This window comes from Marinobacter orientalis (assembly GCF_004792665.1).
Classification (GTDB): Bacteria; Pseudomonadota; Gammaproteobacteria; order Pseudomonadales; family Oleiphilaceae; genus Marinobacter; species Marinobacter orientalis.
Window position 1 is genome coordinate 1 of the sequence record NZ_SRZX01000003.1, and the last position, 113,527, is coordinate 113,527.

At 58.0% G+C, this 113,527-nt stretch carries 109 protein-coding genes, 1 tRNA gene, 1 rRNA gene, 1 other RNA gene and 1 pseudogene (1 of these 113 cut by a window edge); 78 read left to right on the forward strand and 35 right to left on the reverse strand.

Features of this window, described 5'->3' with window-relative positions:
- The 13 genes from rrf to DIT72_RS10360 all read left to right on the forward strand — a co-directional run.
- Window positions 1–112, forward strand: a 5S ribosomal RNA gene (gene rrf / locus DIT72_RS10300); the annotation flags it as partial.
- A gap of 181 nt (window positions 113–293) precedes the next feature.
- The gene (locus DIT72_RS10305; RefSeq protein WP_135955168.1) at window positions 294–1,841 is read left to right on the forward strand and encodes a 2-isopropylmalate synthase; all 1,548 of its coding nucleotides are present in this window, start codon (window positions 294–296) and stop codon (window positions 1,839–1,841) included.
- A 28-nt stretch (window positions 1,842–1,869) separates the two neighbouring features.
- Entirely contained in the window at window positions 1,870–2,685 is an 816-nt protein-coding gene (locus tag DIT72_RS10310) for a 2-isopropylmalate synthase (RefSeq protein ID WP_135955169.1), read from the forward strand.
- A 3-nt stretch (window positions 2,686–2,688) separates the two neighbouring features.
- Window positions 2,689–3,195, forward strand: coding sequence for a ribosomal protein S18-alanine N-acetyltransferase (gene rimI / locus DIT72_RS10315; protein ID WP_228260788.1), 507 nt, complete (start codon window positions 2,689–2,691; stop codon window positions 3,193–3,195).
- 96 nt (window positions 3,196–3,291) lie between these two features.
- Window positions 3,292–4,872 (forward strand): peptide chain release factor 3, encoded by a 1,581-nt coding sequence (gene prfC / locus DIT72_RS10320; protein WP_135955170.1) that lies wholly within the window; start codon window positions 3,292–3,294, stop codon window positions 4,870–4,872.
- Window positions 4,873–4,888: 16 nt separating this feature from the next.
- Complete coding sequence (locus tag DIT72_RS10325; RefSeq protein WP_135955171.1) at window positions 4,889–5,677, forward strand: TatD family hydrolase; 789 nt, start codon at window positions 4,889–4,891, stop codon at window positions 5,675–5,677.
- A 243-nt stretch (window positions 5,678–5,920) separates the two neighbouring features.
- On the forward strand, window positions 5,921–6,349 hold the full coding sequence (gene rplM, locus DIT72_RS10330; RefSeq protein ID WP_114613349.1) for a 50S ribosomal protein L13: 429 nt from the start codon (window positions 5,921–5,923) through the stop codon (window positions 6,347–6,349).
- 12 nt (window positions 6,350–6,361) lie between these two features.
- Complete coding sequence (gene rpsI, locus DIT72_RS10335) at window positions 6,362–6,754, forward strand: 30S ribosomal protein S9 (protein WP_135955172.1); 393 nt, start codon at window positions 6,362–6,364, stop codon at window positions 6,752–6,754.
- 240 nt (window positions 6,755–6,994) lie between these two features.
- Window positions 6,995–7,591 (forward strand): ubiquinol-cytochrome c reductase iron-sulfur subunit, encoded by a 597-nt coding sequence (gene petA / locus DIT72_RS10340; protein WP_135955173.1) that lies wholly within the window; start codon window positions 6,995–6,997, stop codon window positions 7,589–7,591.
- Window positions 7,591–8,823 (forward strand): cytochrome b, encoded by a 1,233-nt coding sequence (locus DIT72_RS10345; protein WP_135955174.1) that lies wholly within the window; start codon window positions 7,591–7,593, stop codon window positions 8,821–8,823. Before petA ends, DIT72_RS10345 begins: the two co-directional genes overlap by 1 nt.
- The gene (locus DIT72_RS10350; protein WP_135955175.1) at window positions 8,823–9,578 is read left to right on the forward strand and encodes a cytochrome c1; all 756 of its coding nucleotides are present in this window, start codon (window positions 8,823–8,825) and stop codon (window positions 9,576–9,578) included. The genes DIT72_RS10345 and DIT72_RS10350 overlap by 1 nt, the downstream gene beginning before the upstream one ends.
- Before the next feature lie 108 nt (window positions 9,579–9,686).
- Window positions 9,687–10,316 (forward strand): glutathione S-transferase N-terminal domain-containing protein, encoded by a 630-nt coding sequence (locus DIT72_RS10355; protein ID WP_135955176.1) that lies wholly within the window; start codon window positions 9,687–9,689, stop codon window positions 10,314–10,316.
- 56 nt (window positions 10,317–10,372) lie between these two features.
- Window positions 10,373–10,792 (forward strand): ClpXP protease specificity-enhancing factor, encoded by a 420-nt coding sequence (locus DIT72_RS10360; RefSeq protein ID WP_169450014.1) that lies wholly within the window; start codon window positions 10,373–10,375, stop codon window positions 10,790–10,792.
- A 72-nt stretch (window positions 10,793–10,864) separates the two neighbouring features.
- Here the strand turns inward: DIT72_RS10360 and DIT72_RS10365 are convergent, their stop codons facing one another.
- From DIT72_RS10365 to DIT72_RS10375, 3 genes are read right to left on the reverse strand one after another with little or no spacing between them, the layout of a single operon-like run.
- Window positions 10,865–11,455 (reverse strand): SIS domain-containing protein, encoded by a 591-nt coding sequence (locus tag DIT72_RS10365; RefSeq protein ID WP_135955178.1) that lies wholly within the window; start codon window positions 11,453–11,455, stop codon window positions 10,865–10,867.
- Window positions 11,456–11,457: 2 nt separating this feature from the next.
- Window positions 11,458–11,832, reverse strand: a complete 375-nt coding sequence (locus DIT72_RS10370; RefSeq protein WP_135955179.1) for a YraN family protein — start codon at window positions 11,830–11,832, stop codon at window positions 11,458–11,460.
- Between the two features lie 15 nt (window positions 11,833–11,847).
- Window positions 11,848–13,776, reverse strand: a complete 1,929-nt coding sequence (locus DIT72_RS10375; RefSeq protein ID WP_228260789.1) for a penicillin-binding protein activator — start codon at window positions 13,774–13,776, stop codon at window positions 11,848–11,850.
- A gap of 125 nt (window positions 13,777–13,901) precedes the next feature.
- Between DIT72_RS10375 and rsmI the strand changes: the two genes are divergently transcribed.
- From rsmI to lpxC, 18 genes are all read left to right on the forward strand, one after another.
- Window positions 13,902–14,768, forward strand: coding sequence for a 16S rRNA (cytidine(1402)-2'-O)-methyltransferase (gene rsmI, locus DIT72_RS10380; RefSeq protein WP_135955180.1), 867 nt, complete (start codon window positions 13,902–13,904; stop codon window positions 14,766–14,768).
- An 87-nt stretch (window positions 14,769–14,855) separates the two neighbouring features.
- Window positions 14,856–15,217: RNase P RNA component class A (rnpB, locus tag DIT72_RS10385), an RNA gene on the forward strand.
- A gap of 305 nt (window positions 15,218–15,522) precedes the next feature.
- On the forward strand, window positions 15,523–15,975 hold the full coding sequence (mraZ, locus tag DIT72_RS10390) for a division/cell wall cluster transcriptional repressor MraZ (RefSeq protein ID WP_135955181.1): 453 nt from the start codon (window positions 15,523–15,525) through the stop codon (window positions 15,973–15,975).
- Window positions 15,972–16,952, forward strand: coding sequence for a 16S rRNA (cytosine(1402)-N(4))-methyltransferase RsmH (gene rsmH / locus DIT72_RS10395; RefSeq protein WP_135955182.1), 981 nt, complete (start codon window positions 15,972–15,974; stop codon window positions 16,950–16,952). The genes mraZ and rsmH overlap by 4 nt, the downstream gene beginning before the upstream one ends.
- Before the next feature lie 13 nt (window positions 16,953–16,965).
- Window positions 16,966–17,373, forward strand: coding sequence for a cell division protein FtsL (ftsL, locus tag DIT72_RS10400; RefSeq protein ID WP_135955183.1), 408 nt, complete (start codon window positions 16,966–16,968; stop codon window positions 17,371–17,373).
- 30 nt (window positions 17,374–17,403) lie between these two features.
- Complete coding sequence (locus tag DIT72_RS10405) at window positions 17,404–19,143, forward strand: peptidoglycan D,D-transpeptidase FtsI family protein (RefSeq protein WP_135955184.1); 1,740 nt, start codon at window positions 17,404–17,406, stop codon at window positions 19,141–19,143.
- Window positions 19,144–19,147: 4 nt separating this feature from the next.
- Window positions 19,148–20,632 (forward strand): UDP-N-acetylmuramoyl-L-alanyl-D-glutamate--2,6-diaminopimelate ligase, encoded by a 1,485-nt coding sequence (locus DIT72_RS10410; RefSeq protein WP_135955185.1) that lies wholly within the window; start codon window positions 19,148–19,150, stop codon window positions 20,630–20,632.
- On the forward strand, window positions 20,629–22,020 hold the full coding sequence (locus DIT72_RS10415) for a UDP-N-acetylmuramoyl-tripeptide--D-alanyl-D-alanine ligase (RefSeq protein WP_135955186.1): 1,392 nt from the start codon (window positions 20,629–20,631) through the stop codon (window positions 22,018–22,020). Before DIT72_RS10410 ends, DIT72_RS10415 begins: the two co-directional genes overlap by 4 nt.
- The gene (gene mraY / locus DIT72_RS10420; protein ID WP_135955187.1) at window positions 22,005–23,090 is read left to right on the forward strand and encodes a phospho-N-acetylmuramoyl-pentapeptide-transferase; all 1,086 of its coding nucleotides are present in this window, start codon (window positions 22,005–22,007) and stop codon (window positions 23,088–23,090) included. Before DIT72_RS10415 ends, mraY begins: the two co-directional genes overlap by 16 nt.
- A gap of 14 nt (window positions 23,091–23,104) precedes the next feature.
- Window positions 23,105–24,445: a UDP-N-acetylmuramoyl-L-alanine--D-glutamate ligase gene (gene murD, locus DIT72_RS10425; RefSeq protein WP_135955188.1), complete on the forward strand. Its 1,341-nt coding sequence runs from the start codon at window positions 23,105–23,107 to the stop codon at window positions 24,443–24,445.
- Entirely contained in the window at window positions 24,445–25,647 is a 1,203-nt protein-coding gene (gene ftsW, locus DIT72_RS10430) for a putative lipid II flippase FtsW (RefSeq protein ID WP_135955189.1), read from the forward strand. The genes murD and ftsW overlap by 1 nt, the downstream gene beginning before the upstream one ends.
- Window positions 25,640–26,725 (forward strand): undecaprenyldiphospho-muramoylpentapeptide beta-N-acetylglucosaminyltransferase, encoded by a 1,086-nt coding sequence (gene murG, locus DIT72_RS10435; RefSeq protein WP_135955190.1) that lies wholly within the window; start codon window positions 25,640–25,642, stop codon window positions 26,723–26,725. Before ftsW ends, murG begins: the two co-directional genes overlap by 8 nt.
- Window positions 26,718–28,163, forward strand: a complete 1,446-nt coding sequence (gene murC / locus DIT72_RS10440; RefSeq protein WP_135955191.1) for a UDP-N-acetylmuramate--L-alanine ligase — start codon at window positions 26,718–26,720, stop codon at window positions 28,161–28,163. Before murG ends, murC begins: the two co-directional genes overlap by 8 nt.
- Window positions 28,156–29,130 carry a D-alanine--D-alanine ligase gene (locus tag DIT72_RS10445; protein WP_135955192.1) on the forward strand — a complete coding sequence of 325 codons (975 nt, stop codon included), beginning with the start codon at window positions 28,156–28,158 and terminating at the stop codon, window positions 29,128–29,130. The genes murC and DIT72_RS10445 overlap by 8 nt, the downstream gene beginning before the upstream one ends.
- Entirely contained in the window at window positions 29,123–29,962 is an 840-nt protein-coding gene (locus tag DIT72_RS10450; protein WP_135955193.1) for a cell division protein FtsQ/DivIB, read from the forward strand. Before DIT72_RS10445 ends, DIT72_RS10450 begins: the two co-directional genes overlap by 8 nt.
- 36 nt (window positions 29,963–29,998) lie before the next feature.
- Complete coding sequence (gene ftsA, locus DIT72_RS10455; RefSeq protein ID WP_135955194.1) at window positions 29,999–31,234, forward strand: cell division protein FtsA; 1,236 nt, start codon at window positions 29,999–30,001, stop codon at window positions 31,232–31,234.
- 99 nt (window positions 31,235–31,333) lie between these two features.
- Window positions 31,334–32,491: a cell division protein FtsZ gene (gene ftsZ, locus DIT72_RS10460; protein ID WP_135955195.1), complete on the forward strand. Its 1,158-nt coding sequence runs from the start codon at window positions 31,334–31,336 to the stop codon at window positions 32,489–32,491.
- Window positions 32,492–32,696: 205 nt separating this feature from the next.
- The gene (gene lpxC, locus DIT72_RS10465) at window positions 32,697–33,611 is read left to right on the forward strand and encodes a UDP-3-O-acyl-N-acetylglucosamine deacetylase (RefSeq protein ID WP_007154571.1); all 915 of its coding nucleotides are present in this window, start codon (window positions 32,697–32,699) and stop codon (window positions 33,609–33,611) included.
- 11 nt (window positions 33,612–33,622) lie between these two features.
- Here the strand turns inward: lpxC and DIT72_RS10470 are convergent, their stop codons facing one another.
- On the reverse strand, window positions 33,623–34,069 hold the full coding sequence (locus DIT72_RS10470; RefSeq protein WP_135955196.1) for a DciA family protein: 447 nt from the start codon (window positions 34,067–34,069) through the stop codon (window positions 33,623–33,625).
- 295 nt (window positions 34,070–34,364) lie between these two features.
- Between DIT72_RS10470 and DIT72_RS10475 the strand changes: the two genes are divergently transcribed.
- From DIT72_RS10475 to ribA, 6 genes are all read left to right on the forward strand, one after another.
- Window positions 34,365–35,318, forward strand: coding sequence for a M23 family metallopeptidase (locus DIT72_RS10475; protein WP_135955197.1), 954 nt, complete (start codon window positions 34,365–34,367; stop codon window positions 35,316–35,318).
- A gap of 177 nt (window positions 35,319–35,495) precedes the next feature.
- Entirely contained in the window at window positions 35,496–38,243 is a 2,748-nt protein-coding gene (gene secA / locus DIT72_RS10480) for a preprotein translocase subunit SecA (protein ID WP_135955198.1), read from the forward strand.
- A gap of 95 nt (window positions 38,244–38,338) precedes the next feature.
- Entirely contained in the window at window positions 38,339–39,556 is a 1,218-nt protein-coding gene (gene argJ / locus DIT72_RS10485; RefSeq protein WP_135955199.1) for a bifunctional glutamate N-acetyltransferase/amino-acid acetyltransferase ArgJ, read from the forward strand.
- A gap of 2 nt (window positions 39,557–39,558) precedes the next feature.
- Window positions 39,559–40,518, forward strand: coding sequence for a Nudix family hydrolase (locus DIT72_RS10490; RefSeq protein ID WP_135955200.1), 960 nt, complete (start codon window positions 39,559–39,561; stop codon window positions 40,516–40,518).
- 78 nt (window positions 40,519–40,596) lie between these two features.
- Window positions 40,597–41,085: a cyclic pyranopterin monophosphate synthase MoaC gene (gene moaC, locus DIT72_RS10495; RefSeq protein WP_135955201.1), complete on the forward strand. Its 489-nt coding sequence runs from the start codon at window positions 40,597–40,599 to the stop codon at window positions 41,083–41,085.
- A gap of 108 nt (window positions 41,086–41,193) precedes the next feature.
- Window positions 41,194–41,808, forward strand: coding sequence for a GTP cyclohydrolase II (ribA, locus tag DIT72_RS10500; RefSeq protein ID WP_135955202.1), 615 nt, complete (start codon window positions 41,194–41,196; stop codon window positions 41,806–41,808).
- Window positions 41,809–41,824: 16 nt separating this feature from the next.
- On the opposite strand, the gene dxs is transcribed toward ribA, so the two are convergent.
- The 4 genes from dxs to DIT72_RS10520 all read right to left on the reverse strand — a co-directional run bounded on the left by dxs (window position 41,825) and on the right by DIT72_RS10520 (window position 45,888).
- Window positions 41,825–43,759 (reverse strand): 1-deoxy-D-xylulose-5-phosphate synthase, encoded by a 1,935-nt coding sequence (gene dxs / locus DIT72_RS10505; RefSeq protein ID WP_135955203.1) that lies wholly within the window; start codon window positions 43,757–43,759, stop codon window positions 41,825–41,827.
- Between the two features lie 141 nt (window positions 43,760–43,900).
- Entirely contained in the window at window positions 43,901–44,800 is a 900-nt protein-coding gene (locus DIT72_RS10510) for a polyprenyl synthetase family protein (protein WP_135955204.1), read from the reverse strand.
- A complete protein-coding gene (locus DIT72_RS10515; RefSeq protein ID WP_135955205.1) occupies window positions 44,800–45,054 on the reverse strand; it encodes an exodeoxyribonuclease VII small subunit in 255 nt (84 codons plus the stop codon). The genes DIT72_RS10510 and DIT72_RS10515 overlap by 1 nt, the downstream gene beginning before the upstream one ends.
- Window positions 45,055–45,102: 48 nt before the next feature.
- A complete protein-coding gene (locus tag DIT72_RS10520; protein WP_135955206.1) occupies window positions 45,103–45,888 on the reverse strand; it encodes an NRDE family protein in 786 nt (261 codons plus the stop codon).
- Between the two features lie 85 nt (window positions 45,889–45,973).
- On the opposite strand from DIT72_RS10520, the gene DIT72_RS10525 reads away from it, so the two are divergent.
- The 4 genes from DIT72_RS10525 (at window position 45,974) to DIT72_RS10540 (ending at window position 49,360) form a co-directional block, all read left to right on the forward strand.
- A complete protein-coding gene (locus DIT72_RS10525) occupies window positions 45,974–46,768 on the forward strand; it encodes a sulfite exporter TauE/SafE family protein (protein ID WP_135955207.1) in 795 nt (264 codons plus the stop codon).
- A 15-nt stretch (window positions 46,769–46,783) separates the two neighbouring features.
- Window positions 46,784–47,572 (forward strand): prolipoprotein diacylglyceryl transferase, encoded by a 789-nt coding sequence (gene lgt, locus DIT72_RS10530; RefSeq protein WP_135955208.1) that lies wholly within the window; start codon window positions 46,784–46,786, stop codon window positions 47,570–47,572.
- Window positions 47,569–48,408, forward strand: coding sequence for a thymidylate synthase (locus tag DIT72_RS10535; protein WP_135955209.1), 840 nt, complete (start codon window positions 47,569–47,571; stop codon window positions 48,406–48,408). The genes lgt and DIT72_RS10535 overlap by 4 nt, the downstream gene beginning before the upstream one ends.
- Window positions 48,409–48,850: 442 nt before the next feature.
- Complete coding sequence (locus DIT72_RS10540; RefSeq protein ID WP_135955210.1) at window positions 48,851–49,360, forward strand: dihydrofolate reductase; 510 nt, start codon at window positions 48,851–48,853, stop codon at window positions 49,358–49,360.
- A 15-nt stretch (window positions 49,361–49,375) separates the two neighbouring features.
- Here the strand turns inward: DIT72_RS10540 and DIT72_RS10545 are convergent, their stop codons facing one another.
- Complete coding sequence (locus DIT72_RS10545; RefSeq protein ID WP_135955211.1) at window positions 49,376–50,902, reverse strand: DEAD/DEAH box helicase; 1,527 nt, start codon at window positions 50,900–50,902, stop codon at window positions 49,376–49,378.
- A 304-nt stretch (window positions 50,903–51,206) separates the two neighbouring features.
- Here DIT72_RS10545 and DIT72_RS10550 point away from each other — a divergent pair, with 304 nt between their 5' ends.
- On the forward strand, window positions 51,207–52,397 hold the full coding sequence (locus DIT72_RS10550) for a YbfB/YjiJ family MFS transporter (protein ID WP_135955212.1): 1,191 nt from the start codon (window positions 51,207–51,209) through the stop codon (window positions 52,395–52,397).
- 28 nt (window positions 52,398–52,425) lie between these two features.
- On the opposite strand, the gene paaX is transcribed toward DIT72_RS10550, so the two are convergent.
- Window positions 52,426–53,388, reverse strand: a complete 963-nt coding sequence (gene paaX, locus DIT72_RS10555) for a phenylacetic acid degradation operon negative regulatory protein PaaX (protein WP_135955213.1) — start codon at window positions 53,386–53,388, stop codon at window positions 52,426–52,428.
- Window positions 53,389–53,691: 303 nt separating this feature from the next.
- Here paaX and DIT72_RS10560 point away from each other — a divergent pair, with 303 nt between their 5' ends.
- The 6 genes and pseudogenes from DIT72_RS10560 (at window position 53,692) to DIT72_RS18425 (ending at window position 58,948) form a co-directional block, all read left to right on the forward strand.
- On the forward strand, window positions 53,692–54,849 hold the full coding sequence (locus DIT72_RS10560; RefSeq protein WP_135955214.1) for an ABC transporter substrate-binding protein: 1,158 nt from the start codon (window positions 53,692–53,694) through the stop codon (window positions 54,847–54,849).
- 79 nt (window positions 54,850–54,928) lie between these two features.
- Window positions 54,929–55,804 carry a branched-chain amino acid ABC transporter permease gene (locus DIT72_RS10565; RefSeq protein WP_135955215.1) on the forward strand — a complete coding sequence of 292 codons (876 nt, stop codon included), beginning with the start codon at window positions 54,929–54,931 and terminating at the stop codon, window positions 55,802–55,804.
- On the forward strand, window positions 55,804–56,811 hold the full coding sequence (locus tag DIT72_RS10570) for a branched-chain amino acid ABC transporter permease (protein ID WP_135955216.1): 1,008 nt from the start codon (window positions 55,804–55,806) through the stop codon (window positions 56,809–56,811). The genes DIT72_RS10565 and DIT72_RS10570 overlap by 1 nt, the downstream gene beginning before the upstream one ends.
- Window positions 56,808–57,566, forward strand: a complete 759-nt coding sequence (locus DIT72_RS10575) for an ABC transporter ATP-binding protein (protein WP_135955217.1) — start codon at window positions 56,808–56,810, stop codon at window positions 57,564–57,566. Before DIT72_RS10570 ends, DIT72_RS10575 begins: the two co-directional genes overlap by 4 nt.
- Before the next feature lie 38 nt (window positions 57,567–57,604).
- A pseudogene (locus DIT72_RS18420) lies at window positions 57,605–58,033 on the forward strand (hemerythrin domain-containing protein); the annotation flags it as partial.
- A gap of 210 nt (window positions 58,034–58,243) precedes the next feature.
- Window positions 58,244–58,948, forward strand: coding sequence for an ABC transporter ATP-binding protein (locus DIT72_RS18425; RefSeq protein ID WP_228260805.1), 705 nt, complete (start codon window positions 58,244–58,246; stop codon window positions 58,946–58,948).
- A gap of 121 nt (window positions 58,949–59,069) precedes the next feature.
- Here DIT72_RS18425 and paaZ read toward each other — a convergent pair whose 3' ends face one another.
- The 12 genes from paaZ to paaF all read right to left on the reverse strand — a co-directional run bounded on the left by paaZ (window position 59,070) and on the right by paaF (window position 71,444).
- Complete coding sequence (gene paaZ / locus DIT72_RS10585; RefSeq protein WP_135955219.1) at window positions 59,070–61,115, reverse strand: phenylacetic acid degradation bifunctional protein PaaZ; 2,046 nt, start codon at window positions 61,113–61,115, stop codon at window positions 59,070–59,072.
- A gap of 89 nt (window positions 61,116–61,204) precedes the next feature.
- Entirely contained in the window at window positions 61,205–62,284 is a 1,080-nt protein-coding gene (gene paaE, locus DIT72_RS10590; RefSeq protein ID WP_135955220.1) for a 1,2-phenylacetyl-CoA epoxidase subunit PaaE, read from the reverse strand.
- Between the two features lie 13 nt (window positions 62,285–62,297).
- A complete protein-coding gene (gene paaD, locus DIT72_RS10595) occupies window positions 62,298–62,867 on the reverse strand; it encodes a 1,2-phenylacetyl-CoA epoxidase subunit PaaD (protein WP_135955221.1) in 570 nt (189 codons plus the stop codon).
- A complete protein-coding gene (gene paaC / locus DIT72_RS10600) occupies window positions 62,851–63,615 on the reverse strand; it encodes a 1,2-phenylacetyl-CoA epoxidase subunit PaaC (protein ID WP_135955222.1) in 765 nt (254 codons plus the stop codon). Before paaC ends, paaD begins: the two co-directional genes overlap by 17 nt.
- Window positions 63,616–63,627: 12 nt before the next feature.
- The gene (paaB, locus tag DIT72_RS10605) at window positions 63,628–63,909 is read right to left on the reverse strand and encodes a 1,2-phenylacetyl-CoA epoxidase subunit PaaB (protein ID WP_135955223.1); all 282 of its coding nucleotides are present in this window, start codon (window positions 63,907–63,909) and stop codon (window positions 63,628–63,630) included.
- Window positions 63,910–63,926: 17 nt separating this feature from the next.
- Window positions 63,927–64,919: a 1,2-phenylacetyl-CoA epoxidase subunit PaaA gene (gene paaA, locus DIT72_RS10610; RefSeq protein ID WP_135955224.1), complete on the reverse strand. Its 993-nt coding sequence runs from the start codon at window positions 64,917–64,919 to the stop codon at window positions 63,927–63,929.
- A 335-nt stretch (window positions 64,920–65,254) separates the two neighbouring features.
- Window positions 65,255–66,565, reverse strand: coding sequence for a phenylacetate--CoA ligase PaaK (gene paaK, locus DIT72_RS10615; RefSeq protein WP_135955225.1), 1,311 nt, complete (start codon window positions 66,563–66,565; stop codon window positions 65,255–65,257).
- Window positions 66,566–66,625: 60 nt separating this feature from the next.
- The gene (pcaF, locus tag DIT72_RS10620) at window positions 66,626–67,873 is read right to left on the reverse strand and encodes a 3-oxoadipyl-CoA thiolase (RefSeq protein WP_135955226.1); all 1,248 of its coding nucleotides are present in this window, start codon (window positions 67,871–67,873) and stop codon (window positions 66,626–66,628) included.
- On the reverse strand, window positions 67,870–68,316 hold the full coding sequence (gene paaI, locus DIT72_RS10625; RefSeq protein WP_135955227.1) for a hydroxyphenylacetyl-CoA thioesterase PaaI: 447 nt from the start codon (window positions 68,314–68,316) through the stop codon (window positions 67,870–67,872). The genes pcaF and paaI overlap by 4 nt, the downstream gene beginning before the upstream one ends.
- Window positions 68,313–69,830: a 3-hydroxyacyl-CoA dehydrogenase PaaH gene (gene paaH / locus DIT72_RS10630; protein WP_135955228.1), complete on the reverse strand. Its 1,518-nt coding sequence runs from the start codon at window positions 69,828–69,830 to the stop codon at window positions 68,313–68,315. Before paaH ends, paaI begins: the two co-directional genes overlap by 4 nt.
- 3 nt (window positions 69,831–69,833) lie before the next feature.
- Window positions 69,834–70,625: a 2-(1,2-epoxy-1,2-dihydrophenyl)acetyl-CoA isomerase PaaG gene (gene paaG / locus DIT72_RS10635; RefSeq protein ID WP_135955229.1), complete on the reverse strand. Its 792-nt coding sequence runs from the start codon at window positions 70,623–70,625 to the stop codon at window positions 69,834–69,836.
- Between the two features lie 45 nt (window positions 70,626–70,670).
- The gene (paaF, locus tag DIT72_RS10640) at window positions 70,671–71,444 is read right to left on the reverse strand and encodes a 2,3-dehydroadipyl-CoA hydratase PaaF (RefSeq protein ID WP_135955230.1); all 774 of its coding nucleotides are present in this window, start codon (window positions 71,442–71,444) and stop codon (window positions 70,671–70,673) included.
- A gap of 373 nt (window positions 71,445–71,817) precedes the next feature.
- Here paaF and DIT72_RS10645 point away from each other — a divergent pair, with 373 nt between their 5' ends.
- Complete coding sequence (locus DIT72_RS10645) at window positions 71,818–72,411, forward strand: transferase hexapeptide repeat family protein (protein WP_135955231.1); 594 nt, start codon at window positions 71,818–71,820, stop codon at window positions 72,409–72,411.
- 40 nt (window positions 72,412–72,451) lie between these two features.
- On the opposite strand, the gene DIT72_RS10650 is transcribed toward DIT72_RS10645, so the two are convergent.
- From DIT72_RS10650 to DIT72_RS10660, 3 genes are all read right to left on the reverse strand, one after another.
- Window positions 72,452–73,351: a haloalkane dehalogenase gene (locus tag DIT72_RS10650; protein ID WP_135955232.1), complete on the reverse strand. Its 900-nt coding sequence runs from the start codon at window positions 73,349–73,351 to the stop codon at window positions 72,452–72,454.
- Window positions 73,352–73,472: 121 nt separating this feature from the next.
- On the reverse strand, window positions 73,473–73,721 hold the full coding sequence (locus DIT72_RS10655) for a hypothetical protein (protein ID WP_135955233.1): 249 nt from the start codon (window positions 73,719–73,721) through the stop codon (window positions 73,473–73,475).
- 114 nt (window positions 73,722–73,835) lie between these two features.
- Window positions 73,836–74,180, reverse strand: coding sequence for a hypothetical protein (locus DIT72_RS10660; RefSeq protein WP_135955234.1), 345 nt, complete (start codon window positions 74,178–74,180; stop codon window positions 73,836–73,838).
- A 124-nt stretch (window positions 74,181–74,304) separates the two neighbouring features.
- On the opposite strand from DIT72_RS10660, the gene DIT72_RS10665 reads away from it, so the two are divergent.
- Complete coding sequence (locus DIT72_RS10665; protein WP_135955483.1) at window positions 74,305–75,420, forward strand: AI-2E family transporter; 1,116 nt, start codon at window positions 74,305–74,307, stop codon at window positions 75,418–75,420.
- A gap of 80 nt (window positions 75,421–75,500) precedes the next feature.
- Window positions 75,501–75,920, forward strand: coding sequence for a peptidoglycan-binding domain-containing protein (locus DIT72_RS10670; RefSeq protein WP_228260790.1), 420 nt, complete (start codon window positions 75,501–75,503; stop codon window positions 75,918–75,920).
- Window positions 75,921–75,938: 18 nt separating this feature from the next.
- Here the strand turns inward: DIT72_RS10670 and ilvD are convergent, their stop codons facing one another.
- A complete protein-coding gene (gene ilvD, locus DIT72_RS10675) occupies window positions 75,939–77,774 on the reverse strand; it encodes a dihydroxy-acid dehydratase (protein WP_135955235.1) in 1,836 nt (611 codons plus the stop codon).
- Window positions 77,775–77,918: 144 nt separating this feature from the next.
- Between ilvD and DIT72_RS10680 the strand changes: the two genes are divergently transcribed.
- Together DIT72_RS10680 and DIT72_RS10685 are read left to right on the forward strand one after the other, a co-directional pair.
- Window positions 77,919–79,175 carry an HDOD domain-containing protein gene (locus DIT72_RS10680; protein ID WP_135955236.1) on the forward strand — a complete coding sequence of 419 codons (1,257 nt, stop codon included), beginning with the start codon at window positions 77,919–77,921 and terminating at the stop codon, window positions 79,173–79,175.
- 55 nt (window positions 79,176–79,230) lie between these two features.
- On the forward strand, window positions 79,231–79,809 hold the full coding sequence (locus tag DIT72_RS10685) for an LON peptidase substrate-binding domain-containing protein (RefSeq protein WP_135955237.1): 579 nt from the start codon (window positions 79,231–79,233) through the stop codon (window positions 79,807–79,809).
- An 8-nt stretch (window positions 79,810–79,817) separates the two neighbouring features.
- Here the strand turns inward: DIT72_RS10685 and DIT72_RS10690 are convergent, their stop codons facing one another.
- From DIT72_RS10690 to DIT72_RS10700, 3 genes are read right to left on the reverse strand one after another with little or no spacing between them, the layout of a single operon-like run.
- Window positions 79,818–81,272 carry a bifunctional DedA family/phosphatase PAP2 family protein gene (locus tag DIT72_RS10690; protein ID WP_135955238.1) on the reverse strand — a complete coding sequence of 485 codons (1,455 nt, stop codon included), beginning with the start codon at window positions 81,270–81,272 and terminating at the stop codon, window positions 79,818–79,820.
- Complete coding sequence (locus DIT72_RS10695; protein ID WP_135955239.1) at window positions 81,269–82,267, reverse strand: GGDEF domain-containing protein; 999 nt, start codon at window positions 82,265–82,267, stop codon at window positions 81,269–81,271. The genes DIT72_RS10690 and DIT72_RS10695 overlap by 4 nt, the downstream gene beginning before the upstream one ends.
- Window positions 82,267–83,283 (reverse strand): GGDEF domain-containing protein, encoded by a 1,017-nt coding sequence (locus DIT72_RS10700; RefSeq protein WP_135955240.1) that lies wholly within the window; start codon window positions 83,281–83,283, stop codon window positions 82,267–82,269. The genes DIT72_RS10695 and DIT72_RS10700 overlap by 1 nt, the downstream gene beginning before the upstream one ends.
- A 179-nt stretch (window positions 83,284–83,462) precedes the next feature.
- On the opposite strand from DIT72_RS10700, the gene DIT72_RS10705 reads away from it, so the two are divergent.
- The 12 genes from DIT72_RS10705 to DIT72_RS10760 all read left to right on the forward strand — a co-directional run bounded on the left by DIT72_RS10705 (window position 83,463) and on the right by DIT72_RS10760 (window position 95,050).
- Window positions 83,463–84,719, forward strand: a complete 1,257-nt coding sequence (locus DIT72_RS10705) for a glutamate-5-semialdehyde dehydrogenase (protein ID WP_135955241.1) — start codon at window positions 83,463–83,465, stop codon at window positions 84,717–84,719.
- A gap of 6 nt (window positions 84,720–84,725) precedes the next feature.
- Complete coding sequence (nadD, locus tag DIT72_RS10710; protein ID WP_135955242.1) at window positions 84,726–85,358, forward strand: nicotinate-nucleotide adenylyltransferase; 633 nt, start codon at window positions 84,726–84,728, stop codon at window positions 85,356–85,358.
- Window positions 85,359–85,445: 87 nt separating this feature from the next.
- Window positions 85,446–85,796, forward strand: a complete 351-nt coding sequence (gene rsfS / locus DIT72_RS10715) for a ribosome silencing factor (RefSeq protein ID WP_135955243.1) — start codon at window positions 85,446–85,448, stop codon at window positions 85,794–85,796.
- Between the two features lie 2 nt (window positions 85,797–85,798).
- On the forward strand, window positions 85,799–86,269 hold the full coding sequence (gene rlmH, locus DIT72_RS10720) for a 23S rRNA (pseudouridine(1915)-N(3))-methyltransferase RlmH (RefSeq protein WP_135955244.1): 471 nt from the start codon (window positions 85,799–85,801) through the stop codon (window positions 86,267–86,269).
- A 9-nt stretch (window positions 86,270–86,278) separates the two neighbouring features.
- On the forward strand, window positions 86,279–88,171 hold the full coding sequence (gene mrdA, locus DIT72_RS10725; RefSeq protein WP_135955245.1) for a penicillin-binding protein 2: 1,893 nt from the start codon (window positions 86,279–86,281) through the stop codon (window positions 88,169–88,171).
- Window positions 88,171–89,313: a rod shape-determining protein RodA gene (gene rodA, locus DIT72_RS10730; protein WP_135955246.1), complete on the forward strand. Its 1,143-nt coding sequence runs from the start codon at window positions 88,171–88,173 to the stop codon at window positions 89,311–89,313. Before mrdA ends, rodA begins: the two co-directional genes overlap by 1 nt.
- A 204-nt stretch (window positions 89,314–89,517) precedes the next feature.
- Window positions 89,518–90,507 carry a lytic murein transglycosylase B gene (mltB, locus tag DIT72_RS10735; protein ID WP_135955247.1) on the forward strand — a complete coding sequence of 330 codons (990 nt, stop codon included), beginning with the start codon at window positions 89,518–89,520 and terminating at the stop codon, window positions 90,505–90,507.
- A gap of 23 nt (window positions 90,508–90,530) precedes the next feature.
- Window positions 90,531–91,376 (forward strand): septal ring lytic transglycosylase RlpA family protein, encoded by an 846-nt coding sequence (locus DIT72_RS10740; RefSeq protein ID WP_135955485.1) that lies wholly within the window; start codon window positions 90,531–90,533, stop codon window positions 91,374–91,376.
- Between the two features lie 31 nt (window positions 91,377–91,407).
- Window positions 91,408–92,574, forward strand: coding sequence for a D-alanyl-D-alanine carboxypeptidase family protein (locus DIT72_RS10745; protein ID WP_135955248.1), 1,167 nt, complete (start codon window positions 91,408–91,410; stop codon window positions 92,572–92,574).
- 28 nt (window positions 92,575–92,602) lie between these two features.
- Window positions 92,603–92,872, forward strand: a complete 270-nt coding sequence (locus DIT72_RS10750; RefSeq protein WP_135955249.1) for an HP0495 family protein — start codon at window positions 92,603–92,605, stop codon at window positions 92,870–92,872.
- 4 nt (window positions 92,873–92,876) lie between these two features.
- Window positions 92,877–93,515: a lipoyl(octanoyl) transferase LipB gene (lipB, locus tag DIT72_RS10755; RefSeq protein ID WP_135955250.1), complete on the forward strand. Its 639-nt coding sequence runs from the start codon at window positions 92,877–92,879 to the stop codon at window positions 93,513–93,515.
- Between the two features lie 92 nt (window positions 93,516–93,607).
- Window positions 93,608–95,050, forward strand: coding sequence for an ABC1 kinase family protein (locus tag DIT72_RS10760; RefSeq protein WP_135955251.1), 1,443 nt, complete (start codon window positions 93,608–93,610; stop codon window positions 95,048–95,050).
- Here DIT72_RS10760 and DIT72_RS10765 read toward each other — a convergent pair.
- Entirely contained in the window at window positions 94,993–95,433 is a 441-nt protein-coding gene (locus DIT72_RS10765; RefSeq protein ID WP_135955252.1) for a YqaA family protein, read from the reverse strand. The two genes, DIT72_RS10760 and DIT72_RS10765, sit on opposite strands and share 58 nt — an antisense overlap.
- Before the next feature lie 184 nt (window positions 95,434–95,617).
- Between DIT72_RS10765 and DIT72_RS10770 the strand changes: the two genes are divergently transcribed.
- Window positions 95,618–95,869 carry a GrxA family glutaredoxin gene (locus DIT72_RS10770; protein ID WP_135955253.1) on the forward strand — a complete coding sequence of 84 codons (252 nt, stop codon included), beginning with the start codon at window positions 95,618–95,620 and terminating at the stop codon, window positions 95,867–95,869.
- 67 nt (window positions 95,870–95,936) lie between these two features.
- On the opposite strand, the gene DIT72_RS10775 is transcribed toward DIT72_RS10770, so the two are convergent.
- A complete protein-coding gene (locus DIT72_RS10775; RefSeq protein ID WP_135955254.1) occupies window positions 95,937–97,199 on the reverse strand; it encodes a 6-phosphofructokinase in 1,263 nt (420 codons plus the stop codon).
- Between the two features lie 154 nt (window positions 97,200–97,353).
- Here DIT72_RS10775 and mpl point away from each other — a divergent pair, with 154 nt between their 5' ends.
- From mpl to DIT72_RS10790, 3 genes are all read left to right on the forward strand, one after another.
- The gene (mpl, locus tag DIT72_RS10780) at window positions 97,354–98,748 is read left to right on the forward strand and encodes a UDP-N-acetylmuramate:L-alanyl-gamma-D-glutamyl-meso-diaminopimelate ligase (RefSeq protein ID WP_135955255.1); all 1,395 of its coding nucleotides are present in this window, start codon (window positions 97,354–97,356) and stop codon (window positions 98,746–98,748) included.
- Window positions 98,749–98,786: 38 nt separating this feature from the next.
- Complete coding sequence (locus DIT72_RS10785) at window positions 98,787–99,434, forward strand: flavin prenyltransferase UbiX (RefSeq protein WP_135955256.1); 648 nt, start codon at window positions 98,787–98,789, stop codon at window positions 99,432–99,434.
- Between the two features lie 116 nt (window positions 99,435–99,550).
- Window positions 99,551–100,696 carry an acyl-CoA dehydrogenase family protein gene (locus tag DIT72_RS10790; protein WP_135955257.1) on the forward strand — a complete coding sequence of 382 codons (1,146 nt, stop codon included), beginning with the start codon at window positions 99,551–99,553 and terminating at the stop codon, window positions 100,694–100,696.
- Between the two features lie 132 nt (window positions 100,697–100,828).
- On the opposite strand, the gene DIT72_RS10795 is transcribed toward DIT72_RS10790, so the two are convergent.
- Window positions 100,829–100,915, reverse strand: a tRNA-Leu gene (locus DIT72_RS10795).
- Window positions 100,916–101,186: 271 nt separating this feature from the next.
- Between DIT72_RS10795 and rnr the strand changes: the two genes are divergently transcribed.
- The 9 genes from rnr to DIT72_RS10840 all read left to right on the forward strand — a co-directional run bounded on the left by rnr (window position 101,187) and on the right by DIT72_RS10840 (window position 110,503).
- Window positions 101,187–103,799 carry a ribonuclease R gene (rnr, locus tag DIT72_RS10800; protein WP_135955258.1) on the forward strand — a complete coding sequence of 871 codons (2,613 nt, stop codon included), beginning with the start codon at window positions 101,187–101,189 and terminating at the stop codon, window positions 103,797–103,799.
- A 3-nt stretch (window positions 103,800–103,802) separates the two neighbouring features.
- Window positions 103,803–104,540, forward strand: coding sequence for a 23S rRNA (guanosine(2251)-2'-O)-methyltransferase RlmB (gene rlmB / locus DIT72_RS10805; RefSeq protein WP_135955259.1), 738 nt, complete (start codon window positions 103,803–103,805; stop codon window positions 104,538–104,540).
- Window positions 104,541–104,773: 233 nt separating this feature from the next.
- Window positions 104,774–105,190 (forward strand): 30S ribosomal protein S6, encoded by a 417-nt coding sequence (gene rpsF, locus DIT72_RS10810; protein ID WP_135955260.1) that lies wholly within the window; start codon window positions 104,774–104,776, stop codon window positions 105,188–105,190.
- A 29-nt stretch (window positions 105,191–105,219) separates the two neighbouring features.
- Window positions 105,220–105,450: a 30S ribosomal protein S18 gene (rpsR, locus tag DIT72_RS10815; protein ID WP_114613426.1), complete on the forward strand. Its 231-nt coding sequence runs from the start codon at window positions 105,220–105,222 to the stop codon at window positions 105,448–105,450.
- 27 nt (window positions 105,451–105,477) lie between these two features.
- Window positions 105,478–106,347 (forward strand): hypothetical protein, encoded by an 870-nt coding sequence (locus tag DIT72_RS10820; RefSeq protein ID WP_135955261.1) that lies wholly within the window; start codon window positions 105,478–105,480, stop codon window positions 106,345–106,347.
- A gap of 20 nt (window positions 106,348–106,367) precedes the next feature.
- Window positions 106,368–106,814: a 50S ribosomal protein L9 gene (gene rplI / locus DIT72_RS10825; protein ID WP_135955262.1), complete on the forward strand. Its 447-nt coding sequence runs from the start codon at window positions 106,368–106,370 to the stop codon at window positions 106,812–106,814.
- Window positions 106,815–106,998: 184 nt separating this feature from the next.
- Complete coding sequence (gene dnaB, locus DIT72_RS10830; protein WP_135955263.1) at window positions 106,999–108,396, forward strand: replicative DNA helicase; 1,398 nt, start codon at window positions 106,999–107,001, stop codon at window positions 108,394–108,396.
- Window positions 108,396–109,493, forward strand: coding sequence for an alanine racemase (gene alr, locus DIT72_RS10835; protein ID WP_135955264.1), 1,098 nt, complete (start codon window positions 108,396–108,398; stop codon window positions 109,491–109,493). The genes dnaB and alr overlap by 1 nt, the downstream gene beginning before the upstream one ends.
- 131 nt (window positions 109,494–109,624) lie before the next feature.
- On the forward strand, window positions 109,625–110,503 hold the full coding sequence (locus tag DIT72_RS10840; RefSeq protein WP_135955265.1) for a sugar nucleotide-binding protein: 879 nt from the start codon (window positions 109,625–109,627) through the stop codon (window positions 110,501–110,503).
- A 37-nt stretch (window positions 110,504–110,540) separates the two neighbouring features.
- Here DIT72_RS10840 and fnr read toward each other — a convergent pair whose 3' ends face one another.
- The 3 genes from fnr to ylqF all read right to left on the reverse strand — a co-directional run.
- Window positions 110,541–111,287: a fumarate/nitrate reduction transcriptional regulator Fnr gene (gene fnr, locus DIT72_RS10845; RefSeq protein ID WP_135955266.1), complete on the reverse strand. Its 747-nt coding sequence runs from the start codon at window positions 111,285–111,287 to the stop codon at window positions 110,541–110,543.
- 167 nt (window positions 111,288–111,454) lie between these two features.
- Window positions 111,455–112,663: a beta-ketoacyl-ACP synthase I gene (fabB, locus tag DIT72_RS10850; protein ID WP_135955267.1), complete on the reverse strand. Its 1,209-nt coding sequence runs from the start codon at window positions 112,661–112,663 to the stop codon at window positions 111,455–111,457.
- A gap of 138 nt (window positions 112,664–112,801) precedes the next feature.
- Window positions 112,802–113,527, reverse strand: partial view of a ribosome biogenesis GTPase YlqF gene (ylqF, locus tag DIT72_RS10855; RefSeq protein ID WP_135955268.1) — the 3' portion only. The gene runs 162 nt beyond the window's last position; the window shows 726 of its 888 coding nt (coding positions 163–888); the start codon falls outside the window, past its right edge; it ends in the stop codon at window positions 112,802–112,804.

Below are 113,527 nucleotides of genomic sequence, written 5' to 3' on the forward strand. Positions count from 1 at the left end.
ACGACCATAGCGGTCTGGAACCACCTGATCCCATCCCGAACTCAGCCGTGAAACAGACCAGCGCCGATGGTAGTGTGGCTTCTGCCCATGTGAGAGTAGGTCATCGTCAGGCTCTTAATACCAAAAAACCCCGCCAGCACACGCTGACGGGGTTTTTTATTTGGATACGATTATTCGCTGTTCAGTGCAGCTCTATGTGACCAGGCATGAGATACGCTCACTACCCCTCCACCAGTGACTCAGTGATATACTCCTGGAAAACAATCGTTAAATCGTCCTGACGGAGATCGTTAATGCCTGCGACAGACCACCTCGTTATCTTTGATACCACTTTACGCGATGGCGAACAAAGCCCTGGCGCCACCATGACGAAGGCGGAAAAGCTACGCATAGCGAAGATACTTGAGAAACTCCGGGTTGATGTGATCGAAGCGGGCTTTGCAATCGCCAGCCAGGGCGACTTTGAAGCGGTCAAAGGCATTGCGGAGTCTATCAAGGGCTCGACCATTTGCAGCCTGGCACGGGCACTGGACAAAGATATCGACCGGGCAGCGGAAGCGATCAGGCCGGCCGAGCGTGGTCGCATCCATACCTTTATTGCCACCTCACCGATTCATATGAAGCACAAGCTGCAGATGCAGCCTGATGAGGTTGTGGAACAGGCGGTCAGATCGGTCAAGCGGGCACGTAGCCATGTGGATGATGTCGAGTTTTCCTGCGAAGATGCCGGCCGCTCCGACCTGGACTTCCTGTGTCGTATTATTGAAGCGGCGATTAACGCCGGGGCAACCACTATCAATATTCCCGACACGGTAGGGTATGCCATTCCCGAGCAATTTGGCGAGACCATCCGTCAGTTGCTCAACCGTGTTCCCAATGCGGATAAAGCGATCTTTTCCGTACATTGCCATAATGACCTCGGCCTTGCGGTCGCAAATTCACTGGCTGCGGTAAGCAGTGGTGCCCGTCAGGTGGAGTGCACGATCAACGGGCTGGGCGAGCGCGCTGGAAATGCCTCTCTGGAAGAGTTGGTGATGGCGGTCAGAACCCGCCAGGATCTCTACACCATCGATACTCGCATTGATACGCACCATATTGTTCCAGCGTCCCGGCTTGTATCTACCATTACAGGCTTTCCGGTGCAGCCCAATAAGGCCATCGTCGGCGCCAATGCCTTTGCCCACGAATCGGGTATTCATCAGGATGGCGTGCTCAAGCACCGGGAAACCTATGAAATCATGCGGGCTGAGGATGTAGGCTGGCATACCAACAGTCTGGTCCTTGGTAAACACTCCGGGCGTAATGCGTTCCGTTCCCGGCTGCTTGAACTGGGGATCCAGTTCGAGACGGAAACCGAACTCAATGAGGCATTCACCCGCTTCAAGGCCCTGGCGGATCTGAAGCACGAGATTTTTGATGAAGATCTGCAGGCGATCGCCAGCCACACCCGCCAGGAAGAAGAAGGCCGCTACGGGCTTGTGACCATGCAGGTCTGCTCCGAGACCGGTGTAGTGCCCAAGGCCTCCCTGACACTGCTTATGGATGGTAAGGAACACAAGGTTGATGCCGAAGGCAGTGGCCCGGTGGATGCCACGTTCAAGGCCATTGAGTCGCTGGTGGACTCCGGTTGCAATCTCCAGCTCTATTCCGTCAACAACATTACCAGTGGCACCGACGCGCAGGGTGAAGTCACGGTGCGCCTGGAGAGAGGTGGCCGCATTGTAAACGGAGTAGGGGCGGACACCGATATTATCATCGCCTCTGCAAAGGCTTATATTGAGGCCCTCAACCTGATCACCAGCGGCGGTGTGCGTCAGCACCCTCAGGGAGCTGACGTCTGAGTAGCAAAGTCGTTAACGGATCAGCGCAATGATGATGTCAGAGGCAGAGCGTCAGTATTATCTGGGCAGGGCGGGTATCCATCTGTGGTACGCCCGTGCGCCTTTGCCGGGTGCGGCACCCAGTCCTGAATTCCAGTTTCCGGTGGCCGATTCTGACGATGCGCCCGAGCCGGAATCCGATCTGACAGTCACCCGTTCCTCAATGCCACCCATGCCACGTACCGGTAGCGGTGGTGCCGGCAAAGATCGCCTTGCCGGTATACAGGCATTAATGGCTACTCCGGAGCCAGAGCCGGACAAGACGGCAGAGCCTGCCGTTACCGGCACTGTCGAGCCGCCGGCAGCCGATATGGATGAACCTTCGCCGGAGCAGATACTTCCTGCCCCGGACGCGTCCATAGACCTCGACCCGAAGGCGCGGATAGAGGCCCGCCTTGGCTTCTGGGTGTCAGAACATCTGGTTCTTGTCAGTAGTGTGTCAGAGGATGCGAGTGAACGATTGCAGGACACATTGGCTGAAAATATCCTTGCGTCGCTTGGGGAATCCGGTGTGAAGGAGTCGCATCACATCCGCTGGCCGGTTTTCGGAAATCCGCGGGTGCCTGGTAATAGTGACGATGATTTCCGCCATATTCTTCGCTCGGTCAGCAAAGAATTCGGTTCCAGAAAACTCCTGCTGTTGGGAGTCCTGAAAGGTGACGTGCCTTCAGGCCGGTCTGAATGGCTGGCCAGTACTCTGGGGGCGCCTGCCGTTGATTTTCCCCGGAGTCTGGCCGAACTGGCAGCGGTGCCGACCTACAAGCGTGAACTGTGGCAGCAACTCAAATTCGCTTTCGGAGTCTGATCTGTGTTCCGGAATGTTTATCACAAGATCGACATCGCTGATATGGCAATCAGGGAGCTTTGCCAGAACGATCTGCCAGAAGTGCTTGATATAGAACGTCAGGGTTATTCCTTTCCCTGGAACGAGTCGATTTTCCGGGGCTGCTTTCGCCCGGATTACCGGCTTTGGGCTCTGGAAGTGGGCGACAGGTTGTCAGGTTATGCAGTGGTTGCCTACATGGCAGATGAGGCCCACCTCCTGAATCTTTGTGTGGCTACTGGCCAGAGAAGGTTGGGTGCGGGTCGATGCCTGCTGCGGCATCTGGTTGCTGAATCCGCGCAGGACGGTATGTCGCAGGTTCTTCTGGAGGTCCGTGACAGCAATACCAGGGCGATGGACCTGTATGCCAGTGAAGGCTTCTCGGTTATTGGCCGCAGGCCAGGTTACTATCCCGGGGGGACAGAGCGGGAAGACGCATTGGTGATGGCGCTGCCACTCGATGATCGTTCAGCCTTTCCCGGGCCACCCTAGCTCCGGGCAGCATGGGCACGCATTCGCGTGAGTAGGCTATTATCCTTATAATGGCAATCGATTTTTCAGTCTCTCCGATTCAGGTTTTTACCAATTATGACGAGCCTTGCCAGCGAAGTATCACATCGCCGCACCTTTGCAATTATCTCGCATCCGGATGCCGGCAAAACCACGATTACAGAAAAAGTACTCCTGTTCGGCCACGCCATTCAGAAGGCTGGCACGGTAAAAGGTAAAAAGTCCGGTCAGCACGCAAAGTCTGACTGGATGGAGATGGAAAAAGAGCGTGGTATCTCGGTTACCACCTCGGTGATGCAGTTTCCTTATGGCGGCCGCCTGGTTAACCTGCTGGATACGCCGGGCCATGCTGACTTTTCCGAGGATACGTATCGGACGTTGACCGCTGTAGACTCCTGTCTGATGGTGATCGACAGTGCAAAAGGCGTCGAGGAGCGGACCATCAAGCTGATGGAAGTAACCCGCCTGCGGGACACTCCGATTCTTACCTTCATGAACAAGCTGGACCGCGAAACCAGGGACCCAGTGGAACTGATGGACGAGGTCGAGGATGTGCTCAAAATTGCCTGCGCACCGATCACCTGGCCAATTGGAATGGGCAAAAACTTCAAGGGCGTTTACCATCTGGCTCGCGATGAAGTGATTCTCTACCAGTCCGGACAGGGACATATGATCCAGGAAAAGCGCGTTATCAGCGGTATTGATAACCCGGAGCTGGATAGCGTTCTTGGTACCTATGCGGATGAGTTGAGGGGCGAAATCGAACTGGTAAAGGGGGCATCTCATGAGTTTGATCTGGAGGCGTTCCTGGCTGGCGAGCTGACACCGGTGTTTTTCGGCACGGCCCTGGGTAATTTCGGTGTCGATCATATGCTTGACGGGCTGGTGGATTGGGCGCCACCACCGCAGCCGCGGGAAACCGACCAGCGTCTGGTCAAGCCGGATGAGGATGTTTTTTCGGGATTTGTTTTCAAGATCCAGGCTAACATGGACCCGCAGCATCGCGATCGCGTGGCGTTTCTCAGGATTGTGTCGGGGCGATACAATCAGGGCATGAAGGCCCGCCATGTTCGTATTGGCAAGGAAGTCCGGTTCTCCGATGCGCTGACGTTCATGGCGGGAGACCGGGAGCATGCCGGCGAAGCCTTTGCCGGAGATATTATTGGCCTGCACAACCACGGCACGATTCAGCTGGGGGATACATTCACGTCGGGTGAGGATTTCAAGTTCACCGGCATCCCGAACTTTGCGCCGGAACTGTTCAGGCGGATTCGCCTGAAGGATCCGCTCAAGTCCAAGCAGCTGCAAAAAGGCCTGATCCAGCTTGCGGAAGAGGGGGCGGTACAGGTTTTTCGCCCGTTGCGTAATAACGATCTGATTGTAGGTGCCGTTGGTGTGCTCCAGTTCGATGTGGTTGTCAGTCGTCTCAAAAGCGAATACAAGGTTGATGCGGTCTATGAGCCTATCAACGTGGCGACGGCCCGCTGGGTCACGGCTTCTGACGAGCGCAAGCTCGATGAATTCGAGCGCAAGGCCAACGATTTCCTGGCACTGGACGGCAGTGATCGCCTGACTTACATCGCTCCAACCATGGTAAACCTGCAGCTGGCCCAGGAGCGGTATCCCGACATCAGCTTCCACAAAACCCGGGAGCATTGAATAGCTGGAGTGGTGAATGAGGCTCATCGACGCACATTGTCATTTCGACTTCCCGGAATTCGACGGGCGTCGCGAGGCTGTGCTCGAAGAGGCTCGCAGTGTCGGCCTGTCCAACCTGGTCATTCCGGGCGTTCGCCGTTCAGACTGGGGGAGGGTGAGCCGTGTTGCGACAGAGCATGAGGGGTTGTACTACTGCCTGGGGATTCATCCCTGGTATGTGGCTGAGCATAACGATGATGACCTCAGTGCGCTGCTTGCCGCGTTAGTGGATCATCCAGGGCATTGCGTTGCATTGGGGGAGTGTGGGCTCGATCGTCTGAAAGGCGACCTGAAGGACCAGTACCCCTGGTTCGAGGCTCAGGTTGATATTGCAACACAGACGCACTTCCCGCTTGTCATACATTCGGTGAAGACCCACGACGAGGTCTATGAGGTGCTGCGCCGTAAGCGCTTTCGGGGAAGGGTACTTGTACATGGGTTTTCCGGCAGTTATCAGCAGGCCTCCAAGTTGATTGACCTCGGCTGCTTTATCGGTGTCGGTGGTGTTATCACACACCCTCGCGCGCGGAAGACGCGGGATACCATTTCCCGATTGCCGGTGGACGCATTAGTGCTGGAAACAGATGCCCCGGATATGGCGCCAGAGGGAGTGCCGCAGGGAGATAATTCGCCGGCTTGCCTGGCACTGATTTTCAACGCGCTCGCCGAGTTGCGTAATGCCGGTCGTGAGGATCTGGCGCACTCGCTGCTTGGCAATGTCCAGCGCCTTTACGGCTGGAATGAAATCGGAGCATCCGAGCGTTAGGGGGTGTCTTTTTTGCCAGGGCGTGGACAGGGTACGTGAATAACGAAACAACCCGCTTCAGGGTTGGCTTTCTTTTTTGGTTCGGATATACTTCGCGCCCTGGCTTTTCAAGGCGATGCCATCATCTCAGCCCCGAATGATGTCACTGCCGCTTAACATACAGGTAAAGGATCTCCTCCGGATGCCAAGCATTTACCGGTGGTGATTTTTAACGTTTCTTAGATAGCGTTCAAGGCGGAATCAATGAAGACTCTGAGTGCGAAACCAGAAACAGTAACACGTGACTGGTACGTTGTAGACGCAGCCGGCAAGACGCTGGGTCGTCTGTCAACAGAAATCGCCCGTCGTCTGCGGGGCAAGCATAAGCCTGAGTACACCCCTCATGTCGACACTGGTGATTACATTGTGGTTATCAATGCAGGTCAGGTACGGGTTACCGGCAAAAAGGCATCTGACAAGATGTACTACAGTCACACCGGCTTTCCGGGTGGAATCAAGTCCATCAACTTCGAGAAGCTGGTCGACAAGGCTCCGGAGCAAATTATCCAGAAGTCTGTCAAAGGCATGCTTCCCAATGGTCCGCTCGGGCGCGCCATGTTCAAGAAGCTGAAAATTTATGCCGGCGCTGAGCATCCTCACGCAGCCCAGCAGCCCAAAGAACTCGACATTTAACGGAAGGCGGATATGTCTGTAGCACAAAATTACGGTACTGGTCGCCGCAAAACCTCCACGGCTCGGGTTTTCATCAAGCCGGGAAGCGGTAACATCTCTATCAACGGTCGCACCATCGAGCAGTTCTTCGGTCGTGATACCCTGCGTATGATCGTTCGTCAGCCGCTGGTTGTCGCCGACTCTACCGATCGTTTCGACATCAATATCACCGTCAAGGGTGGTGGTATCAGCGGCCAGGCCGGCGCGATTCGCCACGGCCTGACACGCGCACTGATGGATTATGACGAGACACTGCGCCCTGCAATGCGCAAAGCGGGTTATGTTACCCGTGATGCCCGTGAGGTCGAGCGTAAGAAGGTTGGTCTGCGCAAGGCGCGTAAGCGTCCTCAGTTCTCCAAGCGTTAAGTTTGCTGGAACAGACCCGAAAACCCGGTCGATTGGCCGGGTTTTTTTGTGGACGAAAAAAGATGATACCAATTTGATCCGGAGCAGGTAATGGTCCGGCTTGAAAGCTTTCCGACTTGTAAGGGCGGGGTAATTTCATTACCATTTGAGCGCTTATAATTTTGGGTTGAGAGAAGTCCTTTTCGATATGCAGACGCCCTGTTGGCAAGGCTGTGTATCGCCTGATGGGAGAAAACCATAATGAGTAATGGCGACGTGAGCCAAGGCAGGCGCCGGTTTCTGATCGGTGCCACGTCAGTGGTGGGTGGTGTCGGCGTCGTCGGTGCGGCCGTACCTTTCGTAGCATCCTGGAACCCCAGTGCGAAAGCGGAAGCAGCCGGTGCACCGGTCACCGTCAATATCAGTAAACTGGAGCCCGGTCAGCAGATGACCGTTGAGTGGCGCGGCAAGCCGGTGTGGGTCATTCGCCGTACCGAAGCCATGAATGAAAACATTCTTGAGCTGAACGACCTGGTCAAAGATCCTCTCTCGAAGGAGGCCGATCAGCCCCCTTACATTGAAGGCGAGCTTCGTGCCATCAAGGATGAGTATGCAGTCGTTGTTGGTATCTGCACACACTTGGGTTGTTCTCCCCAGTTTCGTCCTGAAGTGGCGCCCGCTGATCTTGGCGAAGACTGGCTTGGCGGATTTTACTGCGCGTGTCACGGCTCAAAGTATGACCTGGCCGGCCGCGTCTACCCGAATCAGCCGGCACCCACCAACCTGCAGGTGCCTCCCTATCGCTATGACGACGAAAACACCCTGACCGTCGGTCTGGATCCTGAGGGGGCAGCGTAATGAATAAATTAGTGAACTGGGTAGACGAGCGTCTCCCAATTGTCGAGGCGTGGAACAAGCACCTGGGTAAATACTACGCACCCAAGAACTTTAACGTGTGGTATTTCTTCGGTTCCCTGGCGATGCTGGTGCTTGTCAATCAGCTGATCACGGGTATCTGGCTCACCATGAGCTACAATCCCACCGGCGAGGGTGCCTTCGCGTCGGTCGAATACATCATGCGGGATGTCGAGTGGGGCTGGTTGCTCCGCTATCTGCACTCCACGGGCGCTTCGGCCTTCTTTGTCGTGGTTTATCTGCATATGTTCCGCGGCCTGATGTACGGCTCATACCAGAAGCCCCGTGAACTGATCTGGCTCTTCGGCATGCTGATCTACCTGGTACTGATGGCGGAAGCCTTCATGGGCTATCTGCTGCCCTGGGGCCAGATGTCCTACTGGGGTGCGCAGGTAATCGTGAACCTGTTCGGTGCCATTCCAGTGATCGGTGACGACCTGTCACTCTGGATTCGCGGCGACTACCTGATTTCCGGCATTACCCTGAACAGGTTCTTCGCGTTGCATGTGGTCGCTCTGCCAATCGTCCTGCTCGGCCTGGTGGTTCTGCATATCCTCGCATTGCACGAAGTGGGATCCAACAACCCTGACGGTATCGACATCAAGAAGAACAAGGACGAAAACGGTATACCCAAAGACGGCATTCCGTTCCACCCCTATTACACTGTTCATGATTTGATGGGTGTCGGCGTATTCTTCTTTATCTTCTTCATCGTGGTCTTCTTCTTCCCGGAGATGGGAGGCCTGTTCATTGAAAAACCGAACTTCGAGCCGGCCAACCCGCTGAAGACGCCGGACCACATCGCGCCAGTGTGGTACTTCACACCGTTCTACGCGATGTTGCGTGCGGTTACCGTTGACCTCTTTGGTCTGGATGCAAAATTCTGGGGTGTCGTGGTCATGGGCGGAGCGATTGCCATACTGTTTGTCCTGCCATGGCTCGACAAGAGTCCGGTGCGCTCAATGCGCTACAAGGGGTGGCTGAGCAGGATTGCCCTGGCGATCTTTGCCGTAAGTTTTGTCATCCTGGGGTACCTGGGTATCGTTCCGGCAACAGAGGGCCGTACAACCGTTGCGCAGATTCTGACGGTGTTCTACTTCCTCTACTTCATTCTGATGCCGTTCTATACGCGCATGGAGAAAACCAAGCCAGTTCCAGAGAGGGTGACAGGATAATGAGAAAGCTGATAGTTGGTCTTTTCATAGTGATCCTGCCGGCTCTCGGGTTGGCAGCTGCGCCATCCGTCGAGTTAGACACGATGGAGCCGGATCATACCAATAAGGCGTCGCTTCAGCGCGGCGCAGCCCTGTTCACCAACTACTGTATGGGGTGTCACTCCATGGAGTACGCCCGTTACAAACGGGTATCGGATGATCTGGGTATTCCTCCGGAGCTTTATGAGGAAAATCTCATCTTTACTGGTGCGAAAATCGGCGAGTTGATGAAGAATTCCATGAGCAAGGACATGGCGGCTGACTGGTTTGGTGCTCCGCCACCCGACCTGACGCTGGAGTCCCGCCTTCGTGGTGAAGACTGGATCTATTCCTATCTGCGAGGCTTCTATAAAGATGATAACCGCCCGCTGGGTGTGAATAATGTGGTCTTCGAAAACGTGGGCATGCCTCACGTCATGGCAGACCTTCAGGGCCTGTGTGCCGTTGAGCCGCGAATCGGTGAGGAGGCAACTGTGGATCCTCTCAGTGGGGATGTCCGGAATGCGGACATCTGCCCGGAGTGGGAAAGCGAAGGCTCGATGTCTCCGGCGGAATTCAACGCTGCCATGTACGACCTGACCAACTTCATGTCCTACATGGGTGATCCGGTAAAGGTGGAGCGCGAAAGGCTTGGTATGTTTGTCCTGATCTTCGTGGCGATCTTCTTTGTCTTTGCCTACCTGCTTAATCGCGAATACTGGAAGGACGTACACTGAGATTTCAGGTATAATCCTTATCCCTGAGTTCCAGCGGGCAGTTGCCGGCCCGCTGGATTTTTGCGTTTTTCAGGGTCAATTCGGTTAGTCAAATCGTGAGGTAGTTCTATGGGCGTTGTGACCAAGAGGTCATCAATGACGTTTTTCTCGGACCCGGCCAGTCATTACAGCCACAGAGTCCGCATTGTTCTGGCAGAAAAGGGCGTAACCGTTGACGTCGTGAACGTTGATCCGGACAACCCTCCGGCAGAGCTGGCCGATCTTAATCCCTACAATGCCCTGCCGACTCTGGTGGATCGTGACCTGGTACTCTATGAGCCCAACATCATGATGGAGTATCTGGATGAGCGTTTTCCTCATCCTCCACTGCTGCCGGTATACCCGGTCGCACGGGCCAACAGCCGGCTGATGATTCATCGCATCCAGAAAGATTGGTGCGGGCTGGTGGATCAGATTCTTGCCCAGCCTAATGCCAAGGCATCTGATGTTGCGCGCAAGGAGCTTCGCGAGAGCCTGCTGGCGACTGCGCCATTGTTTGGTGAAATGCCATTTTTCCTCTCGGAAGAGTTCACTATCGTTGACTGCTGCATTGCCCCGATTCTGTGGCGTTTGCCGTCACTGGGCATAGAGCTCAATGAGAAGCAGGCAAAGCCGCTTCAAAAGTATATGGAAAGCATTTTCAGTCGTGAAGGCTTCAAGGCGAGCCTGTCGGACCTGGAAGAAGATATTCGCAGTTGATTTTCAGAGCCTGAAACCGGTTCAGGAGAAAGGCAGTGCCTGATAGCAAAATAACCATGACATCGAGTCGGCCATATCTGGTCAGGGCGTTCAACGAGTGGATTCTCGATAATGACTGCACCCCCTACATTGTAGTGGATGCGGGAATTCAGGGGGTCCAGGTGCCAACTGACCATGTCGCCAATGGGCAGATAGTGCTGAACATCAGCCCGGGAGCGGTCCGTGGCCTGGTGATTGGCAACGGCGCACTGGAGTTCAGCGCCCGCTTCGGGGGCGTGCCTATGCAGGTGTTTATCCCTCTGCAAGCGGTTATGGCAGTCTACGCCAAGGAAAACGGCGAGGGGATGGTGTTTGGCAGCGAGCCTGGCTCACCAGATCCGGAAGGTCCCGGAGGCAAGGATGTGGACAAGCCCGGTGACAGTGGGCAAAGCGGGGATCGACCCACCGGCCGGCCAACCCTCAAGGTGGTGAAATAGCCCTTCGTAATCTGTCCTGAAAATCGCGATGAACCCGCGAAAGCCAGCTGCCGGAATCAGCTGGCTTTTTTGCTATCCGCCAAAGAGTTTTTCGTCGATCAGCCCACACAGGGCGTTTATAACCACCAGCATGACGGGTGTTGCAGCGGTCGGCGAGAGGTTGTCCAGTGCAATCTCATGGTCTTCAGGGTGCAGTAGTGACGTAATGTCAGTCTTTTCCTTGGCGCTGAGCACCACCACGTTCATTTCCCGGTCATGAGCTGCCTGAATGGCCTGTATCAGATTGGCCTTGTGGCCATCGTCTACAAAGACCATTAACAGGTCATTAGCTTTACCGATGGCTCGAACCTGTCTGGAGAATGTGTCATTGAAACGATTGTCACGGCAGATTGCAGAGTAGGTTGTTGCATCCGCACCAAGATTGATGGCCGGTAGTGCCGGGCGATCCTGCTCGAATCGATTGAGCAGCGCGGTGCAGAAATACTGGGCAAGAATGTTGGCGTTGCCATTGGCACAGGCGATGATCTTACCGTCACTGAGCAGGGCTCCGACCAGAGCATCCGAGGCCCTCTCTATGCCGGGCGCTGTTGAGCTGGCGGTGTGTGCGGTATGCTCCATGTGATTGGCGAACCACTGATTTATCTGCTGTTCGGTATCCGTCATAGTCAGGCCTGAATCGCGTTTCTGATCCATTGTATCCGGTATTTTGTATTTTCGCCCGGTGCGATCGCAACAACGTCGATCCGGCTATAGCTGTGCCACAGACCATGTTTGTGGAGATAGAACGAGGCCGCTTTGATCAGCCGTTTCTGTTTTGTGGGAGTTATCGATTCTGCCGCCCCGGTCAGGCTGCCCCTTCCGCGGAAGCGAACCTCGAAAAATACCAGGGTTCCGTCATCAACTCCGACAAGGTCAATCTCGCCCCCGCGGCTGAACACGTTTCGCTCAAGGATCCTGATGCCGCGGCTCATGAGGTAGCGGGCTGCGACTTCTTCCGCCTGATTTCCCGTCGCCTTGCGGGTTTTCCGAGTGCCTTCCATGGCTGAAGCCTGCTTTTATTCCTGCCCGGTAAATTCGTCCGTCTCCTGGGTTTCTTCGACGGTGGATGGCTCCAGGGGAGGGAGCCTTTCGGGTGTACCGTTACGGAATTTTGCCCACAATTGTTGCCGGTGAATACTGCCGTCAGACGTCATGGACAGCTTTCCTGTCTGCCCGTCAATGGTTGCGTCTTCAACCTGTCTTAGCAGAGGCAGACGCTTGCTCAGATTCCAGGCGTCCGCTCCCATGGCGAACAGGCGGCCGAGCTGTCCTCTGATATCGGGCATGGCTTCTCTTACAGCGCCACGGAACTGGTTGTCGTCTTCCAGTATCCAGGGCGTGTCGGTGAAAATAACGCCATTCAGATCACGGTCCCGGGATGGATCCGGGTTGCCCTCATAGACCATGGAAGGGGAGTATACCGGTAGGTTGCCGCCAAAATAGAATGCGAATAAAGGCTTGAACTGGCGTGCGAGCGTTGGCTCGGCAACCATGACGATGCCGTCGGCATCCTGCCGGCGCCGGGGTTCGAACTCGACATTGATGCCGGCCGTGCGTTCAACATCAATGGCGCGGTCGCGGGAGACAGTGATTCCCAGCAGATCGGCAGTCACAGCCCGCAGATTATCCTCACGGTAATAACGCTCTATGTCCAGGGCCACACCTCCGTTCTGTTCGAGACGCCGGAGCAGTGCCGTTTCCAGCCGGTCGCCCCAGTCCCCCGCCGGGATCAGCACAAGAACCTGATCAATGTTCTCGCCTGTCATGCGGTCGGCGATTTGCCGTGCTTCGTCTTCCGCGGACAGCCCGAACTGATAAAGCCCGGACGGTGCTTCTGTGTCGGACGGCAGGTAGTTCAGCCCCAGAACGGGAACCGGCAGAGACTCCATGTCAGAGAGTGTCGACAGCGCATCTTTTTCCAGTGGGCCGACAATCAGGTCCTGATTGTCATTGGCGAGATCTTCATAAAGCGCTGGGAAAGCGGTATCGGACGTGTCCACGACCCGGATGCTGATTTTTTCACGATCCGCTGACTCGTCCTCATAGTAGGCGGCAAAGAAACCATCGCGGATTGCCGCGCCGGCACTGGCCAGAGGCCCTCTGAGCGGAACGGCGAGTGTGATCCGCTGGGGGCGGGACTCGGCAAGGCTGGCAATAAGCTGCAGCTCAGCAGGTGGTGTAGAGGCTGCGGGATGCTCTGGCCAGTTATTCTGCCAGTTACGGATCCTCCTGCCCTGTTCGTCCAGGTTGTCCTCCGGTTCCCTGAGAATCGCGGCCAGCTCGAGCCAGCCCTGGGCCTCGTAGCCGATAGCGCGCCCCTTCTCATCCGCCAGTTCGGTATCCGGGGTTCGTTTCAGATTCTGCCAGATAGCGTCATGGAGCGTTTGAGTGTCAGCTTCAGTGTCCGCCTCTGCAAGCAGGATCAGGGTGATGGCAGCTGCCAGGTTGTCCCCGGCAAGACGATAGGCCTGCTCCTGCAGGCTTGCCGCCCGGCTGATCAGGTTCCGGTCGTAGTTCAGAAAATGATCCGGGTCGATTGCAGATGTGATATCCGCGGCCCATTGGGCGTCATCCAGCGCCACAGCACTTGCCAGAGCCAGGAGTATCCGCTGGTTTTCCGTTTCTTCGTCGGCTGCGTCAAACTGGTCGCTTTGCAGGAGTGTTCTGGCATCCCGGTGCTGGTTTCGGTTCTGGAACCTGTCCGCCGCCCGTAACAGGTAGGCCTGTGCCTCCTGCCGGTCTGCTTCGCTTGCTGCGACGTCAAGAGCCTCGCTGGCACTCTCGGCGACGTGGGATTCCAGGTTCACGCTGGCGCAACCGGCAAACAGTAGTACCATTGCCATAAGGAGGGCGGTGATTCTCAGGTTCAGGCGGTATCTGTTCATGGCTGGTTCACAATACTCCGGGTTATTACGCTTGTGGCGCCGGGTAATCGGCGGCATCATGCCGGAAGCCCCGATCCCGCCGGGCTTGCCGTAAAATGTTTGCTTAATCAGGCCAGCAAGTTTAACAGCTCCCACGCGAATTCACATGACGTTGATGTTATACGCTGGGGTAAAGAGAGGTATTCGTGGATCCGGAGAATGACTCGCCAGGACAGTCTGGCACACTTTATATCGTGGCTACTCCCATCGGTAATCTGGAAGACATGTCCCCGAGGGCCACTGCTATTTTATCACGGGTGTCTGTGATTGCCGCAGAGGACACCCGGCACAGCGGACGGCTGTTGCAGTATCTGGGGGTCCGCAAGCCGATGGTGGCTCTGCACGACCATAATGAGCGGGACAAGGCAGGGCTGGTTCTGGACAGGCTTGCAGCCTCCCAGGATGTTGCGCTGATTTCAGACGCTGGTACACCGCTGATTTCCGACCCCGGCTATGTGCTGGTGCGCGAGGCGCGGGCCCGTGGCTTCCGGGTCAGCCCGGTGCCTGGCGCCTGCGCGCTCGTTGCGGCGTTAAGTGCGGCCGGCTTGCCCACGGACCGGTTTCTTTTTGAAGGTTTCCTGCCATCCAGGCAGGGGGCGCGAAAAGCGGCACTTGAGCGTCTGTCAGGAGAATCTGCAACCCTGGTATTCTATGAATCCCCACATCGAATTGTTGAAACAGTCAGGGAGATTGAGCGGGTTATGGGGGGCGAGCGGGAACTGGTGCTGGCCCGGGAGCTCACCAAAACCTTCGAGACTTTCTATGCCGGTCCCGTGGGCCGTGTGAGGGAGAGCCTTGAGGCAGACCCTCATGGCAGTCGCGGCGAGTTCGTAGTGATGATCCATGGGGCCAGTGCTGAAGAACTAACCGCCGGCTCGGTGGAAGTGGACCGTGTGCTTGCGTTGTTGCTTACGGAACTGCCGGTCAAGAAAGCAGCGAAGTTGGCGGCGGAGTTAACGGGCAGTTCCAAGAACGAACTCTATCAGCGTGCGCTGGAGCTGAAGGCCGGGTAGCGGCATCGGTATATTCACGCCCGTGAAATCCACTGCCAGGGAATGGTTTTTCTTGCCTGCCACCCTGTGCTGGAGTATGGTCTCGCCCGAGTTCGCCAGACAGTCGCCGCCGGTTTTACCGGGGGAGGAAAGTCCGGGCTCCACAGGGCAAGGTGCCAGGTAACGCCTGGGCGGCGTGAGCCGACGGAAAGTGCAACAGAAAGTATACCGCCTAAGTGGCCGTGACACGCTCGCGGTCACCGGTAAGGGTGAAATGGTGCGGTAAGAGCGCACCGCGTGACTGGCAACAGTTCACGGCGATGGCAAACCCCACCTGGAGCAAGACCAAATAGGAATCCCATGGCGCGGCCCGCGCTGGATTCGGGTAGGTCGCTTGAGGCCTGCGGCGACGCAGGCCCTAGATGAATGACTGTCCCAGACAGAACCCGGCTTACCGGCGAACTCATTTTTCTTTTCCGCTTTATCTGACATTCGTCATTCTCACCAGCTAACTTTTATAGCCAAAAAATCTTAGAGCTCACTTGTCAGCTTCAGTTCTGTCCGCAGGTGATTGATTTATGGGTTTTTCTTTTCCGTAATTTCCGGCCTGACACCAATCTTGTTCCGTAACCTGTTGTCATAAAAGGAACTTTTCCAAGTGTGGCGCTGTTCGCGGCGCTTGCATTGTGTATTGCGTGTTTCTATAGTGTGCACAAGTGGGAAAAAGTGGTTTCTAGTGGTTATTTGTGGTTTCTGAACCCCGGAATTGGTGCGAATGAGCAATTTTCTTGGCAGTCATGCCATCAATATGGATGCGAAGGGTCGCCTTGCGATTCCCGCCAAGGTGCGTGAAGAGCTCGCGCATGCCTGCGGTGGTCGCATTGTGTTGACCGCCAATGCCGATGAAGAGCGCTGCCTGCTGGTGTATCCGGAGCCGCAGTGGGAGGCGCTGAGGCCACAAATTGAAGCCCTTCCCAATATGAACAAGGCGGCCCGCAGGCTACAGCGTCTGTTGTTGGGTCATGCCACACCGCTGGAACTGGATTCTGCCGGTCGCATCCTGGTGCCACCCACATTGCGCAGTTATGCGCGGCTAGAGAAAAAACTGATGTTGATTGGTCAGGGTAAAAAGCTGGAACTGTGGAGCGAAGAGCGCTGGTTCGCCTGGCTGGACGAGTCCTCGGATGAAGAAGAAATGCCACCTGAGATGGAAGCATTGTCATTATGACCGTCGACCGCAAGCAGGAGCCGGCCGGTCCGTACCGGCATCGATCTGTGCTCCTGGACTCGGCGGTCGACCTGCTGATCAGCGATCCGGATGGCGTTTATATTGATGGCACCTTCGGCCGCGGCGGCCACAGCCGCTTGATTCTGGGGCAGCTTGGTCCTGGTGGAAAACTGCTGGGCATCGACAAGGATCCCGAGGCGATTGAGGCGGCCCGCGAGCTGGCGCTTGAGGATCCGCGTTTCCAGCCATTTCACGGCTCCTTTGCCGAACTTGGCGCGGCTGCAGATGCCCAGGGTTGGATGAAGGTTAATGGCGTATTGCTGGATCTAGGTGTTTCATCCCCGCAACTGGATGACGCTGCCAGGGGGTTCAGCTTTATGCGGAATGGTCCGCTGGACATGAGGATGGATCCGGGTCAGGCGCCCAGTGCGGCGCAGTGGCTGGCCGAAGCGGATGAAAAAGACATTGCCTACGTTATCTGGCGATACGGTGAGGAAAGATTTTCCCGTCGTATCGCCCGTCTCATTGTGGAGCGACGCAAGGAAACTCCGCTTGAGACAACGCATCAACTGGCATCACTGGTCAGTGAGGCGGTTCCAAAAAAAGAAAAGCACAAGCACCCGGCTACGCGGACTTTCCAGGCCATCCGGATTTTTATCAATCGGGAACTGGAAGACCTGGAGGCGGGGCTCAGTGCTGCCGCTGAAAAGCTGATGCCCGGCGGACGGTTGGTGGTGATCAGCTTTCACTCGCTGGAGGACCGGCTGGTCAAGCGCTTCATGCGGGACCTGGCTCGTGGTCCGAGGCTGCCAAAAGGCGTTCCGGTGACTGCTGAGCAGGAAGCATCGGCATTCCGGCTGATAGGCAAGGCCAACAAGGCGGATACAGAAGAAGTAAGTGACAACGTGCGGGCGAGAAGTGCGGTTATGCGTGTTCTCGAACGGATACCGGAACAACACAGGCAACAACAGAAGTAGGGAGCGCGGAATCATGGGCGCGGTAGCCATTGAAAGGCCAATAAAGACAGCACGAATCAACAGGCAGCGTGTCAGGGACGGAGTGGCCACGGCGGTCAGGCTGTCGCAGCAGGTCTTCGCGGCGCTTCAGCAGAAGCGTGTGCTGATCTCCATTGGCCTGGTGATACTTCTGGTGGTGTCATCGCTGGGTGTCGTGGTCAGTGCTCACGAGAACCGGGAACTGTTCAATACGCTGTCGCAACTGCAGGAGCAGCGTGACAATCACCAGCGCGAGTGGAGCCAGTTGTTGCTGGAGCAAAGTGCGCTGAGTGCACATGGCCGGGTGGAACAGTTGGCTTCAGAACGTTTCGACATGGTTGTGCCCGGCAAGCAGGACATCGTATTGGTACCACTGATGGCGCCCCTTGTCGGGGCACGTTGAACGAAAATAACAAACCGTAAGGTGAAGACATTGTCGGACCAGGGGAAGGCAGCAACATGGAGGCAGCAATTGGCTGCCGGGCTTGGAGCCTGGCGCTACGTCACCGTGCTGGGTGTTTTCCTGATGGTAGTGGGCGCCCTGGCCTGGCGCCTGGTAGACCTGCATGTGGTGGACAACGAGTTCCTGCGTGAACAGGGCGATGTGCGCACCATACGGGTTGAAAGCATTGACGCCCACCGGGGCGTGGTGACGGACCGTCATGGCGAGTCGCTGGCAGTGAGTACGCCGGTCCAGACCATATGGGCCAATCCTTCGGAAATTGATGCCGATGAACCGCGACTGACAAATGTGGCGCGGCTGCTGGGCCTTCAGGAAGCCAGACTTCGAAACCGCCTGCGCAAATACGCGGGCAAGGAGTTTATTTATCTGCGTCGCAAACTGCAGCCTGAAACTGCCGGGCAGGTGTTGGCGATGGATATTCCGGGGATATACAGCCGCCAGGAGTACCGCCGTTATTATCCTGCTGGCGAGGTGACTGCTCACGTCGTCGGGTTTACCAATATTGATGAAAGCGGACAGGAAGGCATTGAGCTGGCCTATAACCAGTGGCTGAGCGGTGAAAGTGGCCGCAAGCGGGTTCTTAAAGACAATCGCGGGCGCGTCATCAAGGACCTGACCCTGATTCGGGATGCAAAACCCGGCCGCAGTCTTGAGCTCAGTATCGATTTGCGCCTGCAGTACCTGGCCTACCGGGAGCTGAAGGCCGTGGTGGGTGCTCATGATGCCAGGGGCGGGACGCTGGTGATGCTGGATGTAGAAACCGGTGAAGTTCTGGCCATGGTGAATCAGGGGTCCTATAACCCCAATGACCGCAGCCAGCTCAGCCCTGGCCGTTTACGGAACAAGGCGATTACCGATTTGTTTGAACCCGGATCCACGATGAAGCCGGTCTCGATGGCAGCGGCACTGGAATCGGGAAAATTCAGGGCTACAAGCACCATAGATACAGCGCCGGGGTTTCGGCGCTTTGGTCGTTTTACGATCCGGGATCATCGCAATTATGGCGTGATCAGCCTGACTGATGTGATTGCAAAGTCCAGCAACGTGGGTATCAGCAAGATTGCCACCGAGTTGGGTGGCGATGCCATACGCGAACTATACGCTCGCCTGGGGCTGGGCCAGCCGACGGGGATCGGGTTTCCCGGCGAGGCCGTCGGTGTTCTGCCCGCGCCACCGAAATGGCGGCCCGTTGAAGAGGCAACTCTTTCTTATGGCTATGGCATGAGTGTCAATGCGCTTCAGCTTGCGCAGGCCTACATGGTGCTGGCAAATGGAGGTATTCGCTATCCGCTGAGCCTGCTGAAGGCTAACGACAAACCTGTCGGGGAACGGGTTCTCTCCGAGGACGTCTCGTTCCAGATCAGGGAAATGTTGCGGGAGGTGGTGGAGAACGGAACCGGAAAACGGGCCCAGCCGGGGTTTTATTCCGCTGGCGGAAAAACCGGAACTGTCCATCTGGTCGGCAAGAACGGTTATGAAGATAGCCAGTACAAGGCAATTTTTGCCGGTATGGCACCGATCGACAATCCCCGGATTGTCACAGTAGTGGCTGTTGATGCTCCCCAGTCTGGCGAATATTACGGTGGCGAAGTGGCGGCACCGGTATTCGCCCGTGTGATGGGGGATGCACTGCGGCTGCTGAACGTAAAGCCGGAACTGGAACTGGGTAAGGCGAAAGAGCCGCGCCCGACTTCCGGGGAGCGGGGTTAGGCTTATGTGTATTACATCACTGAGTACATTGATGCAGGGAATCATGCCGCTGCCATCGGTCTTTGATGTCACGATTCACGGCCTGAAAACCGATAGTCGTGAGGTCAGGCCTGGCGATGCCTTTGTCGCCCTCGAAGGTTCCCGTACGCCCGCCGACCATTATGTTGAGCAGGCCATCGACGCCGGTGCCACCGTTGTCCTGCTGGAGACAGCGCAAGCGGACGAATGCCACGAACATGAAGGTGTGCTCATTGTTCCGGTGACGGATTTGCGGGCACAGCTCGGGAAGATTGCAGACCGGTTCTTTGAACACCCCTCCCAGCGGTTGCGCCTGATAGGTGTAACCGGCACCAATGGTAAAACCTCGGTGAGCCATTACATTGCCACTTTGTTAGAGGAAACCGGCACACCGTGTGGCGTTATGGGTACGCTTGGCTATGGCATGCCCGGGGCTCTGCAGGAGGGTTCCCATACCACGCCGGATGTCGTTCAGGTAAATCGCACCCTGTCGCGGATTCTTGCCCAGGGTGGGCGGGCAGCCGCGATGGAAGTGTCTTCCCACGCTCTTGACCAGGGTCGGATTGATAACCTGACCATGACCGGGGCGGTGTTTACCAACCTCACCAGGGATCATCTCGACTATCACGGGTCGATGGAGGCTTATGGCGCCGCAAAGGCTCGCCTGTTTGAGCGTGAGGAACTGCATTTCGCCGTGATCAATTTTGACGACCCATTCGGCAGGCAGCTGTATGAGCAGCTCGAGGGCAAATGCGATCGGGTCCGTTACAGCCTGCATGAGGCCCAGACCGAGCTTTGGATGACAGAGTTCTCGCCCTCGGCTGGCGGATTCACCGCCAGTGTCGATGGTCTCTGGGGCGGTTTTGAAATCTCCGCCCCGCTCCTCGGTAGCTTTAACGTCAGCAATATTCTGGCGGCCATGGCGGTAGTGCTGAGTCTTGGCGCACCGGTAGAGCGGGTTCAGCGTGCCGTTGAGCGGTTGTCGCCGCCGCCGGGCCGGCTGGAGCCGTTTGCCGGCAGCAACGGTGTTCGCGTGGTTGTCGACTACGCCCATACTCCGGACGCCCTGAACAGCGCGCTGGCGGCGCTGCGCCCTCATGTCACCGGCCGGCTGTTCTGTGTTTTTGGTTGCGGTGGAGACCGCGACACCGGCAAGCGTCCGGAAATGGCGCGGGAAGCGGAAAATGCAGCTGATGTGGTTATCGTCACCGACGACAACCCTCGCAATGAAGACCCGGATACCATTACATCCGACATCATGGCCGGCTTCGGCCGTCCGGAACAGATTGCTGTTATTCATGACCGCGCCCAAGCCATCCGCCAGGCCATTCACATGGCCGTCGCGGGGGATATCGTGCTGATTGCGGGTAAGGGCCACGAGGCCTGGCAGGAAATGGCAGGACAGCGAATTCCGTTCAGCGACGCTGAGCAGGTCAGGGAAGCATTGTCCCTGAATGGAGGTGTCGCATGATGCAGGCGTTTGCGGTGACCGATGCCTTGAGGTGGGTTGGCGGCACAACAACTGGAGCCGGCCTGGAGGGGCTTTTGTTCCATGGCGTCTCCACCGATACGCGTAAAATCACCCGGGGCGACCTGTTTGTGGCGCTGCGGGGCGATAACTTTGATGGCCATGATTACCTGGCGGTTGCGCAACGCGCAGGTGCCGTGGCAGCGGTGGTGGATAAGGCTGATCCGGATCTGACTCTGCCACAGATTCTGGTGCCGGACACCATAGATGCGCTGGCAAAACTTGCCGCGGGCAACCGTAACACCAGCTCGGCGCAGTTCGTGGCGATCACCGGTAGCAGCGGTAAAACCACGGTGCGGGAAATGGTTGCCGCAATTCTCTCGGCTGTCGGCAATACCCTGGTCACCGAAGGCAATCTCAACAATCACATCGGTGTTCCCCTGACCCTGTTCCGGCTCGGCCCCGAGCATGAGTACGGCGTGATTGAGCTTGGCGCCAGTGGGCTCAATGAAATCGCCCACACCGTGAAGATCGTGCGCCCGCACGTGTCGATTCTGACCAATGCCGGGCAGGCCCATCTCGAGGGTTTCGGTGGCTACGACAATATCGTGCTCGCCAAGGGTGAAATCATTGATGGGGTCGTGGAATCCGGTCTGGTGGTACTTAACCGGGATGATCCTGCCTTTGAAAAATGGCAGCGGCGAGCCGGTGAGCGCCGGGTTATTGGCGTCAGCAGGCAGGCTGGAACTGGTGGCGACTACTTCTCCGAAGATACCCGTGACGACGGCATTTTGCTGGTGTTCCGTGCTTGCGGTCCGCAAGGGTGGACTTGTGATGTCAGTCTGCCACTGCACGGTGAGCACAATATTACCAATGCACTGCTGGCGATTGCCGCCGCGCGCGAACTGGGCGCCAGCGATGAAGATGTTCAGCAGGGACTGGCATCAGTGCAAGCGGTAAAAGGGCGACTGCAGATTCTTGAGCTCTCGCCCGGACTAACCGTTATTGATGACAGCTATAACGCCAATCCGGCATCAATAAAGGCAGCGCTTGGCGTCCTGGCAGCACGCCCTGCTACCCGTATTGCGGTACTGGGAGCCATGGCAGAGCTGGGGCCGGACAGCCTCGCGCTGCACCGGGAAGTTGGTGAGTTTGCCCGAGCCCGGGGAATTGAGCGCCTGCTGGTCGTGGGAGATGGCTGTGAAGGGTACGTTGAAGGGTTCGGAGATGCCGCTGAGGTATGTGCGACCCATGACGATGCTGTGCGTCGTCTGCTTGAGGGGCCTGCCGGGTTACAGACGGTGCTGGTCAAGGGTTCTCGCAGTTCCGCCATGGATCGCGTGGTGGAGGGAATTAAAGAAAAGGTGGGTAACACATGCTGCTCTGGCTGACAGAGGCTCTTTCACAATACTTTTCCGCGCTGACGGTTTTCCAGTACCTGACGGTGAGGGGCATTTTCGGCGTTCTGACCGCCTTGCTGATCTCATTGCTGATCGGGCCGTTCATGATTCGCAAGCTGAGCCAGTATCAGATCGGCCAGGCGGTGCGGGACGACGGGCCGCAGACGCACCTTAGCAAGGCTGGCACGCCCACCATGGGGGGTGCCCTGATCCTGGTAGCCGTGGGTGTCAGCTCCCTGCTTTGGGCCGACCTGAGCAACCGGTACGTCTGGGTCGCGATTCTGGTAACCCTGTTTTTCGGCGCGGTTGGCTGGGTGGACGATTATCGCAAGGTGGTGGAGCGTAATCCCCGCGGTTTGCCGGCACGCTGGAAGTATTTCTGGCAGTCGGTGATTGGTGCCGCGGCGGCAGTGGCGCTTTTCATGAGTTCCTCGCTGCCCCAGGAAACCTCGCTCTATGTGCCGTTCCTGAAGGATGTATCGCTGACCCTGGGGCCGGTGCTGTTCATTCTGCTGAGTTACTTCGTGATTGTTGGCAGCAGTAATGCGGTGAACCTCACTGACGGCCTGGATGGCCTGGCCATCATGCCAACGGTCATGGTCGCCGCCGCCCTGGGCATCTTTGCTTACGTCTCCGGCCATGCGCAGTTTGCCGACTATCTGCTGATCCCGCACCTGCCAGGCACCGGCGAACTGATCGTTTTCTGTGGTGCACTGGTTGGCGCGGGGCTGGGTTTCCTATGGTTCAACACGTACCCCGCCCAGGTGTTTATGGGAGACGTCGGGGCTCTTGCCCTGGGTGCGGCACTGGGTATTGTGGCGGTCATCGTGAGACAGGAGATTGTGCTGTTCATCATGGGCGGTGTGTTTGTGATGGAGACCATATCCGTGATTCTGCAGGTGGCATCCTTCCGGCTGACCGGTCGGCGGATATTCCGCATGGCGCCGCTGCATCACCACTTTGAACTGAAGGGCTGGCCTGAGCCGCGCGTTATCGTGCGCTTCTGGGTTGTCACCGTTGTACTTGTACTGGTTGGTCTTGCCAGCCTGAAACTGAGATAGGGAAGCAGAGCATCATGGCTGTCATCGCTTCAGATCGTCGCACGCTGGTCGTAGGGCTCGGTAAAACCGGGCTCTCCTGCGTGCGCTATCTGTGCGAAAAAGGCCGTGAGGTCGCTGTGGCCGACAGTCGCACGACGCCTCCTGGTCTGGAGCAACTCAGGGCGCAGTGGCCGGAACTGCCTGTATATCTGGGTGAATTCGACAGCGAACTGTTCGCGAGTTTTAACGAACTGGTGGTCAGCCCGGGCATCAGCACTGCCGAGCCTGCAATACGCCATGCGGCGGAAGAAGGTGCGGCTATCCGCGGCGATATTGACCTGTTCGCCGAGGCAGCGGATGCGCCCATTGTTGCCATTACCGGCTCCAACGGCAAAACCACAGTGACCACCCTGGTGGGGGAGATGGCCAGGGCGGCCGGTCGCCATGTGCAAGTGGGTGGTAATATCGGCACCCCGGCGCTGGACCTCCTCGGCCGCGGCGCGGATCTCTACGTGCTTGAGTTGTCCAGCTTTCAACTGGAGACAACCGGTGAGCTCAATGCCTCGGCAGCAACCGTCCTCAACGTCAGCGATGATCATATGGATCGCTACTCCACCAAGATGGAGTATTTCCAGGCCAAGCAGCGGATATTCAACGGCTGCAGCAATGCGGTGGTGAACCTGGATGACGCGCTGAGTACGCCCATGGCCCGGGACAACCTTCGCTTCCTGTGTTTCGGTTTTAATCGGATCAATCCGGAGACTTTCAGCACCCGGGATGATGATGAGGGAACCTGGATTACCTTCGGTTTCGATAACCTGCTGTTGGCCGATGAGCTGGGCCTGATGGGCCGCCACAATATCAGTAACGTGATGGCAGCTCTGGCTCTGGGACACGCGGTAGGCCTGCCGATGGAGGCGATGCTGGAAACCGCGAAAAATTTCCGGGGGTTGCCGCACCGCTGCGAGTTCATCCGGCGGGTTGGCGACGTGGATTACATCAATGATTCCAAAGGTACCAATGTGGGGGCCACGGTGGCCGCCATCGAGAGCCTTGCGCCCCGGGGCGGAAAAGTCGTTCTTATTGCCGGTGGTGAAGGCAAGGGTGCCGATTTCTCGGCACTGGCAGATCCGGTTGCGGCCCATTGCAGAGCGGTGGTGTTGATTGGTACCGACGCTGGCCTTATTGCTTCGGCTCTTGGCAATCGGACAGAGATTGTTAATGCCACTTCTTTGAAGGAGGCAGTTCACAAGGCAGCGAGTCTGGCGGAACCAGGCGACAGGGTGCTGTTGTCTCCGGCCTGTGCCAGTTTCGACATGTTTCGCGATTACAGCGATCGCGGAGACAGTTTTCGTGAACAGGTGGAGGGGCTGTGATGCACGCTGACCTGTCTCTGCCGAGTTACCAAAGCCTGTTCCGCGATCTGCGTCCGTTGCCGTTGCTGATCATCAGCTCCGCAGCACTGTTGGTGATGGGTATTGTGATGATTTCCTCCGCGTCCATGGATATGGCGGCGGAAACCATGGGTAACAGCTACCACTACGTGATCCGCCAGTTGATCTTTGCCGGCATGGGTTGTGTGTTCGCCCTGATTGCCGTCAATGTGCCAATCTCCTGGTGGGAGCGCAGTGGCTGGCTGTTGCTGGGAATCGGGCTGTTGTCACTGTTGCTGGTGCTCACGCCACTGGGACGCACGGTCAACGGCTCCACCCGCTGGATTTCCTTTGGCTTCTTTAATGTTCAGGTGTCCGAGATAGCAAAACTGTGTCTGATCGCCTACCTGGCCGGTTACGTGGTACGACGTCGGGAAGAGCTGCTGAATACCTGGGCAGGGTTTCTGAAGCCGCTCGGTGTGCTCGGTATTGCCTCGGTATTGCTGGTTATCGAGCCCGACTTCGGAGCCACGGTGGTGCTGGTAGCGGCCGCGGCCGGCATGATTTTTCTGAGTGGGGTTCGCCTCAGCCGCTTTATGCCACTGATCGGTGTGCTGATAGTCATGGGCGCAGTGCTGGTGTTCACCCAGCCGTACCGTCTGAAGCGGGTTGTCAGTTATCTCGACCCCTGGAAGGACCAGTTCGACACCGGCTACCAGCTTACCCAGTCGCTGATCGCTTTCGGCCGCGGCGACTGGGCCGGCACCGGTCTCGGCAACTCGGTGCAGAAGCTGTTTTACCTGCCCGAAGCCCATACCGACTTTATCTTCGCCATCATTGCCGAAGAATTCGGATTACTGGGATCGCTGATTGTACTGGGTCTTTTCACTGTTCTGGTGGTCACGGGGTTCGTGATTGCCAGGCGGGCAGAGAAGGCGGGGATGCCGTTTGCTGCGTGTTTCTCCTATGGCATCACGCTGCTGATCGGTTTGCAGGCGAGTATCAACATGTCTGTCAGCACCGGCCTGCTGCCAACCAAGGGGCTGACATTACCTCTGGTGAGTTACGGTGGTTCGAGTCTGATGATCACCGCCGTCTGTATCGGTGTTCTGGCGCGGGTGGAAATGGAGCGGCTGGACCGCGAAAAACTGGCTGCCGAAAAGTGCCGTAAACCGGCTGCCAGGGGAGGTGCGGTTTATGACTGACAAAAAGCGCTTTCTGATGATGGCTGGTGGTACCGGCGGCCACGTGTTTCCGGCCCTGGCCACCGCGAGAAAACTCCAGGAGAAGGGCCACGACGTTTTCTGGCTGGGGTCTCGGGGCGGCATGGAAGAGCGGCTGATCAACGAAACCGACATACCGCTGTCGCTGATCCGGGTTTCAGGCCTGCGTGGCAAGGGCCGGCTGGCGCTGGTGATGGCGCCATTCCGGCTGATGCGGGCATTGGGGCAGGCTTTTTCGGTGGTCCGTGGTATCCGCCCCCATTGTGTTATCGGCATGGGAGGATTTGTGACCGGTCCGGGTGGCGTTGCCGCCTGGGTGACCAAAACACCGTTGGTGATCCATGAACAGAATGCGGTCGCGGGCATGACCAATCGAATTCTGGTGCGTTTTGCCACCACGGTACTGGAAGCCTTCCCCGGCAGTTTCGGCGCGGATGTGGTGACCCGGTGTACGGGTAATCCGGTAAGGCAGGATCTGGCTTCACTCCCGGAACCGGGGCAGCGGATGTCGGGCCGTGCCGGTGCACTCAGGTTGCTGGTGGTGGGAGGTAGCCTTGGTGCCCAGGTGTTTAACCGCACATTACCTGCGGCACTGGCAAAGATGCCTGAAGCGGAGCGCCCAACGGTGCGTCACCAGTGCGGCGAAAAGAATATCGAAGAAGCCCGGCAAGCTTACAGGGAAAACAATGTGGAAGCGTCTGTGGAACCCTTCATCAAGGATATGGCCGAGGCCTATGGCTGGGCGGATATTGTGCTGTGCCGGGCCGGCGCTTTGACCGTTTCCGAACTGTGCGTCGCAGGTATTGGCGCGGTTCTGGTGCCGTTTCCCCATGCCGTGGACGACCATCAGACCAAAAATGCACAACAAATGGTTAACGCCAAAGGCGCGATGCTGATTCCGCAGCCGAAGCTGTCCGCGGATCTGCTGGCAGAAACTCTGAGGGATCTTGGAAAGGATCGCAGCCGCATTATCGATATGGCGAAGGCAGCAAAAACGCTGGCTCGCCCTGATGCAACGGAGAGAGTCGTGAATTACTGTCTGGAGGCCGCCAATGGCTGAGCCCACTAACCCCCCGCTGGTCTATCAGGTGCCCGAGATGCGCCGTATCCGCAATATCCACTTTGTGGGCATTGGCGGCGCCGGCATGAGCGGTATTGCCGAAGTACTGAAAAACCAGGGCTACGAGGTTTCCGGCTCGGATATCCGTGAAGGCACGGTGACCGACCGGCTGTCTGCCATGGGCATCGAGGTGTTCATCGGGCATCGTGAGGCAAACAGTGCCAACGCGGATGTAGTAGTGGTTTCCTCGGCAGTGTCAGGAGACAACCCGGAAGTGGCATCGGCCCGCAGCAGGCGAGTGCCCATCGTGCCCCGCGCTGAAATGCTGGCGGAGATCATGCGTTATCGCCATGGCATCGCTGTGGCAGGGACGCACGGTAAAACCACAACAACCAGTCTGATCGCTTCGGTTCTGGGGGAAGCAGGGCTGGATCCGACCTTCGTGATCGGTGGCAAGCTCAATAGTGCCGGCACCAATGCCCAGCTTGGTGGCTCCCGCTATCTGGTGGCCGAAGCGGACGAGAGTGATGCATCGTTCCTGCACCTGACACCGGTGATCTCTGTTGTTACCAACATTGAAGCCGACCACATGGACACCTATGGCGGCGATGTGGGACGCCTCAAGCAGACCTTTCTGGATTTCCTCCACAATCTGCCTTTTTACGGCGTTGCGGTAATGTGCGTTGATGACGACTATGTGCAGGAAATCATCCCCAGGATTTCACGCGCCATTATCACCTATGGCATCGACAATCCGGAAGCCGATTATCGTGCCGAAAATATCGAATCAGACGGCCTGAGGACGCGTTTTGTGGTTCGGCGCCCCGGTGGCCGCAGTGATCTGGATGTGGAACTGAAAATGCCGGGTCGCCATAACGTACTGAATGCCCTTGCTGCTATTGCCGTGTCCACCGATGAAGGCGTAGAGGATGTCGCCATCTGTCGGGGTCTTGCCGGCTTTGCCGGTGTTGGCCGGCGCTTCCAGGTGTACGGCGACTACACCACACGCAAGGGAACCATCACGCTGATTGATGACTATGGCCATCATCCCACGGAAGTGGAGGCGGTTATCCGCGCTGCCCAGGATGCCTGGCCGGGCCGTCGGCTGGTGATGCTGTACCAGCCCCACCGCTATACCCGCACCCGGGACCTTTACGAAGATTTCGTTCGCGTACTGTCGGAAGTGGATGGCCTGTTACTGATGGAGGTGTATTCCGCCGGTGAGCCGGCCATCACCGGTGCTGACAGCCGGGCACTTTGCCGCAGCATCCGCCAGCGCGGTAGCGTGGAGCCGGTGTTCGTGGAGGACAACAACGAGATCGAGGTGCTGCTTGCCAACAATCTGCGGGACGGTGATCTGCTGATTACGCAGGGGGCGGGGGATATTGGCGGTGTGGCTGCTCGCCTGGCTGCAGCGGGAGTGATCGCGGATGAGTGAGGTGAACCGGATGGATACGCAGGGCTATCAGGCCGATCCGCAAACCCTGAAGGCATTCGGGCGTGTCGCTGTCTTTATGGGCGGAGATTCTGCCGAGCGCGAGGTTTCCCTGAAAAGCGGGCAGGCGGTGCTGTCTGCATTGCTGTCTGCCGGCGTCGACGCCTATCCGGTGGATGTTCAGGGTTGCCTGCTCAGAACCGTGGAAGATCCGCAGTTTGACCGGGTGTTCATTGCTCTGCATGGCCGCGGCGGAGAGGACGGCACCATTCAGGCAATCCTGTCCCAGGCAGGTATTCCGTACACCGGCAGCGAACTTCTGGCCTCGGCACTGGCGATGGACAAGTTGCGAACAAAGTATGTATTTGAGGGCTGCGGGTTGCCGACTCCGGCATTTCGCGCCATGGCAGCGGTGGATGAGGCCGAGAGTATTCTGCAGGCACTGACTCCGCCGCTGAGCGTTAAACCCTCGCGAGAGGGTTCCAGCATTGGCATCCGTAAGGTGTCGAGCCGGCAGGAACTGATCGAAGCCTATGAAGCCGCTGCGGTGCTGGATCCGCTGGTGCTGGTGGAGGAGTGGATAGAAGGCCCGGAATTTACTGTCAGCCTGCTTCAGGATCAGGCGTTGCCAGCCATCGGGCTGAGTACGGACCATGTGTTCTACGACTACGATGCCAAGTACCTGGCCGATGATACCCGTTACCAGATCCCCTGTGGCCTGGCCCCGGACAGCGAACTGAAACTCCAGCACCTGGCACTGGACGCCTTCAGGGTGCTGGGCTGCCGAACCTGGGGCCGGGTAGACATCATGCAGGACAGCAAGGGTGACTTCTGGCTGCTGGAGGTAAACACCGTTCCGGGAATGACCGATCACAGCCTGGTGCCCATGTCGGCACGGGCGGCCGGCATCAGTTTCGAAGAGTTGGTGGTAAGAATTCTGACAGACACCCTGGAGGCCAGCGATGCTTGACAGGCTGCTGATCCGGAGCCGGGCGGTACCGTCCGACCCACCGAAGCGCAGGGGAGCGACAACCCTGGGGGCTTCGAGGGACCGGTTTGGTTTGCTGAAAGCTGTGCTGGCCGCTGTGCCCTGGGGGCAGGCGCTGATGGGGGCGGGTGTTGTGCTGCTGGCGGCATTGGTGCCATGGGGGACCAGCCAAATGTTGAGTGCCATGGATCGCCAGGTAATGGCCATCGACGTGACCGGTGCACTGGTGGGTGAAAACCGCACGGATCTGGAGCGCAGCGCAGGCAAGTGGGTGGGCCGGAGTTTTTTCGCAACGGACCTCTCGGACATCAAGGAGACCCTGGAGCAGCGTCCCTGGGTGGAGTCGGCAGCGGTCAAGCGCATCTGGCCGGACCGCCTGCAGATCGAGATTCGTGAGAAAAAGCCGCTGGCGTACTGGAACAGTGACCGTCTGGTGAGTCGTAACGGCGAGGTGTTTGCACCGGCTAACCCGGAAGTGGCGGGCCGGCTGCCGCGGCTTGCAGGCCCTGATGAACGGGTCAAGGAGGTTATCAGCATGGCCCAGACCATGGCCAGTACGCTCACCGGTCACAATCTCGGCTTTGCAGGGTTGAACCTGGAGCAGCGTGGGGCCTGGACACTGACCCTGGCCAACGGTATCGAAGTGGTCCTCGGCAGGGATCAGGTGGAGGAACGTTTCGAGCGTTTTATTACGGTTTATCAGGAACGGCTGGCGTCACGTTCAGACGAGGTCAGCCGGGTGGATGCCCGCTACAGCAATGGAGTGGCGGTTCAATGGAAGTCGGCAGAAACGGCCTCCCGGTCAAAATCATAGCAACGCAAAATTCAGACCTACGGTTTGGTGGAATACATGTCATCGGTTGAAACGGAAAACATGATTGTCGGCCTAGATATCGGAACCTCGAAAGTGGTTGCGATTGTCGGCAAGCGCAAAATGGACGGGACCATTGAGGTTGTGGGTATCGGTTCCAATCCGTCCCGCGGGCTCAAGCGTGGTGTGGTGGTCAATATCGAAACCACGGTCCAGGCGATACAGCGGGCAGTGGAAGAAGCAGAGCTGATGGCAGGATGCCGGATTCATTCAGTGTATGCAGGCATCGCCGGCAGCCATATCAAGAGCCTGAACTCTCATGGCATTGTCGCCATTCGCGACCGGGAGGTAACACAGGCGGACATCGACCGGGTGATCGACGCGGCCCAGGCGGTGGCAATTCCGGCAGACCAGAAAATCCTTCATATCCTGCCGCAGGAGTTTGTGATTGACAGCCAGGAAGGCATCAAGGAGCCGATGGGTATGTCCGGTGTGCGCCTGGAAGCCAAAGTGCACCTGGTGACCTGTGCGGTGAATGCCGCCCAGAACATTGAAAAGTGCGTCAAGCGCTGCGGCCTGGAAGTGGACGACATCATCCTCGAACAGCTGGCATCGAGTCACGCCATCCTTACTGAAGATGAAAAGGAGCTGGGTGTCTGCGTTGTGGATATTGGTGGTGGTACCACGGATATCGCGGTGTTTACCGGCGGGGCTATTCGCCATACCTCGGTGATCCCCATTGCCGGTGACCAGGTGACCAACGACATCGCCATGGCGCTGCGCACACCCACGCAGAATGCCGAGGAAATCAAGATCAAGTACGCCTGTGCCCTGACACAGCTGGCCGGTGCCGACGAAACCATCAAGGTGCCCAGTGTGGGCGACCGGGCGCCGCGGGACCTCTCCCGCCAGGCCCTGGCCGAAGTGGTGGAGCCCCGCTACGAAGAGCTGTTTACCCTGGTGCAGTCGGAACTTCGCCGGTCGGGATTTGAAGACCTTATCCCGGCCGGTGTGGTGATTACCGGCGGTTCCTCCACCATGGAAGGTGTGGTGGAACTGGCCGAGGAGATCTTCCACATGCCGGTAAGGCTGGCCTGTCCGCAGGCGGTTTCCGGCATGACGGAGGTGGTCAATAACCCGATCTACGCCACTGGCGTGGGGTTGTTGATACATGGTTTCCGCCAGATGGATCTGGGGCGGGCGCCTGCGCTTAAGGGTGAAGATGCACCCACGCTGTTTGAGCGCATAAAAAGCTGGTTTACCGGTCATTTCTGACGGCAGCCGGCAGAAGACGTACACGAAGGTATCTCGAAAATCATAATCTCGAAAAATCAGTCTGGAAAAGGCTGATAAACAGCACGAAGGAGTAGGGGAATGTTTGAACTCGTCGATAATGTCCAGCAGAACGCTGTCATTAAAGTAGTGGGAGTTGGCGGTGGTGGCGGTAATGCCGTCCGCCACATGCTCAACAGTGATATTGAAGGTGTGGAGTTCATCTGCGCCAATACCGACGCCCAGGCCCTGACGGACCTGGACGCACGCCAGATCATCCAGCTTGGTGGCAACATCACCAAGGGGCTGGGTGCTGGCGCCAACCCGGAAGTCGGGCGTCAATCGGCCCTGGAAGACCGTGACCGTATTGCCGAGGCGCTGAAAGGTGCCGACATGGTCTTCATTACCGCCGGCATGGGCGGCGGCACCGGCACCGGTGCTGCTCCTGTAGTGGCAGAAGTGGCCCGTGAGCTGGGCATCCTGACAGTGGCCGTGGTCACCAAGCCGTTCATGTTCGAAGGTGGCAAGCGCATGAGCGTTGCCGATTCGGGCCTCAAGGAACTGGAAGAAACCGTTGACTCGCTGATCACCATCCCCAACGAAAAGTTGCTGGCGGTGATGGGCAAGAAAACCAGCCTGCTGGACGCCTTTGCCTCGGCCAACGACGTGTTGTTGGGGGCAGTGCAGGGAATTGCGGACCTGATTACCCGCAACGGAATGATTAATGTGGACTTTGCCGACGTAAAGACTGTCATGTCGGAAATGGGCAATGCCATGATGGGTACCGCCCGTGCCACCGGTGAGAACCGGGCCCGTGAAGCCGCAGAAGCCGCCATACGCAGCCCGTTGCTGGAGGACATCAACCTGCAGGGCGCCAAGGGTATCCTGGTCAACATTACTGCGGGTATGGATCTCAACCTGGGTGAATTTTCCGAGGTTGGCGATATTGTTCGCGAATTCGCATCGGATTCTGCCACCGTCGTGGTGGGTACGGTGATCGACCCGGACATGACCGACGAACTCAAGGTGACAGTGGTTGCAACCGGCCTGGGTGGTGATCGTGAAAAGCCCACCAAGGTAGTGGACAACACGCGCAGCCTTGATGGCACCACAGATTACAACCAGCTTGATCGTCCGGCTGTGCTGCGTCGCAGGGCTGTGGCCCATGGCAACGTGGCGATCGATCAGAGCAAGGACAGTGAAGAGCAGGGGGTCGACTATCTCGATATTCCCGCATTCCTTCGTCGTCAGGCTGACTGATAATCTGTTGCAAATGCGTTCATAGGTGGAACCATGTTCGCTGATTGACGTGTGCTGACTATCAGTCCGGCCTTGTGCCGGCAAACCCGTCGGTCGTTACGAATTGATACGATTGGTTAAATGGTATTCAGTTTTACTTTCTGGTATTCTCCGGGCAGATTTTTGCCCAGACTATATCGCATTTATGTGACGGAAATATGTACCGATGATCAGACAACGGACACTCAAAAACACCATCCGTGCTACCGGTGTCGGGCTTCATTCGGGGGAAAAGGTTTACCTGACCCTGAAGCCTGCGCCTGTGGACTCGGGCATCGTATTCCGCCGCACCGATCTTGACCCTGTGGTCGAAATCCGTGCCTGTGCGGAAAACGTGGGTGAGACCATGCTTTCCACGACACTGCTGAAAGACGGTGTCCGGGTTGCAACAGTAGAGCATTTGTTGTCAGCCATGGCTGGTCTCGGGATCGATAACTGCTTCGTAGAACTCAGTGCGGCGGAAGTGCCCATTATGGACGGCTCAGCCGGACCTTTTGTGTTCCTTCTTCAGTCTGCCGGCATTGCCGAGCAGGACGCAGCCAAGCGATTTATCCGCATCAAGCGTGAAGTGACGGTTGAGGAAGGTGACAAGAAGGCGACCCTGCTGCCATTCGAAGGCTTCAAGGTGAGTTTCGGCATCGACTTCGATCACCCTGTATTCAAGGGGCGCGCCCAGACAGCGACTGTTGACTTCTCCAGCACGTCTTTTGTTAAGGAAGTCAGCCGCGCACGGACCTTCGGCTTCATGCGCGACATCGAGAAGCTGCGGGCGATGAACCTGGCATTGGGCGGAAGCGTGGATAACGCCATCGTCGTTGATGACTACAAGATCCTCAATGAAGACGGGCTGCGGTACGATGATGAATTCGTCAAGCATAAACTGCTGGATGCCATTGGTGACCTCTACCAGTTGGGTAACAGCCTGATTGGCGAGTTCCGTGGTATCAAATCCGGCCACGACCTGAATAACAAGCTGTTGCGCAAGCTCAGGGCGGAAGAGGATGCGTGGGAAGTGGTTACCTTCGACGATGAGGCAGCTGCTCCGATTTCCTATATGAAACCTGTGCTGGCGGCGGGCTGAGGCAGGACGCCTTAATCCCGGACGTGGCTTGCGAGTTTTTCGAGAACCTCGCGTAATTGTTTGTCCTTCGTGTGCCCGGCCTCCTCTTTGAGGAGCCGGGCATTTTCGTTACTCAGGGGTGTCATTTTTGCCCGCGGACGTTCGCTGAACCGGGGTGGCGCAACTTTGACCTTCAGTTTCCACACGAAACGGAACAGTTCCTGTTTGCGCAGTTCTTCCATGATTTCATGTTGACGGAAACGGATCTGGCTGGCGGTGGTAGCCGCTGCAGCGGAAAGTACCAGCTCACCTTCCTTGCAGCTGACAAAACGGGTGCCTTTGGCCAGGCTCTCCGGCAATGCTGCGATAACCATCCGCTCGGCCTCGGCATGATGCTGGGCCTTTGCCATCAGTTCCCGCAGGGTTGAGGCCCTGGAGAAGCTGTCCGGAGTCAGTTCGAGGTCGGTTTTCTTTTTCATGGCAATCAGTAATTCTCGACGACAACGGTAACGATTGGTTACACTTTCGTACGTTTAATAGGCAGCGCCTGTATTACACTCGTTTTACATTGCTTGACGCGTGTATGTCCACGGGTAACTGCTAGTTTATCAAATTGCAGGCGTTGCGACGGACGGCACGTGCGTATTCAGACGCGGTTTTATGCTGCCCCGGATTGAGTAGACGGAGAGGACCTCCGCAATCTGGCAAAGGATGCCCCGGCAGACCCAGTCAGAACACTCAGGACGCAACACCACAGGATCAGGTTGTGTCCCGATGAAACCAGAAGACCATATGAATATTATCCTCGTTGGCAAGTATCATGGAAAATCGCGCGCCGTTTCGATAAACGCTCCGGTTGCGGCCGGACTGGTTTTTTTCGTAACCGCCCTTCTCGCACTGGCAGGCTGGTCCGGTTACCAGGTGGCCCTGGGGCAGATTGAGCAGTCTGAGCCCGGAGAGTCGGAACTGGTGTCAGAATGGCGCTCGAAACTGAGTGAACAGAAAAGCGAACTTGCGCAAATAGAATACAACGTCCAGCAGCAGGTGGATGCCCTGACACTTCGGCTGGGCGAAATGCAGGGACGCCTGCTTCGCCTGGATGCGCTCGGGCAGCGCTTCGTGGAATCCGGCCTTGTGGCCAGTGACGAATTCGATTTTGATCAGCCGGCTGCGGTGGGTGGTCCTGAAGACAGTCTCGATGGCGACTCCTTCACGGCCCCTGAGCTCACCGGTATGATTGACCGGCTGGCAAAACGTATTGAAGACCGCGAACAACAACTGCGTATGCTGGATATGGTCACCTCCCGCCAGAAGCTTGAGAAAGAACTCTACGTACAGGGTCGCCCGATTACCTGGGGCTGGCTGTCCTCCAAGTATGGTTACCGTTCGGATCCCTTTACCGGAAAGCGTACCTGGCATGCCGGAGTGGATCTGGCGGGCAAGGACGGAAGTGATATAATTTCCGTTGCGGGTGGGGTTGTCACCTATGCCGATGAGCGCTACGGCTATGGCAATCTGGTGGAGGTCGACCACGGTGACGGCCTGGTGACCCGTTACGCCCATGCCAAGACGATCAAGGTAAAGGTGGGGGACGTTGTCCAGAAGGGTGAGGTTCTGGCTCTGATGGGAAGTACAGGGCGCTCTACCGGCCCCCATGTGCATTTTGAAGTGATTCGAAACGGCAAGTCCGAAAATCCGGAAACCTATATCAAGCGAGCCAGCCGCTAAGCGGCTTGGCCAGCTGCACAGGACGCCGCCCGACTCGCCCCTGTTGCGCCCGGCTCAACACCTTTTTTTCAATCTTTTCAGCGTAGTGACAGGCTTCTGTGAGGCCTGACTTTTGTACTGCTGCGAAATAAGGTTAGAATGCCGGCTTCCTCCGTTTAATCAAAGAAGCAGTGGTCTATGTTCACAAAGCTTGCAACCAAGATGTTCGGCAGTAAGAACGCCAGAGAAATCAAGCGAATGCGCAAAACTGTCTCGCGCATTAATGAACTTGAAGAGCAGTATGGCAATTTGTCGGACACCGAGTTGCAGGGCAAGACGGCGGAATTCCGTCGCCGGTACGATGAGGGCGAAAGCCTTGATGCATTGCTTCCGGAGGCTTTTGCCACCACCAGGGAGGCCAGCCGGCGGGTGATGGGTATGCGTCATTATGACGTGCAGATGGTCGGTGGTATTACCCTCCACGAGGGCCGGATTGCCGAGATGAAAACCGGCGAGGGTAAAACCCTTGTGGCGACGCTGGCGGTTTATCTGAACGCCCTGACCGGAAAAGGCGTGCACCTGGTGACGGTAAACGATTATCTGGCTCGCCGTGATGCGGACTGGATGGGCAAGCTGTATCGCTTCCTCGGCCTTCAGGTGGGTGTGGTAGCGGCTGGTCAGCCCCAGGAAGAAAAGCGGGCTGCCTATCAGGCCGATATCACTTACGGTACCAACAACGAGTTCGGCTTTGATTACCTGCGGGACAACATGGCGTTCAGCACCGAAGACAAGGTGCAGCGTGGCCTGCACTTTGCCATCGTGGACGAAGTGGATTCCATCCTCATTGATGAGGCCCGTACACCGCTGATTATTTCCGGCGCCGCCGAAGACAGCTCGAAACTCTACCAGGCAATCAACGAACTGGTGCCAAGACTTGAACAGGGCGAAGTCAGTGAAGAAGAAGCTGAGCCCAGTGGCGACTTCACCATTGATGAAAAATCCCGTCAGGTAGAGTTGACCGAAAAAGGCCATGAGAGAGTGGAAGAACTGCTGCTTGAGCGGGGCCTGCTGAAGGAAGGCGAGAGCCTTTATTCCGCCGCCAATCTCAGCCTGTTGCATCATATCCACTCGGCTCTCAGGGCGCATCACCTGTTCCAGAAAGATGTGGATTATATCGTCCAGGGTGACCAGGTGGTGATCGTGGATGAGCACACTGGTCGCACCATGCCGGGCCGCCGCTGGAGTGAGGGGTTGCACCAGGCGATCGAAGCCAAGGAAGGTGTCCGTATCCAGGCAGAGAGCCAGACTCTGGCCTCCACCACTTTCCAGAACTATTTCCGTCTGTATGACAAGCTGGCAGGTATGACCGGTACCGCCGATACTGAAGCGTTCGAGTTCCGCCAGATCTACGGCCTGGACGTTGTCGTTATTCCGCCCAACAAGCCGATTCAGCGGATCGACTATAACGACCTGATCTACCTGACCGAGGAAGAAAAATTCCACGCCATCATTGACGAGATCAAGGACGTCACTGCCGAGGGCCGGCCCATCCTGGTGGGTACTGCCTCTATCGAGGCGTCCGAACTGCTGTCCATGCTACTGAAGAAATCGCGGATTGATCACAAGATCCTTAACGCCAAGCAGCATGAGAGCGAGGCCCAGATCATCGCCCAGGCCGGTCGTCCGGGCGCTGTTACCATTGCCACCAACATGGCCGGTCGTGGCACGGACATCGTGCTGGGCGGCAACTGGGAGTTCGAGGTCGCGGGTCTGGACAATCCCACCGAAGAAGAAGTGGCCCGCATCAAGGCGGAATGGACCGAGCGTCACAACCAGGTTCTGGAAGCCGGCGGCCTGCACATCATTGGCACCGAGCGACACGAATCCCGCCGGATCGACAATCAGCTTCGTGGTCGTGCCGGCCGTCAGGGCGACCCGGGTTCGTCGCGTTTCTTCCTGTCCCTGGAAGACAACCTGATGCGTATCTTCGCTCCAGACCGGGTGAAGAGTCTGATGCAGGCCATGGGCATGAAGAAGGGCGAGGCCATTGAGCACCGCATGGTCACCAACGCTATTGAAAAGTCCCAGCGCAAGGTCGAAGGCCGCAACTTCGATATGCGGAAAACCCTGCTGGAATACGACGATGTGGCCAATGACCAGCGCACGGTAATCTACGACCAGCGTAATGAAGTGATGTCGTCGGAAGATATTTCCGACATGATCAAGACCATCCGCGAGGATGTAGTCGACTCGTTGATCAGCGAATTCATTCCGCCGCAAAGCATGCCTGAGCAGTGGGATGTGCCGGGTCTTGAAAACCAGCTGCAGTCGGAAATGGCCATTAACCTGCCGATTCAGAAGTGGCTGGACGAAGACAGCAAGCTGTTCGAGGAAAATCTGCGCCAACGGATTCTCGATGAAATCGTGGCAGCCTACGAAGCCAAGGAAGAGATTGCCGGTTCCGAACCCATGCGCAAGTTCGAGAAGCAGGTCTTCCTGCAGGTGCTCGATACCCTGTGGAAGGAACACCTGTCGAACATGGATCATCTGCGCCGCGGTATACACCTGCGTGGCTACGCCCAGAAGAACCCCAAGCAGGAATACAAGCGTGAAGCGTTCAACCTCTTCGAGACCATGCTGGAAACCATGAAACGTGATGTGGTGCGGGTGCTTTCCCATGTTCGCGTGCAGAGCCGTGAAGAAATGGAGGAAGTGGAGCGTCGCCGCAAGGAAGAGCTTGAACGTGAACTCGCTCAGGCGCGTCTGCGTCATGATGAAACCAGCATTACCGGCCAGAAGCAGGATGACACTGCCGGTGCTGCCGGTGCACAACCGCAGGGCACCCCGGAAACCTTTGTCCGGCAGGACAGAAAAGTGGGGCGCAACGAGCCATGTCCGTGCGGGTCCGGCAAGAAATACAAGCAGTGCTGTGGAAAGGTCAGCTGATTTCCGGTACTGATCAGTAGCATAACGACCCGCACTCTGATCCGCTCAGGCTGCGGGTTTTTCGTTTGGTAGCTGTTGATGACAGGAGAGTAAAAATGGCAGTTGGTCCAGGAACCTTGCCGAGATTTTTCCCGATTGCCGGCGTGAAGCTGGGCATCGGTAGCGCGGGTATCAAGAAGCCGGGCAAAAAGGATCTGGTGGTTATGGAGCTGGCGCCGGGCAGCCGGGTGGCTGGTATCTTTACCCGCAACCAGTTCTGCGCGGCGCCGGTTCATATCGCCCGCCGTCATCTAGCCAGTGATGCCCCCCGTTACCTGTTGATCAATACCGGCAATGCCAATGCCGGCACCGGTGAGCAGGGCCTGGAGGACGCCCAGACCTGTTGTCAGGCGCTGGCAGACCAGGCTGGTGTTGTTCCGGGCTCTGTGTTGCCGTTTTCCACCGGTGTCATTGGTGAGCCACTACCGGTTGGGAAGATCATAAGTGCGTTGCCGCAGGCGATGGCGGATGTATCGGAGTCCCACTGGGCGGAAGCGGCCTCCGGGATCATGACCACGGATACCCGCCCCAAGGGTGCAAGCTGCCAGATCGACCTGGACGGATACACGGTATCTATTTCAGGTATCAGCAAGGGCGCTGGCATGATTCGCCCGAACATGGCCACCATGCTGGGTTTTATTGCCACCGACGCCAACATCTCGGCGGATGTGTTGTCGACGCTTGCCTCCGAGTTGGGAGAAAAGTCCTTCAACCGCATTACCATTGACGGCGACACCTCCACCAACGATGCCTGTATGCTGATCGCCAGCGGCCAATATGGTGGTCCTGAGATCACGGCTGACAGCGCCTGCCTGCCAAAACTCAGGGGCGCACTGCAAGAGGTGTTCCTGGAGCTGGCGCATGCCATTGTCCGGGACGGGGAGGGCGCCACCAAGTTTGTAACCATTGAAGTCAGCCGGGCGGGTTCGGTCCAGGAGGCGCTGGACGTCGCCTACACCGTTGCCCACTCGCCCCTGGTGAAGACCGCGCTGTTCGCGTCCGATCCCAACTGGGGCCGGATCCTGGCGGCTGTAGGACGTGCCGGTGTGGATGGCCTGGACCTGAACGCCCTTGAGATCTGGCTGGGGGACGTCTGCCTGGTGCGCAACGGTGGCCGCGCCGGCGATTACAGCGAATCCCGGGGCCAGGCGGTGATGGATGGCGAGGAAATTACCATTCACATTGACCTCAGGCGGGGTGATGTCATGGAGCGGGTGTGGACCTGCGACTTTTCCCACGATTATATCACCATTAATGCCGAGTACCGCACCTGACCATGACGGCTGTCCGGGAAATACACGTCGCAGTTGGAGTTATCTTTCGCCAGGGAAAGGTGCTGATTGCCCGCCGTCCGGACCATGTCCACCAGGGTGGGCTGCTCGAGTTTCCCGGCGGCAAGGTTGAAGCTGGTGAAACCGTTCAGCAGGCCCTGGTAAGGGAGATCCGTGAGGAAACCGGGTTACGTATTGCGCCGGACGCCCTGGAACCGGTGATCGAGATCCGCCACGATTATGGTGACAAGCAGGTATTTCTTGATGTCTGGACAACCTCCTCAGCCCAGGGTAGCCCTGAGGGCCGCGAAGGGCAGGAGATACGCTGGCTCGATGTCCGCGATCTGGCCGATGCCGACTTCCCTGCTGCCAATCGTCCGATCATCCGGGCCTTGCGCCTGCCCCACCAATACGCCATTACCGGCGCTGCAGCCGATGCGACGGGGTACCTGAGGCAGCTGGAACAGGGGTTGCGTACTGCAAAACCGCAGCTGTGTCTGCTTCGGGCGCCGAACCTGGGGGGCGATGCCTATGCACAGCTTGCAGCCTGGTCACTGGAGGCCTGCAGGGCGAGTGGTGTGAAGCTGCTGCTGCATGGTTCGGCATCCCTGCTTGAGCATTTCCCGGCCGCTTGCGGCCTGCATCTGCCCTGGCATGAAGCCAGACAGCATTCCGCCCGGCCTGTCCCTGACGGTTATCTGCTGGCGGTTTCCTGTCACAATGAGCAGGAAATTGCCCATGCCTGCCAGTTGCAGGCAGATTTCATTACCCTTGGCCCGGTGATGCCCACACCGTCTCATCCTGGCGCGACCGGCATCGGCTGGCGCCGTTTCCGGGAGTTGGTGGCAGCCTCGACAGTCCCTGTCTTTGCTCTGGGCGGTCTCTCGTTGACGGATATTGCTGAAGCTCGCAGGGCTGGCGCCCAGGGTATTGCCGGTATCAGTTTCTGGTGGCCAGACCTCTGATATTGACCAGGCCGCAGAGCCTGCGCGCTCTGGTATGATAGCGAAGTTAACATCCACTCGACGATCTCTGGAGAAGCTGTGAGCAAACTGACCCATCTCGATGAAAAAGGCGCCGCACGGATGGTCGACGTCACCTCCAAGGCGACCACCGAACGTGAGGCCAGAGCTGAAGCGTTGATCAGAATGGCACCTGAAACCCTGGCGATGATTGTGGAGGGGCAGCATCCCAAAGGGGACGTGTTGGCGGTCGCTCGGGTGGCAGGCATTATGGCCGCCAAGAAAACCCACGACCTGATCCCCTTGTGCCACGCCCTGAACCTGACCTCTGTCAAAGTGGAGCTCACGCCGGGCGATGATGGTGCTTCGGTTCATATCGTCACCCTGTGCAAGCTGTCCGGGCAGACGGGCGTCGAAATGGAGGCCCTGACAGCTGCCAGCGTGGCCGCACTGACTCTCTACGACATGTGCAAGGCGGTCGATCGGGGCATGGTGGTGGATAATGTCCGCCTGCTGGAAAAGAAAGGCGGTCGCAGTGGTCACTGGTCCGCTTCAGACTCCGGTTCGTAAACTCTGCTTACCAGTGATACCGGAGGAATGACCGTGCAGAGACTACGCCCGGACGGTGGCCGCGTGATAGAATGCGCGGCCCGATTGACTGAACCACGAGGAAGCACTGTGGCCGTTCGTTACATCCAGACATGCCGGTTGCCTACCCCTTTCGGCGTTTTCGACATGCACGGCTTTGAAGAGCCGGACACCGGAAAGGAGCATGTGGCGCTCACGCTGGGTGATCTTGGCAGCCCCGAGCCGATGCTGGCGCGGACACACTCCGAGTGCCTGACCGGCGATGCGCTCTACAGCATGCGGTGTGACTGTGGTTATCAGCTCGAAGAGGCGTTGCGCAGCATTGCGCGCGAGGGCCGGGGTATGCTGATGTACCTGCGCCAGGAAGGCCGGGGCATCGGCCTGCTGAACAAGATTCGTGCCTATAATCTGCAGGATCAGGGTGCCGATACGGTCGAAGCCAATGAACAACTCGGTTTCGCCGCTGATCTGCGGGACTACACCATGTGCCGGGATATGCTGGAGCACCTGGGCATTAGCAGCCTGAGACTGATGACGAACAACCCCCGCAAGGTGGATGCGCTGACCGAGCTCGGTATTGAAATCGCCGAGCGTGTACCGCTGCATGTGGGGCGCAACCCCCACAACGAGCACTATCTGGATACCAAGCAGAGCAAACTCGGCCACTGGTTCGAGACTCATCAGGACGACGACCCCGCCGTCTGAAACTGACCGCTGCCCCTTACTTCACAGCCTTGAGAGACTGATTGTATTTTATCCGCTCCAGGCGGCCTTCGATTGCCCGCCTGATGCCCTCTGCATCCAGGCCGCAGGAGGACAGCAGTTCACCGTGTTTGCCGTGGTCGATAAAGGTATCCGGCAGGCCGATCTGCAGCACCGGCTGGCTGACGTCGCGGCTGTTCAGAAACTCCGTCACCGCGCTGCCAGCGCCACCTGCGATGGCGTTTTCTTCCACGGTGACTAGCAGCTTGTGTTGCTCAGCCAGTGACAGAATCAGTTCCTCATCCAGCGGTTTTACAAAGCGCATATCCGCCACGGTTGCGCCCAGTGCCTCCGCGGCTTCAAGCGCAGGGGTCAGCAGGGTGCCGAAGTTCAGAATCGCAACCCCGGAGCCCTCTTTGACCATCCGCCCTTTGCCAACAGGCAGAGGGGCCAGTTCGCGGACAATCTCGGCACCGGGGCCGGTACCGCGTGGGTAACGCACTGCTGCCGGACCCTCGAGCATCATGCCGGTATGCAGTAACTGACGGGTTTCGTTTTCATTGGACGGTGTCATCACCACCATATTGGGTACGCACCGCAGGTAGCTGATATCGAAAGCACCGGCATGGGTGGGCCCGTCTTCCCCCACCAGGCCAGCCCGATCGATGGCAAACAATACATCCAGATTCTGTATGGCTACATCGTGGATTAACTGGTCGTAGGCGCGTTGCAGGAACGTGGAATAGATGGCAACCACCGGCTTGGCGCCGTCACAGGCAAGGCCGGCAGCCAGGGTGACCGAATGCTGCTCGGCAATGGCCACATCAAAATACCGGTCCGGGAAGCGTTGGGAGAACGCCAGCAGGTCAGAACCTTCACACATGGCCGGAGTAATGCCCACAATGCGTTCGTCCGCTTCCGCGGCATCACATAACCACTGGCCAAAGACGTTGGCGTATTTCGGCTTCGACGGTTTGGGAGCCACCGGTTCCGGTTTGCTGGCGGGTACCGGTTCGATCTTGTTAATGGCATGGTAGCCAATCGGGTCGGCTTCGGCGGGAGCGAAGCCCTTGCCTTTGGTGGTTACCACGTGGAGAAACTGCGGGCCGTCCAGCTCGCGGATATTTTCCAGGGTTTCCACCAGCAGTGGCAGGTCGTGACCGTCGATGGGCCCGATGTAATTGAAACCAAGCTCCTCGAACAGGGTGCCCGGGGCAATCATGCCCTTGAAGTGTTCCTCGGTCTTGCGCGCCAGCGCCATCAGGTGAGGCGCCCCCTGTAGCACCCGTTTGCTGCTGTCGCGTACCTGGTTGTAAGTGCGGCTCGCCAGCAATTTGGCAAAGTAGTTCGATAGCCCGCCAACATTGTGGGAAATTGACATGTCGTTGTCGTTGAGAATAACCAGCATGTCGGCGTGCAGGTGGCCTGCATGGTTCAGTGCCTCAAAGGCCATTCCCGCAGTCATGGCGCCGTCACCGATTACGGCAATACTCTTGCGGCCGGTTCCCTGCATGCGGGAGGCAATGGCCATGCCGAGGGCAGCACTGATGGAGGTGCTGGAATGCCCCACTCCAAAGGTGTCGTATTCACTTTCGGCACGTTTCGGGAAACCTGCCAGTCCACCCTTGCGGCGAATACTGTTCATGCGTTCGCGGCGACCGGTGAGGATCTTGTGGGGATAGGCCTGATGGCCGACATCCCACACCAGGCGGTCTTCCGGTGTATTGAACACGTAATGCAGGGCGACCGTCAGTTCCAGGACGCCAAGGCCGGCGCCGAAATGGCCACCGGTTTGTCCCACGGACCAGAGCAGGAACGCGCGCAGCTCCCGCGCCAGCTGCGTCAGCTGGTCATCTGCCAGCTCTCGCAGCTGTGCCGGAATCTCAATCCTGTCCAGAAGCGGCGTGTTAGGCCGTTTTGACGGGATTTCCTTGAAAGTATATGTGTCCTGCATCTGCTCGGGTCTTTTCCGGATGGTTCAAAAATGTGACTGCTGACTATTATAGGGGACGAAGGGGCCCGGTTTCATACTGATCGAGCCACTCGGGGTTCGCCAGTTCCCGGTGATCAGTGTGCATGCCAGTGCCGTGATGGTTCAATGGGTGCGGGCCACCACGTAACCGGCCATGTCCCTGAGTATGTCAGCTTCCTTGCCAAATCCGTCCAGGCTCGAAAGCGAGGAGTGCAGCAGCTGTGACAGGTAATCTCTGGCGCCGGCGGTGCCAAGCAGGGAAGGGTAGGTAGGCTTGGCGCGAGCCAGATCCGACCCCTGGGGCTTGCCAATCACGGTGGTGTCACCTTCGATATCCAGAAGATCGTCCTGTACCTGGAAAGCAAGCCCCAGAGTCTGTGAGTAAAGGGTAAGCGCTGCCAGCTGGTCGTCACTGACTTTGGTGGCGGTCAGCGCCCCCATTCGCACGCTGGCGGCAATCAGCGCACCGGTCTTGTGGCGATGCATTCTCTCCAGCTGGTCAATGATGAGGCTCTTGCCGACCGACTCCAGGTCTATGGCCTGGCCACCCACCATGCCCCGGTGCCCGCTGGCAGAAGCCAGCTCCGTGATCATCGCCAGCCGGACCTGGCCATCCAGTCCCGGTGCTTCTGCCAGCAGGCCGAAGGCCATGGTTTGCAGCGCATCGCCGGCCAGAATAGCGGTGGCTTCATCGAAAGCGATATGGGTGGTGGCGCGGCCCCGGCGCAGTTCGTCATCGTCCATGGCCGGCAGGTCATCGTGAATCAGTGAATAGGCGTGGATCAGTTCCAGGGTACAGGCCGGGATAACCGCATTGTCCTGTGACTGACCCACAGCTGTGGCTGCCGCCAGGCACAGCGCCGGGCGAATACGTTTGCCGCCTCCCAGCACACTGTACCTCATGGCCTGTTCCAGGCGATCAGAGCCATTGCCGGAAGCGGAAAGTTGACGCTCCAGTTCGGCGTCGATCCGGTTGCGGCATTGCTGCAGAAAGATTGTCAGGCGGGTGTTCGGCGTTGACATCAGGCAGATTCGTCCGGGGTAAAGGGCCTGGTTTGCAGTGTTCCATCGCTGTTTTCAACCAGCTGTTCCACTCGCTGTTCCGCTGTCCTGAGCGCCTGCTGGCACTCCCGAGTGAGCTTTACGCCGCGTTCGAATGCCGTCAGTGACTGCTCCAGGGACAGTTCACCCTGTTCCAGATCACGGACCAGTTTTTCCAGCTCATCCAGGGACTTTTCAAAGTCGGCGATGGACGTCGTGCTTTTCTCACCGGCCATACACGGCCTCCGGTTGCTTGGCGGAATTTCGCGGATTATACCAAAGCTTCAGGCCGGCTGCTGCCAACAGAATGCTCTGGTGTCCTGCTTTTTACCCTCCGGGCCCCATTCCTGCTCTGTCACGCGGATCTCTCCGGAGGCGCTGGCAGTAACCACGGTGGTGGCGCGGGTGCCGTAATCTTTGCCGATAATGAAGGGGGACGACAAAAATCGTTCTCTATCGAGGCCGACACCGGTGTCCGGCAGTTCGCGGTCGGGCGCCGGAGTGGTGTCATACAGCCGCTCAATCAGGTTCTGATGGAGTTCGGCTGTGGTTCCCGGACGAGCGCTGGCAAGCAGCCCGGTCACCGAATTCCTGAGCCGGAGCAGTTTGGGCCAGGGCGTTTGCAGCAAATGATTGCTGAGACCGTAGGTGCCGCGATGGACATGGCGCCCGGCGTGGGCATCGTGATTACTGAAATACCAGCCGTGCTGTGTATTCAGGCTGACCAGATTGAATCCTGAATACTGATTCTTCTGTTCCCGTATCAGGGATTCGGGGGTCCCGGTCTCGTCGGCAAGGGCCAGCAGGGGAAGCTCACCCCGCGACTTCGGGCCTGGTACCGGCGAAGCTTCCCGCACATTGGTGACAGCTGATACCCGGCCTTTGATGTCGACGGCGAGCCAGGTACCGCCGGAGAGCAGATCGCGACCGGCAAGTACCTCCCGCCCGGCGGTTTCGCTGGTCCACCAGTCCATGGCAGCAGTGGGGCGCTGAAAGAACTCGTCACGGTTGGCGGCCACCACCAGCGGGAAGTCGGGGTGCTGTCGCAGGGAAAAAACAATAAGGCACATGAGGCTGGCCCATCCATCACGAGTGAACAAAGGTGCGTCGGTGTGTATCATACCAGCCTGTTCTGTTCTCTGCGCGTGGCTAAGTATGACCCTGATTGCTGTAACTGGTCTCTATCTGGCTCTGGGCGCCCTGGCGGGCACCATGGCCGGCCTGTTTGGTATTGGCGGTGGCCTGGTTATTGTGCCAGTGCTGATCTTCAGTTTTGGCCTGCAGGGAATCAATGGTGAAATTGTTGCTCACCTCGCCGTGGGGACGTCGCTGGCAACCATTGTGTTCACGTCGGGCAGTTCCATCAGGTCCCATCACTTGCATCAGGCCATTCGCTGGGACATTTTCCGGCCGATGGTTGCCGGTATCGTGATCGGTGCGATACTGGGCGCCTGGACGGCCTCCATGCTCAGTGGCGACGCCCTGGAACTGATCATCGGTGTGTTTGTCATTCTGGTGGCGCTGAAAATGCTTCTGGAAGTAAACCCGAAACCCGGTCGCGATGTGCCCGGCGCTGCCGGGTTGGGTGGCGCTGGAGCGGGTATTGGCTGGGCATCCGCCATTTTCGGTATCGGTGGTGGCACTCTGACGGTTCCCTTCCTGAGCTGGTGCAATGTCCGCATGCAGCAGGCTGTGGGAACCTCCGCCGCCTGTGGCCTGCCCATTGCGGTTGCAGGGGCACTTACCAACATTGGCACTGGCTGGCAGAACCCGCACCTGCCGGACCTCAGTGTGGGTTTTATCTACCTGCCCGCGTTTCTGGGTATTATCCTGACCAGTATATTGTTCGCCCGGGTCGGCGCTAATCTGGCGCACCGTCTTGATGCGGCGCTGCTCAAAAAAATATTTGCCCTGGTGTTAATCCTGGTGGGTATCCGTTTTCTGTTATGACCTGAGGGGTTATTGATGCTTCAGCATCCGCAAATCGATCCGGTGGCCATCGCCATCGGGCCGCTGAAAATTCACTGGTATGGCCTGACCTACCTGGTTGGTTTTCTCGTTGGCTGGTGGCTGGGCCGCATCCGCGCCCGCAAACCCTGGTCACCGATCACCGAGGCCCAGCTGGGTGACATGCTTTTCTACATTGCCCTTGGCGTCATACTCGGTGGCCGCTTCGGTTATGTGATCTTCTACAATTTTGGCGCCTTCACGTCCGACCCATTGATGTTGTTGCGGGTCTGGGAGGGCGGGATGTCCTTTCACGGCGGCCTGCTGGGCGTGATGTTTGCCATGTGGTGGTTTGGTCGCAAAGTGGACCGCACCTTCTGGCAAATTGCCGATTTCGTCGCACCGCTGGTGCCGGTTGGCCTCGGCGCCGGGCGCATCGGCAATTTCATCAATGGCGAACTCTGGGGTAAGCCCACAGACCTGCCCTGGGGCATGGTTTTCCGCACTGCCCCCGACGCCCTGGCACGCCACCCCTCCCAGCTATATCAGTTCGCCCTCGAAGGCGTGGTATTTTTCATTATCCTGTGGTGGTTTTCCTCAAAACCCCGGCCCCGCATGGCGGTATCCGGCCTGTTCCTTGCGTGTTATGGCGTGTTCCGCTTCCTGGTGGAGTTCGTTCGCCAGCCCGACCCCCAGCTTGGTTATCTGGCCTTCGACTGGCTTACCATGGGGCAGGTTCTGTCGTTCCCGATGATCCTGGCCGGTGCCGGGCTGATCGTATTTGCTTACCGGAGAAACGCTGAATGAAAGCCTATCTCGACCTGATGAAAGACGTGGTGGACAATGGCATGGACCGCGGCGACCGTACCGGCGTCGGCACCCGCTCCGTTTTTGGCCGCCAGATCCGCTTCGACCTGCGGGAAGGTTTTCCGCTGGTTACCACCAAGAAAGTCCACCTGCGCAGCATCATCCAGGAGCTGCTGTGGTTCCTGGAGGGCTCCACTGACAACAACTGGCTGAAACAGCGTAAGGTCTCCATCTGGAACGAATGGGCCCTGGAAAACGGCGACCTGGGCCCTATCTACGGCAAGCAGTGGCGCAGCTGGCAGTGCCCGGATGGCGGCACTGTCGATCAGATCAGCGATGTAATCGACCAGATCCGCAACAAGCCCAACTCCCGCCGGCTGATCGTTTCCGCCTGGAACCCGGCCGAACTTCCGGACGAATCCATCAGCCCCCAGGACAATGTCCGTCAGGGCCGCATGGCACTGGCGCCGTGCCACTGTCTGTTCCAGTTCTACGTCGCCGACGGCAGACTCTCCTGCCAGCTCTACCAGCGCAGCGCCGATCTGTTTCTGGGCGTGCCGTTCAACATCGCGTCCTATGCGCTATTAACCCACATGATCGCCCAGCAGTGCGATCTGGGCGTTGGCGAGTTTGTGCATACGTTTGGTGATTGCCATCTGTACCAGAACCACCTGACCGACGACATCGTGTTTGAACAACTGAAACGGACGCCCCGGCCGTTGCCGGAACTGGTGATCAAACGGAAACCTGCGTCGATCTTCGGGTACGCGTTGGAGGATTTCGACTTTGAGGGGTATGACCCTTACCCCGGGATTAAGGCACCCATTGCTATTTGATCTCTAGCTGGGACCGGTCCTCTTATTCTGGCGTCTGCAGTGCAGCGGGTGGGGACTTCCGAAAAACGCCTCGAGACGTCCGTGTGCGGCTTGGGCTCCGCCATCCTTGGCTCCGCACATTTTCGGAAGTCCCCACCCGCTGCAGTGTGATCGGATAGTTGAGATCGATTTTCAGGAAGGTGGGGTCAAACTGGGATACCTATTTTAACTGAGTCTAAATCAGAACGTCATGCCGTAGTGTCTGTGAGTCAGCTGATGGCATTGTCGAATCGCGAGAGGGCGGGAAGACGTGCCCAAAAATGTGCGGAGCCATGGATGGCGGAGCCCAAGCCGAGCATGGATGCCTTGAGGCGCTTTTTGGGCACGTCTTCCTGCCCTCTTGCAGCCCGAAAATCCCGAGGGCCCCGGATCCGGAGCTCCCAGGCAAGAGGATAAACAAACAATGAGGAAAGCTCTCATAGTGGCCATGTCCCGGAACCGGGTCATCGGCCGTAACAACAAGCTGCCATGGTATCTGCCGGGGGATCTGAAGTACTTCAAGCAGGCCACCATGGGCAAGCCCATCATCATGGGGCGGAAAACCTGGGATTCTATTGGTCGGCCGTTGCCGGGAAGGATGAACGTGGTGATTTCGCGGAATCCGGAATGGGAAGCGCCGGCCGGAACCGTGGCGGCAAAGTCACTCGATGACGCGTTGGTCAAAGCCGAGGCGCAGGCGGAAATCGAGGGTGGGGACGAAGTAATGATTATTGGCGGCGGGCAGATTTACGCTGAAGCCCTGCCAATCGTGGACAGGATTTACATCACCCAGGTACATGCCGAAATCGAGGGAGATGCCTTTTTTCCGGAAGTGGACTGGGATCAGTGGGAAGAAATCGGACGGGAGGATTTCTCCGCGTCCGACAACAACCCTTATGACTACAGCTTCGTCGTCTATCAGCGACTGACTTAGTCTTAAACGCCTGAGTCAGTCCTGACGGGACGGGCGTTTGCCGGCTGGCTTGCCGCCTTTACCCGGGGGCTTGCCCTTCGGGGCGGGGCCTCCGCGGCCCTTGGGGCCTTTCTTGAAACCGGGCTTGTATCCCGGCTTGCCACCGGGACGGCCACCACCGCCACCTTTACGGTCCCGGTCACGGCGCGGCGGCGCGGTGGCTGAGATCTCAGGCAGGGCCTCCGGCTGGTCCAGCGGCAGCGAGCCCGGCTGGGATGCTTCCAGCCAGCAGGCCAGGGCACCGGCTACCATGGCCGTATCCATCTCATTGCGCTCGGCAATCTCATCCAGCAGCGCCATGGCCTTGGCCAGTTTGCCATCCTCGGCGAAACCCAGCAGTTGGGTTTCAAACTGCTCCTCGCGCATTTTCTTGAGTTCGACGGGCGAGGGCAGCTGGTAGGATTCCATCGGCGAGTTGGTGGCCCGCTCAAGTGTCCGCAACCAGCTGCGCTCGCGGGGAGTTACCAGCAGAATCGCCTTGCCTTCACGGCCGGCACGGCCGGTGCGGCCAACCCGGTGAATATAGGCCTCGGTATCGTAGGGTACGTCGTAGTTGATGACGTGGGTAATACGGGGCACGTCCAGGCCGCGCGCTGCGACGTCCGTAGCCACGATGATATCTTTCTTGCCGCGCCTGAGGTCGTCCACCGTCTGCTCGCGCTGGCGCTGGTTCAGGTCACCGTTCAGCGGTGCCACTGCGTGGCCACGGGCTGACAGTTTTTCCGCCAGCAGCGTGGTTTCCGCCTTGGTGCGCACGAAAACGATGGCAGCGTCCAGCGGCTCTACTTCCAGGATGCGAGTCAGGGCATCCAGCTTGCGCTCTGCATACACCGGCAATACGAACTGGGAAATGCGCTCAACCGTGCGGGTCTCGCTCTCGATCTTCACTTCCGTGGCATCGCGCAGATAGGTCTGGGCGACTTTCTTGATCTGCGGTGGCATGGTTGCGGAGAACAGGGCGCGCTGACAGTTGTCCGGTGTTTTTGCCAGAATCGCTTCCACGTCATCAATGAAGCCCATGCGAAGCATTTCGTCGGCTTCGTCCAGTACCAGCGCCTTGAGGCTGTCGAGCTTCAGGGTGCCCTTGCGCAGATGGTCCAGCATGCGGCCGGGAGTGCCCACGATCACCTGGGCACCACGGCGCAGGCCCTTGATCTGGGGGAAGAAATCCTGGCCGCCGTAAATGGGCAGTACATGAAAGTTGCGGAACTTGCTGGCATAGGTGGTAAACGCCTCGGCCACCTGAATGGCCAGCTCCCGTGTGGGCGCCAGCACCAGGATCTGCGGCTCCATGAGGGAAGCGTCAATACGGCTCAGCAGCGGCAGCGCAAAAGCGGCTGTCTTGCCGGTGCCGGTCTGGGCGACACCCAGCAAATGTTTGCCAGCCAGCAGCGCAGGAATAGTCTGGGCCTGTATGGGAGAAGGTTTTTCGTAGCCGACGGCGGCAACAGCTTCAAGGACAGCTGGATCCAGGCCGAGTTCGGCAAAAGACAATTCAGACATTAATGTACTCGGAATTCGGGGGAGGAGGTGCATCGCTGAGCAATGCGTTATTCGACACTATACTAGTTGATCTGGTCGATATTTGATAGCCGTGATTCTCTGTTAATTGCAATCATGTCTTCTGGCTCCGGGCCGGAGCAGTGTCCGCCGTGGTGATAATAACCGTGTTCCCTTGACTTCTGTTTCGGTATTGCTAGTTTTGATCGCCATCGTGATACAAAGTCAAGGGACCGAAAGAACGCTTCCGTGTTCCAAATCCAGGCTTGCCGGAGTCAGCGCACGCGTCCCGTCTTGAGGAAATTCCGTGAAACCGAAGGAAACAATGAAAGTACTGGCCGCCAGTGTGATCGCCGTTGTGGTCATGGTGGGTATTGCACGGTTCTCCTACACCCCGATGATTCCCGAGATGGTCGCGGCGCTGGGTCTGAGCAAATCCGTGGTAGGCATGCTGGCGACGGTGAATTACGCCGGCTACCTCACCGGTGCGTTACTTATCACCCGGATCAGTGATCTCGGGCTCAAGGTAAGACTGTACCAGCTCGGGCTTGTGGTTGCGGTGATTTCGACGATTCTCATGGGATACACCACCAATGTGTGGTTGTGGTTCGTGCTGCGTTTTATCTCCGGGCTGAGCACCTCGGCAGGCATGTTGTTGGGCGCCGGCCTGCTTATGAGCTGGCTGATCAAGAACAATCAGAAGTCCGAGCTTGGTGTCTTCTTCTCCGGCATCGGGCTCGGAATTGTGCTGACGGCGGTCGTTGCAGAGCTGATCAAGGAACCTTTCACCTGGGATCAGCAGTGGGTGATCTATGGGCTGGTGGCGTTGGTGCTGCTGGTGCCAGCCTGGTCCTGGATGCCGGATTACCGGGCCTGCGCCTTGCCGCGAACGGCGGGCGGAGGTGGTGGGGATGAGCGGAGCCGCTTCATTCGCATTCTGCAGCTGGCTTATTTCTGCGCCGGGGTGGGCTATGTGGTTACAGCCACTTTTCTGGTGGCCATCGCCGAGTCCATGCCGCGGCTCAGCGGCGATGGCTGGCTGATCTGGCTAATAGCCGGTCTTGCTGCAACACCGGCCTGCTGGCTTTGGGATGTGTTCTCGCGCCGATGGGGGCAGTGGCTGGCGCTGTATCTGGCGTACACGCTCAATGCGGTGAGTATCCTGATGCTGATCGTCAATGCCAGCATGGCTGGCGTGATGCTCAGTGCCGTGATTTACGGTGCCAGCTTTATCGGTATTGTCAGCATGATGCTGGCCATGGTGGGCCGTGTGTTTCCCGAGAATCCTTCCCGGCCGATGAGTCGGCTGACATTCAGTTATGGTCTGGCCCAGATGCTGGCTCCCGCCGTGGTAGGTTACCTGGCCGATGTGGAAGGCGATTACACCAGCGGGCTCTGGCTTACCCTTATCGTGATGGCGCTTGGTGTGGTGATGTTGCATCTGGCACGGAAAGCTGAGCAGCGGGAGCAGGGCTCGGCGGCCCTGTCCCCCGAATAGCGTCCGGCGGATCTGCCTTGGGGCAGGGTTATTCCATTTCAGTCACGGCTTCGCTGAGAGTGCTTGAATCGCGCAGGCCCCCGAAGCGTTTGTAGAATTTCTCGCCGGGTCCTGGCAGAGGGCCGGAGGCATTTTCCAGGGTCTCGTCCAGCCACTGCTCAGCTCGCACATAGATTTGCCGGTAAAGATTGCGGCACAGCTGCTTGGCGCTGCGACCTTCCCAGTCACCCGGTAACAGTTCATCGGGCAGCAAAGGATCGCGAAGCAATATTTTTCGGTAGTCGTGGATCAGCAGGATCCGCAAAAGCAGGCATTCCTCCGGACTGAGCGTGTCTTCGGACTGGAGCTCTCGCCACAGGGGGCGGAACTGTTTCAGAAACCGCCTGTAGCGGCCGCCAAGCTCTTCCAGGTTCCAGCTCTCGCGGACCTGCAGGCGCAGCGCCCTGGGGCTCTTCTGCTCCATGGGCATGGTCTGCATCACAATGGTGTCTTCCAGCGCGCCCCATTCCTGCAGCATGGGCATCAGCTCGCTGCGGGTAAACCGCGGGTGCTCCATCAGCCCCGGGGCCATGCTGCCAAAGCTGAGCCACTTCAGTTCTTCCCTGACTTTATGGCGAAGTTCCGGGTCCAGCTGATTCAGGTAGACAAGGCACCAGCTACCACTCCACTCCGCAGTATCGAGATTGTAGACGTGTTGAAAGGCATGTTCGAACCGGCGCAGCCCGGGGCCGGTAAGACTGTAATAACTGCAGCGCCCGACCTTTTCGGTTTGCAACCAGGATTCCTGAGCCAGGCGATACACTGACGTGCGTACCAGCCGCTGGCTGATACCCATGGGTTCCACCAGCTTCATCAGGCTGCCAAGCCAGACGTTGCCACCGCGGGGAACGATGGCGTCACCATAGATGGTAATGATAAGAGATCCGGCGCGCAGAGGCCGTTTCTTCTGGAAGTTTTTGACAAGCAGTTCGAGCTGGTTTTTTGCAGTCATGGCCCTGGTTCGCAAATAAGAGTCAGTGAAACACGTTGCGCTTATTATGCGGGTCTTACGTGTCAGGTAAAGGTTTGTCTGTGTTTGCCGTGCTGGCGTGTTGCGCCAGCGTCAGCTTTACTTAAAGAGCCGTGGCAGGCTCCCTTAAATTGGTTGACATGGAAGTTATGATACAATAACTTCACCTGATATTCGTCAATGGTATCGAATTTTACCGGGAGCGAAGAAAAGGGACTGTTGTAGTCACGGATGAAGAAACACAAACATACTCATGCCCCTGCACAATTCGGGAGAACAAAAACAATGTTTAAAACAATGATGCGTCGCGCAGGAAAATGCGCAGTAGTAGCTACAGCCGGTCTCATGATGATGAGTGCCCAGGCTGCTGAACCGATCAAGATCGGGTCGTTCCTGTCTATCACAGGTCCGGCATCTTTCCTCGGCGACCCCGAGGTGAAAACGCTCGAAATGTACGTCGAAAAGATCAATGAAGAAGGCGGCGTCCTGGGACGTCAGCTGGAGCTGATCCATTATGACGACGTTGGCAATGCCTCCTCTGCCCGGAACTTCGCCAGCCGACTGATCCGCTCCGATAACGTGGATATCATCGTCGGTGGCAGTACCACAGGTGCAACCATGGCAGCGGTGCCGCTGATACAGCAGGCAGAGATTCCGTTCATCTCTCTGGCCGGCGCTGTGGTTATCACCACTCCGGTAAAGAAGTGGGTTTTCAAGACACCCCAGTCTGACCGCATGGCTGCGGAGCGTATCCTGGCGGACATGAAGGATCGCGGCATCACCAGGATCGGGCTGATTTCCGGCACCGGTGGTTTTGGTAGCTCCGGCCGCACCCAGACTCTGGAAGTGGCAGAGAAGATGGGTATGGAAGTGGTGGCCGATGTCACCTACAGCGGATCTGATACAGACATGACCGCCCAGTTGACCAATATCAAGAACACCAAGGGTGTTGAAGCAGTTCTGAACTTCGGTTTCGGGCAGGGCCCGGCCATTGTGACCCGCAACTATGATCAGTTGGGTATGGAGCTTCCGTTCTATCAGTCCCATGGCGTGGCGTCTGACAGCTTCCTCGAGCTGGCCGGTTCTGCTGCCGAAGGTCTGCGCCTGCCAGCGTCACCGCTGCTGGTTCCGGACTCTCTGCCGGATGACGACCCCCAGAAAGAAGTGGTTCAGAATTACAAGGCAGAGTATGAAGCTCGCTGGGATTCCAAGGTTTCAACCTTTGGTGCCTATGCCTACGATGGTCTGATGCTGGCTGTACGCGCCATTGAAGAAGCCGGCTCTACCGACCCTGAAGCCGTGCGTGAGGCTCTGGAAAACATCAAGGGCTATGTCGGTGTTACCGGTGAATTCAACATGTCACCGGATGACCACAACGGCCTTGATCCAGAGTCCTTCCGCATTCTGGAAGTCCAGAACGGCGAATGGAAACTGATCGACTGATTTCCCTTTCACCTGTCTCGCGGCTGGCGGCTGTCCTGTTGGGTAAGTCGCCAGCCGATGTTCGACCGGAAACACCGCTATGCTTGCAGAATTCTTACAGTACCTGTTCACCGGAATTACTATCGGTGCGACCTACGCCCTGATAGCCCTCGGCTTCACCCTGATCTATAACGCCAGCCACGTCATCAACTTCGCCCAGGGCGAATTCCTGATGATTGGAGGCATGGCGACCGTTTCGCTGACGGCCATGGGTGTGCCCATGATAATTGCCATCGTTCTCGCCATCATCCTTGCCGGTGTTCTGGGCATAGCGCTTCAGCGCTTTGCCATAGCGCCGGCGAAGCAGGCGGATGTGGTTACACTGATCATAATCACGATCGGCGCCTCCATTTTCATCCGTGGTATTGCCCAGGTTGTCTGGGGCAAGGAATATCATGTGATGCAGAACTTCAGTAGCGATGAGCCCATCTGGGTGTTCGGCGCTGTTCTGAATAGCCAGAGCCTCTGGGTTCTGGGGGTCGGTGCCGTTGTGGTAGTCGCTCTTGTGCTGTTCTTTACCAAGACCCTGACAGGCAAAGCCATCCTGGCGACGTCAATGAACAAGGAGGCGGCCCGGTTGGTTGGCGTCCGGACGCAGATGGTGCTGATGCTGGCCTTTCTGGTGTCTGCACTGCTCGGTTCCGTTGCCGGTATTGTGGTTGCGCCTATCACCTTTACCTCCTATGACATCGGTATCATCCTTGGCCTGAAAGGCTTTGTTGCTGCGGCCATCGGTGGCCTTGGCAGTGGTGTGGGTGCCGTTGTTGGCGGCCTTGCGCTGGGTATCGTTGAAGCCATGGCGGCCGGATATATCTCCTCCGATTACAAGGATGCGGTGGCGTTTTCCATGATCCTGCTGGTGCTCTTCTTCATGCCCCGCGGACTCTTTGGTCCCAAAGTTGTGGAGCGTGTCTGATGTTGAACCGTTTTATGCAGTCGCGTCTCCGTGGGTTGGTGGTCCTCGCGCTCATTCTCGTTATTATCCCGGCCTTTCTGAGCAACTCGTTCCAGTATGGAATGGTTACCCAGATCGCAATTCTTGCCGCCACGGTCGTCGGTCTTAACCTTCTGGTTGGCTTTGCCGGCCAGATCAGTCTCGGTCACGCCGGCTTCTTTGGTCTTGGTGCCTATTTCACCGGTATCGCAACGGGAACCTATGGCTGGCCCTCGGTACCGGCACTTTTGGTGGGTGCCATCATGGTTGGCATTATTGCCTGGGTTGTGGGGCGCCCGATCCTGCGTCTCAAGGGGCATTACCTGTCCATGGCAACACTTGCTGTGGGCTTCATAATCGCTATTATTCTGAACAACGAACGTGCGTTGACAGGTGGCCCGGACGGTATGCCGGTACCCGCCTTTGAGGTATTCGGCTGGGAACTGAGTTCTTTTGGCCGGTACTCGCTGTTGGGCCTTGAGATTGAAGGTTTCGAGGCCTGGTATATCTTCGCCAGCGTAATACTGCTGGTGGCTGTCTGGTTTGCGCTCAACCTCATTGAGTCACCGATAGGTCGTGCCTTGCGCTCGGTGCACGGGTCCGAGGTCGCGGCAAGTGTCGTTGGCGTGAACACTGCGAAGTATAAAAGCCTGGTGTTTGTAATTTCCGCCATCTACGCCAGCCTGATGGGCAGCCTCTACGCCCATTTTCTGGGCTTTATCACCCCGGCGGTGGCCAGCTTCGAGTTTTCCATTCTCTTTATAACGATGGTTGTTCTGGGCGGCATGGGCTCCACCTTTGGTGTGATTCTGGGTGCTGCAGTGCTGACCCTCCTGCCGCAGGTGCTGGCGGATTTCCAGGAACTCGAAACTGTCATGTTCGGCCTGATTCTGATGCTGACGATGATTTTCATGCCCAAGGGCCTGTTGCCCACTCTAACCGCAATTGTTTCCAAAAGAATGCGCAAGAAAGCGGGAGGTGAGGCATGACAGCGCTGGTTGAAGTAAAAGGGCTGGATAAGGCCTTTGGTGGCGTTCACGCTGTGGAAGGCGTCAGTTTCGCCGTTGAGGCCGGGCAGGTCTATTCGGTCATCGGGCCCAACGGTGCCGGCAAGACCACGCTGTTCAACCTGATTACCGGCCTCTACATCCCCACGAAGGGTGAGGTCCGGCTGAACGGCGAGAGTACTGCCAAACTGGAACCGAACCAGCTTGCGGAACGGGGCATGTGCCGGACTTTTCAGCAGATGCAGATCTGCATGAACATGACCGCTATCGAGAATGTGATGCTCGGCCGCCACCTGCAGCTCAAAAGCAGCCTGTTCACCACCCTGTTCCGGTTACCGGCTTTGCGACGGGACGAGAAGACTGCCTACAAACGCGCAGCTGATCTTATGGAGTACGTGGGCTGTGGCGAGTATGTGGGCGCAGAGGCCTCTGCGATGTCCTACGGTGCACTGAAGCGGCTCGAGATTGCGAGGGCCCTGGCGGCTGAACCCAAGGTCATTCTGCTGGACGAACCGGCGGCAGGTCTTAACGCAACCGAAACCGCAGCGTTGGAAGACCTGATCCGTAAAATTGCAGATCAGGGCATAACCGTGATGCTGGTTGAACATGATATGAAACTGGTGATGGGAATATCCGACCGTTTGCTGGTGCTTAACTATGGTCGCGTTCTGGCCGAGGGCACGCCCGAGGAAATCCGTCAGAATCCGGACGTTATCGCCGCCTATCTCGGTGGCTGAGCAAGGAGACATTTCACATGAGCGAGCAAACCACTGAAATGGCGCCTGCCCAGTCACGCAGCGAGCAGGCCGTCCGAATTATTGTTCATGAGCATCAGGCGCTGTGGCGGGTCCTGGACCTGCTGGATCAGCTTCTGAGTGATATGAATCTCAACGACCAGCGGCCGGATGAGCGGCTGCTGACCACGATCTTTGATTACATTGAGCATTTCTCCCAGCGGGTCCACAGTACTCCCACGGACATCGAGCTGTACAAGCGGCTCAGTGAGAAGTCTCCCGAGACGGCGCCCCTGCTGGAGAAGCTGGCCAGGGGCTACGTGGTCGGCCATGAAAAGCTGGTGGAGTTGCGTGAACTGCTGGCGGAGTGCGAAAAACGCTGGCCGGAAGGTCGTGAGGAGTTCAGTCATGCCCTCGCACGTTTCACTGAGGCCCTGCGCAAACATATCCGCAAGGAAGAGGGGGTGGTTATTCCGCGGGCCCGGAAACTGCTGACCGAGGAAGACTGGCAGCAGATTATCGAAGCGCGGGATGTGGAAAACGACCCGCTGTTTGGTGAGCGGGTCCGGGAAGAATTCCGGGAACTGCGCCACCAGATTGTCAGTTACACTCCGGAAAAGTTCGGCGGGCTGGGACTCAAGCACGCAGACCGGGTAACCGCTCCTCATGCAGAAGAGGAAATGCTGTCCATCAAGGGACTTGTTACCTCCTATGGCCAGATCGAGGTTCTCCATGATGTGGATATCCGTATCAACAGTGGCGAGATTGTCTCCCTGGTGGGTGCCAACGGCGCGGGCAAGTCCACATTACTGATGACAATCTCCGGGCTGCAGCCGGTAGACCGGGGATCGATAAGCTTCGAGGGTAAAGACCTGGGGAAAATCAGCACCGACCGGCGTGTGGCCCAGGGGATTGTGCAGGTGCCTGAAGGCAGGCAGGTGTTCAAGGACCTGAGCGTCCACGACAATCTCCTGATGGGTGCTTACACTCGCGGCAGAACTTCTGAAGTCATGGATGATATCGAGCGTATGTACACCAGGTTCCCCATTCTTCGCCAGAAGCACCATAACCTGGCCGGGGAGCTTTCAGGTGGTCAGCAGCAGATGTTGGCCATGGGGCGGGCACTCATGGCCCGGCCACGCCTGTTGCTGCTGGATGAGCCCAGTATGGGTCTTGCGCCCCTGATCGTTGAAGAAATCTTCAACATCGTCAAGGAGCTCAAGAAGGAAGGCATAACCATTTTCCTGGTGGAACAGAATGCCTCCCAGGCGCTGGCGCTGGCAGACCGTGGTTATGTACTTGAGACCGGCAAGGTAGTGATCGAAGGTACCGGCCGTGAGCTGCTCAGCAATGAGAAAGTCCGCGAGGCGTACCTGGGCATGTAATCGGCCTAAGCTTGTAAAGCACAAATAAAAGGGAGACAGGTTTAACAACCTGTCTCCCTTTTATTTGCCGGTCACTTTCTCCCTGGGGTCCAGGACAGGGAGAAAGTCTGGCAGCCCGGTGTTACCCGGGCTTTTTGGCAACCAGTGTCAGGATGTCGTAGCTCGCAACCAGCTCGTCGTTCTGGTTATGAACCTGAACATCCCAGACTACGACTCCCTGAGGGTGTCCGTCCGGAGATGTACGACCCTGATCAATCTTGCGCTTGCAGGTCAGCCGCGCCCGGATGGTGTCCCCCGGGGCAACCGGTTCGATAAAACGCAGGGTATCCAGGCCATAGTTCGCCAGAACCGGGCCTTCGCCCGGATAAACGAAGAGGCCGGCCGCCGCGGAAAGCACGAAGTAGCCGTGGGCAATGCGCTTGCCGAACTGCGAGTCCCGCGCTGCAATCTCATCAAAGTGCATATAGAAGTGATCGCCTGACAGGCAACCGAAATTGACGATATCGGCTTCGGTCACCGTGCGCCGGTGAGTCAGCAGGGATTCGTTGATCTGCAGGTCCTCAAAATGGCGACGGAACGGATGCACTTCGGTTTCGATGACCTCAGCACCGCGCACATATTCACGGGTGACTGCGGCCAGCATGGATGGAGAGCCCTGGATTGCAGTTCTCTGCAGGTAATGATGTACCGCACGGATGCCACCAAGCTCTTCACCGCCACCGGCACGCCCGGGCCCACCATGCTTGAGCATGGGCAGGGGAGAGCCGTGGCCGGTGGATTCCTGTGCGGCTTCTGCGTTCAACAGGTGCAGACGACCGTGGAAGGCCGCCAGCAGCGGAACAATCCTGCCGGCAATGGCCGGATCACGGGTGGTCAGAGTGGTAACCAGTGAGCCACGGCCCTCGGCACACAGGGAGACCGCGTCTTCAATGGTGTCGTAGGGAATCACCGTTGCCACCGGCCCGAACGCTTCAATGTCATGTGCCCCGCAACCATTTTCAGGATTCCGGCACAGCAGCAGGTGCGGCTCAATAAATGCACCTTTATCGGTGCCTTCGCCGGTCGGCTTGAAATCGCCGTTGCCACCGGTGACCAGTTCGCTGGTCTTCAGCAGTTCCTGGATGTTGGCTTTGACGTCTTCCAGCTGGTCGATGGAAGCGAGGGCACCCATGCGGACGCCCTCAACGGAAGGATCGCCGACAGTCACTTTCGACAACCGTTCCTTGAGCTTTCCGCAAACAGCATCCACCTGGCTCTTTGGCACCAGTATCCGGCGGATAGCAGTACACTTCTGGCCAGCCTTCGCCGTCATTTCACGGCCCACTTCCTTCACAAAGATATCGAACTCTTCGTGCTCGGGAGTCACGTCTGGCGCCAGAATGGCACTGTTCAGTGAATCGGCCTCGGCGTTAAAGGGAATCGAACGGTTGATGATGTTCGGGTGATTCTTGAGTTTGCGAGCGGTCGCGGCCGAACCGGTGAAGGTGACCACATCCTGCTCTTCAAGATGTTCGAACAGGTCGCCGGTGCTGCCAATGATCAGCTGCAGACTGCCTTCAGGCAGAGCGCCGGATTCCTGCATCAGGCGAACCGCCAGTTCGGTGACATAACAGGTAGAGGTGGCCGGCTTCACGATGCAGGGCATGCCCGCCAGGAAGGTGGGCGCGAACTTTTCCAGCATGCCCCACACCGGGAAGTTATAGGCATCAATGTGGACAGCCACACCGCCACGGGGAACCAGGATGTGAGTGCCGGCAAAGTGGTTGTTCTTGCCCAGCGGCGTTACCGGTCCTTCGTGCACCACGTTGCCGGACGGCAGTTCGCGCCGGCCCATGCTGGCATAGGAGAACAGGGTGCCGAAACCGCCATCAATGTCGATACCGTTGTCGCCCTTGCTGGAACCGGTATGCATCGACAGGGCGTACAGCTCTTTCTTGTGTTCCTGCAGGTACATGGCCATGGCCTTCAGGGCCAGGGCGCGCTCCTGGAAATCCATGGCCATCAGATTCTTGCCACCGACCTTGCGGCCATACTCTACGGCTTTCTTGAAATCCAGGGTATCATCGTGGGTATGTGCCACGATTTCACCGTTAATGGCGCTGGGCAGGGCCTTGGCGGTCTTCTCGCCGACCCATTCGCCGGCAATGAAACTTTTCAGGACTGACATCGGAAACTCCATTTGTTTCTTAAACGCCAAGGCAAGCCCCGCTTAAGCGGGGCTTGCCTTGCTCGTGTCTTGCTGCTGGCTGTTGGAAACTACATCTCGTCGTAGTCCAGGACTACCTTGTCGCTGACCGGGTAGCACTGGCAGGAAAGCACGTAGCCGGCTTCCACTTCGTAGTCTTCCAGGGCAAAGTTCTGGTCCATTTCCACCTCACCTTCCACGACCTTGGCGCGGCAGGTGGAGCAGACGCCGGCTTTGCAGGAGAAGGGCAGGTCCGCACCTTCCTCGTTGCCGGCTTCCAGAATGCTCTTGGTATCACGAACCAATGGGAAGGTCAGGGAACGGCCATCGGCGATGACGGTCACTTCGCTTACCGACTGCGGATCCACCTTGGACGGGGCCCTGTCCTTGCGGGGCTGGGGCGCACCACCGACCGGAGTAAACAGCTCGAAATGGATTTTGCTTTTGTCCAGGCCGTGCCGGAGCAGTGAGTCACGCACATCCTCTGTCATCAGCTGCGGGCCGCAGACGAAGGCTGCCGTGAGATCCTTGGCGTTGATCCAGTGATCAAACAGGGCGTCGCACTTGTCGTGGTCAATGCGCCCGTTGTAGAGGTCAATATCCTGTTCTTCACGGGTGAAAATATAGACCAGGTTCAGCCGGGCCATGTACTCGTTCTTGAGGTCCTGTAGCTCATCACGGAACATGGTGCTGGCGGTGGCCTTGTTACCGTAAAACAGGGTTACCTCACTCTTGGGCTCGGTTTCCAGGGTGGTCTTGACAATCGACAGAATCGGCGTGATTCCGCTGCCGGCTGCCACCGCGAGGTAATTGCCCTTCCTCTCGGGATCCAGATCAATGGAAAAATGGCCCTGAGGTGGCATCACTTCCAGTGTTTCGCCGGGTTTCAGCTGTTCGTTGGCAAACGTGGAGAAACGGCCGCCGGGAACCTGTTTGACCGCAATACGCAGCTCCTGATCGCCGACACTGCGGCAGATCGAATAGGAGCGACGCACTTCCTCCCCATCAAGTTTTGTTCTGACAATCAGGTGCTGGCCCTGTTTGTAGCTGAACGTATCTACCAGATCTTCTGGCAGATCAAAAGCAAGTGATACGGCGTTTCTTGTTTCAGGTCTGACCTCTTTGAGGGTCAGTGGATAGAATTTATTCATGATCGTATCGGCTCTAGATGCATTTGAAGTAGTCGAAGGGCTCGAGGCATTCCTTGCAACGATAAAGGGCTTTGCAGGCGGTGGATCCGAACTCGCTCACCCGCTCGGTGTCCTTGCTGCCACAGCGGGGACAGGCAATGACTTCCGGTTCCCCAAGCAGGCTCATCTTGCTGGAGCTGCCCTCGGGGGGCGCGATTCCGAACTCCCGGAGCTTCTCTTTGCCTTCGGCCGTGATCCAGTCGGTGGTCCAGGCAGGGGTCAGCACCTGGTTGATTTTCGGATCCCGGAAGCCCGCAGCTCGCAGGGCTTCGGTAATCAGTTCTTCAATCAACTCGGTAGCCGGGCAGCCGGAGTAGGTCGGGGTTAAATCAATAGACAGCTCTTTACCATCCCACCTTACGGCACGGACGATACCAAGCTCCACGACACTGACTGCCGGCACTTCAGGATCTTTAACCTCTTCGAGAATTGCCCAGATGTCGTCCTCTGTCAGCAGATCGGGGCGGGCGTTCGCCGGCACCCGATCGCTGGCAATCAGGATGTCGACAGCTGACCGGCTGTCTGAATCACCATGTTGTGGCATCGGGATAGGCCCTCTGCAGGAACTGCATTTCTGCCAGAATAAAACCGAGGTGTTCGGTGTGCTCGCCGTGCTTGCCGCCCATATACATCCAGGCATCTTCGGCGCCCGGTGTCAGGGTTGCCTGGGTGAGCACCTCGTTGACCATTCCGCGCCAGTCTTTGGCCAGCTGATCGGGGTCCGGGCCAATGCCCGCCTCGGCCATGACACGGTCCGTGTCGTCCGGGGTGATCAGTTCGCCGGTGAAGCGCCAGAGTATATCCACGGCATCCTGCATGCGCTGGTGGCTCTCTTCAGTGCCATCCCCCAGACGCTTGACCCATTCGGATGACCGGCGCAGGTGATAGGTCGCCTCTTTCAGAGCCTTGGCGGCAATACCGGCAATACGCTCATCGCTGGATGCGGTCAGGCCTTTGAGTGTGAAATAGTGCCACACATCAAAGAAGAACTGCCGGCCCATGGTGACCGCGTAATCCTCATTGGGCTGCTCGGTGAGCAGCAGGTTGCGGTAATTGTGGGCATCACGGCGGAATGCCAGCTTGTCCGCATCGCGGCCATCATCAATCAGATCAGCGGCATACTCATACCAGTTGCGGGCCTGCCCGACGAGGTCAAGGGCAACGTTCATCAGTGCCATTTCTTCCTCGACTGCCGGGGCTTTGCCGCACAACTCGCACAGGCGCTGACCCAGGATCATGTCGGAATCCGCCAGTCTCAGCAGGTATTCCTGTAGTGCTTCTGCTTGTGTCATTGGATCCGCTCCTTACATGTGTCCGACTTCATCGGGCAGCTCGTAGAAAGAAGCGTGCCGGTAAATCTTGTCTTCCGACGGGTCGAAAAGTACTTCTTTCTCGTCGGATGCGGAGGCCGTGATGGTGTCGGAGGGGACCACCCATATGCTCACGCCCTCGTTACGGCGTGTGTACAGGTCGCGAGCGTTTTCCATGGCCATTTCGGCGTCAGCCGCATGCACGCTGCCCACATGTTTGTGGTTCAGGCCGTGCTTGGACCGCACAAAAACTTCGTAAAGGCGCCATTCAGACATGTTGTATTCCTCCGATATCAGGCGGCTTGCGCGCGCTGTTTTTGTTTTTTGGCGTAGGCGACGGCCGCTTCGCGGACCCATGCGCCCTCGTCAATTGCTTTCTTGCGAGTATTGATGCGCTCGCGGTTGCAAGGGCCATTACCCTTGAGAACGTCGTAGAATTCCTGCCAGTCGATCTCACCGAAATCGTAATGGCCGGTTTCTTCGTTAAATTTCAGATCCGGGTCCGGCGCTGTGCATCCCAGGAACTCCAACTGCGGAACCGTCTGGTCAATGAACATCTGGCGCAGCTCGTCGTTGCTCTTGCGCTTGATCTTCCAGGCCATGGACTGCTGAGAGTTGGGGGACTCGTCATCGTGCGGGCCGAACATCATCAGCGAGGGCCACCACAAACGGTTAATGGCGTCCTGCACCATGGCTTTCTGCTCTTCAGTGCCCTCACGCATCATGTCCAGCAGGATCTGGTAGCCCTGACGCTGGTGGAAGCTTTCTTCCTTACAGATGCGAACCATGGCGCGGGAGTACGGGCCGTAAGAGGTACGCTGAAGTACAACCTGGTTGACGATAGCGGCTCCATCTACCAGCCAGCCAACAGCACCCATATCAGCCCAGTTCAGGGTCGGGTAGTTGAAAATGCTGGAGTATTTGGCCTTGCCCTGGTGCAGCTTCTCGATCTCTTCGTCGCGGTCGGCACCGAGGGTTTCCATCGCGCTGTACAGATACAGCCCGTGACCCGCTTCGTCCTGGATCTTGGCCATCAGCTGAAGTTTGCGCTTCAGTGTCGGGGCACGAGTAACCCAGTTGCCTTCCGGCAACATGCCAACCACTTCGGAGTGGGCGTGCTGGGAGATCTGGCGAACCAGGGTCTTGCGGTAGCCTTCAGGCATCCAGTTCTTGGGTTCGATCTTGGTTTCGGCGTCGACCTTTTCCTGGAACTCGCGCTCTTCAGGCGACATCTCTTCCATGGTCTTCAGGCGCTTGGCGCCGGTTTCAACGAGCTGGGCGTACATAAAATACCTCCGGATCTGGCTTGTTGTTCTGTTGTCCATGAACATCGGTGCCCTCAAACATGACTTAAGGGCTATTAACTCCATACTATATGATACTGAATAAATATCAAGAACTGTCTTTGTGTGTCATGTTGCTTTTTTCAGGCTGTCTGATGGCTTTTACAGCGCTGATTTCAATAGTAAAACAAGTGATACGTAATGAAATTCTATTGAGATTGGTGTCGGAAGAGTAAATTTAAATCGATGTCCAAGACGGACAGGACCGGAAGTCACGAAGTGCCGGGAAGCCGCAGCCACGTCAGTGGGCCGGCTTCCCGCCAGGCAAGTCCTGTGACTTACTTGTTACGGCGGTCAAAAACGCGCTTGGCCTTGCCTTCCGAACGCGCCAGGCGGTCGGTTTCCACCACCTCGATACGAGTACTGATACCGATGTAGGACTTGATGTGGTGGGCCAGTTCCTTGGCGGCCCTGGCACGCACCTCATCATTATCGGAAACGCCGGGTTTGAGTTCGGCACGAATGTCCACGCAGTCCATGTTGCCTTCTTTGTACACTTCAATCTCGTAGTGGGGCGCCAGCGCTTCGCACTTCAGTACCTGTTCCTCGATCTGGCTGGGGAATACATTCACGCCACGGATAATCAGCATGTCATCACTGCGGCCGGTAATTCTGTCGATCCGGCGCATGGGCCTTGCGGTGCCCGGCAGCAGGCGGGTGAGATCACGGGTGCGATAGCGCAGAATCGGTAAGGCTACCTTGGTCAGCGACGTGAACACCAGTTCGCCGTATTCCCCATCGGGCAGTACTTCGCCGGTTTCCGGATTGATAATTTCCGGGTAGAAATGGTCTTCCCAGATGGTGGGGCCATCCTTGGTTTCGACGCATTCCATGCCTACGCCAGGACCCATAACCTCGGACAGGCCGTAGATGTCCAGGGCCTGGATGCCGAGCCGCTCTTCGATCTCGGTACGCATGGAGTTGGTCCAGGGCTCTGCCCCGAAAATGCCCAGACGCAATGGCAGCTTGTGCGGATCAATGCCCTGACGATCCATCTCGTCAGCAATGTTCAGCATATAGGAGGGCGTTACCATGATGATGTCCGGCTCGAAGTCCTTGATCAGCTGGACCTGCTTCTCGGTCTGGCCACCGGACATGGGGATGACCGTACAGCCAAGGCGCTCGGCGCCGTAGTGGGCGCCAAGGCCACCGGTGAAAAGACCATAGCCATAGGCAACATGGACCTTGTCACCACGGGAGCCTCCGCCGGCACGAATGGAGCGGGCTACGATGTCGGCCCAGTTATTGATGTCGCTCTGGGTGTATCCCACCACAGTGGGTTTGCCGGTTGTTCCGCTGGAGGCGTGTACCCGCACCACGTCTGACATGGGTGTGGCAAACATGCCAAAGGGGTAGTTGTCGCGCAGGTCCGCCTTGGTGGTGAACGGCACCTTGGCCAGGTCTTCCAGGGAGTTGATGTCCATCGGCTTCAGGCCGATTTCGTCAAAGGCGTTGCGGTAAAACGGCACATTGGTGTAGGCGTGAATCAGGCTCCAGCGCAGGCGCTGAAGCTGTTCATGGCGGAGCTCGTCAATGCTGGCGGTCTCCATCCGGTCAAGTTTGCCAATTTTCTGGAGTGGTAAGCTCATGATTCTGTCCTGCGTTGTTCTTGTAGGGTGATAGTCGGTGGTCTGGCCCGGGCGGTGGCGTCAGGCCACCGTGTCAGTCCGTTCAATGATGATGGCAATGCCCTGGCCAACGCCGATGCACATGGTGCAGAGGGCGTACCGGGCTTTCTGGCCAGCGGCATGGCGGCGTTCGAGCTCATTCAGGGCCGCGGTTATCAGGCGGGCGCCGCTCATGCCCAGGGGATGGCCAAGGGCAATGGCGCCACCGTTCGGGTTAACATGCTCTGCGTCATCGGGAAGCCCCAGGTCACGGGTGACGGCCAGAGCCTGTGCCGCGAAGGCTTCGTTCAGTTCGATAACGTCCATATCGGCAAGCTCAAGACCTGCGGTCGCCAGAACCTTGCGGGTTGCCGGGGCTGGCCCGAAACCCATGATCCGCGGTTCGACGCCCACGGTTGCCATCGCAACCACGCGAGCTCGTGGCTTGAGATTGTATTGTTTGAGGGCATCTGCTCCAGCCAGAAGAAGGGCACATGCGCCATCGTTGACACCAGAGGCGTTGCCTGCGGTCACGGTGCCGTTTTCGCGAAAAGGCGTAGGCAGCGTGGCCAGCTTTTCAAGACTGGTCTCGCGGGGATGCTCGTCGGTATCCACCACCAGCGGATCCTGCTTGCGGCGGGGGATGGTGACCGGCGTGATTTCGTTGGCCAGCCGTCCCGCCTTCTGGGCGGCGGCGGTGCGCTGTTGACTGCGCAGGGCGAATGCGTCCTGATCTTCCCGCGAGATACCGAAATCGGCGGCCACGTTTTCTGCCGTCTCCGGCATGGAATCGATACCGTACTGCTTTTTCAGCACCGGGTTTACAAAGCGCCAGCCGATGGTGGTATCGAAGATCTCCGCCTTGCGGCTGAATGCCGACTCCGCCTTGCCCATCACAAACGGGGCGCGGGACATGGATTCCACGCCGCCGGCGATCATCAGCCGGGCCTCACCGGTGCGGATAGCTCTTGCGGCGCTGCCCACGGCATCCATGCCGGAGCCACACAGGCGATTAATGGTGCTGCCCGGTACATCAACCGGCAAACCTGCCAGCAGCAGCGACATGCGGGCAACATCCCGGTTGTCTTCGCCGGCCTGGTTGGCGCAGCCATAAAGTACGTCGTCGATTTTTGACCAGTCCAGATCCGGGTGGCGTTCGGTCAGGGCCTTGATGGGAATGGCACCCAGGTCGTCCGCACGCACTGCAGAGAGGACACCGCCATAGCGGCCGACGGGGGTGCGGATGGCATCGACGATGTAGGCGTCTTTGAGAAGGTTGTCCGCGCTCATAAGTTTTCCTCCGAATTGCGTACGGTGCCGCGAACCTCGTAGGAACGGCCCCGGAAAAGGGCGACCGCACGGCCGTCCTGATTGGTTAATGTGATGTCGTAAACGCCGGTGCGGCCACCCCGGGCCTGTTCCTCGGCAGTGGCTGTCAGCAGGTCGCCTTCTTTGGCGCCGTACATGTAATCGATGCTGCAGCCAGAGGCGACGGTGGCCCGGTCATAGCTGTTGCAGGCAAATGCAAAAGCCGAGTCTGCCAGTGTAAACAGATAGCCGCCGTGGCAGGAACCGTGTCCCTGGATCATGTCGCTGGTGACGGTCATGGTGAGAACAGCTTTACCCGGAGCAACGGATTCTATGTTCATGCCCAGGTTCTGGCTGGCCCTGTCGCGTGCGAACATCTCTTTTGCGCATGCCTCGGCGAGTGTTTGCGGGTCCATCTCGCTCATGAATAAAACCCCTTCTGTGCGAATGCGTTTTTCCGGAGCAGCAGGGCAGGCCGATAGCGATCCTCTGCGTAGCTGTTCTGGATGTTGGTGAGTACGTTGAACACGTGGCCTGCCCCGAGGCGGTCGCTCCAGCTCAGCGGGCCGTCGGGATAGTTCAGGCCCGCTTTCATGGCCAGGTCGATGTCCGCGATGGTGGCAACACCATGAAGGGCCGCATCCGCCGCTTCGTTCGCCAGCATGGCAACAGTGCGCATAACGACCAGCCCTGGACGATCAGCGAGCAGGCTCACGGCAATTCCCGCCTTTTGCAGTAAAGCACAGGCGCAGGAAAACGCTGCTTCTGAGGTCTGGTCTGCGGGCGCCAGGGCAAGCCGGGATGCCTTGCTGTAGTCGAATGCCAGGTCAAACAGTACCAGGTTGGAGATGCCGTCAGCAGCGGCCCGCTCGGTGGCCATGCGGCCATCGGTCAGGGCCAGCACGGCGTCGCCAAAGCGAAGCTGGCCGGGGCCGTCGCGCTCGACTATTGTCAGGCCTGACGCTTTCAGGCGCTGGACCAGTGGGGCTGCGGCAGCGGGATTGCCCTCAACGATAACCACCGTTTCATCGCACCGGTGCTCCGGCTCTGTTTGTGGCTCCGGCTTTTCAGCGCCTTCACCATAGGGGTAAAAGCCCTGGCCGGTCTTGCGTCCCAGACGCCCCGCTTCCACCAGCTCTTTCTGGATCAGCGACGGCAGAAAGCGCGGGTCCTGATAGTAGGAATTGAATACAGAGTTGGTCACGGCATAGTTGACGTCGTGGCCGATCAGGTCGGTCAGCTCGAACGCACCCATGCGGAACTGGCCGGCCTCGCGGATGATGGAGTCCAGCGTTGCCGCGTCGGTGGCCTTTTCCTGCAGCAAGCGCAGGCTTTCCGCGTAAAACGGGCGGGCGACGCGGTTAACGATAAAGCCGGGAGTGGAGGTGGCGTACACCGGTTTTTTGCCCCAGGCGGTTGCCGTGGCGTGAACGGTCTCGGCAACAGTTTTGCTGGTGGCCAGACCCATCACCACTTCTACCAGCGCCATCAGGGGTGCCGGATTGAAGAAGTGCATTCCCACCAGGCGTTCCGGGTTTTTCATTTCAGCGCCGAGGGCGGTGACGGAAATCGATGAGGTATTGGTGGCGAGGATGGTGTCCACGGCACACAGCTCTTCCAGGTTTGCCAGCAGCTGGCGCTTGATATCGAGGTCTTCAATGATTGCTTCAATCACCAGCCCGGCATCCGCTACATGTTCAATGCTGGCGACCGGCTGGATGCGCCCAATGATGGCATCCAGATCCTGCTGCTGCATTTTGCCCTTGTCGACGCGGCGCTGAAGCTGTCTGGCAATACCGTCGCGCCCGTTCTCGGCAGCCCCTTTCCTCTGGTCATGCAGGTAAACCTGGTGGCCGGCCTGCGCTGCTACCTGGGCGATGCCGGAGCCCATGGCACCGGCGCCGATGACGGCGATGCTGGTTTGCGTATCGATTGCCATGAATTATTTCCCCTTGAACGCTGGCGTGCGTTTCTCCATGAAGGCGCCGACGCCTTCGCGGTAATCTTCGGTTCGCCCGGCCATGCGCTGAAGGTCTCTTTCAAGATTGATCTGCTCTTCAAAGGTATTATTGGCGCTGGCATGCAGAGCACGCTTGATCAGGGCAAGGCCTTTGGTGGGCTGGGTAGCGAAATGCCGGGCCAGCTTCAGGGTTTCTTCCATGAGCTGCTCGTTATCCACGCAGCGCCAGATCATGCCCCAGTTCTCTGCCTGTTCAGCGCTGACCTTATCGCCCAGCAGCGCCATACCCTTGGCCCGGGCCATGCCGGCTACACGGGGCAGGATCCAGGTGCCGCCGGAATCGGGTACCAGGCCCAGTTTGCAGAATGCCTGAACAAAATTGGCGGAGCGCGCCGCCAGCGTGATGTCGCAGGCGAGGGCGATATTGGCACCGGCTCCGGCCGCCACGCCGTTAACGGCGCAGACAACGGGCATCGGCAGATCCCGCAGGCTCCGCAGCAACGGGTTGTAGTAGTTCTCCAGGGAGGCGCCCAGGTCGGGCACTTCCTGATCCGGCGATACACTGCGGTCGGCGAGATCCTGTCCGGCACAAAACCCCCGGCCTGAGCCGGTAATGACCAGCACCCGGACAGAGTCGTCCTTGCGCACAGTGCTGATGGCCTCGCGCATGCGCTCGTGCATTTCAACATTGAAGCTGTTCAGGTTGTCCGGGCGGTTAAGGGTAAGCAAAGCCACACCCTGATCGATTTCGAGAAGAATGCTCGGCTGAGTCATGGCGTTATCCTGTAGATAGAATGATGAATGGCTTTGGGGTTGGGGCTATTTGCCCTTGAACTGGGGTTTTCGCTTTTCCAGAAACGCATCAAGACCTTCCTGACGGTCTGCCGTACCGGCAAGCACAGTGAAGGCATGTCGTTCAAAGCGCAGGCCCTCGGCGAGGTTCATGTCATTGGCCTTGCGCACGGATTCCTTGGTGAGCCGGACAGCAATAGGTGCTTTCCGGGCAATGGTGCGAGCAAGCTGAGTGGCTTTTTCAACGGTCAGCTCGGGCTGGCAGATCTCGCTTACGAGGCCCGCCTCAAGAGCGCGCCTCGCATTGATCGGCTCGCCTGTGAGCGCCATGCGCATAGCCAGGGATTCGCCGACCTTCCGCACCAGTCGCTGGGTGCCGCCAGCTCCGGGCATGATGCCGAGATTGATCTCCGGTTGACCGAAACGGGCGTTCTCCCCGGCGATCAGAATGTCTGCGTGCATCGCCAGTTCGCAGCCGCCGCCAAGCGCAAAGCCGTTGACCGCTGCAATGACAGGTTTGGTGAAGCGGGCAATTCGCTCCCAGTGAGCGATTCGCGGGTCCTCAAGAATGCCGACAAGGTCGCGGGCCGCCATCTCGTTGATGTCAGCCCCGGCTGCAAATGCCTTCTGGCTTCCGGTGATTATGACGACGCGGACCTGGGGATCGGCTTCTGCGTCATCCAGCGCTTTGGACAGGTTGTCCAGCATCTCCGTATTAAGGGCATTCAGTGCTTCGGGGCGGTTCAGGGTGAAAATTTGAACCCCTTGTTCAGGCCCTTCGACGAGCAGGTTGTTTGGCATAAGCAATCCGATGTGGCTTTGTTTTTATCTGGACAGCATCTCCGTCGTCCGCAATCAGAATCGCCTTCGGACAATGTTCCAGTAGTAAACGGGCTGATTTGCGAATCAGTATATCTATTAATTGATACTCGTCAAGGTTTATGGGTTGATCGTTTTGTATCACATTGACCTTTTTTGGCCTGAGCCTCTCTAGTAACTGATAATAATGATAATTTCAGTTTTTTTGCCGGGTTTTGGGTGTTTTTTTACCGTGTTAAGCGAGGTTTGCTTCCACTCACTCTGTAAATACATCTCCAATCAGCGGTAAAGTGGCGTGGAAAGTGAATCAGAATGTGTTATCACATTCCGGTCTGTTTACGAGTAGGAGAGAAGCATGCCTAGTTACAGTATTGAGGGTGTTCTGCCTGTGGTGCATCCGTCTGCGTACGTTCATCCAACCGCGACCCTGATCGGGGATGTGTGGATTGGCCCTGGTTGCTATGTTGGCCCCGCAGCCTCTTTGCGTGGCGACTTTGGCCGCATCGTATTAAAAGAAGGGGCAAATATTCAGGATACCTGCGTCGCCCATGCCTTTCCGGGTAAGGATGTGGTAGTCGAGAAAGACGGGCACGTCGGGCACGGTGCCATTCTTCACGGGTGTACCGTTGGTGAGGGCGCAATGGTTGGAATGAACGCGGTGGTCATGGACGAGGCCGTTATCGCATCCCGCTCCATCGTTGGCGCAGGGGCTTTGGTCAAGGCCGGTTTCCAGTGCGATCCTGCCTCACTGATCGTGGGAACGCCGGCCAGGGTGGTGCGGATGTTGAGTGATAATGAAGTGGCCTGGAAAGCAAAGGGGACGGAAGAATATCAGAGGCTGACTCTCCGCTGCTTTGAAAGCCTGGAGGAATGCCAGCCACTGGAAGAAGCAGATTCTGACCGGCCCAGAGTTGAGGTTGGCAGTCACCAGCTCAAGCGCCACAGCTGATTCGGCAGTAACTGTGTGCCGCGCGTGACCATCTGATGCCTCAGGCGGCCAGCCCGGATTTAAGAGCGTCGATGATCACGCGGGCAAAGTCGTCGGGAGAATCTTCCTGGAGGAAATGACCACCCCGCAAGGTAATGTGGGGCTGTCCGTGGGCACCGGGTATGCGACGTTGCATGTGACGGTCGCCGCCCCGTGTGATGGGGTCGCCACTGCTGAAGCAGGTTATGAAGGGTTTCCTCCATTTTTCCAGCACTCGCCAGGCGGCTTTATTGGCTTCGCTGGCCGGATCGTCGGCAGACACGGGGACCAGTTTTGGAAAAGCCCGTGCTCCGGCCTTGAATTCAGCGCTGGGAAAGGGCGCTTCATAGGCTGCAATTTCGGCCCTTCTCATGGTTCTCTCTGTTCCCAGCTGGACGATTCGGCTAACCGGAAACCAGGGGCTGTAAGTTGCAAAGGCTTTCCAGAGTGCGAATACGGCCGGTACCGGTGTTTCGCCGGTTGGCAGCATCCCGTTGCCAACAATGATCCGGCGGAAAAGCTGCGGGTTCTCCGCTGCCAGGCGCAATCCGAGCAGCGAGCCCCAGTTCTGGCAAACCAGAGTGATATTTTTCAGATCCAGCGCCTTGAGCCACTGGGAAAGCCAGTATATGTGGCGTTCGTAGCTGTAGTCGTCCACGCTGGCAGGCTTGTCGGACTTTCCGAAGCCAATCAGGTCCGGCGCCAGTACGCGATGGCCTGCTCCCGCTACCAACGGAATCACGTGCCGGTAGAGGTAAGACCAGGATGGCTCCCCGTGCAGCATCAGCACCGGGGCCGAATTGGTCTGGCCTTCGTCCAGGTAATGCATTCTCAGGCCTGGCTCGACGTCCAGATAGTGAGGGGGAAAAGGATAATCCTGAAGGCCTGCGAAGCGGGCTTCATCGGTTCTCAGAATACGCATGCCATCGACTGTCCTGGCTGAGTGGTTGCGTGGCTGGATACTCGCAGCCTTCAGCACGCAGGATAAATCAGATGGAAATCTTGTGTGTTTGGTTTGCGTAACAGTGCGTTGGCTGTTTGAATCAGGACGCCTTGCTGATCAGCTCTGCGGCGCCTTCAAGCCCCTTCAGTGCTTCGTCACAGCAATTCAGTGCGCCACAGTCATCGGCCGAGCACAGGGCAACGGTGTCACAGTTGATGTCGAAGTTGTGGCGCTCGCCGTTGCGGAAAATGCGCCCGCGGGAAAGTGTGGAGCGGCAGCGTCCGCAAAGCAGGGTTGGTACTGCGCTGCTTTGCGCGGCAATGGCATGATAATGCTCGGTGTCTGTCATAAAAAAACCTCCCAATACTCCCAAGCTAAGGGCAAATTACGACAATTCAAAGTCTGTAACCCAAATTCAGGCCAGAAGTACGAAGAATCCGCGGCCCGGCTCGCTGGCGCATTGTCAGAGATCGGGATCTGCAAGCGGGCGGCGGTTGGAGCGCTTGTCTTCCCAGTCGAGAGATTTCGGATCGTACCAGCCGATACGATCAAGAACCTTCTCACGGGTAGCGGAAGACAGGGTTGGCCAGAGTTCCTGGAACTCGTCAAGTCCTCGCTCCCGTTGACGTAACTGCTTGCCCTGAAGCCGTCGGATGATGAGGGGAAGGTGCAGGGCTTCCCCCAGTTGTCCGGGCACAAGCACCTCCTGGCCCATGACCTTGCGCCTGTGGGTTCTGGCTGCCAGCACCCGGTGAAGAGCAACGGCTGCATCCAGCGCTGTTTCGACATCAAACTCTTCGTTACCCAATGTCTGACCTGTTTAAAGGGTGAACAGTGACCATCAACTATAACCTGAAAGCAGCTAGACTGGCCACGGTGCCGTGGTAGTCTAGTGTCTTGATTGGCGATAAGAATCAGGATCATGCTTTATGATGTACGGAAAACTGGAGACGCGGACTTTTCTGGCCATGCTTGTAGGTGTCTCCCTCGCCTTTATTCTGCTGATGAAGCCGTTTTTTGGCCCGATTTTCTGGGCAGTGGCAATTGCGCTGATATTCCATCCGGTTCGCGAACGTCTGGCGAAGCGGGTGGGCGACCGCCCCAATGTGATTGCTCTGCTGACGCTTCTGATCTGCATGATTATTGTGATTATCCCGGTGCTTGCGCTGGTAACATCGCTGGTTGCGGAAGGGCTTTCTGTCTACGAGAAGATACAGGAAGGGGAACTTCGTCCCGGCGAGTACATCGACAGGGTGAACCAGTCCTTTCCTGCCATAGAGGCTTTCTTCGGCCAGTTCGGGATGGATTTTGCCGAGGTAAGGGACAGGGCAGCCAATGCTTTTGTTGGTGGCAGCCAGTTTCTGGCGAAACAGGCCCTCGGGTTCGGCCAGAATACCTTTCAGTTCTTCCTGGGTTTATCCTTAATGGTGTACCTCGCTTTTTTCCTGATCAGGGACGGCAGCAAACTGGTGGACCTGTTGATCCAGGCCCTTCCATTGGGCGATGAGCGGGAGCGTCTGCTGTTTGCCAAGTTTGCGGAGGTTACCCGGGCAACGGTCAAGGGCAACCTGCTGATTGCCATCATCCAGGGGGCTTTAGGCGGTCTTATTTTCTGGTGGCTGGATATCCAGGGCGCACTGGTGTGGGGCGTGGTGATGGCAATTACCTCGCTTATCCCCGCTGTGGGTGCCGCCCTGGTGTGGGTGCCGGCGGCCCTTTATCTGGCAGCGACCGGAGAGATTGTCTCAGCCATTATTCTCACGGCTTACGGGTCGATTGTCATCGGGCTTTCCGACAACATTTTGCGTCCGATTTTTGTCGGCCGGGATGCCAAGCTGCCGGATTATATTGTTCTGCTATCAACGCTGGGCGGGATCGTAATGTTCGGAATCAACGGTTTCGTGATGGGGCCTTTGGTGGCGGCCTTGTTCATGGCGTTCTGGGGGATTTTTATCCGTGAGTTCGGAGAAGTCTCGGGAACAGCTGTCCATCAAACGTCTGACAGGGCTACAGAAATGCAACAATCGGCAAAGCGTGGGCAGGAATAACTATGGTAGCCTTTGGTCCTAATGCCCGTCCCGTAGGATTTGGCAACACAATAAAAAACGGCAGGTAACCGGAGTAGATCATGGCTAGGCAAACAGACATTCGTACCCGTATGGCAGGAATAATCATGGTTGGGGCGATGGCCCTGGCAGCAGCTCCCCATGCAGTTGCGAACGACACAGTAGCACTCAAGAACGCCCTTTATGGCGCGGGTTACGACATCAATAATGTCACTCCGCAAATGGACGAGTCCACCCGCTCGGCTCTGACTGCGTTTCAGCGGGACCAGGGTCTGGATGCCTCCGGCGACCTGAACAACGCTACCAAGGAAGCACTGGGAATAGTAGCGGTTCAGGTCGCTGCCTCCGGCTCCCCGGCAAATGCGTCAGCATCCCGGAGCGCGGGCACTAGCGGCAGTGGTACCGGGTCCGAAGAACCGGCCGCGCGGGCAGGACAAGATGACGTCGAGGAAGACGATGACGGTGGCTGGTCTTTCTTCTAGCTCCTGTGCGCGGTTCGTTTATTCCAGTTTTTCCAGGTTCCTGACGGCACCCTTGTCGGCACTCGTTGCCAATAAGGCATAGGCCTTCAGTGCGGCTGACACTTTGCGGGGTCTGGCAAGCTCTGGCTTCCAGCCTTTGTCATTTCTCGCTTCACGACGCTGGTTCAGCTCGTTCTGGTCTATCTCAACGTTGATGGAACGGTTGGGAATGTCGATGCGGATCAGGTCGCCGTTCTCGATAAGGCCAATGGCGCCGCCGGCCGCAGCTTCTGGAGAGGCATGGCCGATGGACAGGCCGGAGGTGCCGCCGGAAAAACGGCCGTCGGTCAATAGCGCGCACTCCTTGCCCAGCCCCCTGGATTTCAGGTAGCTGGTGGGATAGAGCATTTCCTGCATGCCTGGCCCGCCACGGGGACCTTCGTAGCGGATAATGACCACTTCGCCAGGTTTTACTTCGTCGTTGAGAATGCCTTCCACAGCCGTATCCTGGCTTTCGAATACTCGTGCCCTGCCTTCAAATACGTAGATGCTTTCGTCGACACCGGCGGTTTTGACCACGCAGCCGTCCAGGGCAATATTGCCGAACAGGACTGCCAGGCCCCCCTCGGGGGAATAGGCGTGTTCGACGGATCGGATGCAACCGGTTTCGCGGTCGCCATCAAGCGACGGCCAGCGGGTGCTCTGGCTGAAAGCGGTCTGGGTGGGAATGCCCGCCGGGCCGGCCCTGTAGAATTCCACCACTTCCGGTGTCGGCTCCTGCATGATGTCCCAGGTTTTCAGCGCTTCGCGCATGGTTTTGCTGTGCACAGTAGGCAGATCGGTATTGATCAGGCCGCCGCGCTCCAGTTCGCCAAGGATGCCCATAATGCCGCCTGCACGGTGTACGTCCTCCATATGGTATTTCGGAGAATTCGGCGCAACCTTGCATAACTGGGGTACCCGGCGGGACAACTGATCGATTTCGTCAAGAGTAAATGGAACGCCGCCCTCCTGTGCCGCAGCCAGCAGATGCAGGATGGTGTTGGTTGAGCCGCCCATGGCAATATCCATGACCATGGCGTTTTCGAATGCCTCGATGGACGCAATACTCAGAGGCAGTACACTGGCATCGTCTTCTTCGTAATATCTCCGTGCGTTCTCTACAATCTGCCTGCCAGCTTTGAGAAACAGCTGCTCGCGGTCGGAGTGGGTGGCAAGCAGGGAACCGTTGCCGGGCAGTGCAAGACCAATGGCTTCGGTGAGGCAGTTCATGGAGTTGGCCGTGAACATGCCGGAACAGGACCCGCAGGTGGGGCAGGCGCTGCGCTCGTACTCGGCAACCGTTTCGTCATCGGCGTTGGGGTCGGCTGCGATGACCATGGCATCGACCAGATCGAGTTTATGCTCCGACAGCCTGGTCTTGCCGGCTTCCATCGGGCCGCCGGAGACGAAAATGGTGGGAATATTCAGGCGCATGGCAGCCATCAGCATGCCAGGGGTAATCTTGTCGCAGTTGGAGATGCACACCAGGGCGTCGGCACAGTGGGCATTCACCATGTATTCCACGGAATCGGCGATGATTTCCCGCGAGGGCAGGGAGTACAGCATGCCGTCGTGTCCCATGGCGATGCCATCGTCCACGGCAATGGTGTTGAACTCCTTGGCGACACCGCCGGCTTTCTCTATTTCGCGGCACACCAGTTGACCGAGGTCTTTGAGGTGGACATGGCCGGGAACAAACTGGGTAAAAGAGTTGGCAACGGCGATAATGGGCTTGCCGAAGTCTCCATCTTTCATGCCGGTGGCGCGCCAAAGAGCACGGGCGCCAGCCATATTACGGCCTGCGGTGGATGTCCGCGAACGATACTGGGGCATGGTTGTCTGGTCTCTCTGTTGCAACTGGGTGAGGAATAGAAGGCAAAAGAATACCAGATTACCCGATGATCGCATGGTTGTTTTGATATTAGGTGCTTACAATGTGTAACAGAGTTAATGAAACACTGATCAAGGAGTAGTCCTATGGCTGGCCGGGAAAGCCTGCCCCTGCGTCGTCTGAAACAGTTTCAGCCCCTGAACCGGCTGACAGACGACCAGCTGGTTTTGCTCGCAAGTCGGGCGGAGAGACGGACCCATGGCCCCGGCCAGAGGGTGGTTGAGCGCGGTGTGCGGGATGGCGTGGACATTTTCCTGATTGCCGGAAGTGTAGAGCTGGAATCCGTGGACGGCCGCAAGTCCGTTATAGATGCCGATACCGACAAGGCTCTTAACCCCATTGCCCGGCTGCAGCCCCGCATGTACGACGTAACCGCGATCAGGGCGAGCGAGTTTCTGGTCATCCAGCAGGAGATCCTCAACCAGTTGCTGCGGGCGGCACCGGTACCGCAGGTGGAAATGGATGCCGGCGACGGCCTTGGTGACGATGGCAGCGAAGAGCACCATCTGCTGATGGAATTCTATGCCGAACTGCGCTCTAACCAGCTCACCCTGCCCAGCGTGCCGGACGTGGCATGGAAAGTGCGCCGGACCGTGGACCGCGAGGATTCCACCGCAGACCAGGTAGCCAGTGCCATATCCGCGGACCCGTCGATTGCCGCCAAACTGGTTCGCGCCTGTAACAGCCCGTTGTATCGTGGCTTCAGCGATGTCCGCAATGTCCGTGAGGCTGTCGTCAGGCTGGGGATGCGAACAACCCGCCAGCTGGTGACCGTGTTCTCCATGCGGGAAGTGTTCAAGACCAGGCAGCCATCGCTGCAAAAAGAGATGGACAGACTGTGGCGACATTCCCGCGAGGTTGCAGCGCTTTGCTGGGTGCTTGCCGACAGCGCTACATCCATCAATCCTGAGGAGGCCCTGCTCGCCGGGCTACTTCATGACATCGGGGTGGTCCCGGTACTGGTACAGGCCGAGCATCACGTCAACCTGTTTGCCGACCAGACCAATCTCGAGCACGCCATTGGGGAGCTTCGGGCGGACGTAGGCACCGCGATCCTGGAAAGCTGGTCGTTTCCCCCGAGCTTTCTGGAAGCCACCCGCCACGCCGAGGATTGGGCGCATGAGAGCCGCGAACCGGCACCTCAGCTGGTGGATATTGTGATTGTGGCGCAGTTGCACGCCATGATTGGTTCCAGCCGCAATGGCAACCTGCCGCCGTTTGACGAGGTGCCTGCCTACCGCAGGCTGGGTGAGCTTGAACTGAATGCATCCCGCAGCCTGCAACTGCTGACGGAAGCCCGTGCAAGGGTGGATGAGGTCCATCGCCTGCTTTCAATACACTGAGGATATGACAGGGCAGTCGGTCTTCCGGAGCTCTTTACTGGTGACAATACCAACAATGAATGTACCTATTTTTCCGTTGAACTCTATCGTGCTCCCCGGGGGAAGGATTCCCCTCCAGCTGTTTGAGCCAAGATACATCGATATGCTGACACGTTGTCTCAAGGAAGACCGGGGCTTTGTTGTCGTTCTGCTCAGGGACGGCCTCGAAACCGCTTCGGCGGCCGCTTTTTATGACATCGGCACCTACGTGCGCATCATCGATTTCCGGCAGATGGACAATGGCTTGCTGGGTATTACGGTTGAAGGCCAGGGCAAGGTGATCGTGGTACGCACCTGGCAGCAGGCGGATGGTCTGAACGTGGGTGATGTGGAGTGTCTGCTGGCGGAGGAGGAACGGCATGTCCCCGAGCGTCTTACCGAGCTGCCGTCAGTGCTGAAAGCGCTGTTCCGCCATCCGGTCATCCGCGAGCTCGGTATGGATGTGAACTATAACGATGCCCGAGATGTTGGCTGGCGGCTGACCGAACTGCTTCCTCTGGACAAACAGGAAAAGCAGCGCCTGGTAGAACTCCAGAACCCACTGGAGCGCCTGGAACGGCTGGCGGGGTTGCTGGAAGCGCTGGAACATTACTGAACAGGTGATCAGCCTGCCACTGGCGTATACAGAAGAACAGCGTCCGCCCAGTTATCAGTGACATACCAGGCAGTGTAGAGCAACCATGCCACACCGGCCGCCAGTAATGAACTGTCCGTCGTCAGCGGGATGTTGTCGTAACGGCTGTAGCTGGCCCTGGTCAGCCCCGAAATGGACAGCCCCAGGAAAATGCCCGCAATAACATCTGTGAACCAGTGAACCCCAAGGTAAAGGCGGCTAATCGCAACCAGGACGATGGGGAGACTGAACGCCAGATAATAGCGCCAGCGCCACCTGACCCGGCTTTCCCGGGCAATGAAACTGGCGGCCAGTGACGAAAAAACGGTAATGCCGGTGGTGTGGCCGCTAGGGAACGCACCCGAGGCTGGCGGGCCAAGCACAACCGCTGGCCGTGGGATTGCCGAAAGATCCTTGATTGCCCACACCAGTATTGTTGCCAGCAAGGCGGCACCGGCAATGTGCAGTGCTGCCGCGTAAAAACCACGCAAACCCAGTGCCAGTGCAGACAGTGCTGCCGCTGCCAGTAGTATGGGCGGATCTGCCAGCAGCGTCAGCAGGATCATCAGTGGATCCAGTAATGGATTTCTGAGTTGGGCAAACCATTCCAGCGTCAGGTTGTTGAATGGGGCGAACAGCTGCGTGGCCGTTACCAATTGCCCCAGTATCATGAACAGTGCGCCGGCGCCCAGTGCCAGTGACAGTGAGGGGAGCGGAAATTCGCCGGTCTGGGCCGGCCGTTGGCTGGTATAACGCCGCCAGAAACGGCGAGTGATGTGGTAACGGGCGGTCAGGCTGGCAAGCCAGTGGTAAACCCGGCTGCTATGGCCGAGCCCGAGCTGGAAGCGGAACAACAGCAGGTAGATAACCAGCAGAATGCCAGCGCTGATGCCAATGACCGGCCAGAAATGGGCTGGCGGCTCGAAATCACTGGCCAGCGCACTGCCCACCCAATAACCCGGCAGGACATAGGCTGGAGCCCAGGCCAGGGCGGAAGACAGGTTAAACGCCAGAAAACGCCGCCATGGCATCAGGAAGGCGCCGGCAATCAGCGGAATGACCGGACGTATCGGACCGACAAAACGCCCGATAACCACACTTTTCCCGCCGTGAAGATGGAAGAAAACCTCACCTTTAGCGATAAATCCCGGAAAATGATTGAGCGGCCAGAGCCTGTCCAGCCGGCCCTGGAACAGTCTGCCAAGCGCAAAGCTGATACCGTCGCCCGCAACAGCCCCGGCCCCGGCCCAAAGCAGAACTTCGATGATGGGTATGGATGCCTGGCCGGCAAGTGCCGACGCTGCAAAGATAATAGCCACACCCGGGATCAGGATGCCCGCCAGGGCAAGGGATTCCAGAAAGGCGGTCAGGAAGATAGCGGCAGAGAGCCAGCCGGGGTTAGTGCCAAGCCAGGCGGTCAGTGCCTGCAGCCACTCCGAACTCATGACTGACGGGTCTCTCCCTGGCAATACCAGACAGAATCGGCCCCGCGCCTTTTCGCTTCCTCCAGTGCCTGGCGCACCCGTTTTCGCAGGTCGGCCGGGCGGGTTTCTGCTCTGGCTCGGGTGGTACAGCCGAGACTGACAGTGACTTTACCGGCCGTGGGCCAGGTCTGCTCTGCAATGGTGCGGCGGATCCGTTCGGCAATCACCCTGGCGCCTTCCTCCGGAGTGAAGGGCAGAATCAGGAAAAACTCACCATCGTCAAGTGTGTAGAGGCTGTCGCCGGAACGGATGACCCCGAACAGGTGCCGGGTGAGATCCCGTAGCAGCCTGTGCATGCCGGCTTTGCCGTGGAGATCCTCGGCTTCATCCGCGTAGTCGATCGCAAGCGATATGACCGACAGTGAGTGGGACATCTCGATCGCGCGGCTGATTTCCTTCTGCAGCGTCTCATCAAGAAAGCGTGCGTTGTGGGCGCCGGTAACCGGGTCGGTAATGGCCAGGTCTTCCGCGGACTGGGCCATGTGGTCGTAGTGCCAGATATACAGTGCCCCCACCGCTATCAGCGCAAACACCCCGGCGCTGATGGTGACCGTGTGGGTGATTGTCTGGGTAAGCAGCAGGAACAGTGAGAGTGCCGCCAGCAACAGCAGGGACAGAATCATTCCCTGCCGCAAGGGCAGGATCAGCAGGTTCAGAAGCACCAGGGGCATGACCCAGTGACTGATTCCGGGCGGATCCAGTGCATACATTGCGGCAACCAGGCCGCTGTTCAGGGCCGCCAGAATGATCAGGTGCCCCGGCGCCGATAACTGATGACGACGGCAGATCACGGTGTAGCCGGCACCTGCAATAGTCAGTAGTGCCATGCCGGAGGCAAGGAAGAACAGTTCGTAGAAGCCATAGCGAAGATTCTGCAAAGCCAGGCTGGCAATGAAGAGGCTGGCAAATACATAGCCTGCCAGGTGGGTAAAGCTCCTGAGCCGGGTCTCGGTCATTACGCTGGCCCTCCGGTACCCTCGGTACGTGCCGGTGGTGTCGTGTGGGACCATGTGCTGTAGGACTGGGCACGATTGCCCCCCTGTTGCTGAGCCCGACGCAGGGCGTTGGCGGCGGACTGTTGAAGGCTGTCCGCGTCATCGCCGATATTCAGTCCCGCAATGCCCGCACTGACCGTCAGGTCCAGCTGATGCGACGCCAGCAGGGCGCTCAGACCCTTGCGGATGGTTTCAGCCAGTGCGGCTGCGTCGGTGGTTGCAATGCCCGGCAGGATAATCAGAAACTGCAGGTCAGCCACGCGATAATAGGTGTCAAAATCCCGCAGTTGCGAGTGCAGGTAACGGCCAATTCGTGGCAGTATGGAGCGAATGTCGGCGTCAGCGTTGCGGTCGCTCAGATGAGTGTCCAGTCCGATCATGATCAGCGACATGTCAGTGCCTTCCCTTTCGCTGCGCTGGATTTCCTTGTGCAGGTCGGCAGACAGGTACTCGCGGCTGGCTGCCTGGGTCAGTTCATCGGTGCGGCGCAGAGGTGCCAGTTGCCTGGACTTGTACTCGCGGAGAAATACCAGTAGACCTGAAAGCATGATCGTCAGCAGCAGCGCGCTGACCATCTGGTGGCGCTCCGGGATTCCGCCATGTCCCTGAGTGGCGACGACTGCCAGGGCGGCGACCAGCAAAGTGATCGCCGTCGCCCAGGCCAGCGGCAATAATGCGAAGCCGATAAGCGGTGCCACGTAGAGCCAGTGGATCAGGCTCCAGGGCCCGGTCCACAGGCTGGTGACCAGGAGCAGGAGCAGGGCTCCGAACAGCAGGCGATGGATGGACGGCCAGGGCTGCCGGATGCGACCCGGGTGAAAGGCATTGCTGGTAAAGACCAGGCCGGCGCCGACTATCGCCGCAATCGCGGTAAGGGGCTCGTTCTGAACCACCGCGAATACAGCAATGGGGAGCAGAATCAGGAATCCGGCTCTCGACAGGCGGCTTAGCAGAAATTTTTCGGCCATCTGGGCCATGGTATCCGTCCTCTCCCGGGCGTCCGTGTTGTCGAAGCATACAGCAGGTACTGTTTAATGACCCGCGTAATAACGTGTGTCAGGGCGGTATGATAATCGCTTGGGATGCGTACTTGAAACGGGAAAGGTAAAGTTAGACCCTGTTTCGCGCAATCGACTCAAAATCAAAAGGTAATCGGATGGATATTGCAGCTTACATGGCTGATGTGGGGCAGCAGGCACGGGAAGCTGCCAGTGCGGTAGCCCGATCCACAACGGCGGTTCGCAATCAGGCGCTGCTGGCAACAGCCGAAGCACTGGATACAGCGAGGGGTGACCTGGCTGCTGCCAACGCCAGGGATCTGGAGAGTGGCCGCAGTAACGGCCTTGATGACGCCATGCTGGACCGGCTGGAACTGACTCCCGCGCGCATTGACGCAATGATCGAAGGGCTTCGCCAGGTAGCCTCGCTGCCGGATCCGATCGGCGAGATCACTGACATGACCTACCGTCCTTCCGGTATACAGGTGGGGCGGATGAGGGTGCCGCTGGGCGTCATCGGTATCATCTACGAGTCGCGGCCCAATGTGACGGTGGAGGCGGCCAGCCTGTGTCTCAAATCCGGGAATGCCACCATTCTGCGGGGCGGCTCCGAGGCCATCCATTCCAACCAGGCTATCGCGGAGTGCCTGGCCAGGGGGCTTTCAGAGGCAGGGCTCCCCGGCAATGCCGTTCAGGTCATCAAAACCACTGACCGGGCTGCCGTAGGCGAGCTGATCACCATGCCGCGATTTGTCGACGTTATCGTTCCGCGCGGCGGCAAGGGTCTGATCGAGCGAATCAGCCGTGATGCCCGGGTGCCGGTGATCAAGCACCTGGACGGAATCTGCCATGTGTACATCGACAGCCATGCCGACCCTGAGAAGGCTCTGGCAGTGGCTGTCAATTCCAAAACCCAGCGCTATGGCACCTGCAATACCATGGAAACCCTGCTGGTGGATCAGGAGATTGCCGGTGACATCCTGCCATTACTGGCGAACGCGTTCCGCGAAAAGGAGGTGGAACTCAGGGGATGCAGCCGGACACTGGAGATTCTTCCGGATGTGGCTGCGGCCTCGGAGGAGGACTGGTCAACTGAATACCTTGCGCCCATTCTCGCTGTGAAGGTTGTCCACGGGCTGGATGGCGCCATCGGGCACATCAATTGCTACAGCTCGCAGCACACCGACAGCATCGTCACCGAGAACTATACCCGGGCGCGCCGGTTCCTGACGGAAGTGGATTCCAGCTCGGTCATGGTGAACGCCTCGACCCGGTTCGCCGATGGTTTTGAATACGGCCTGGGTGCGGAAATCGGCATCTCCACGGACAAGATCCACGCCCGGGGCCCTGTTGGCCTTGAAGGCCTCACATCGCAGAAATACGTGGTGTTTGGCGACGGCCATATCCGGACCTGATTCTGCATGCATGTAATTTACGGTGGTACCTTCGACCCCATTCATCACGGTCATCTGCGGCTGGCGGTAGAACTCAGGGAGCGGCTGGGCGTGCCTGAGGTATCGTTGATGCCCTGTCATGTGCCGCCGCACCGGGATGTTCCCGGTGCCACCAGTGAACAGCGGGTGTCATTGCTGGAGCTGGCCATTGCCGATGAGCCCGGGCTGACCCTGGATGATCGGGAACTGGGACGTAATGGCGCCTCCTATACGGCGGAAACCCTGCGTCAGGTCCGTGCGGAACTGGGTCCGGACCAGCCGCTGACAATGGTTCTGGGAACGGATTCATTTGCCGGCTTTGACCGCTGGCAGGAATGGCAGCGCATTCCCGAGCTGGCGCATATTGTGGTGGTGCGCAGACCGGGGCCCGGCCTGGAGCCGGGCAGTGTGCCGGCGCGTTTACTTGAGGAACGCGCGGTTGACGGGGTGGAGGCTCTCTACCATGCACCCTGCGGTCATATTCTGGAGCTGGACACGCCTCTGCTGGATATATCGGCAACCGGCATCCGCGAGCGGATACTCTCCCGCCGCTCACCGAGATATCTCCTGCCTGACAGCGTGTGGTGGGAAATTCGTCGCCTTGGACTTTACGGTGCGTGACCTGTCGGGAACTTTTAGTGCTACAATCCCGTCTGAGTATGACTTTTCGGGTGGCCGCCTTCGCCGCTGCCCGCCAACAGGGTGATTATGCAGGCAGAGCAACTGAAAGAACTGGTCGTGGGTGCGCTTGAGGACGTCAAGGCGCAGGACGTAAGTATTATCGATGTCAGGGGAAGAACCAGTGTGACGGATTACATGGTGCTGGCTTCCGGAACCTCCAACCGGCATGTGAAATCCCTGGCGGATTCGGTGCTGTCGGAAGCCAAGGATCAGGGGGTCAGGGCGAGCAATGTGGAAGGTGCCAACGCCAGCGACTGGATTCTGGTCGATCTTGGTGACGTGGTGGTCCACGTCATGATGCCGGCAACCCGCGAGTTTTATGATCTTGAGCGCCTCTGGCGCGATGCTCCGGATCTGGGTGCTGCAGGTAGCGAGTAGTCATGCGGTTACGTCTGGTCTGTGTAGGGCAGAAAATGCCCGAGTGGGTCAGCCAGGGCTATAACGAGTATGCTCGCCGGATGCCGCCGGAACTGCCCCTTGAGCTGGTGGAAATTCCGATGGCGCACCGTGGCAAAAATCCGGACATTCCCAGGTTGATGCAGAAAGAGTCGGATTCGATCCTTTCCGCGTTGGGTTCCCGCGATCGTGTCATTGCGCTGGAAGTAGCCGGTCGTAACTGGTCCACCGAAAAACTCGCCAGCCAGCTTGAAAGCTGGCAGCAGGACGGTCGCGATGTCAGTTTTCTCGTCGGCGGTCCTGATGGTCTTGCCGATGCCTGTCGGGCCAGGGCCGATCAGTTATGGTCGTTATCATCCCTGACCCTGCCACATCCGCTGGTGCGCATTCTGCTTGCAGAGCAGTTGTACCGGGCTTGGTCCGTCACCCGTAATCACCCATATCACCGGGCCTAGGAAACCGATATGCCCTGGGGAGAATTCAAAAATATCGTGGCCGAGCGGCGCCTGTTCCAGCGTCGTGCCATTGTCATGCTGTTGCTGGTGTTGGTATTGCTGGGCCTGCTGGTTGCCAGAATGTATCAGTTGCAGGTTGTTGAGCACGATATTTACACGACGCTTTCGGACAAGAACCGTGTCCAGGTACAGTCGGTAGCGCCTCCCCGAGGCCTGGTCTACGACCGTAATGATGTGCTCCTGGCGGAAAATCGCCCCGTTTTCAGCGTAACGCTGGTGCCCGAACGTGTCGGCGATATGCAGCAGACCCTGGCCAAACTCCACGGCATGCTGAGTATTTCCGAAGAGGATATGGAGCGATTCAACCGCCGGTTGCTCGAGCCTCGCCGCCCGTTCCAGGAGTTGCCTCTGCGTTATGACCTCAACGAGCAGGAAATTGCCCGCCTGGCGGTTCATCGCCATGAATTGCCCGGGGTCGAGGTGTCCGCCGAGCTGGTGCGTTACTATCCCCACAGCGAGCTTACCGCCCACGCCCTGGGTTATGTGGGACGCATCAACCGGCAGGAGTTGCAGCGAATCGATCCGGTTAACTACGCGGGTACGAACTACATCGGCAAGTCTGGCGTAGAGCGGTTCTATGAAGAGCTCCTGCACGGGCGTGTCGGCTACCAGCATGTGGAAACCAATGCCCGTGGCCGAACGCTGCGCGTGCTTGAACGCGAGAATCCTGTGCCGGGGGAGGACATCCGCCTCCACATGGATTTACGGCTGCAGCGGCTGGCGCATGAACTGCTGGATGGCCGGCGTGGCGCCATCATTGCGATCGAGCCTTCCACCGGAGGCCTTCTGGCACTTGCAAGCGTTCCCGGCTTTGATGCCAACCAGTTTGTGACCGGTATTGGTGTCGAAGCCTATCGCGAACTCAGTACAAGTGTCGACAAGCCGCTTTTCAACAGGGCTCTGCGGGGCCAATATCCCCCGGGCTCGACACTCAAGCCCATGCTCGCCATCGCTGCGCTCGACAGCGGTGCGGTAACCCGCGACAAGACCATCTGGGATCCCGGATACTTCCGGCTGACCCCTGGCGGGCGTCCCTGGCGGGACTGGAAACGGGGTGGTCACGGCTGGGTCGACCTTACTGCGGCGGTTGCCGAATCCTGTGATATCTATTTTTACGAAGCGGCCGTGGCCATGGGCGTTGATACCATGCATCAGTACCTTTCCCAGTTCGGGTTTGGCGAAGATGCGACCCTGGATGTTGCCGGGGCTTTGAGTGGGCTACTGCCGTCCCGGGACTGGAAACGTGCCGTTCACAGTGAACCCTGGTATCCGGGAGACTCGGTAAACCTGGGTATTGGGCAGGGGTTCATGTTGTCAACGCCGCTGCAGCTGGCTACCGCCACGTCGGTTATCGCCAACCGCGGTAATTGGGCCGAACCCAGGCTGCTGAAAGAGGTCAAGGGTGACCGTTCGATTGACGAAGTGCTGCCCACCGGCAGCCATCAGTCCATCGAGCTTGAGAACCCGGATGACTGGGAGTTCGTTGTCGAGTCCATGGCTGAGGTGATGCACGGTAGCAAGGGCACAGCCCGCGGCGCAGGGCGTGGTGCTCCCTATCGTATGGCCGGCAAGACCGGCACGGCACAGGTTTTCAGTCTGGCCGAGGATGAGGAATACGACGAAGAGGAAATTCGCGAGCGTTTGCGGGATCACGCCCTGTTTGTCGGCTTTGCGCCAGTGGACAACCCGCAGATTGCCGTTGCCGTGATCGTGGAAAACGGGGGAAGTGGCAGTGGAACGGCGGCGCCGGTCGCCCGGGCCATGTTCGATGCCTGGTTGCTCGGCTTTCCCGCGGAGGGAGAAGCTCTGGTGATCGGTTCGTCCGCGGAGGCGTCACGCTGATGTCAGCCGGAAGCCTGTTTAACCAGTCAGCGCGGCATCCTTTATCGGGTCCTCGTGGTATCTGGTCCGTTCTGCATATCGACCCGATCCTGCTGTTTCTGTTGCTGGTACTCATTGCGGGTGGCCTGGTGGTGCTGTATAGCGGAGCAGACCAGAACATGGCAGTGGTGAAAGCCCAGGGCATCCGCATGGGTGTGGCCCTGATTGTGATGTTCGTGTTTGCGCAGCTTGATCCGGCTGTATTCAGGCGCTGGTCCCCCTGGCTGTTCGCGGCGGGTGTTGCGTCGCTTGTGGCGGTAATGCTGGTTGGCGTAGGCGCCAAGGGCGCACAGCGCTGGCTGGCCATTCCCGGTCTGCCACGCTTCCAGCCTTCGGAATTGATGAAACTGGTGGTGCCGATGATGGCCGCCTGGTATCTGTCGCGCCATTACCTGCCCCCCAGGCTTCGTCATGTGGTGGTGGCATTACTGATCGTGCTTTTGCCCATGGTGCTCATTATCCTGCAACCGGATCTCGGGACCTCGCTACTGGTGGGCTCAGCCGGAATATTCGTGGTATTTTTTGCCGGTATAAGCTGGCGGCTGATCGGCGCTTTCTTTGCCATGGTGTCGGTTGCTGCGCCGCTGATGTGGTTCTTTGTTTTACGGGAGTACCAGAAGCAGCGTGTGTTGACCCTGCTTGATCCCCAAAGTGACCCGCTTGGTGCCGGCTGGAACATTATCCAGTCCAAGACTGCCATTGGTTCCGGTGGCGTGGATGGTAAGGGCTGGCTGCAGGGAACCCAGTCCCACCTGGAATTCCTGCCCGAAAGCCATACCGATTTTATCGTGGCCGTGCTGGCGGAAGAATTCGGCTTTGTGGGCATGCTGATTCTCCTGGTGGTCTATCTTCTGATCATTCTGCGCTGCCTGTACATTGCCGCCACCGCCCAGGACTCTTTCAGCCGATTGCTGGCTGGCGCACTGACAATGACGTTTTTTATCTACATTTTCGTCAACGTGGGTATGGTCAGCGGTCTGCTTCCGGTGGTGGGGGTGCCGTTGCCGCTGGTGAGCTATGGAGGAACGTCCGGGGTAACACTGATGGCTGCCTTCGGGGTGCTGATGTCGGTCCATACACACCGGCGGATGATCAGTGCCTGATGCCCCGGCCGGTAACCATGGACAGTGAGTAATGGTTGCAGGGTCTGCCGGCATGGTAATCTTGGCCGCTTCAGCACTGGCGACGGTCGTTGCTCGCTGTTATGGCGGCTATTATGGCAATAGTATGTTGGTAAAGTTTCGGGTTACACCCGGTCAAGGGGATTCATGAAAGCTGTCAGGTATTTGATCGCTGCCGGATTGGCAATGGTGTGGTTTCTGTCCCCGTCCCTGGTGCTGGCCGGAGGATATGAAAAAACGCCCGAAGGTCGTGATTTTGCCCGTGAGATGGCGGAACGCTATGGATTCGAAGAGCAGCGTGTCACCGGGCTGCTGGCCAAGGCTGAGCGCCGGGATGCGATACTGGACGCGATCAGCCGGCCGGCGGAGAAAACCCTTGAGTGGTACGAATATCGCCGGATCTTTATGCGCGAAGAACGTATTGAGCAGGGAGTCGATTTCCTCGGGCAACATCGGGAGGCATTTGAGCGGGCAGAAAGCGAGTACGGAGTGCCGGCATCGGTCATCGCCGCTATTATTGGCGTCGAAACCTGGTATGGCACCTACAAGGGAAAACACCGGGTACTGGATGCCCTTGCTACACTGGCATTCGATTATCCGCCCCGGAGCCGTTTTTTCCGCAGCGAACTCGCCCAGTACCTGCTGATGACCCGTGAGCAGGGCTTCGACCCGCTTGAGTTGACCGGCTCTTACGCGGGGGCAATGGGATATGGCCAGTTCATTTCCAGCAGCTACCGGCATTATGCCATCGACTTCGATGGTGACGGCATGGCCGATATCTTCGCTAATCCTGTGGATGCCATCGGCAGCGTTGCCAACTATTTCCGCGCCCATCACTGGCAAGCGGGCAATCCCGTGGCGGAGCAAATCGATGCCAGCCTGCCGGAATCCTCGCCTCTGCTGACCGGCGGCCTGAAGCCTGAACTGACCGTCGCTGACTACCAGCAAGCGGGTATAGTGCCAAACACCGATGTATCTGCAGGAGACCAGGCCCGTGCGATCCGTCTTACGGGCGAAGAGGACCCGGAGTTATGGCTGACGTACCATAACTTTTATGTGATAACCCGCTACAATCACAGTCATCTCTATGCCATGGCAGTGCACCAGTTGGCTGGTGCGCTGGAAAAGCGGGCAGAACAGGCAGAGAAAAATGACAAGGTAGCAGGCAGCTCGTGACGAAATTCCAGGTTGTATTGCTTATGTTGGGGATACTGTCCCTCGCCGGGTGTGCGTCATCGCCCGAGCCGGATCATTCTTCCCGCTATACCCTTTCCCAGGATCGGGCACCTGCGGGCAGTTTTGATGTTTCCGGACTTGCTGATGCGAAACCCCGCTATGAGGAGCCCCGTCGGGCCGGAAATATGTCAACCTATCAGGTCTGGGGCAAGGAATACCGTGTTCTGGACAGTAACGACGGCTATGTCCAGCGTGGCACAGCGAGCTGGTATGGTGAAAAGTTCCATGGCCACAAAACCTCCAACGGTGAGGTTTTTGACATGTACAAAATGTCCGCAGCCCACAAGAGCCTGAGGATTCCCGGATATGCCCGCGTTACCAATCTCGACAACGGCCGCTCTGTGGTCGTCAGGGTCAATGACCGCGGCCCGTTCCACGGCGACCGCCTGATTGACCTCTCTTATGCGGCAGCCAAGAAGTTGGGTTATCATGGCAGGGGAACCGCCAGGGTCGAAGTGGCAGCCATCACGGTTAAACCGGATGGTTCAATGACCCTTGCTGGCAGGCCCTTTCCTGATGCCGGGGCACCCGTTGCTACCGAGCGACTGGCTGACCAGGGCAGCGGTAACCGGTCGCTGTTCGTCCAGCTGGGTTCGTTCAGCCAACGAAACCCTGCCGAGGCGCTACTGGACCGCGCCCGGCGGGCCGTCGAAAACCCCATGCGGGTGAGGGAAGTTGAAACGGCGTCAGGTCGCTTCCATCGCGTTCAGGTGGGACCGTTCAGGGATGAGAACGAAGCCCTCAGAGCCCAGAACCTGCTGGAAAACCACGGATTTGGTCAGTCAATATTGCTGACCGATACACACTGAACCAGTCACCCACTAGATACTGAATGGACCCATGGCAATAAACAATGTATTCCGCGCCTGTACCGCTGTTCTCATTCTGGCCCTGCTGACGGCAATGCCGGCCGCGGCACAGTCTGTGCTGATACCGTCGCCGCCCCAGATCGCCGCGACTTCCTATATTCTGATGGACCCTCTGTCCGGGCGCATCATCATGGAGGAAAACAGCCAGGAGCGCCTGCCCCCGGCGAGTCTGACCAAGATGATGACAGCCTATATCGTTGAGCGGGAACTGGACGAAGGCCGGATCGCCATGTCTGACATGGTGCCTGTCAGTGTCAACGCCTGGCGCACGGGAGGCTCTCGTACCTTCATTCAGGAAGGTACCCGGGTGTCGGTCGAAGACCTGCTGAAGGGCGTTATTATCCAGTCGGGAAATGATGCTTCCGTGGCTCTGGCAGAGTTTGTTGCCGGCAGCGAAGATGCTTTTGTGGATATCATGAACCAGCAGGCCGAGATACTGGGTATGAATAGCACCAGCTTCTCCAATGCCACCGGCCTGCCTGCGCAGGACCAGTTCTCGACTGCCTACGACCTGGCGCTGCTGGCCAGGGCAATTATCAATGACTACCCCGAGAACTACCCGCTGTACGCACAAAAGCATTTCACCTTCAATAATATTCGCCAGCCTAACCGCAACAGTCTGCTGTGGCGCGATGACAGTGTTGACGGCCTGAAGACCGGCCATACGGAAGAGGCCGGTTACTGCCTGGTGGCATCTGCCAAACGCAATGACACCCGAATGATTGCAGTGGTGATGGGGGCTGACAGTCCCGCTGCCCGCGCCCAGGAAGTACAGAAAATGCTTAACTACGGCTTCCGTTATTACCAGACAGAGCGCCTGTTCCGTAATGGCCAGGAGCTGCTGGAAGCAAAGATCTGGGGCGGCGAGAGCGATACCCTGTCCGTGGGTGTTGTGGAAGACGTCCACGTAACGATTCCCAGGGGCTCACGCGACTCCCTGGACTCAACGGTAGAGCTGGATTCTGTTATCAGGGCGCCTGTGGCCAAAGGGGATGAGCTGGGCCGGGTAACGGTGCAACTGGACGGTGAAGTCGTGGTTGATCAGCCGGTACTTGCTCTCAGTGATGTGCCCGAGGGCGGATTCTTCAAGAGAATCTGGGACGCCATCAAGCTATTCTTTATCCAGTTGTTCGAGTAAGGGCCGGTGCGCCCGGGAGAAAGCGTCAATGAGTGAGCCAAAAGCACCCACGATCGAGTTTCCCTGTGACTACCCAATCAAGGTCATCGGGGACTCAGCCCCGGACTTTGTGCAGTTTGTGGTGGAAGTGGTAGAACAGTACGCGCCAGGGCTTTCCGAAAAAGATGTGTCTGTCCGGGAAAGCAGTGGGGGGCGCTTTTCCTCTGTCAACCTGACAATCGTCGCCACTGGCGAGCCCCAGCTTAAAGCCCTGTTTGAAGAGCTCAAGGCCAGTGGCCGGGTCCATATGGTGTTGTGACCTGATGGACGAATTGATTGTTCGTACACTGGGAGAGCAGCCCTATCTGGAAACCTGGGAGGCGATGAAAGCCTATACCGCAAGCCGGGATGCTTCGACGCCGGACGAAATCTGGCTGCTGGAACATCCACGGGTATACACCCAGGGACAGGCAGGAAAGGCCGAGCACATTCTTGCGCCGGGCGACATACCGGTCATCCAGGTAGACCGTGGCGGACAGGTGACTTATCACGGCCCCGGCCAACTGGTGGTCTATCTTATGATCGACCTGACCAGGCGCGAGCTTGGCGTCCGCACGCTGGTGGACGTGATCGAGCGGTCCATTGTGAAGACTCTTGCCGGGTTCGGAATTACCGCGTCACCCAGGCCTGACGCGCCGGGTGTGTATGTTGACGACGCCAAGATTGCTTCCCTTGGCCTGCGGGTAAAGCGCGGCTGTTCCTTCCATGGTCTGGCGCTGAATGTGTCGATGGATATGGAGCCTTTTCGTCGTATCAACCCCTGTGGTTACGCCGGCCTGTCCATGTGCCAGATGCGTGACTTTGTTCCGGGCGTGGACATTGGCGACGTTGCTAGCGCTCTTTCCCGGGAGCTTGGCGCCAGTCTGGCCCACGGAAGCATCTGCGAGATTGCCCAGCGTTGACGGCGCCCCGATTAGGCTTGAACGTGTAGATATCCGTATAATGGTTGAAGAGGCCGATAACGCCAACACTTACTGAACCGGGCAGGTTTTTGATGGCACCCAGACCCAAGAGCACCTCCGTTGCACGTATCAAGACCGGAAGTTTTGAGCGCCGTCTCACACTGACAAGAGCGGGGCTGTTTGCCGGTACACGTATGGCCTCTCACATGGCTACCAACTGGTTCGGCAGCAAGGACAAACGGGATGCCAGGCATCGCAGGATGTTGTCCAGCCAGGCCGAATTCCTGGTCGATGAGCTGGGTAAGCTGAAAGGCAGTGTGGTCAAAATCGGGCAGGTAATGGCCCTGTATGGTGAACATTTCCTGCCGGAAGAAGTGACGGAAGCGTTGCACACCCTGGAAGACCAGACCACCTGGCTTGAGTGGTCGTCCATTGAACGGGTGCTGAAAGACGAGCTGGGTGCTCAGCGGCTGGCAGAGCTGGAAGTAGACCCGGACCCGATCGGCGCAGCCTCCCTTGGGCAGGTTCACCGGGCCCGCCGGCGCAGTGACGGACTTGAGTTGGTGCTCAAGGTCCAGTATCCGGGTGTTGACGAGGCCGTTGACAGTGACCTCAACTCGGTAGCCCAACTGCTCAGGGTTGCCCGGCTGGTATCCTTTGGCCCGGAATTCAACGACTGGCTGGAAGAAGTGCGGAACATGATGCACCGGGAGGTGGATTACCGTCTGGAGGCGTTTACCACGGAGAAATTCCGCCAGATGCTGTTGGATGATCCCCGCTTTGTGGTGCCACAGGTCATGGAGAAATACTGCACGGCTCACGTGATCGCTTCCACCTATGAACACGGACATTCCGTCAGTTCGGTTGCAGTCAGGGAGTTGTCACTGGAGCGCCGCAGTGAGCTTGGCCGGGCGGCGCTGGAGCTGTTTTTCCGCGAGCTGTTCGTCTGGGGTGAAATCCAGACTGATCCCAACTTTGGCAACTATCGCATTCGCATTGCCGGGGAGAGCGGCGCCGACAGCCGGCATGACCAGATCGTGTTGCTGGATTTTGGCGCAGTCCAGTCATATTCTGCGACGTTTCTTGACCCGGTAATCCAGATGATCCGGGCTTCCTACGAGGGTGACCTGGAGGCCGTTATTGATGGTGGCGTGAAGCTCCGCTTTATGAGCGAGGAATGGCCGGCGGACGTGTTGGAAAAGTTCGGTGAGGTCTGCATGTCGGTGCTGGAACCCCTGTCTCGGGATCGGAGCAACTGGCCGGATTACGCTGTAAACGACAAGGGTGAGTACCGCTGGAAGCAGAGCGACCTGCCGTCCCGCGTTGCCCGCCAGGCGGCAAAGTCCGCCATCAGCCGGTACTTCAAGGTGCCGCCGAAAGAATTCGTCTTTCTCAATCGCAAACTGATTGGGGTCTACACCTTCATTGCCGTGCTCAACGCCGAGTTCAATGGTGAGGACATACTGCGGAAATATCTCTATGGTGGCGCGGGGACCCCGGATGCTTCCAGTACAAGCCATATCACCAGGGCGTAGCGGATTCCCTTGCCAATACCCACCAGAACCACGAAATTGAGCCATGGCACCCGCATGATGCCGCCCACAAGGGTAAGCGCGTCTCCGCCAATCGGTAACCAGCCCATAAGCAGTGACCACTGCCCGTAACGGTTGAACCGGATGCGGGCTCTTTCAAGCTGGTTTGCAGTCACGGGAAACCAGCGCTTGTGCTTGAAGCGATCCACCTGCCGGCCAATAATCCCATTGACGACTGAACCGAGGGTATTCCCGGCGGTGGCCCAGAACCAGATCCACCAGAGCGAATAACCCTGCGTGACCATGCCTCCGAGCAGTATTTCAGAATACGCGGGCAACAGGGTCGCTGCGGCCAGGGCGGTCGTGAAAAGGGTAAGATAGGCCAAGGGTGGCTCCTCAAAAATTAATGCCGTCCGGGGCCAGCGCCAGGAGCCGCTGACTTGGATATCGTCTATTGCTATCGGTGCCATTCAGCCCATCAATTTTATTTTTCGCCAGACATGCGATCATAATGCAGTGTGTTCTGAGGCTGTGAGAGCCCGCCTATTTTTCCGGACCAGGAGTTGAATTATGGAGCAAGTCACTATTTTTGGCCGCGCTTCCTGTGGTTTCTGTACGCGTGCAAGGCAGCTGTGCGAAATCAATGACCTTCCCTACCGTTATGTCGATATGGTGGAGGAAGGCATCAGCAAGGAGGATCTGTCGAAAACCATTGGCAAGCCGGTTCACACGGTCCCGCAGATTTTTGTGGGTCAGCAGCATGTTGGCGGATTCGATAACTTTTCCGAATACCTGGAGCGGGTTGGTACCACGGCCAGTTGAACAGGAAGCCGCGGAAAAGGGCGCGTCCGATTAATCGGGTGGCGCCCTTTTTTTGTCACCGCCTCGGTCACATCTGGAAATCGGCCTTCAGCTTCTTTTCAACCAGCTGGTTTTTCAGCTTTGCCACCCGTGGTAAACCGTCATCAAACGGCGGGAAGCTCTCGCCGTAAATGAGTGGCTCCAGGTAGTCGCGGCAATCCTGGGTAATGCCATAGCCGTCATCGGTGATGAAGTGGATCGGCATTTTCTTTTCCTGATTGGCGACCTCACTCAGCGGTGCCTCGCCAATATGCCAGCGATACGGCCGTGACTGGTCGCGTACGATGGTTGGCATCAGTGCCTGCTTGCCGGCCAGGGCCATTTCAACGGCAACCCTGCCGACCGCGTAGGCCTGTTCCACATCCGTGGCAGAGGCAATGTGGCGGGCGCTGCGCTGCAGATAATCGGCAACCGCCCAGTGGTATTTGTGGCCCAGGGCCTGGCGCACCATATTGGCCAGGGCAGGAGCCACGCCACCAAGCTGGGTGTGGCCGAATGCGTCCTTGGCACCGGCATCGGCGAGAAAGCGGCCATCTTCATACTGGGCGCCTTCGGACGCAACCACGACACAATAGCCGTAGGACTTGACGCAGAACTCCACCCGCTCAAGGAACCGTTCCCGCTCGAACGGTACTTCCGGGAACAGGATGATATGAGGCGGCTCCCCTTCACCCTTGCCGGCAAGACCGCCAGATGCGGCGATCCAGCCGGCATGGCGCCCCATCACTTCCAGGATGAACACCTTGGTGGAGGTTTCGCACATGGAGCGGATATCCAGGCTGGCTTCCAGGGTGGACGTGGCAATGTACTTGGCCACCGAACCGAAACCGGGGCAGCAATCGGTGAAGGGAAGGTCATTGTCCACCGTTTTGGGGACACCAATGCAGGTGATCGGGTAGCCCATCTTCTCGGCAAGCTGGGATACCTTATAGGCCGTATCCTGGGAGTCACCGCCGCCATTGTAGAAGAAGTAGCCGATATCGTGGGCACGGAATACCTCGATCAGGCGCTCGTACTCACGTCTGTTCTCGGAGAAGTTCTTCAGCTTGTGGCGGCAGGATCCGAACGCACCGCCCGGTGTGTGGATCAGGGCATGAATGTCATCATCGCTTTCCAGGCTGGTATCGATCAGCTCTTCTTTCAGTGCGCCGATTATACCATTGCGCCCGGCGTAGACCTTTCCGATCTGATCCGGATGCTTGCGGGCAGTCTGAATGACCCCGCAGGCGCTGGCGTTAATAACGGCGGTCACACCGCCTGACTGGGCATAGAATGCGTTTCTGATGGCCATTTCCGGCTCGTGCCTCCTGCAGTTTCATCGAGTGCGCCCGATGATACGCCAATCGCCGGTTTTTTTCATGACATCAAACGTCGCAAGCAACGCTTGACGACCCGCACTCTATACGGGAGGCTTTGCAGGTTTCATCCAAGAGGTCGACAACCGAATGCGTATTCATATCCTGGGAATCTGTGGCACCTTCATGGGCAGCCTGGCGGTGCTGGCAAGAGAGCTTGGTCACACCGTCACCGGCTCTGATCAGGGCGTGTATCCACCCATGAGCAGCCAGCTTGAAGCCCAGGGTATTGGCCTGATGGAAGGCTATGATCCTGATAACCTCAGGCCGCTACCGGATCTGGTGCTCATTGGCAACGCCATGTCCCGGGGCAACCCTGAGGTGGAGGCCGTTCTGAACCAGAATATCGACTACATGTCCGGCCCGGAATGGCTGGCGCGGGAAGTGCTGCGTCATCGCTGGGTGCTCGCGGTGGCAGGCACTCATGGGAAAACCACCACCACGGCGATGCTGCTATGGATTCTGGAACAGGCGGGCCTTGAAGCCGGCTACCTGGTGGGCGGCGTGCCCAACGATTTTCCGGTATCTGCCAGGCTCGGCAACAGCGATTTCTTCGTGATCGAAGCGGACGAGTACGACAGCGCCTTCTTCGACAAGCGCTCCAAGTTCGTTCACTACCGGCCCCATACCCTGATTCTCAACAATCTGGAGTTTGATCACGCTGATATCTTCGACAGCGTAGAAGCCATCGAACGTCAGTTCCATCACCTGGTCAGAACCGTACCGTCCCGTGGACTGATCGTGCGCCCGGCGCTGGATGGCCATCTCGACAAGGCGCTGGAGCTGGGCTGCTGGACCAGTGTTCAGGCGACATCGGTAGGCAGTGAAGTGCCCTATATGGCGGACTGGCGGGCGGAATTGCTGGCGGAGGATGGCAGCCGTTTCATGGTGGTTCATCACGAGCAACCTGTCGCCGCGGTCAAATGGTCACAGACCGGCCTGCATAATGTTCGCAACGCTCTGGCGGCCATTGCTGCTGCCCGTCATGTGGGTGTGACGCCGGATCATGCTGTCGCGGCGTTGTGCCGGTTTTCGGGGGTCAAGCGGCGGATGGAATTGCTGGCGGATGTTGCCGGGGTCCACGTTTATGACGACTTCGCCCATCACCCCACTGCCATCACCACCACCCTTGAAGGTTTACGCCACAAGGTTGGCGAGGAGACCATCCTCGCGCTGATCGAGCCCCGCTCCAACACCATGCAGCAAGGGGTGCACCAGCAGACTCTGCTGCCCAGCGCGGCAGCGGCTGACCGGGTAATCTGGGCCAACCTCAATCGGATGGACTGGCTGCCGGCATTGATTGAAGGCCATAACGCCACCGCGGAGGCGCCGGATCGTCACTCGGTTGAGTCCACTGTGGAGGCATTGATCGAGCGGGTTCTGGAACAGGTGTCCGGCCCCTGCCATATTGTCATCATGAGTAATGGCGGTTTTGGTGGTATCCATCAGAAGCTGATTGCGGAGCTTGAACGTAAAACCGGCTGAGAGGTCGTTTGCCTCCCAACCGATCAGGAAATATCAGCATGACAGCAGCATCAGACAACCAGCGGGTAATCAACCTGGCTTTCACCGGCGCATCCGGAGCACAGTACGGCCTTCGCCTTCTGCAGTGCCTGGTAGCGGCGGATTGCCGGGTGCATGTGATGATCAGCAAGGCGGCCCAGATAGTGATTGCCACGGAAACGGACCTGAAACTGCCGGGTAATACACCGGCCATGCAGGAAGTGCTGACCGGCTATGCCGGCGCCAGGCCGGGGCAGGTGCTGGTGTTCGGGCGGGAGGACTGGTTCTCCCCGCCGGCTTCCGGATCCGGTGAGAAGGCGCCGCTGGTTATCTGCCCCTGCAGTACAGGTACCCTCTCAGCACTGGCCACGGGTGCCAGCAACAATCTTATCGAACGTGCCGGGGATGTCGCCCTGAAAGAACGTCGTCAGTTAATCCTGGTGCCCCGGGAAGCGCCCTATTCCGAAGTGCACCTGGAAAACATGCTGCGGTTAACCCGCATGGGTGCCGTTATCATGCCGGCCAGCCCCGGCTTTTATCATCAGCCCCAATCGGTCAGTGACCTGGTGGACTTCATCGTCGCCCGCATGCTGGACCACCTGGGCCTGCCACAGGAGCTGATGCCACGCTGGGGCGAGGAGCGGCTCAGCGCAAAGCGGTCCGACTGACTGCCAGCGATGGTTTTGGTCAGCCCGATTGATGCTTTTCATCATTGAGCGAAAACGCCGCGCCCCCGAGACTTGGTGAACCACAATCACGAGACAGTCATTCACCGAGGTTCACCATGATTCCACGCACACTCTTCGATGCCGACCTTGAAGGTTTCCGCGATTCCGTCCGCAAGTTCCTGCAACAGGAAGCGGCGCCCTATCACGAACAATGGGAAAAGGATGGCCAGGTCAGCCGGGAGCTCTGGACCAAGGCCGGCGACCTCGGTTTCCTGTGCCCCACCATGCCGGAAGAGTACGGTGGCGTAGGGGCGGATTTCCGCTACAGCGCCGTCATCATGGAAGAAGTCTCGCGGGCTGGCCTGTCCGGCATTGGCTGGACCCTGCATTCCGATATCGTTGCTCCCTATATCCTCAATTACGGCTCCGAAGCGCAGAAGCAGTATTACCTGCCGAAACTCGCTGCAGGTGAAATGATTGGTGCCATCGCCATGACCGAACCCGGCGCCGGTTCCGATCTCCAGGGCGTGAAAACCACGGCGGTGAAGAGCGAGGAGGGCGATCACTACGTGCTGAATGGCTCGAAAACCTTCATCACCAACGGCCAGATGGCGGACCTGGTGATTGTGGTGGCCAAGACCGATCCGAAAGAGGGCGCCAAGGGCACCAGCCTGCTGCTGGTGGAAAGCGCCTGGGAAGGCTTCGAAAAAGGGCAGAACCTGAACAAGGTGGGTATGAAGGCCCAGGACACCTCCGAGCTGTTTTTCCAGGATGTCCGGGTTCCAGCGGACCAACTGCTGGGTTCCATGGAAGGCCAGGGCTTTTTCCAGTTAATGTCGGAGTTGCCGGCTGAACGCCTGCAGGTTGGTTTGACCGCCGTTGCTGCAGCGGAAGCCGCCTGGCAATGGACGCTGGATTACGTGAAAGAGCGCAAGGCGTTCGGCAAGCCGGTGATCGCCTTCCAGAACACCCGCTTCAAGATGGCGGAGATGAAAGCCGAAATCACCGCTGCCCGGGTCTTCTGTGACCGTTGCCTCGAGCTGCACCTGGAGAAGAAGCTGGACATCCCCACCGCAGCCATGCTGAAACAGCACACCACTGATCTGCAGTGTAAAGTCATGGATGAGTGCGTCCAGCTTCACGGCGGCTACGGCTACATGTGGGAATACCCCATTGCCCGTGCCTGGGCCGATTCCCGGGTGCAGCGTATTTATGCAGGTACCAACGAGATCATGAAAGAGATCGTCGCACGCTCTTTTTGAAGCGTACGCGGCAGGACAGACAGAGCTCTGCTCTCCGGGTAAAACCGGGGAGTCGGAGGTCGCAGGAACCAACTCGCTGTGAATTTGGCTTGTAAACGTTGTCGGGTTGGTAACACTTCCTGGGGGAGGAAGTGGTGCCGAGGAGAGGACTTGAACCTCCACGGGGTTGCCCCCACTAGCACCTGAAGCTAGCGTGTCTACCAATTTCACCACCTCGGCAGGTGATTTGCAGTCTTTCCGGTGGGAATCAACATCTTTACGTTGTTGAATTTCCGGTGTTTATGCCTCGGTGGCAGGAAATGCTGTCAACCGATGGCGCGTACTTTAATCATTCGGAAAAAGGCTGTCAAACATTTTTTGCCCGCTACAGCCAGTTTTTGCACCTTTTTTTGGTAGCCAGTTATGCAGGCGGGCGTTGGCGGCGTTATACTCCTCAACAAACTTAATGTAACGCATGATTTCCAGGCAGGAAATCCAGATAGGGATACGAATGGTTTCCAGAAAAAAGACAGACAACGACCCACACGCCCAGCGTGAGGCCAGCAAGTACGACAACCCCATCCAGAGCCGGGAGTTCATTCTTGAACACCTGAAGGAGAGGGGCGCGCCGGCCACCCACGAAACCCTGTGTGAAGAACTGGGTCAGCAGTCGGAAGAGGGCATTGAGGCGCTGCGCCGTCGGCTGATTGCCATGTGTCGGGACGGACAGTTGATCTGCAACCGCCGTGGCGCCTACCTGCCGATCGAAGAGGCCGACCTGGTAACCGGCCGGGTAACCGGACATAAAGATGGATTTGGTTTCCTGATCCCCGATGATGGGGGTTCCGATCTGTTTCTCACGGCACGCCAGATGCGTCAGGTCTTCCATGGTGACCGGGTTGCCGCGCGGGTGGAACGTGTCGATGACCGGGGTCGCCGCGAAGGTGTGATCGTGGAGGTGCTGGAATACCGCACCCATCAGACTGTCGGCAGGCTGTTCCAGGAAAGTGGCATCTCCTTTGTTGTTCCCGAGAACGCCCGCATCAACCACGAAGTGCTGATTCCTCCCGAGCATATCAATGAAGCACGGCATGGCCAGTACGTGGTGGTGGATATATTGCGCCAGCCCACAGTGAGAACCCAGCCGACCGGAAAGGTGGTCGAGATACTGGGCGAGCACATGGCGCCGGGCATGGAAATCGACGTTGCTATCCGCTCCTACGATATTCCCCATAGCTGGCCACCGGCAGTGGGTGAGCAGATTGCTGCCATTCCCGAGGAAGTGACGGAAAAAGACAAGCAGAACCGGGTTGATATCCGCAACCTGCGCCTGGTGACCATCGATGATGAAACCGCGCGGGATTTCGACGATGCCATCTACTGCGAGCCGCGCCCTCGTGGTGGCTACCGTTTGCTGGTAGCGATTGCAGACGTGTCACATTATGTGCGCCCCGCTACGCCACTGGACGAAGAGGCGATCAATCGCGGCAACTCCGTGTATTTCCCGGACCACGTGGTGCCCATGCTCCCGGAAAAACTGTCCAATGGCCTGTGTTCCCTGAACCCGGGCGTGGACCGGCTGTGTATGGTGGCGGACATGACCATCAGCGCTGCCGGCAGCATCAGTGGCTATACCTTCTATCAGGCGGTGATGCACAGCCATGCGCGGCTGACCTACAACAAGGTCAGTGACATGCTGGAGCGGCCGGATTCCGAGCCCGGCTACCGGCTGTCGGAACAGTACGCCCACGTGTTGCCGCATCTGCACAATCTTTACAATCTCTACAAACTGTTGCGCAAGGCGAGAACCGAGCGCGGCGCCATCGACTTCGAAACCACGGAAACCAGGGTGGTGTTCGATGCAAACCGCAAGATCGAGGAAATCATTCCGGTCCAGCGCAACGACGCCCACAAGATTGTCGAGGAGTGCATGCTTGCCGCCAACGTGGCTACCGCGCGTTTCCTCAAAAAGCACAAGGTGCCATCGCTGTATCGTGTTCACGATGGTCCGTCAGAAGAGCGCCTTAATGCCGTGCGGCTTTTCCTGAGCGAGCTGGGCCTGCAGCTGGGGGGCGGCGACAAGCCGACCTCGGCGGACTACCAGGAACTGCTGTCGAGTATTTCCGACCGTTCTGATGCCAACGTGATCCAGACGGTGATGCTGCGTTCGCTCAGCCAGGCCGTATACAGCCCGGAAGAGGGTGGCCATTTCGGCCTCGGCTTTTCCAGCTACGCCCACTTTACCTCGCCGATCCGACGCTATCCGGACCTGATCGTGCATCGCGGTATCAAGTCCGTAGTGCATGGCGAAGAAAACAGCAAAGACGTCGTGGCTCCGCCTAAGCCGGACCCGGATCTTGCGGATTACCCTTACGACACGGCCCGGATGCATCAGTTGGGTGAGCACTGCTCGATGACGGAACGCCGCGCAGATGACGCCACCCGTGATGTCATGGCCTGGCTCAAGTGTGAGTATCTGAAGGACCATGTGGGTGAGGAGTACGATGGTGTGATTGCTGCTGTCGTGCCGTTCGGTTTCTTTGTGGAGTTGTCCGGGGTTTACATAGAAGGCCTGGTACACGTATCCACGCTCAGTGGCGACTACTTCCATCACGACTCTGCCAAGCATCGCCTGATCGGTGAGCGGACCGCCATGAGCTTCCGTCTGGGTGACGACGTTCGTGTGAAGGTGATGCGCGTAGGGATGGAAGACCGCAAGATTGATCTTGAACTGGTGAGTGATCCCCAGCATCGCCAGGCCGACCGGGACGCGCTGCAAATCACCAAGCGTGAGCCCAAAGATAAAGCCAAGGGCCGCGGCAAGGGCGGAAAATCCGCTGCCGGTCGTTCCCCCAAGGGCGACAGTGAAAAAGGCGGCCGGGGAAAAACCGGCGATACCGCCCCACCAAAACCCCGCCGCCGGAAGGGGTCGGCGTCGAAGCCTTCCGGCAAATCGGAAAAGCCCGAAAACGTGGCGCCCACCTACGAGGACGATGGCGAGCTGTCAGCCCGGGACAAACTGGTAGCGGAAGCGGCCAAGCTGGCATTGGGTAAGGGCAAGAAATCGACTGGCAAGACCACAGACGCTGACAAGAAACGTAAGCCTCGCAAGTCAGGGAAATAGGCCGTGTCTGAAGAGTTTATTTTTGGCTGGCATGCGATTGAAGCGGTTCTGAAGCGCGAACCCGAGCGCCTGCAGCAGGTGTGGATCCAGACCGGCCGGGAGGATCGCCGGGTCAGGACAATAACCGATGCCCTGAACGAGCTTGGGGTGCGCTGGCAGGTAGTGCACCGAAAGGAGCTGGACCAGCGGGTTTCCGGGGTTCACCAGGGAATTGTGGCTGCGGTCTCCGAAAGCCGCGAATGGAGCGAGGACGATCTCCTGGCAATGCTTGCCAGCTCCGGTAAACCGCCGTTTTTGCTGATCCTGGACGGTGTGACTGACCCCCACAACCTGGGGGCCTGCCTGCGCACAGCTGACGCTGTCGGTGTGCAGGCGGTGGTTGTGCCCAAAGACAAGTCTGCCTCGCTGTCACCTACGGTTCGTAAGGTGGCCTGTGGGGCCGCTGAAACCGTGCCGTTGGTTCGCGTCACCAATCTTGCGCGCTTCATGCGCACCGTCCAGGATGGCGGGGTCTGGCTCATCGGCACCGCCGGTGAGTCGGCGGCCACGCTCTATCAGGCGGACTTTACTGGCCCGGTTGCCCTGGTAATGGGTGCCGAAGGCAAAGGCATGCGCCGCCTCACCCGGGAGCATTGCGACCTGCTGATCAATATCCCCATGCTCGGGCATGTGGACAGCCTTAATGTGTCCGTGGCAACCGGTGTCTGTCTGTACGAAGCCTTGCGACAGCGGCTTGCATAGAAGCCGCCACGCGCCTAGAATACGTGACCCCCTTTCCAGGGGGCAGTATTGTATTGCCCGGAATACGGGCCGTCGATACCGGCTTTTTGATCAGGCCTTATCCGTAACGTCTTATTGATAAAAGCAAAAAGAAGCCGGCAGCTTTGCCTGCCACCTCCTTGCTTCTTGCATTGGCCCGGTTTTTTTCAAATCTGTGCCTGTGCCAGGGGCTGTTTAAACCGTAGGGAGAACTCATGCGTCACTACGAAATCGTATTTATGGTACACCCGGATCAGAGCGAGCAGGTGCCCGCGATGATCGAGCGTTATACCGGCGTCATCAATGAAGATGGCGGCAAGGTACATCGCCTGGAAGATTGGGGCCGTCGTCACCTGGCTTACCCGATCAACAAGATTCACAAGGCTCACTACGTACTGATGAACGTTGAATGTTCACAGGCAGCGATGGACGAGCTGACTCACAACTTCCGTTTCAACGATGCCATCATCCGCGACATGATCCTGCGCCGCGATGGTGCCGATACGGACCTGTCCCCGATGAAAGCTTCCGAGTCCCGTGAAGACCGTCGTGGTGGCGATGATCGTCCGCGTCGTTCAGCCGAATCTGACGAACCACGTCAGCAGGCTGAAACCCAGGACGAAGAAGAGTAAAACCATCACCGGAGTTGAGGAGTTAAGTTATGGCTCGTTTTTTCAGACGTCGTAAGTTCTGCCGCTTCACGGCAGAGGGTGTTAAAGAGATCGATTACAAGGATCTGGACACCCTGAAAGGTTATGTCACTGAAACCGGCAAAATCGTGCCCAGCCGTATCACCGGCACCAAGGCACGCTATCAGCGTCAGCTGGCTACCGCTATCAAGCGTGCCCGCTACCTGGCACTGTTGCCGTATTCGGACAGCCACGATAACTAAGTAACAGAATAAACAGGACCCGGGACCATGCGTGCACTGGCACAGTTTGTAATGCGCGGTCCTCTGCAGGCAGGCGGGGTGGCAGCAGTAACAACTGCAATACCCCTGTTGTTCTGGATTGGTGCAGCGGTTATTGGCCTGGTCATTCTCAGGCTGGGTATCAGTCAGGGGCTGAATATCGGCCTCTGGGCATTACTGCCGGCGCTCGGCTGGAGCTGGTTCGGGCAGGACCCGACGGCACTGGTTACGTTGCTTCAGGTAATGCTGATGGCATCAATACTGAGAACAACCCTGTCGTGGGAGAAAGCGCTGCTGGCAGGCAGTTTCCTGGGTATTGTGACAGGCATGATGCTGCCCCTTCTGTATCCGGATCTGTTAAATGATCTGGTGCAGACCGGGGTACGATTTTACGAAGAGTACAACGCCGAAGTGGCCAACAGTCTTGGCGACAGGCTGGAAACAGTTATTCGGCAAACCATGAATGCGAGCATGGCCGGCACTTACCTGGTAATCGGGGTTTGCATGACCATGCTGGCAAGATCCTGGCAGGCCGGGTTATACAACCCGGGCGGATTCCGGACCGAGTTCCACTCGCTTCGGCTGTCACCGGCAATCGCGGTTATCTGTGTGATTACCATGGTGGCAGGGCCCGTTCTCGGGCTGAATTCCATGCTGCTTGGCTGGGCCGGAGGGTTGCCGCTGTTTGTGGCGGGGCTGGCTCTGGTTCATGGTGTTGTGGGTCGTAGAAATCTGAGTGGCCAGTGGCTGGTACTGTTTTATATGGCACTGGTACTGCTTGGTCCAAGCCTGATGATTCTGTTGGTAGTTCTGGCTTTTGTGGATAGCTGGCTGGACATCCGGAGACGTATAAAAAAGCCCTCCGGTCCGGCTGAATAAAGTACGAAGAGGTTAACGAGATGGAAGTTATTCTGCTCGAAAAAGTAGCAAACCTTGGCTCACTGGGCGACAAGGTCAAGGTAAAGGCCGGTTACGGTCGTAATTTTCTGCTGCCTTATGGCAAGGCTGTCGCGGCGACTGCCGACAACCTGAAGGCCTTCGACGAACGCCGTGCAGAGCTGGAAAAAGTAGCTGCTGACAAGCTGGCTGCTGCCAAGGCTCGTGCCGAGGTTCTGGACGGCGCTTCTTTCACCATTACTTCCAAGGCTGGTGAAGAAGGCAAGCTGTTCGGTTCCATTGGTGTGCGTGACATCGCTGATGCGATTACCGCTGCGGGTACCGAAGTTGAGAAAAGTGAAGTTCGTCTGCCGGAAGGCCCAATCCGAGTGGTTGGCGAGTACGAGATTGAGCTTCAGTTGCACTCCGACGTAACCGCTGTGGTGAACCTGGCCGTTGTTGCCGAGTAAATTGCAGGTTAAGCGGTAACGCCGGGTTTCCAACCGGCGGCAGCCATACAGGCCCGGAATCCGCTCAGGCGGATTCCGGGCCTGTTGCTTTCTGGTGTATGATTTGTGCTTTCAATAGCTTTCCCATCGCATCGACAATCCCCGTAAACTGTCCCGGATGTGATGCCCAGATGAAGACGTTTCCATGGCCAACCCGAATTTCAAACCGGTAAACAGCGACCCTGAAACCAGCAGGATAAAGGTTCCACCACATTCCGTGGAGGCCGAGCAGGCGGTTCTTGGGGGCCTGATGCTGGACAATCGCCGGTTTGACGAGATCTCGGAAATGATTTCCGCGATCGACTTCTATCGCCAGGATCACCGGCTGATCTTCGGCGCCGCGGAACGCCTTGCCGGGGAGGGCGAACCACTCGATGTGGTGACGCTGACGGAATTTCTCGAGCGGGCCGGCGACATCGAAGACGCTGGTGGACTTTCCTACCTGGCGGAACTGGCGGAGAAAACTCCGGGCGCGGCCAATATCCGGGCGTACGCGGAGATCGTGCGTGAACGATCCATCCTGCGTCAGTTGGTGCAGGTGTCAGGACAGATCTCGGATTCGGCCTTCAATCCCCTCGGGCGTAACAGCAACGAGATCCTGGATGAAGCCGAACGCAACGTATTCCAGATTGCTGAATCCCGGGTAAAGGAGGGCACTGGGCCGCAGACCATCAATCCGATTCTTACCAAGGCTCTTGGCCGTATCGAGGAGCTGTTTGAATCCGGTGAGACCACAACAGGCCTGACCACCGGGTTCAAGGATCTGGACGAGTGGACGTCCGGCATGCAGCCGGCAGACCTGTTGATCGTGGCTGGCCGCCCCTCCATGGGTAAGACCACCTTTGCCATGAACATTGTCGAGAATGCCCTCATCAGCACCAGTACGCCGATTCTGGTGTTCAGCATGGAGATGCCGGCGGATGCACTGGTCATGCGTATGCTGTCGTCCCTGGGGCGGATTGACCAGAGCCGGATTCGCAGTGGCAAACTGGAAGAGGACGACTGGCCCAGGCTGACCTCGGCGGTCAGCCTGCTGAAAGACAAACCGCTCTACATTGATGATACCCCGGGCCTCAGCCCCACGGAGATGCGTTCCCGGGCTCGCCGTATCGCCCGTGAAAACGACGGCCAGCTGGGTCTGATCATGGTGGATTATCTCCAGTTGATGCGGGTGCCCGGCAATACCGAGGGCCGTACTGCCGAAATTTCCGAGATCTCCCGCTCCCTCAAAGGGATTGCAAAGGAACTCAGTTGCCCGGTGGTAGCGCTCTCCCAGCTCAACCGTAGCCTGGAGCAGCGACCCAACAAGCGGCCGGTAAACTCGGACCTGCGGGAATCCGGGGCCATCGAGCAGGACGCAGACGTGATCATGTTTGTATACCGCGACGAGGTCTATAACGAAGATACCTCCGACAAGGGCATTGCCGAGATCATCATCGGTAAGCAGCGGAACGGACCCATCGGGACCGTGCGGCTGGCCTTTATTGGCAAGTACACCAAGTTTGAGGACCTGGCTCACGGCGATTATGGCGGGGATTATTGATGCCACGGAACACCGTTGCCCGTATTGATATCAGTGCACTTCGCCACAACTATCGCCTTGCCTGTGCGCTGGCCAGCCCGGCCCGGGCCATGGCCGTTATCAAGGCCGATGGTTATGGCCACGGTATTGGTGAGGTTGCGCGGGCGCTGGCGGACGACGCCCCCAGATTTGCCGTTGCCTGTATTGAGGAGGCACAGGCCATTCGCGAGGCCGGCATTGGCCATCCCGTGGTATTGCTGCAGGGCGTGCACAGCGCTGATGACCTGGCCATTTGCGCACGTGAAGGCTTCGAGATGGTGGTTCACAGTGACCATCAGCTGGACTGGCTCGAGCACGCCGCGGAGACGCCGACGCTCTGGCTCAAGGTGAACACTGGCATGAATCGGCTCGGCTTTGCGCCAGTCATGCTGGTGGAAGTAATGGACCGGCTGGAAAGATACGCGGTGCAGCAAAAAGTGGTGGGTTTTGTGACCCATTTTGCGTGTGCGGACGATGTGGCCAGCAGTTTCACAGATGAACAGACCCGCCTGTTCACCGAGGCCGTGGCTGACTGGCCATCTCTGCAAAAAAGCGCAGGCAACTCTGCTGCCCATTTCCTGCCGGGCCAGCCACTGTTTGACTTGAGCCGCCCGGGTATCATGCTCTATGGTGCTTCTCCAATGCTCGAAAAAACGGGTCCGCAACTGGGCCTGAAACCAGTAATGACACTGGAGGCGCAGTTGACGGCGGTGCGTACGCTCAAGCCCGGCGAGTCTGTAGGTTATGCTTGTAGCTGGACTGCAGAGCGGGAAACCCGTATGGGGATCGTTGCTATTGGGTATGGCGATGGTTATCCGCGCCATGCCGGCACGGATACGCCAGCCTGGGTGGCCGGCCATCGCATACGCCTGATCGGCCGGGTGTCCATGGACATGCTGGCGGTGGACTTGACCGGCGTACCGGGCGCCTGTCCGGGCGATACTGTCGAGCTTTGGGGCGGGCATGTGAGTGTCGATGAAGTGGCACAACACGCCGGTACGATTGCCTACGAACTGCTCACCGGCATTACTGCAAGGGTGCCCAGGCTGTACCGCAGTCCCGCCGACAGGGCAGGTTAGATCAGCAAGCCGCTTTCGTCTTGTCGATGATTTCGGGCTCTGTTGTTTTCAGAAAGTGGGGTGCTGTTGTTGTATGCTCGTAGGAACTGCTCATCAACAAAGTCGACAGAAACCGGAGGTAGTGAGCGCTCGTGCATGTTCTTGTTATTCATGATTATGGCCCCTTGGGGCGGGTACTGCTGGAGCGTCTGAGAAATACCACGCTGCACATCAGCCCTTTGCTGGTCAGTGATCTGGAAACGGCCGACCTGACGGCTCTGGAGGGCTGGATCCCCGACGATACCGACCTGATCGTTAACGCGTTGTGGCTGGCCGACCCGGAAATTGCGGAGAAGGACCCGGAAACCGCTCACAAGGCGGCCTTCTCCCTGCCCGTGGCACTGGCCAAGCACGCCTGTGAGCGGAATATTGCGTTGTTACAGCTATCTTCGTGTTACGTGTTCGATGGTCGCAAGCAGAGCGCCTACATTGCCTCTAACCCCGGCCAACCCTGCAATGAACTGGGCAAATGGCAGTGGGAATGCGAACAGGCAGTGCGGGCGCTTCTGCCCCGGCATATCATCCTTCGAACAGGCTGGAGCCTGGGGCGATTTATCCGCAAGGTACAGTCTGTGGCAGCCGGTTCCGACGTCATCAGACTGCCCAGCAAATGCCATGGCCAGCCGGTAACCGTCAGCGACCTTTCCCGGGTGATCACCGCTATTGTCCAGCAGGTTGATTGTGGTGCCGAGGTATGGGAAACCTATCAGTATGCAGGTGCCGAAGATATTTCGCTCTATGAGCTTGGGCTTGCCATCACCGGGTTGAGCGGTATTCCCAGTGGAATCCGGGTGCTCGATGAAATGCCTGCCTGGGCCGCACTTGAACCGGTCAATGCCACCATGATCTGCACCAAGATCCGTAATACTTTTGGTGTCAAGCAGTTACCCTGGCGTTCAGGACTCTCGGAAGAGCTGCATCTGCTTTCGCTGAATGGAGACAGACAGTTGACTGACGAACCGGCCGGCTGAGACAACCGCCGGCTCGTCAGCCAGGAAAGCGTTCCCGTTACTGATTCTGCCGTGAAAATTCCCGGGTAACCGTCTGCAGTGCCTCCACATCCAGAAGTTCCACTTCCCGTCCCCGGGCGCTGATGATGCCCTGATTCTGGAAGCGGGTGAACACCCGGCTAACGGTTTCAACGGCCAGTCCCAGAAAGTTGGCGATGTCATTGCGGGCCATGGGCAGGCTGAAGTTGGTGCCGGACATGCGGCGGCGATGGAAGCGGCTTGACAGGGATAGCAGCAAAGCAGCAATTCGCTCCTCTGCCGTGTTCTTGCTCAGTAGCATGGCCAGTTGATGGCTGCCCTGGATTTCCTGGCTCATGAGATGATACACGTGGTGCTGGAGATCCGGAAGCTTGGCGGTGAGCTCTTCCAGCCTGTCGACCGGGAACTCGCAGACGCTGGTACGCTCCAGGGCCTTGGCGGTGCAGGCATAGTTCTTGCTACCCATACTGTCCAGGCCTACCAGTTCACCAGGCATGAAGAATCCGGTGACCTGTTCTTCACCATTCTCGCTGATAATGGACGTCTTGATGGCACCGCTCTTGACAGCAAAGCACGACCGGAACGGCGTGCTCTGGTCAAAAATGTGCTCGCCACGGCTGAAAATGCGGCCCTGCTGGACAATATCTTCGAGACGGTAAAGTTCGTTGTCTTCCACCGCCAGTGGCAGGCACAGGTTGCTCAGGCTGCACTGGTGACAGGATGCTTTAAGAGGGGAGACCTGATGAAGTCTGATGGGTTGCGCCATGGTAAATGAACCGTCCGTTATTGATTCATGTCAAAGCCCTACTTTATTACGAACCCTGGGCTTTGCCAATGACCAATGCCATCGAAAATTATAAGCATATACCCCGCCAATAGTCCTGGAAAGGCCGTTGCCGGGCTGCACAGGCAGTCCGGCGACGGCTTAAAGGTTCAAACTTTTTCGAACACGAGGGAGGCGTTGGTGCCGCCGAACCCGAAGCTGTTGGACATCACGGCGTTGACATCCGCCGGTTTGGAGTCCGGTCCCACCACTGGCATGCCGGCGATGGTGGCATCCAGGTTTTCCAGGTTTTTGGTGCCTGCGATGAACCCGTTCTGCAGCATGAGCAGTGAATAAATGGCTTCATGGACCCCGGACGCCCCCAGGGAATGTCCGGACAGGGACTTGGTGGAGGAAATCTGCGGCATTTTGTCGCCGAAAACATTCCTGACGGCTTTCATCTCCGCCACATCCCCCACCGGGGTGCTGGTGCCATGGGCGTTGATGTAGTCAACGGGTACCTTCACCGTGGCCAGCGCCTGCTGCATGCAACGCATGGCGCCTTCCCCGGAGGGAGCCACCATGTCGTGGCCGTCAGAAGTGGCGCCGTAACCGGTCAGTTCGGCTATGATTGGCGCACCGCGTTTGCGGGCGTGCTCCAGTTCTTCCACCACCACCATGCCACCGCCACCGGCGATCACAAATCCGTCACGGCCACTGTCGAAAGGCCTGGAGGCAGTTTCAGGGGCGTCGTTATACTTGGTGGAAAGGGCCCCCATGGCGTCGAACAGCATGGTCAGGCTCCAGTCTTCTTCCTCCCCGCCACCGGCAAACACGATGTCCTGCTTGCCGGCCTGGATCTGTTCTGCTGCATGGCCGATGCAGTGGGCACTGGTGGCACAGGCTGACGACATGGAGTAGTTGACGCCGCGAATCCTGAACGCTGTGGCGAGGCAGGCAGATACGGTGCTGGTCATGATCCTCGGCACCATATAGGGCCCGATGCGCTTCACGCCTTTCTCACGCATGATATCAACCGCTTCCACCTGGCTGGCGCTGGACGCACCGCCGGAGCCGGCGATCAGGCCTGTGCGGTCACTGGATACCATGTCGTCTGTCAGCTTCGAGGAGGCGATGGCCTGTTCCATGGCAAGGAAGCTGTACATCGCAGACTGGCCCATGAAACGTCGGGTCTTGCGGTCGATGACCGAGGTATCCACGTCAATGGAACCTGCAATCCGGCTGCGGAAGCCCATGTCCCGATAGGTTTCGTTGAAGCGGATGCCGGATTTACCCGCCCTGAGGCTTTCCAGTACCGCATCCGTAGAGTTGCCCAGGCAGGAAACAATGCCCATGCCGGTGATTACAACCCGTCTCATACCTTCCTCCTTAACAAGGCCTGCACCGAAGACCGGGCAGATCCTTTTTATCTCTGGCTATAACCACCAGTCTAGGCGCTTTGGAGCCGGTGCGGTATTTGACCTTGGTAAGGGGATGGATAAAGCCTGAAGGGAGGGTCAGGGTTTCTCGTTCCTGCCATGTTGGCGCTCAGCTTCCTCCCGGGTCTCTTTTTCTACCATCTCGGGGGTTTCGAGGGAAATGCGCCCCAGCTTCCCGGAACGGAATTCATTGAGCAGTATTTCCGATACCTTGTGCAGGTCCGGAACACCACCACGGCCGAGGAATCGTCGTTTCAGGGCAATGCCATCCATCAGCGCGAGCCCGTCCTCTGGGCGCTCCTCAAAGCCGTAGCGTGCCATCACCAACTCCGGGTAGGCCTGTAGCAAATAGTCCGCCTCGAACATGGCCACGTCCTCGAACTCGATCACCGCACTACGGATGGCGCCGCTGATGGCCAGGCGATAACCGCAGGCTTCCGGCGACAGCTTGGGCCAGAGAAAACCGGGGGTGTCGTACAGCAATACGTTATCCGGCAGTTTGATGGCCTGCTGCGCCCGTGTCACGGCGGGTTCGTTGCCGGTTTTGGCCGCCGGTCGGCCAGCCATTGTGTTGATCAGCGTGGATTTTCCGACATTGGGAATCCCCAGGATCATTACCCGCAGAGCCCGTTTCTGGCGATCATGATCCGGCGTCATCTCGCCGGCCAGCCGCAGGATGTCCAGTGCTTCTCCGCGCTGGTTGTGGGTCATGGTAATGGCGCGCACACCCCGTTCCTGCTCCAGCCAGGCAAGCCATTGCCGGGTGACCTCGGGGTCGGCGAGGTCGCGCTTGTTGAGTACCTT

Coding starts and splice junctions, on each gene's coding strand:
- DIT72_RS10450 (WP_135955193.1), top strand. CDS start 29,123: ATGCTTGACAGGCTGCTGATCCGGAGCCGGGCGGTACCGTCCGACCCA.
- paaK (WP_135955225.1), bottom strand. CDS start 66,565: ATGAGCTTACCACTCCAGAAAATTGGCAAACTTGACCGGATGGAGACC.
- DIT72_RS10670 (WP_228260790.1), top strand. CDS start 75,501: ATGGCTAGGCAAACAGACATTCGTACCCGTATGGCAGGAATAATCATG.
- rsmH (WP_135955182.1), top strand. CDS start 15,972: ATGACCGTCGACCGCAAGCAGGAGCCGGCCGGTCCGTACCGGCATCGA.
- DIT72_RS10470 (WP_135955196.1), bottom strand. CDS start 34,069: ATGAAAAAGAAAACCGACCTCGAACTGACTCCGGACAGCTTCTCCAGG.
- DIT72_RS10760 (WP_135955251.1), top strand. CDS start 93,608: ATGGCACCCAGACCCAAGAGCACCTCCGTTGCACGTATCAAGACCGGA.
- DIT72_RS10655 (WP_135955233.1), bottom strand. CDS start 73,721: ATGACAGACACCGAGCATTATCATGCCATTGCCGCGCAAAGCAGCGCA.
- DIT72_RS10310 (WP_135955169.1), top strand. CDS start 1,870: ATGATGATGTCAGAGGCAGAGCGTCAGTATTATCTGGGCAGGGCGGGT.
- DIT72_RS10740 (WP_135955485.1), top strand. CDS start 90,531: ATGTTGGGGATACTGTCCCTCGCCGGGTGTGCGTCATCGCCCGAGCCG.
- mltB (WP_135955247.1), top strand. CDS start 89,518: ATGGTGTGGTTTCTGTCCCCGTCCCTGGTGCTGGCCGGAGGATATGAA.
- DIT72_RS10650 (WP_135955232.1), bottom strand. CDS start 73,351: ATGCGTATTCTGAGAACCGATGAAGCCCGCTTCGCAGGCCTTCAGGAT.
- DIT72_RS10540 (WP_135955210.1), top strand. CDS start 48,851: ATGAGGAAAGCTCTCATAGTGGCCATGTCCCGGAACCGGGTCATCGGC.
- DIT72_RS10375 (WP_228260789.1), bottom strand. CDS start 13,776: ATGATGCCGCCGATTACCCGGCGCCACAAGCGTAATAACCCGGAGTAT.
- rplM (WP_114613349.1), top strand. CDS start 5,921: ATGAAGACTCTGAGTGCGAAACCAGAAACAGTAACACGTGACTGGTAC.
- lipB (WP_135955250.1), top strand. CDS start 92,877: ATGGACGAATTGATTGTTCGTACACTGGGAGAGCAGCCCTATCTGGAA.
- nadD (WP_135955242.1), top strand. CDS start 84,726: ATGCATGTAATTTACGGTGGTACCTTCGACCCCATTCATCACGGTCAT.
- DIT72_RS10775 (WP_135955254.1), bottom strand. CDS start 97,199: ATGGCCATCAGAAACGCATTCTATGCCCAGTCAGGCGGTGTGACCGCC.
- petA (WP_135955173.1), top strand. CDS start 6,995: ATGAGTAATGGCGACGTGAGCCAAGGCAGGCGCCGGTTTCTGATCGGT.
- DIT72_RS10445 (WP_135955192.1), top strand. CDS start 28,156: ATGAGTGAGGTGAACCGGATGGATACGCAGGGCTATCAGGCCGATCCG.
- rpsI (WP_135955172.1), top strand. CDS start 6,362: ATGTCTGTAGCACAAAATTACGGTACTGGTCGCCGCAAAACCTCCACG.
- DIT72_RS10490 (WP_135955200.1), top strand. CDS start 39,559: ATGACGGCTGTCCGGGAAATACACGTCGCAGTTGGAGTTATCTTTCGC.
- paaG (WP_135955229.1), bottom strand. CDS start 70,625: ATGACTCAGCCGAGCATTCTTCTCGAAATCGATCAGGGTGTGGCTTTG.
- DIT72_RS10535 (WP_135955209.1), top strand. CDS start 47,569: ATGAAAGCCTATCTCGACCTGATGAAAGACGTGGTGGACAATGGCATG.
- murG (WP_135955190.1), top strand. CDS start 25,640: ATGACTGACAAAAAGCGCTTTCTGATGATGGCTGGTGGTACCGGCGGC.
- DIT72_RS10355 (WP_135955176.1), top strand. CDS start 9,687: ATGGGCGTTGTGACCAAGAGGTCATCAATGACGTTTTTCTCGGACCCG.
- ftsW (WP_135955189.1), top strand. CDS start 24,445: ATGCACGCTGACCTGTCTCTGCCGAGTTACCAAAGCCTGTTCCGCGAT.
- DIT72_RS10525 (WP_135955207.1), top strand. CDS start 45,974: ATGACCCTGATTGCTGTAACTGGTCTCTATCTGGCTCTGGGCGCCCTG.
- DIT72_RS10645 (WP_135955231.1), top strand. CDS start 71,818: ATGCCTAGTTACAGTATTGAGGGTGTTCTGCCTGTGGTGCATCCGTCT.
- dnaB (WP_135955263.1), top strand. CDS start 106,999: ATGGCCAACCCGAATTTCAAACCGGTAAACAGCGACCCTGAAACCAGC.
- DIT72_RS10565 (WP_135955215.1), top strand. CDS start 54,929: ATGCTTGCAGAATTCTTACAGTACCTGTTCACCGGAATTACTATCGGT.
- DIT72_RS10370 (WP_135955179.1), bottom strand. CDS start 11,832: ATGGAAGGCACTCGGAAAACCCGCAAGGCGACGGGAAATCAGGCGGAA.
- DIT72_RS10705 (WP_135955241.1), top strand. CDS start 83,463: ATGGATATTGCAGCTTACATGGCTGATGTGGGGCAGCAGGCACGGGAA.
- DIT72_RS10690 (WP_135955238.1), bottom strand. CDS start 81,272: ATGAGTTCGGAGTGGCTGCAGGCACTGACCGCCTGGCTTGGCACTAAC.
- rpsF (WP_135955260.1), top strand. CDS start 104,774: ATGCGTCACTACGAAATCGTATTTATGGTACACCCGGATCAGAGCGAG.
- DIT72_RS10520 (WP_135955206.1), bottom strand. CDS start 45,888: ATGTGCCTTATTGTTTTTTCCCTGCGACAGCACCCCGACTTCCCGCTG.
- paaE (WP_135955220.1), bottom strand. CDS start 62,284: ATGAATAAATTCTATCCACTGACCCTCAAAGAGGTCAGACCTGAAACA.
- rsfS (WP_135955243.1), top strand. CDS start 85,446: ATGCAGGCAGAGCAACTGAAAGAACTGGTCGTGGGTGCGCTTGAGGAC.
- DIT72_RS10750 (WP_135955249.1), top strand. CDS start 92,603: ATGAGTGAGCCAAAAGCACCCACGATCGAGTTTCCCTGTGACTACCCA.
- DIT72_RS10665 (WP_135955483.1), top strand. CDS start 74,305: ATGTACGGAAAACTGGAGACGCGGACTTTTCTGGCCATGCTTGTAGGT.
- paaF (WP_135955230.1), bottom strand. CDS start 71,444: ATGCCAAACAACCTGCTCGTCGAAGGGCCTGAACAAGGGGTTCAAATT.
- DIT72_RS10360 (WP_169450014.1), top strand. CDS start 10,373: ATGACATCGAGTCGGCCATATCTGGTCAGGGCGTTCAACGAGTGGATT.
- DIT72_RS10560 (WP_135955214.1), top strand. CDS start 53,692: ATGTTTAAAACAATGATGCGTCGCGCAGGAAAATGCGCAGTAGTAGCT.
- secA (WP_135955198.1), top strand. CDS start 35,496: ATGTTCACAAAGCTTGCAACCAAGATGTTCGGCAGTAAGAACGCCAGA.
- mrdA (WP_135955245.1), top strand. CDS start 86,279: ATGCCCTGGGGAGAATTCAAAAATATCGTGGCCGAGCGGCGCCTGTTC.
- rlmH (WP_135955244.1), top strand. CDS start 85,799: ATGCGGTTACGTCTGGTCTGTGTAGGGCAGAAAATGCCCGAGTGGGTC.
- ftsZ (WP_135955195.1), top strand. CDS start 31,334: ATGTTTGAACTCGTCGATAATGTCCAGCAGAACGCTGTCATTAAAGTA.
- DIT72_RS10475 (WP_135955197.1), top strand. CDS start 34,365: ATGAAACCAGAAGACCATATGAATATTATCCTCGTTGGCAAGTATCAT.
- DIT72_RS10685 (WP_135955237.1), top strand. CDS start 79,231: ATGAATGTACCTATTTTTCCGTTGAACTCTATCGTGCTCCCCGGGGGA.
- rpsR (WP_114613426.1), top strand. CDS start 105,220: ATGGCTCGTTTTTTCAGACGTCGTAAGTTCTGCCGCTTCACGGCAGAG.
- DIT72_RS10785 (WP_135955256.1), top strand. CDS start 98,787: ATGACAGCAGCATCAGACAACCAGCGGGTAATCAACCTGGCTTTCACC.
- murC (WP_135955191.1), top strand. CDS start 26,718: ATGGCTGAGCCCACTAACCCCCCGCTGGTCTATCAGGTGCCCGAGATG.
- pcaF (WP_135955226.1), bottom strand. CDS start 67,873: ATGAGCGCGGACAACCTTCTCAAAGACGCCTACATCGTCGATGCCATC.
- DIT72_RS10350 (WP_135955175.1), top strand. CDS start 8,823: ATGAGAAAGCTGATAGTTGGTCTTTTCATAGTGATCCTGCCGGCTCTC.
- DIT72_RS18425 (WP_228260805.1), top strand. CDS start 58,244: ATGCTGTCCATCAAGGGACTTGTTACCTCCTATGGCCAGATCGAGGTT.
- fabB (WP_135955267.1), bottom strand. CDS start 112,663: ATGAGACGGGTTGTAATCACCGGCATGGGCATTGTTTCCTGCCTGGGC.
- DIT72_RS10415 (WP_135955186.1), top strand. CDS start 20,629: ATGATGCAGGCGTTTGCGGTGACCGATGCCTTGAGGTGGGTTGGCGGC.
- mraZ (WP_135955181.1), top strand. CDS start 15,523: ATGAGCAATTTTCTTGGCAGTCATGCCATCAATATGGATGCGAAGGGT.
- rplI (WP_135955262.1), top strand. CDS start 106,368: ATGGAAGTTATTCTGCTCGAAAAAGTAGCAAACCTTGGCTCACTGGGC.
- alr (WP_135955264.1), top strand. CDS start 108,396: ATGCCACGGAACACCGTTGCCCGTATTGATATCAGTGCACTTCGCCAC.
- lpxC (WP_007154571.1), top strand. CDS start 32,697: ATGATCAGACAACGGACACTCAAAAACACCATCCGTGCTACCGGTGTC.
- DIT72_RS10365 (WP_135955178.1), bottom strand. CDS start 11,455: ATGACGGATACCGAACAGCAGATAAATCAGTGGTTCGCCAATCACATG.
- murD (WP_135955188.1), top strand. CDS start 23,105: ATGGCTGTCATCGCTTCAGATCGTCGCACGCTGGTCGTAGGGCTCGGT.
- DIT72_RS10790 (WP_135955257.1), top strand. CDS start 99,551: ATGATTCCACGCACACTCTTCGATGCCGACCTTGAAGGTTTCCGCGAT.
- DIT72_RS10570 (WP_135955216.1), top strand. CDS start 55,804: ATGTTGAACCGTTTTATGCAGTCGCGTCTCCGTGGGTTGGTGGTCCTC.
- DIT72_RS10510 (WP_135955204.1), bottom strand. CDS start 44,800: ATGTCAACGCCGAACACCCGCCTGACAATCTTTCTGCAGCAATGCCGC.
- DIT72_RS10770 (WP_135955253.1), top strand. CDS start 95,618: ATGGAGCAAGTCACTATTTTTGGCCGCGCTTCCTGTGGTTTCTGTACG.
- DIT72_RS10345 (WP_135955174.1), top strand. CDS start 7,591: ATGAATAAATTAGTGAACTGGGTAGACGAGCGTCTCCCAATTGTCGAG.
- ftsA (WP_135955194.1), top strand. CDS start 29,999: ATGTCATCGGTTGAAACGGAAAACATGATTGTCGGCCTAGATATCGGA.
- DIT72_RS10545 (WP_135955211.1), bottom strand. CDS start 50,902: ATGTCTGAATTGTCTTTTGCCGAACTCGGCCTGGATCCAGCTGTCCTT.
- paaH (WP_135955228.1), bottom strand. CDS start 69,830: ATGGCAATCGATACGCAAACCAGCATCGCCGTCATCGGCGCCGGTGCC.
- fnr (WP_135955266.1), bottom strand. CDS start 111,287: ATGGCGCAACCCATCAGACTTCATCAGGTCTCCCCTCTTAAAGCATCC.
- DIT72_RS10410 (WP_135955185.1), top strand. CDS start 19,148: ATGTGTATTACATCACTGAGTACATTGATGCAGGGAATCATGCCGCTG.
- DIT72_RS10305 (WP_135955168.1), top strand. CDS start 294: ATGCCTGCGACAGACCACCTCGTTATCTTTGATACCACTTTACGCGAT.
- paaC (WP_135955222.1), bottom strand. CDS start 63,615: ATGACACAAGCAGAAGCACTACAGGAATACCTGCTGAGACTGGCGGAT.
- paaB (WP_135955223.1), bottom strand. CDS start 63,909: ATGTCTGAATGGCGCCTTTACGAAGTTTTTGTGCGGTCCAAGCACGGC.
- dxs (WP_135955203.1), bottom strand. CDS start 43,759: ATGCAGGACACATATACTTTCAAGGAAATCCCGTCAAAACGGCCTAAC.
- paaX (WP_135955213.1), bottom strand. CDS start 53,388: ATGACTGCAAAAAACCAGCTCGAACTGCTTGTCAAAAACTTCCAGAAG.
- lgt (WP_135955208.1), top strand. CDS start 46,784: ATGCTTCAGCATCCGCAAATCGATCCGGTGGCCATCGCCATCGGGCCG.
- DIT72_RS10700 (WP_135955240.1), bottom strand. CDS start 83,283: ATGGCCCAGATGGCCGAAAAATTTCTGCTAAGCCGCCTGTCGAGAGCC.
- rnr (WP_135955258.1), top strand. CDS start 101,187: ATGGTTTCCAGAAAAAAGACAGACAACGACCCACACGCCCAGCGTGAG.
- DIT72_RS10695 (WP_135955239.1), bottom strand. CDS start 82,267: ATGACCGAGACCCGGCTCAGGAGCTTTACCCACCTGGCAGGCTATGTA.
- mraY (WP_135955187.1), top strand. CDS start 22,005: ATGCTGCTCTGGCTGACAGAGGCTCTTTCACAATACTTTTCCGCGCTG.
- paaA (WP_135955224.1), bottom strand. CDS start 64,919: ATGTACGCCCAGCTCGTTGAAACCGGCGCCAAGCGCCTGAAGACCATG.
- DIT72_RS10745 (WP_135955248.1), top strand. CDS start 91,408: ATGGCAATAAACAATGTATTCCGCGCCTGTACCGCTGTTCTCATTCTG.
- DIT72_RS10325 (WP_135955171.1), top strand. CDS start 4,889: ATGAGGCTCATCGACGCACATTGTCATTTCGACTTCCCGGAATTCGAC.
- argJ (WP_135955199.1), top strand. CDS start 38,339: ATGGCAGTTGGTCCAGGAACCTTGCCGAGATTTTTCCCGATTGCCGGC.
- rodA (WP_135955246.1), top strand. CDS start 88,171: ATGTCAGCCGGAAGCCTGTTTAACCAGTCAGCGCGGCATCCTTTATCG.
- ilvD (WP_135955235.1), bottom strand. CDS start 77,774: ATGCCCCAGTATCGTTCGCGGACATCCACCGCAGGCCGTAATATGGCT.
- mpl (WP_135955255.1), top strand. CDS start 97,354: ATGCGTATTCATATCCTGGGAATCTGTGGCACCTTCATGGGCAGCCTG.
- DIT72_RS10680 (WP_135955236.1), top strand. CDS start 77,919: ATGGCTGGCCGGGAAAGCCTGCCCCTGCGTCGTCTGAAACAGTTTCAG.
- DIT72_RS10515 (WP_135955205.1), bottom strand. CDS start 45,054: ATGGCCGGTGAGAAAAGCACGACGTCCATCGCCGACTTTGAAAAGTCC.
- DIT72_RS10575 (WP_135955217.1), top strand. CDS start 56,808: ATGACAGCGCTGGTTGAAGTAAAAGGGCTGGATAAGGCCTTTGGTGGC.
- paaZ (WP_135955219.1), bottom strand. CDS start 61,115: ATGTCAGTCCTGAAAAGTTTCATTGCCGGCGAATGGGTCGGCGAGAAG.
- paaD (WP_135955221.1), bottom strand. CDS start 62,867: ATGCCACAACATGGTGATTCAGACAGCCGGTCAGCTGTCGACATCCTG.
- paaI (WP_135955227.1), bottom strand. CDS start 68,316: ATGAGCGAGATGGACCCGCAAACACTCGCCGAGGCATGCGCAAAAGAG.
- ftsL (WP_135955183.1), top strand. CDS start 16,966: ATGGGCGCGGTAGCCATTGAAAGGCCAATAAAGACAGCACGAATCAAC.
- DIT72_RS10820 (WP_135955261.1), top strand. CDS start 105,478: ATGCGTGCACTGGCACAGTTTGTAATGCGCGGTCCTCTGCAGGCAGGC.
- prfC (WP_135955170.1), top strand. CDS start 3,292: ATGACGAGCCTTGCCAGCGAAGTATCACATCGCCGCACCTTTGCAATT.